General features: G+C 40.5%; 99 protein-coding genes, 3 tRNA genes and 1 riboswitch (1 of these 103 running past the window's edge). Of the genes, 62 read left to right on the forward strand and 40 right to left on the reverse strand.

Annotation, left to right across the window (positions count from 1 at the left end; translation table 11 throughout):
• The 5 genes from ATK78_RS00085 to ATK78_RS00105 form a co-directional block, all read left to right on the forward strand.
• The coding region (locus tag ATK78_RS00085; protein WP_133574038.1) for a T9SS type B sorting domain-containing protein at window positions 1-4,791 on the forward strand (4,791 nt) is incomplete at its 5' end.
• A 1-nt stretch (window position 4,792) separates the two neighbouring features.
• Entirely contained in the window at window positions 4,793-5,677 is an 885-nt protein-coding gene (locus ATK78_RS00090) for a PorP/SprF family type IX secretion system membrane protein (RefSeq protein WP_133574039.1), read from the forward strand.
• Between the two features lie 81 nt (window positions 5,678-5,758).
• Window positions 5,759-6,961 (forward strand): alpha/beta hydrolase family protein, encoded by a 1,203-nt coding sequence (locus ATK78_RS00095; protein WP_133574040.1) that lies wholly within the window; start codon window positions 5,759-5,761, stop codon window positions 6,959-6,961.
• A gap of 184 nt (window positions 6,962-7,145) precedes the next feature.
• Window positions 7,146-8,114, forward strand: a complete 969-nt coding sequence (locus tag ATK78_RS00100; protein ID WP_133574041.1) for a ligand-gated ion channel — start codon at window positions 7,146-7,148, stop codon at window positions 8,112-8,114.
• Window positions 8,115-8,565: 451 nt separating this feature from the next.
• Window positions 8,566-9,162, forward strand: coding sequence for a GIN domain-containing protein (locus ATK78_RS00105; protein ID WP_133574042.1), 597 nt, complete (start codon window positions 8,566-8,568; stop codon window positions 9,160-9,162).
• Window positions 9,163-9,299: 137 nt separating this feature from the next.
• On the opposite strand, the gene ATK78_RS00110 is transcribed toward ATK78_RS00105, so the two are convergent.
• A complete protein-coding gene (locus ATK78_RS00110; RefSeq protein ID WP_133574043.1) occupies window positions 9,300-9,533 on the reverse strand; it encodes a hypothetical protein in 234 nt (77 codons plus the stop codon).
• A 342-nt stretch (window positions 9,534-9,875) separates the two neighbouring features.
• Here ATK78_RS00110 and ATK78_RS00115 point away from each other — a divergent pair, with 342 nt between their 5' ends.
• From ATK78_RS00115 to ATK78_RS00130, 4 genes are read left to right on the forward strand one after another with little or no spacing between them, the layout of a single operon-like run.
• On the forward strand, window positions 9,876-10,934 hold the full coding sequence (locus ATK78_RS00115; RefSeq protein ID WP_133574044.1) for a sensor histidine kinase: 1,059 nt from the start codon (window positions 9,876-9,878) through the stop codon (window positions 10,932-10,934).
• Complete coding sequence (locus ATK78_RS00120; RefSeq protein ID WP_133574045.1) at window positions 10,931-11,635, forward strand: LytR/AlgR family response regulator transcription factor; 705 nt, start codon at window positions 10,931-10,933, stop codon at window positions 11,633-11,635. Before ATK78_RS00115 ends, ATK78_RS00120 begins: the two co-directional genes overlap by 4 nt.
• Window positions 11,636-11,654: 19 nt before the next feature.
• Window positions 11,655-13,394, forward strand: a complete 1,740-nt coding sequence (locus ATK78_RS00125) for a CocE/NonD family hydrolase (protein WP_208112275.1) — start codon at window positions 11,655-11,657, stop codon at window positions 13,392-13,394.
• 46 nt (window positions 13,395-13,440) lie between these two features.
• Window positions 13,441-16,074 (forward strand): hypothetical protein, encoded by a 2,634-nt coding sequence (locus tag ATK78_RS00130; protein ID WP_133574046.1) that lies wholly within the window; start codon window positions 13,441-13,443, stop codon window positions 16,072-16,074.
• A 48-nt stretch (window positions 16,075-16,122) separates the two neighbouring features.
• On the opposite strand, the gene ATK78_RS00135 is transcribed toward ATK78_RS00130, so the two are convergent.
• Entirely contained in the window at window positions 16,123-16,557 is a 435-nt protein-coding gene (locus ATK78_RS00135) for a DUF1801 domain-containing protein (protein WP_133574047.1), read from the reverse strand.
• Between the two features lie 174 nt (window positions 16,558-16,731).
• Here ATK78_RS00135 and ATK78_RS00140 point away from each other — a divergent pair, with 174 nt between their 5' ends.
• Complete coding sequence (locus ATK78_RS00140) at window positions 16,732-16,959, forward strand: hypothetical protein (protein ID WP_133574048.1); 228 nt, start codon at window positions 16,732-16,734, stop codon at window positions 16,957-16,959.
• Between the two features lie 13 nt (window positions 16,960-16,972).
• Here the strand turns inward: ATK78_RS00140 and ATK78_RS00145 are convergent, their stop codons facing one another.
• The 5 genes from ATK78_RS00145 to ATK78_RS00165 form a co-directional block, all read right to left on the reverse strand.
• Window positions 16,973-18,220, reverse strand: a complete 1,248-nt coding sequence (locus tag ATK78_RS00145) for a sterol desaturase family protein (RefSeq protein WP_133574049.1) — start codon at window positions 18,218-18,220, stop codon at window positions 16,973-16,975.
• A gap of 242 nt (window positions 18,221-18,462) precedes the next feature.
• Window positions 18,463-18,533 (reverse strand) — tRNA-Cys (locus ATK78_RS00150).
• 78 nt (window positions 18,534-18,611) lie between these two features.
• Window positions 18,612-19,418 (reverse strand): phytanoyl-CoA dioxygenase family protein, encoded by an 807-nt coding sequence (locus ATK78_RS00155; protein ID WP_133574050.1) that lies wholly within the window; start codon window positions 19,416-19,418, stop codon window positions 18,612-18,614.
• A 271-nt stretch (window positions 19,419-19,689) separates the two neighbouring features.
• On the reverse strand, window positions 19,690-20,475 hold the full coding sequence (locus tag ATK78_RS00160) for an SDR family NAD(P)-dependent oxidoreductase (protein ID WP_133574051.1): 786 nt from the start codon (window positions 20,473-20,475) through the stop codon (window positions 19,690-19,692).
• A gap of 54 nt (window positions 20,476-20,529) precedes the next feature.
• A tRNA-Met gene (locus ATK78_RS00165) sits at window positions 20,530-20,600 on the reverse strand.
• A 125-nt stretch (window positions 20,601-20,725) separates the two neighbouring features.
• Window positions 20,726-20,824, forward strand: a riboswitch (SAM riboswitch).
• A gap of 53 nt (window positions 20,825-20,877) precedes the next feature.
• On the opposite strand from ATK78_RS00165, the gene ATK78_RS00170 reads away from it, so the two are divergent.
• The 16 genes from ATK78_RS00170 to uxaC all read left to right on the forward strand — a co-directional run bounded on the left by ATK78_RS00170 (window position 20,878) and on the right by uxaC (window position 42,515).
• A complete protein-coding gene (locus ATK78_RS00170; RefSeq protein WP_133574052.1) occupies window positions 20,878-22,041 on the forward strand; it encodes a cysteine desulfurase family protein in 1,164 nt (387 codons plus the stop codon).
• Window positions 22,042-22,191: 150 nt separating this feature from the next.
• Complete coding sequence (locus ATK78_RS22845; RefSeq protein ID WP_208112276.1) at window positions 22,192-22,383, forward strand: hypothetical protein; 192 nt, start codon at window positions 22,192-22,194, stop codon at window positions 22,381-22,383.
• Window positions 22,384-22,471: 88 nt separating this feature from the next.
• Window positions 22,472-23,377: a helix-turn-helix domain-containing protein gene (locus tag ATK78_RS00175; RefSeq protein WP_208112277.1), complete on the forward strand. Its 906-nt coding sequence runs from the start codon at window positions 22,472-22,474 to the stop codon at window positions 23,375-23,377.
• A 333-nt stretch (window positions 23,378-23,710) separates the two neighbouring features.
• A complete protein-coding gene (locus ATK78_RS00180; RefSeq protein WP_133574053.1) occupies window positions 23,711-24,328 on the forward strand; it encodes a TetR/AcrR family transcriptional regulator in 618 nt (205 codons plus the stop codon).
• Window positions 24,329-24,461: 133 nt separating this feature from the next.
• Complete coding sequence (locus ATK78_RS00185; protein WP_133574054.1) at window positions 24,462-25,802, forward strand: TolC family protein; 1,341 nt, start codon at window positions 24,462-24,464, stop codon at window positions 25,800-25,802.
• Window positions 25,803-25,818: 16 nt separating this feature from the next.
• Complete coding sequence (locus ATK78_RS00190; RefSeq protein WP_166664780.1) at window positions 25,819-26,853, forward strand: efflux RND transporter periplasmic adaptor subunit; 1,035 nt, start codon at window positions 25,819-25,821, stop codon at window positions 26,851-26,853.
• A gap of 16 nt (window positions 26,854-26,869) precedes the next feature.
• Complete coding sequence (locus ATK78_RS00195; RefSeq protein WP_133574055.1) at window positions 26,870-29,935, forward strand: efflux RND transporter permease subunit; 3,066 nt, start codon at window positions 26,870-26,872, stop codon at window positions 29,933-29,935.
• Window positions 29,936-30,120: 185 nt separating this feature from the next.
• Window positions 30,121-31,230 carry a S8 family peptidase gene (locus tag ATK78_RS00200; RefSeq protein ID WP_133574056.1) on the forward strand — a complete coding sequence of 370 codons (1,110 nt, stop codon included), beginning with the start codon at window positions 30,121-30,123 and terminating at the stop codon, window positions 31,228-31,230.
• Between the two features lie 125 nt (window positions 31,231-31,355).
• A complete protein-coding gene (locus ATK78_RS22630; RefSeq protein WP_166664781.1) occupies window positions 31,356-31,520 on the forward strand; it encodes a hypothetical protein in 165 nt (54 codons plus the stop codon).
• Between the two features lie 14 nt (window positions 31,521-31,534).
• Complete coding sequence (locus tag ATK78_RS00205; RefSeq protein WP_133574057.1) at window positions 31,535-32,035, forward strand: PRC-barrel domain-containing protein; 501 nt, start codon at window positions 31,535-31,537, stop codon at window positions 32,033-32,035.
• Window positions 32,036-32,123: 88 nt separating this feature from the next.
• Complete coding sequence (locus tag ATK78_RS00210; RefSeq protein WP_133574058.1) at window positions 32,124-32,873, forward strand: phosphatase PAP2 family protein; 750 nt, start codon at window positions 32,124-32,126, stop codon at window positions 32,871-32,873.
• A 125-nt stretch (window positions 32,874-32,998) separates the two neighbouring features.
• Window positions 32,999-34,525 (forward strand): choice-of-anchor I family protein, encoded by a 1,527-nt coding sequence (locus tag ATK78_RS00215; RefSeq protein WP_133574059.1) that lies wholly within the window; start codon window positions 32,999-33,001, stop codon window positions 34,523-34,525.
• A 284-nt stretch (window positions 34,526-34,809) separates the two neighbouring features.
• Window positions 34,810-37,002: a tetratricopeptide repeat protein gene (locus ATK78_RS00220; protein WP_133574060.1), complete on the forward strand. Its 2,193-nt coding sequence runs from the start codon at window positions 34,810-34,812 to the stop codon at window positions 37,000-37,002.
• Between the two features lie 53 nt (window positions 37,003-37,055).
• Window positions 37,056-39,791 carry a carboxypeptidase-like regulatory domain-containing protein gene (locus ATK78_RS00225; RefSeq protein WP_133574061.1) on the forward strand — a complete coding sequence of 912 codons (2,736 nt, stop codon included), beginning with the start codon at window positions 37,056-37,058 and terminating at the stop codon, window positions 39,789-39,791.
• 113 nt (window positions 39,792-39,904) lie between these two features.
• Window positions 39,905-41,095, forward strand: coding sequence for a mannonate dehydratase (gene uxuA, locus ATK78_RS00230; RefSeq protein ID WP_243732392.1), 1,191 nt, complete (start codon window positions 39,905-39,907; stop codon window positions 41,093-41,095).
• A gap of 1 nt (window position 41,096) precedes the next feature.
• On the forward strand, window positions 41,097-42,515 hold the full coding sequence (gene uxaC / locus ATK78_RS00235) for a glucuronate isomerase (RefSeq protein ID WP_133574062.1): 1,419 nt from the start codon (window positions 41,097-41,099) through the stop codon (window positions 42,513-42,515).
• Here the strand turns inward: uxaC and ATK78_RS00240 are convergent.
• Genes ATK78_RS00240 through ATK78_RS00250 form a run of 3 tightly spaced genes read right to left on the reverse strand, consistent with a single transcriptional unit; the run spans window position 42,512 to window position 45,222 of the window.
• Window positions 42,512-43,096, reverse strand: a complete 585-nt coding sequence (locus ATK78_RS00240; protein WP_133574063.1) for a LutC/YkgG family protein — start codon at window positions 43,094-43,096, stop codon at window positions 42,512-42,514. The two genes, uxaC and ATK78_RS00240, sit on opposite strands and share 4 nt — an antisense overlap.
• On the reverse strand, window positions 43,089-44,465 hold the full coding sequence (locus ATK78_RS00245; protein ID WP_133574064.1) for a lactate utilization protein B: 1,377 nt from the start codon (window positions 44,463-44,465) through the stop codon (window positions 43,089-43,091). Before ATK78_RS00245 ends, ATK78_RS00240 begins: the two co-directional genes overlap by 8 nt.
• A 16-nt stretch (window positions 44,466-44,481) precedes the next feature.
• A complete protein-coding gene (locus ATK78_RS00250) occupies window positions 44,482-45,222 on the reverse strand; it encodes a (Fe-S)-binding protein (RefSeq protein WP_133574065.1) in 741 nt (246 codons plus the stop codon).
• A 216-nt stretch (window positions 45,223-45,438) separates the two neighbouring features.
• On the opposite strand from ATK78_RS00250, the gene kduI reads away from it, so the two are divergent.
• The 3 genes from kduI to ATK78_RS00265 all read left to right on the forward strand — a co-directional run bounded on the left by kduI (window position 45,439) and on the right by ATK78_RS00265 (window position 48,294).
• Entirely contained in the window at window positions 45,439-46,281 is an 843-nt protein-coding gene (gene kduI / locus ATK78_RS00255) for a 5-dehydro-4-deoxy-D-glucuronate isomerase (protein ID WP_133574066.1), read from the forward strand.
• A gap of 13 nt (window positions 46,282-46,294) precedes the next feature.
• Window positions 46,295-47,422 carry a DUF4861 family protein gene (locus ATK78_RS00260; RefSeq protein ID WP_133574067.1) on the forward strand — a complete coding sequence of 376 codons (1,128 nt, stop codon included), beginning with the start codon at window positions 46,295-46,297 and terminating at the stop codon, window positions 47,420-47,422.
• A gap of 101 nt (window positions 47,423-47,523) precedes the next feature.
• Complete coding sequence (locus ATK78_RS00265) at window positions 47,524-48,294, forward strand: SDR family NAD(P)-dependent oxidoreductase (RefSeq protein ID WP_133574068.1); 771 nt, start codon at window positions 47,524-47,526, stop codon at window positions 48,292-48,294.
• A 2-nt stretch (window positions 48,295-48,296) separates the two neighbouring features.
• Here ATK78_RS00265 and ATK78_RS00270 read toward each other — a convergent pair whose 3' ends face one another.
• Window positions 48,297-49,166, reverse strand: a complete 870-nt coding sequence (locus tag ATK78_RS00270; protein ID WP_133574069.1) for an AraC family transcriptional regulator — start codon at window positions 49,164-49,166, stop codon at window positions 48,297-48,299.
• A gap of 315 nt (window positions 49,167-49,481) precedes the next feature.
• Here ATK78_RS00270 and ATK78_RS22635 point away from each other — a divergent pair, with 315 nt between their 5' ends.
• The 5 genes from ATK78_RS22635 (at window position 49,482) to ATK78_RS00290 (ending at window position 53,761) form a co-directional block, all read left to right on the forward strand.
• The gene (locus ATK78_RS22635; RefSeq protein ID WP_166664782.1) at window positions 49,482-49,652 is read left to right on the forward strand and encodes a hypothetical protein; all 171 of its coding nucleotides are present in this window, start codon (window positions 49,482-49,484) and stop codon (window positions 49,650-49,652) included.
• 183 nt (window positions 49,653-49,835) lie between these two features.
• On the forward strand, window positions 49,836-50,399 hold the full coding sequence (locus ATK78_RS00275; RefSeq protein WP_133574070.1) for a UbiX family flavin prenyltransferase: 564 nt from the start codon (window positions 49,836-49,838) through the stop codon (window positions 50,397-50,399).
• Between the two features lie 40 nt (window positions 50,400-50,439).
• Window positions 50,440-51,759 carry a tRNA (N(6)-L-threonylcarbamoyladenosine(37)-C(2))-methylthiotransferase MtaB gene (gene mtaB, locus ATK78_RS00280; protein ID WP_133574071.1) on the forward strand — a complete coding sequence of 440 codons (1,320 nt, stop codon included), beginning with the start codon at window positions 50,440-50,442 and terminating at the stop codon, window positions 51,757-51,759.
• 30 nt (window positions 51,760-51,789) lie between these two features.
• Entirely contained in the window at window positions 51,790-52,950 is a 1,161-nt protein-coding gene (locus tag ATK78_RS00285; RefSeq protein WP_133574072.1) for a prolipoprotein diacylglyceryl transferase, read from the forward strand.
• A 10-nt stretch (window positions 52,951-52,960) separates the two neighbouring features.
• Window positions 52,961-53,761 (forward strand): inositol monophosphatase family protein, encoded by an 801-nt coding sequence (locus ATK78_RS00290; RefSeq protein WP_133574073.1) that lies wholly within the window; start codon window positions 52,961-52,963, stop codon window positions 53,759-53,761.
• Window positions 53,762-53,972: 211 nt separating this feature from the next.
• Here ATK78_RS00290 and ATK78_RS00295 read toward each other — a convergent pair whose 3' ends face one another.
• The 3 genes from ATK78_RS00295 to ATK78_RS00305 all read right to left on the reverse strand — a co-directional run bounded on the left by ATK78_RS00295 (window position 53,973) and on the right by ATK78_RS00305 (window position 56,297).
• Window positions 53,973-54,524, reverse strand: coding sequence for a NifU family protein (locus tag ATK78_RS00295; RefSeq protein ID WP_133574074.1), 552 nt, complete (start codon window positions 54,522-54,524; stop codon window positions 53,973-53,975).
• 78 nt (window positions 54,525-54,602) lie between these two features.
• On the reverse strand, window positions 54,603-55,949 hold the full coding sequence (gene purB / locus ATK78_RS00300) for an adenylosuccinate lyase (RefSeq protein ID WP_133574075.1): 1,347 nt from the start codon (window positions 55,947-55,949) through the stop codon (window positions 54,603-54,605).
• A 138-nt stretch (window positions 55,950-56,087) separates the two neighbouring features.
• Complete coding sequence (locus tag ATK78_RS00305; RefSeq protein WP_133574076.1) at window positions 56,088-56,297, reverse strand: hypothetical protein; 210 nt, start codon at window positions 56,295-56,297, stop codon at window positions 56,088-56,090.
• 209 nt (window positions 56,298-56,506) lie between these two features.
• Here ATK78_RS00305 and ATK78_RS00310 point away from each other — a divergent pair, with 209 nt between their 5' ends.
• The 4 genes from ATK78_RS00310 to ATK78_RS00325 all read left to right on the forward strand — a co-directional run bounded on the left by ATK78_RS00310 (window position 56,507) and on the right by ATK78_RS00325 (window position 59,891).
• A complete protein-coding gene (locus ATK78_RS00310) occupies window positions 56,507-57,073 on the forward strand; it encodes an RNA polymerase sigma factor (RefSeq protein ID WP_133574077.1) in 567 nt (188 codons plus the stop codon).
• A 3-nt stretch (window positions 57,074-57,076) separates the two neighbouring features.
• Window positions 57,077-58,168 (forward strand): S1C family serine protease, encoded by a 1,092-nt coding sequence (locus tag ATK78_RS00315; protein WP_133574078.1) that lies wholly within the window; start codon window positions 57,077-57,079, stop codon window positions 58,166-58,168.
• A 77-nt stretch (window positions 58,169-58,245) separates the two neighbouring features.
• A complete protein-coding gene (locus tag ATK78_RS00320) occupies window positions 58,246-59,169 on the forward strand; it encodes a DUF72 domain-containing protein (RefSeq protein ID WP_133574079.1) in 924 nt (307 codons plus the stop codon).
• An 83-nt stretch (window positions 59,170-59,252) separates the two neighbouring features.
• Window positions 59,253-59,891, forward strand: coding sequence for a peroxiredoxin (locus ATK78_RS00325; RefSeq protein ID WP_133574080.1), 639 nt, complete (start codon window positions 59,253-59,255; stop codon window positions 59,889-59,891).
• 181 nt (window positions 59,892-60,072) lie between these two features.
• Here the strand turns inward: ATK78_RS00325 and ATK78_RS00330 are convergent, their stop codons facing one another.
• From ATK78_RS00330 to ATK78_RS00350, 5 genes are all read right to left on the reverse strand, one after another.
• On the reverse strand, window positions 60,073-63,069 hold the full coding sequence (locus ATK78_RS00330; RefSeq protein WP_133574081.1) for a glycosyltransferase family 117 protein: 2,997 nt from the start codon (window positions 63,067-63,069) through the stop codon (window positions 60,073-60,075).
• 204 nt (window positions 63,070-63,273) lie between these two features.
• Window positions 63,274-64,455: a class I SAM-dependent RNA methyltransferase gene (locus ATK78_RS00335; protein WP_133574082.1), complete on the reverse strand. Its 1,182-nt coding sequence runs from the start codon at window positions 64,453-64,455 to the stop codon at window positions 63,274-63,276.
• The gene (locus tag ATK78_RS00340; RefSeq protein WP_133574083.1) at window positions 64,448-65,722 is read right to left on the reverse strand and encodes an aspartate kinase; all 1,275 of its coding nucleotides are present in this window, start codon (window positions 65,720-65,722) and stop codon (window positions 64,448-64,450) included. Before ATK78_RS00340 ends, ATK78_RS00335 begins: the two co-directional genes overlap by 8 nt.
• 54 nt (window positions 65,723-65,776) lie before the next feature.
• Entirely contained in the window at window positions 65,777-66,265 is a 489-nt protein-coding gene (locus tag ATK78_RS00345; RefSeq protein WP_133574084.1) for a GNAT family N-acetyltransferase, read from the reverse strand.
• Window positions 66,255-66,950, reverse strand: coding sequence for a YggS family pyridoxal phosphate-dependent enzyme (locus ATK78_RS00350; RefSeq protein ID WP_133574085.1), 696 nt, complete (start codon window positions 66,948-66,950; stop codon window positions 66,255-66,257). Before ATK78_RS00350 ends, ATK78_RS00345 begins: the two co-directional genes overlap by 11 nt.
• 71 nt (window positions 66,951-67,021) lie before the next feature.
• Between ATK78_RS00350 and ATK78_RS00355 the strand changes: the two genes are divergently transcribed.
• The 5 genes from ATK78_RS00355 (at window position 67,022) to ATK78_RS00375 (ending at window position 72,792) form a co-directional block, all read left to right on the forward strand.
• Window positions 67,022-67,618, forward strand: a complete 597-nt coding sequence (locus ATK78_RS00355; protein ID WP_133574086.1) for a DUF4296 domain-containing protein — start codon at window positions 67,022-67,024, stop codon at window positions 67,616-67,618.
• Between the two features lie 2 nt (window positions 67,619-67,620).
• Entirely contained in the window at window positions 67,621-69,993 is a 2,373-nt protein-coding gene (locus ATK78_RS00360; protein WP_133574087.1) for an endonuclease MutS2, read from the forward strand.
• A 121-nt stretch (window positions 69,994-70,114) separates the two neighbouring features.
• Window positions 70,115-71,203: a PQQ-dependent sugar dehydrogenase gene (locus ATK78_RS00365; protein ID WP_133574088.1), complete on the forward strand. Its 1,089-nt coding sequence runs from the start codon at window positions 70,115-70,117 to the stop codon at window positions 71,201-71,203.
• Window positions 71,204-71,422: 219 nt separating this feature from the next.
• Window positions 71,423-72,124 carry a CoA transferase subunit A gene (locus ATK78_RS00370; protein ID WP_133574089.1) on the forward strand — a complete coding sequence of 234 codons (702 nt, stop codon included), beginning with the start codon at window positions 71,423-71,425 and terminating at the stop codon, window positions 72,122-72,124.
• Between the two features lie 8 nt (window positions 72,125-72,132).
• Window positions 72,133-72,792 (forward strand): 3-oxoacid CoA-transferase subunit B, encoded by a 660-nt coding sequence (locus ATK78_RS00375; RefSeq protein ID WP_133574090.1) that lies wholly within the window; start codon window positions 72,133-72,135, stop codon window positions 72,790-72,792.
• Window positions 72,793-72,803: 11 nt separating this feature from the next.
• On the opposite strand, the gene ATK78_RS00380 is transcribed toward ATK78_RS00375, so the two are convergent.
• Together ATK78_RS00380 and ATK78_RS00385 are read right to left on the reverse strand one after the other, a co-directional pair.
• On the reverse strand, window positions 72,804-73,442 hold the full coding sequence (locus ATK78_RS00380; protein ID WP_133574091.1) for a uridine kinase family protein: 639 nt from the start codon (window positions 73,440-73,442) through the stop codon (window positions 72,804-72,806).
• Complete coding sequence (locus ATK78_RS00385) at window positions 73,432-74,580, reverse strand: LysM peptidoglycan-binding domain-containing protein (RefSeq protein ID WP_133574092.1); 1,149 nt, start codon at window positions 74,578-74,580, stop codon at window positions 73,432-73,434. Before ATK78_RS00385 ends, ATK78_RS00380 begins: the two co-directional genes overlap by 11 nt.
• Before the next feature lie 191 nt (window positions 74,581-74,771).
• Between ATK78_RS00385 and ATK78_RS00390 the strand changes: the two genes are divergently transcribed.
• Both ATK78_RS00390 and ATK78_RS00395 read left to right on the forward strand, forming a co-directional pair.
• Window positions 74,772-75,251: a Dps family protein gene (locus ATK78_RS00390; protein WP_133574093.1), complete on the forward strand. Its 480-nt coding sequence runs from the start codon at window positions 74,772-74,774 to the stop codon at window positions 75,249-75,251.
• 345 nt (window positions 75,252-75,596) lie between these two features.
• Window positions 75,597-77,456: a UbiD family decarboxylase gene (locus tag ATK78_RS00395; protein WP_133574094.1), complete on the forward strand. Its 1,860-nt coding sequence runs from the start codon at window positions 75,597-75,599 to the stop codon at window positions 77,454-77,456.
• 43 nt (window positions 77,457-77,499) lie between these two features.
• Here ATK78_RS00395 and ATK78_RS00400 read toward each other — a convergent pair whose 3' ends face one another.
• Window positions 77,500-78,990, reverse strand: coding sequence for an OmpP1/FadL family transporter (locus tag ATK78_RS00400; RefSeq protein ID WP_133574095.1), 1,491 nt, complete (start codon window positions 78,988-78,990; stop codon window positions 77,500-77,502).
• A gap of 14 nt (window positions 78,991-79,004) precedes the next feature.
• A complete protein-coding gene (locus tag ATK78_RS00405; RefSeq protein WP_133574096.1) occupies window positions 79,005-80,060 on the reverse strand; it encodes a hypothetical protein in 1,056 nt (351 codons plus the stop codon).
• Window positions 80,061-80,162: 102 nt separating this feature from the next.
• Between ATK78_RS00405 and proS the strand changes: the two genes are divergently transcribed.
• Genes proS through ATK78_RS00425 form a run of 4 tightly spaced genes read left to right on the forward strand, consistent with a single transcriptional unit; the run spans window position 80,163 to window position 84,231 of the window.
• Entirely contained in the window at window positions 80,163-81,635 is a 1,473-nt protein-coding gene (proS, locus tag ATK78_RS00410; protein ID WP_133574097.1) for a proline--tRNA ligase, read from the forward strand.
• A gap of 33 nt (window positions 81,636-81,668) precedes the next feature.
• Window positions 81,669-82,820, forward strand: coding sequence for a cystathionine gamma-synthase (locus ATK78_RS00415; RefSeq protein WP_262712149.1), 1,152 nt, complete (start codon window positions 81,669-81,671; stop codon window positions 82,818-82,820).
• Between the two features lie 6 nt (window positions 82,821-82,826).
• Entirely contained in the window at window positions 82,827-83,684 is an 858-nt protein-coding gene (locus tag ATK78_RS00420) for a TIGR02757 family protein (RefSeq protein ID WP_133574099.1), read from the forward strand.
• A gap of 31 nt (window positions 83,685-83,715) precedes the next feature.
• The gene (locus ATK78_RS00425; protein WP_133574100.1) at window positions 83,716-84,231 is read left to right on the forward strand and encodes a YdeI/OmpD-associated family protein; all 516 of its coding nucleotides are present in this window, start codon (window positions 83,716-83,718) and stop codon (window positions 84,229-84,231) included.
• A 9-nt stretch (window positions 84,232-84,240) separates the two neighbouring features.
• Here the strand turns inward: ATK78_RS00425 and ATK78_RS00430 are convergent, their stop codons facing one another.
• The 7 genes from ATK78_RS00430 to ATK78_RS00460 form a co-directional block, all read right to left on the reverse strand.
• Window positions 84,241-84,981: a polyprenol monophosphomannose synthase gene (locus ATK78_RS00430; RefSeq protein WP_133574101.1), complete on the reverse strand. Its 741-nt coding sequence runs from the start codon at window positions 84,979-84,981 to the stop codon at window positions 84,241-84,243.
• Window positions 84,982-85,081: 100 nt separating this feature from the next.
• Complete coding sequence (locus ATK78_RS00435; RefSeq protein ID WP_133574102.1) at window positions 85,082-86,635, reverse strand: peptide MFS transporter; 1,554 nt, start codon at window positions 86,633-86,635, stop codon at window positions 85,082-85,084.
• Window positions 86,636-86,692: 57 nt separating this feature from the next.
• A complete protein-coding gene (locus ATK78_RS00440) occupies window positions 86,693-88,459 on the reverse strand; it encodes a peptide MFS transporter (RefSeq protein ID WP_133574103.1) in 1,767 nt (588 codons plus the stop codon).
• 77 nt (window positions 88,460-88,536) lie between these two features.
• Window positions 88,537-89,463: a hypothetical protein gene (locus ATK78_RS00445; RefSeq protein WP_133574104.1), complete on the reverse strand. Its 927-nt coding sequence runs from the start codon at window positions 89,461-89,463 to the stop codon at window positions 88,537-88,539.
• A complete protein-coding gene (locus tag ATK78_RS00450) occupies window positions 89,464-90,642 on the reverse strand; it encodes an acetyl-CoA C-acyltransferase (RefSeq protein ID WP_133574105.1) in 1,179 nt (392 codons plus the stop codon).
• A 37-nt stretch (window positions 90,643-90,679) separates the two neighbouring features.
• Window positions 90,680-90,853 (reverse strand): Arc family DNA binding domain-containing protein, encoded by a 174-nt coding sequence (locus tag ATK78_RS00455; RefSeq protein ID WP_133574106.1) that lies wholly within the window; start codon window positions 90,851-90,853, stop codon window positions 90,680-90,682.
• A gap of 21 nt (window positions 90,854-90,874) precedes the next feature.
• The gene (locus ATK78_RS00460; protein WP_133574107.1) at window positions 90,875-91,732 is read right to left on the reverse strand and encodes an SPFH domain-containing protein; all 858 of its coding nucleotides are present in this window, start codon (window positions 91,730-91,732) and stop codon (window positions 90,875-90,877) included.
• 146 nt (window positions 91,733-91,878) lie between these two features.
• Between ATK78_RS00460 and ATK78_RS00465 the strand changes: the two genes are divergently transcribed.
• Window positions 91,879-93,957, forward strand: coding sequence for an HD family phosphohydrolase (locus ATK78_RS00465; protein ID WP_394346926.1), 2,079 nt, complete (start codon window positions 91,879-91,881; stop codon window positions 93,955-93,957).
• 66 nt (window positions 93,958-94,023) lie between these two features.
• A tRNA-Ser gene (locus tag ATK78_RS00470) sits at window positions 94,024-94,110 on the forward strand.
• A gap of 97 nt (window positions 94,111-94,207) precedes the next feature.
• Here ATK78_RS00470 and ATK78_RS00475 read toward each other — a convergent pair.
• The gene (locus tag ATK78_RS00475; protein ID WP_133574108.1) at window positions 94,208-96,586 is read right to left on the reverse strand and encodes a TonB-dependent receptor domain-containing protein; all 2,379 of its coding nucleotides are present in this window, start codon (window positions 96,584-96,586) and stop codon (window positions 94,208-94,210) included.
• A 110-nt stretch (window positions 96,587-96,696) separates the two neighbouring features.
• Here ATK78_RS00475 and ATK78_RS00480 point away from each other — a divergent pair, with 110 nt between their 5' ends.
• Window positions 96,697-98,373, forward strand: a complete 1,677-nt coding sequence (locus tag ATK78_RS00480; RefSeq protein WP_133574109.1) for a histidine kinase — start codon at window positions 96,697-96,699, stop codon at window positions 98,371-98,373.
• A complete protein-coding gene (locus ATK78_RS00485; RefSeq protein ID WP_133574110.1) occupies window positions 98,370-99,068 on the forward strand; it encodes a LytR/AlgR family response regulator transcription factor in 699 nt (232 codons plus the stop codon). The genes ATK78_RS00480 and ATK78_RS00485 overlap by 4 nt, the downstream gene beginning before the upstream one ends.
• A gap of 4 nt (window positions 99,069-99,072) precedes the next feature.
• Here the strand turns inward: ATK78_RS00485 and ATK78_RS00490 are convergent, their stop codons facing one another.
• From ATK78_RS00490 to ATK78_RS00515, 6 genes are read right to left on the reverse strand one after another with little or no spacing between them, the layout of a single operon-like run.
• On the reverse strand, window positions 99,073-99,438 hold the full coding sequence (locus ATK78_RS00490; RefSeq protein ID WP_166664783.1) for a serine hydrolase domain-containing protein: 366 nt from the start codon (window positions 99,436-99,438) through the stop codon (window positions 99,073-99,075).
• Window positions 99,411-99,761 carry a serine hydrolase gene (locus ATK78_RS23075; protein WP_317126189.1) on the reverse strand — a complete coding sequence of 117 codons (351 nt, stop codon included), beginning with the start codon at window positions 99,759-99,761 and terminating at the stop codon, window positions 99,411-99,413. The genes ATK78_RS00490 and ATK78_RS23075 overlap by 28 nt, the downstream gene beginning before the upstream one ends.
• A gap of 18 nt (window positions 99,762-99,779) precedes the next feature.
• Window positions 99,780-100,157: a serine hydrolase domain-containing protein gene (locus ATK78_RS23080; RefSeq protein ID WP_133574113.1), complete on the reverse strand. Its 378-nt coding sequence runs from the start codon at window positions 100,155-100,157 to the stop codon at window positions 99,780-99,782.
• A gap of 16 nt (window positions 100,158-100,173) precedes the next feature.
• Window positions 100,174-100,866, reverse strand: coding sequence for a hypothetical protein (locus tag ATK78_RS00505; RefSeq protein ID WP_133574114.1), 693 nt, complete (start codon window positions 100,864-100,866; stop codon window positions 100,174-100,176).
• A gap of 12 nt (window positions 100,867-100,878) precedes the next feature.
• Window positions 100,879-101,388 (reverse strand): RNA polymerase sigma factor, encoded by a 510-nt coding sequence (locus tag ATK78_RS00510; RefSeq protein ID WP_243732393.1) that lies wholly within the window; start codon window positions 101,386-101,388, stop codon window positions 100,879-100,881.
• Between the two features lie 10 nt (window positions 101,389-101,398).
• The gene (locus ATK78_RS00515; RefSeq protein ID WP_133574115.1) at window positions 101,399-102,289 is read right to left on the reverse strand and encodes an alpha/beta hydrolase; all 891 of its coding nucleotides are present in this window, start codon (window positions 102,287-102,289) and stop codon (window positions 101,399-101,401) included.
• 222 nt (window positions 102,290-102,511) lie between these two features.
• On the opposite strand from ATK78_RS00515, the gene ATK78_RS00520 reads away from it, so the two are divergent.
• On the forward strand, window positions 102,512-103,057 hold the full coding sequence (locus ATK78_RS00520) for a hypothetical protein (protein ID WP_133574116.1): 546 nt from the start codon (window positions 102,512-102,514) through the stop codon (window positions 103,055-103,057).
• A gap of 17 nt (window positions 103,058-103,074) precedes the next feature.
• Here ATK78_RS00520 and ATK78_RS00525 read toward each other — a convergent pair whose 3' ends face one another.
• Window positions 103,075-103,437: a VOC family protein gene (locus tag ATK78_RS00525; RefSeq protein WP_133574117.1), complete on the reverse strand. Its 363-nt coding sequence runs from the start codon at window positions 103,435-103,437 to the stop codon at window positions 103,075-103,077.
• A gap of 351 nt (window positions 103,438-103,788) precedes the next feature.
• On the opposite strand from ATK78_RS00525, the gene ATK78_RS00530 reads away from it, so the two are divergent.
• From ATK78_RS00530 to ATK78_RS00565, 8 genes are all read left to right on the forward strand, one after another.
• The gene (locus ATK78_RS00530) at window positions 103,789-104,838 is read left to right on the forward strand and encodes a glycoside hydrolase family 2 TIM barrel-domain containing protein (protein ID WP_133574118.1); all 1,050 of its coding nucleotides are present in this window, start codon (window positions 103,789-103,791) and stop codon (window positions 104,836-104,838) included.
• Window positions 104,839-105,036: 198 nt separating this feature from the next.
• Window positions 105,037-105,927 carry an NAD(P)H-binding protein gene (locus tag ATK78_RS00535; RefSeq protein ID WP_133574119.1) on the forward strand — a complete coding sequence of 297 codons (891 nt, stop codon included), beginning with the start codon at window positions 105,037-105,039 and terminating at the stop codon, window positions 105,925-105,927.
• Between the two features lie 18 nt (window positions 105,928-105,945).
• Window positions 105,946-106,863: a helix-turn-helix domain-containing protein gene (locus ATK78_RS00540; RefSeq protein WP_133574120.1), complete on the forward strand. Its 918-nt coding sequence runs from the start codon at window positions 105,946-105,948 to the stop codon at window positions 106,861-106,863.
• 1 nt (window position 106,864) lies between these two features.
• Entirely contained in the window at window positions 106,865-107,479 is a 615-nt protein-coding gene (locus tag ATK78_RS00545) for an XAC2610-related protein (RefSeq protein ID WP_133574121.1), read from the forward strand.
• Between the two features lie 83 nt (window positions 107,480-107,562).
• Complete coding sequence (locus ATK78_RS00550) at window positions 107,563-109,134, forward strand: tetratricopeptide repeat protein (protein ID WP_133574122.1); 1,572 nt, start codon at window positions 107,563-107,565, stop codon at window positions 109,132-109,134.
• 227 nt (window positions 109,135-109,361) lie between these two features.
• The gene (locus ATK78_RS00555; RefSeq protein ID WP_133574123.1) at window positions 109,362-112,073 is read left to right on the forward strand and encodes a TonB-dependent receptor; all 2,712 of its coding nucleotides are present in this window, start codon (window positions 109,362-109,364) and stop codon (window positions 112,071-112,073) included.
• A 22-nt stretch (window positions 112,074-112,095) separates the two neighbouring features.
• The gene (locus tag ATK78_RS00560) at window positions 112,096-113,127 is read left to right on the forward strand and encodes a hypothetical protein (RefSeq protein WP_133574124.1); all 1,032 of its coding nucleotides are present in this window, start codon (window positions 112,096-112,098) and stop codon (window positions 113,125-113,127) included.
• Window positions 113,128-113,137: 10 nt separating this feature from the next.
• Window positions 113,138-114,220: a phytase gene (locus ATK78_RS00565; protein ID WP_133574125.1), complete on the forward strand. Its 1,083-nt coding sequence runs from the start codon at window positions 113,138-113,140 to the stop codon at window positions 114,218-114,220.
• Window positions 114,221-114,323: 103 nt separating this feature from the next.
• Here the strand turns inward: ATK78_RS00565 and yiaA are convergent, their stop codons facing one another.
• Window positions 114,324-114,740 (reverse strand): inner membrane protein YiaA, encoded by a 417-nt coding sequence (gene yiaA / locus ATK78_RS00570; protein WP_133574126.1) that lies wholly within the window; start codon window positions 114,738-114,740, stop codon window positions 114,324-114,326.
• A 285-nt stretch (window positions 114,741-115,025) separates the two neighbouring features.
• On the reverse strand, window positions 115,026-115,343 hold the end of the coding sequence (locus ATK78_RS00575) for a PAS domain-containing sensor histidine kinase (RefSeq protein WP_133574127.1). 780 nt of this gene lie beyond the right edge of the window; the window shows 318 of its 1,098 coding nt (coding positions 781-1,098); its start codon lies beyond the right edge, outside the window — the gene reads right to left on this strand; the stop codon is at window positions 115,026-115,028.

The raw sequence follows: 115,343 nt of genomic DNA on the forward strand, positions 1-115,343 counted from the left end.
ATCAGAACGACTGATCAGGGCAGCCTTTACTATGAAAAAGAGTTTACGGTTTCAATTACTAATGTCAATGAAGCACCCACAGCTATCGCTTTAAGTGCCTCGTCCATCAATGAGAATGCCGCGGCAGGTTCAACAGTTGGAACTTTAAGTACTACGGATCCTGATGCTTCAAATATGTTTACCTATACTCTGGTTACCGGGACTGGAAGCACCGATAATGCTTCATTTACGATTGACGGGACAAGTTTGAAATTAACCCCAAGTCCTGATTTTGAAACCAAGGGCAGTTATTCTGTTCGAATCAGAACCACTGATCAGGGTAGTCTTTACTATGAAAAAGAATTCACGGTTTCAATTAATAATGTGAACGAAGCACCCATTGCTATCGCCTTAAGTGCCTCGGCCATCAATGAGAATGCAGCGGCAGGTTCAACAGTTGGAACTTTAAGTACTACTGATTCTGATGCTTCAAATACATTTACCTATACTTTGGTTACCGGAACCGGAAGTACAGATAATGCCTCATTTACGATTGACGGGACAAGTTTAAAACTAACCCCAAGTCCTGATTATGAAACCAAAAGTAGCTACTCAGTTCGTATCAGGAGTACCGATCAGGGTAACCTTTACTATGAAAAAGAATTCACGGTTTCAATTAATAATGTTAACGAAGCACCCACCGCTATCGCCTTAAGTGCCTCGTCCATCAACGAGAATGTTGCCGCAGGTTCAACAGTTGGAACTTTGAGTACTACTGATCCTGATGCTTCAAATACGTTTACCTATACTCTGGTTACCGGGACTGGAAGTACAAATAATGCCTCATTCACGATTGACGGGACAAGTTTAAAGCTAACCCCAAGTCCTGATTATGAAGTCAAGAGCAGTTATTCTGTTCGCATCCGGAGTACTGATCAGGGCAGCCTTTACTATGAAAAGGAGTTTACGGTTTCAGTTACTAATGTGAATGAAGCACCCACAGCTATCGCCTTAAGTGCTGCATCGATTAGCGAGAATGCTGCCGCAGGTTCAACAGTTGGAACCTTAAGTACTACGGATTCTGATGCTTCAAATACGTTTACCTATACTCTGGTTACCGGGACTGGAAACACCGATAATGCAGCTTTTACAATATCTGGTGATGCACTGGTATTAACAGATATTCCTGATTTTGAAGCTAAAAGTAGCTACTTGATTCGCATCAGAACGACTGATCAGGGTAGTCTTTACTATGAAAAAGAGTTTACGGTTTCAGTTACTAATGTCAATGAAGCACCCACCGCTATCGCCTTAAGTGCCTCGTCCATCAATGAGAATGCCGCTGCAGGTTCTACAATTGGAACCTTAAGTACTACTGATCCTGATGCCTCAAATACATTTACCTATACTTTGGTTACAGGGATTGGAAGCACCGATAATGCTTCGTTTACGATTGACGGGACAAGTTTAAAACTAACCCCAAGTCCTGATTTTGAAACCAAGAGCAGTTACTCGGTTCGCATCAGAACCACTGATCAGGGCAGCCTTTACTATGAAAAAGAGTTTGCGGTTTCAGTTACTAATGTAAACGAAGCACCCACCGCTATTGCCTTAAGTGCCTCGTCCATCAATGAGAATGTTGCCGCAGGCTCAACAATTGGAACCTTAAGTACTATCGATCCTGATGCCCCAAATACATTTACCTATACTTTGGTTAGCGGGGCTGGAAGTACTGATAATGCTTCATTTACGATTGATGGAACTGGCTTGAAATTAACTTCAATCCCTGATTTTGAAATAAAGAACAGTTATTCTGTTCGTATCAGAACTATTGACCAGGGTGGTCTAAGCCTTGAAAAGCAATTTATGGTATCCGTTAACAATGTCAATGAGCAGCCCACCGGATTGATTTTAAGCGCGTTGTCTATGCATGAGAATGCAGCAGCAGGTTCAACTGTTGGAACCTTAAATACAACTGATCCCGATGCCTCTGGTACCTTTACTTATACTTTGGTTAGAGGGACTGGAAGTGCTGATAATAATATGTTTATTATATCTGGAAATATATTAAAGATAAATACAATTACCGATTTTGAGGTTAAAAATAGTTATAACATCCGTATTAGATCGACTGATCAGGGTGGACTTACATATGATGATGTATTTAGTATTTCAATTAATGATATCAATGAGCGTCCAACAGAACTGATTTTAAGTGCTTTAACAATTAATGAAAATGTTTTAGCCAATTCTGCAATCGGATTGTTGTCTACCACAGATCCTGACGCTGCTAACACATTTACCTATGCTTTAGTAACGGGAACAGGTAGTACAGATAATGTTGCTTTCACGATATCTGGTGATGCATTAAAACTAACTGCAATTCCCGATTTTGAAATCAAAAGTAACTATAGCATCAGGATCAGAACTACTGATCAGGGTGGCCTTGATTATGAAAAATCATTTACGATCCATGTGAATGATCTTTATGAAGATATCATTCCTCCTGCAATTACCTCCGTTAGTGTGCCGGCAAATGGTACTTATCTCGCAGGTACAGCACTAACTTTTAAAGTTTATTTTACTGAAAATGTAGCTATCAATGGCCATGAAGAAACTGCCTTTATTCCGGTAACCATTGGTAACACTGCTCGGAGAGCTTATTTCAAAAGTGGAAATGGAACAGATCAATTTGTTTTTGATTATGTGGTACAGGCAAATGACAATGATCAGGATGGTATTGAATTGGGTAACCACATTATTTCGGATCAAAGCTTTTTTCAGGATGCTGCAGGTAACAATGCGGTATTAATATTTAATGCTGTTCCTTCTACTGAATCAATTCGGATTGGTGTTCCGCCAGTTCCTATTATTCATGTCGCAGGAACCCTGGTTTCATTGTCGACTGTATATGGTTTGGCGTCATCTCTGACAAGTTTTAATGTGTCAGGTGAGGATATGGATGCTGGTATTTTAGTAACGGCTCCTGAAGGCTTTGAAATAAGTTTGAATCAAACCACTTTTGCCGGCAATATTACTATTGGCTCTGCAGGGACTATTGGTTTAACCCCGGTTTACTTAAGATTAAAAGCTACTGTTGATGCAGGAATATATGCTGGTGATATAATTCTTAGCAGTTTGAAAGCCGTTAGTATTCATGTGTCTGCAGATGCAAATAATCAAGTGCTTAAGAAGGGCTTAAATATTACGGCCAACAGCCGTAGTAAGACTTATGGAAACCGAATAGATTTTTCAGGAACTGAATTTATTGCGGATGGACTGGTGAATGGAAATACGGTTACCTCAGTTAACCTGAACAGTGCCGGAGCTTTAGAAGCAGCTCCTGTAGATGCTTCCGGATATGTTATTATCCCTTCCGCAGCCATTGGTTTAGGATTAGAAAGCTATACGGTTAATTACACGAATGGTTTGATTACTGTAAATCCGAAAGCATTAATAATTGCTGCGGATGATAAACAACGGGCTGTTGGAATGCCTGATCCGGTATGGACTGCTACATATTCTGGTTTTGTAAATGGTGAAAATGCTGATGTCCTTTTAGTGAAACCTTTATTTTTAACCACTGCCTCACAACTTTCCCCGCAAGGTTCTTATCCAATTACTGTGGGTAGGACAAATGCTAAAAATTACAGCATAAGTTATGTTGATGGTGTACTTACAATCACTCCGGGTATACTAACGAACATTTCCTTTGCACAATCCAATATCTATGAGAACCATGAACCGGGTGCTTTGGCTGGTGTTTTTAACAGTACAGCCAGCGACCCTGGTGCTACATTTAGTTATTCGCTGGTTGCGGGATCTGGCGATACTGATAATGGATCTTTTACAATTTCTGGTAATGAACTTAAAACGGCTGTCGTGTTTAATTATGAACAAAAAGCAAATTATAACATTCGGATACGCTCTGCAAACCAATACGGACAAATGTTTGAACAATCATTTACTGTTGCTCTGAATGATGTAAATGAGCCACCCACATTGGATGCAATTGCTGATCAGGCAGTTTGTGCATCATTTGAAAAACAAAGTGTATCACTTTCCGGATTGGGAGCCGGACCTGAAGCTGGACAACGTACAACTTTTACGATTTCCAGTACCGATGCCAGTCTGTTCGATGACCTGCAGGTTAGCAACAGCGGATTATTTAGCTATCGCCCTGCACAAGGGAAAAGCGGGACCGCTATTGTGACGATTACCATCAGAGATAATGGTGGCACTGAGCATGGTGGCATAGATTCCTTTAGCCGGAACTTTACGGTTACGATAAATCCAATGCCCGTTGCTGTTATTGCTGCACTGGGTGGAAAGGTTGAATTGTCTAAGGGGGAGACTTTGATTCTTACTGCCAATGGGGGATCTGGCTACATATGGGAGAATACACCTGGGATTGTTGGCGCACGCAATACGGCTTCAATTACCATTCGTCCGGATGTGACCACGACTTACCGGGTATCTGTTTCATCGGCAACGGGTTGCGTATCAACCAAAGAGATCACGATCCTTGTCAAAGAAGACTTCATTATGGTGAAGGGTACAAATATCCTGACTCCTAACGGCGATGGAAAAAATGACCGGTTCAAATTACGAAATATCGATATGTATCCCAATAACGAGGTGATCATATTTGATCGTGCTGGTCGGAAGCTCTATAGCAAAGTAAACTATACCGATGAGTGGGATGGGACTTTTCAGGGCTCACCGCTTGCAGAGGATACCTATTATTATATTGTAGATTTTGGATTTGGAAAAATGAAGTTGAAAGGTTTTGTTACCATTGTTAGGGATTAATATGAATAAGATAAATATATTTCTATTTGCACTGCTGCTGTTTGGTTTCGGAAAACGTTCAATGGCTCAGCTGAACCCTTTGGGCACACAATATTATTTTAATCAATATGCAGCTAATCCGGCCATGGCAGGCATCAGGCCAGGTATGGAGCTCAACCTTGGGATGCGCAAGCAATTCAATAGTATATCCGGATCACCAACTAACCATGCACTTACAGCGCAATACAGATACGAAAAGGTTGGGCTTGGTCTGAATATGTATAGTGACCTGGCTGGGTTGCTTAAGCAATCACGCGTTACGGGCACCTATGCATATCATCTTCCAATAAGTAAAGAAGGAAAAGAACTTCATTTTGGGCTCTCTTTAGGAATGATGTATCAAAGAATATCGGCCGATCAGATTGATGGTGATGCTGATGATGGAAGTGTAATGGGTTTGGGGCAGCGGGAAACTTATTTCGATGGTGATTTTGGCGTTGCTTATACTTCTGATAGATTTACTATACAGGCTGCAATGCCCAACATGAGGCATTTTTTTCAAAAAGAAGATAATAAGACCATTGACCAATCGCTGTATTTAACAGCTATAAGCTATAAATGGTACTTTAGTGGTGCTGAAAGTAGCATTTCTTTTGAACCAAAATTAACTTTTAGAGCGATCAAAGGCTATGATAACCTGATTGATGCTGGTGCGAATATAAGCCTCTTCGATGATAAACTGTGGATGATGGCTATGTATCACAGTTCTAAAAGTGCTACCATGGGACTGGGGATAAATTATGGCGTATTTTCAATTATGGGGATGTATACATCGGAAACTGCTGCACTCAGAACTTATGCGGATGGTAGTTTCGAGATTGGCCTGGTTTACCGGTTATTCAAATAGCTTACCCCATAATCCATTTTGTCCTAAGTTAACTCGTTTCACTTAAAGTTACTATCTTCATGGCTTTAAATGAATTATTCCATGCATTATAAAATAAAGTCTGCCGTATCCCTTTTATTGTTTTTCGGATTTGTCTTAGTCACTTCTCTAACCTATGCCCAATCCGCGTTGAGCAAATCTGCTGCTGAAGCAATGGCGCAATCTGAATTAAAGCAGCAATCTGCTTTGTACAAGCCCAAGGCAGAACTGGAATGGGAAAATAAGAGTATTGCGCTAGGTGCACATACGTTGAAATTTGCCTACCGGAAACTAGGTGAAAAACCTAAAGATGGATACAGCATGTATATCTCTATGCATGGCGGCGGCAATACAAGTCCGGCAACCAATGATCAGCAATGGAAAAATCAGATTAATTTATATACTCCTGCTGAAGGGATCTATGTAGCACCCAGGGCACCTACAAATACCTGGAACCTATGGCATGAAGCACATATCGACACGTTATTTGACCGTTTGATCAAAGACGCTGTAATTATGGAAGGCGTTAACCCAAATAAAATTTACTTGCTTGGTTACTCTGCAGGAGGTGATGGTACGTTTCAACTCGCACCAAGGATGGCAGATTATTGGGCGGCTTCGGCAATGATGGCCGGACATCCAGGAGATGCAGCAGCAATGAACCTTAGAAATTTGCCTTTTGCCATTTATGTTGGCGGAGTGGATAAAGCGTATAATAGAAATAAACTGGCTGGAGAATGGGGCTTAAAGCTGGATAGTCTGGAGAAAAGCGATCCGGGATCTTTTCAGCACGATGTTCACGTTTATCCGGATCTTCCACATTGGATGAACCGTAAAGATACCGTCGCCATTCCATGGCTGGCTTCTTTTAAACGAAATGCATTGCCTGCAAAAGTTACCTGGCACCAGGATGATATGAACCGTACCCGGTTTTACTGGCTTGGTGTGCCTGCCGCTGAAATGAAAACGGGTGCAGAAGTTATTGCTTCTATTTCTGAGAATACAGTACTTATTGAAAAGAATGACAATACCACACTTTTGATTTACCTGAACGATCAAATGCTTAACCTGGATAAAAAGGTTAAGGTGATCTATCTTGGTAAAACAATCTTTAATGGTAAAGTAAAGCGTGATCAGGCAATCATTAAAGAAACTGCCGCTGAAAGACTTGATAAAGATTTGATTTTTTATTCCAGGATAGCTATTAAAGAAGGAAAAGTATGGCAGGACATCCATCCTGCCAGTACTTTCATAACCATTCCCTAAATTTTACCGGAACCAGACGCAGTATGAAGTTGCGTTCGGTACTCAAGATCTGTTCCGATATATATAAGACGGTAAAGTGTAGCAGGTAGTCCTATATGAATTGAAAAAATAGTTTTCCACATTTATTATTGAAGGAGGCTGATCAGGTATCTTTATGGGGTTTCCACATTCAAAATTAGGTTAATTGAAAAAAAATCAGCTGTTTTTAGTATTCTTATTGACGCTCCTTATTGGACTTTCTACACGGACTAATGCTCAGGAAAGTGTCCCTGACACTGTTCGTACCGGTATTTATGTGACCAGTATTCACGATATTGATTTTAAGGAGAAGGAATATACCATCAATCTTTGGTTGTGGTTAAAATATAAAAACAAAGACTTCGACTTTGTAGAAAATCTGGAAGTACCACAGGCTAAAACAGTAGTAAAATCTTTTTCAACAATTGATACAACTGGTAATGAAGTTTATTTGCTGATGAAACTGCAATGTGTGATGAAGGATTCATGGGCAATTGATAATTTTCCATTCGACCATCAGCTGCTCAGGCTGTCTATTGAAAATTCACAATACGATTCTGGATCGCTGATCTTTGTTCCGGATACGGTAGGTAAACAGTTTGATCCGCGTTTTACACTTAGAGGCTGGAATATAGACAGTTTAAAAATCTCTGCTGGAACAAAAATCTACGAAACTGCGTTTGGCGATACCAGTATCAAAGTGCCTCATACTGAATACAGTAATTTTAGGGTGCGCATTGGTATTAGCAGGGATGCCATTGGACTTTTCTGGAAAATGTTTCTGGGGATGTATGTGGCTTTTCTAATTGCATTCATGTGTTTTTATATTCATGCCGATAGCATTGATTCCAGATTTGGGTTGAGTGTAGGCTCATTATTCGCCGTGATCGGTAATAAATACATCATTGATGCATCGTTGCCGGAAGCCACTACATTTACGCTGGTGGACATGCTGCATGGAATTACGCTGGTTTTTATTTTGATTGTAATCATGTCGACCGCATTCTCCCTCAGAATGATCAAGCGGGGAAAAATTGACCAGGCCAATAGATTTGATAAGATTTTTGCCTTAGTGATCCTTGCCATATATATTGCTTTGAACAGTTATTTTATTTTTCAGGCCAGCAGTATTTAAACTTCAGGTCAGTAGTATTTAATTTCAGGTCAGAAATATCTTATTCTTCAGACCAGCAATATTTAAATAATTTTTAGATGGGATGTATTTAGATCCTGATGCCTGACTGGTTTAAATTGCAGCTGCAGTTAACAAAATTGCATCGTGCTGCGGTTAACAAAGTTAATTGTGCTGTAGTTAATAAAGTTAAATCTTTCTGCTTGAACAGGATTAATTATTGCGGACAACTATTCTTAATACCAATATTGGGATAAATTTCGTGATCGCATGTGCAACCTCTGCTAGTTTTAATCATATCCTTTACTTTTTTTGATTCCTGTTCGTCGAAATATTACAGGCGTTGGTCGTGATTGTGCTGTTGCTGGTATAGTATCTCATATTGCCGTGCAACGTTTTGTAATTCTTGCTGTCTTAATAACAAAAAACAAGAAAATTTTAAAAACAAGATATCATGAAAACTCTAACTAAAACCGTATTCGCTTCTCTATTTACAGCTGTTCTTTTAAGTACTTCTGCCATGGCAACCTTTGCTGCATCGCCAATCCAAAAAACTACTGCTTACGCTGGTTTCAACAAGATCTGGGTGAGTGGAAATGTGAAGATCGTATTGACTCAAAGTGATCAGGAAGAAGTACAGGTAGGTGAGGACTTCAATTCAGAAATGACCACAATCCAAAGCAAAGGACAAACCTTATACATCAACTCGATGGAATCTGCCCAGGTTACGATTAATGTTTCAGTAAAAGACTTGCAACGGATTGAAGCTGCCGGAAGTTCTGTAGTGGTAACCAGCAATAACTTCGATGTAAAATACCTTCAGGTGTTCTTAAGTCAAAGTGCAACTGCCAAAGTTAAAACCACAGCAGGAAGTTTATATACTGTAGTAAATGACGATGCGGTATTAAGGTTAAATGGTTCTGCAGATGAGCATACCTTGATTGCTGCCAACCTTAAAAATACAAAACTGGATAATTTTGTGAGCAAAAACAGCACAGCAACAGTAATTGCAATGAAAGCTGTTAAGCTGGCTGCTAACGATATAAGATAAGAGAGATAGGTTAGTAAGTTGAAGGGGGTAATCTGAACGGTTATCCCCTTTTTTATTTATACAAGGTTTGCCCAAAAGTTTATGATTATCAGATCAATAACAATTGGGCAAACCTATTATTTAGTTATTGGTTTAAACTAGCTATTCGCGTTATTGAATAATCCACCTAAATCCAAGCTTATCCCATCGCCTAATGAGAAGGAAGAAGCACTTTGCTGATCTCCATCTTTAGTAGCTGTTTGGAAAGATAACAAGCTACCTATTCCAATTTTTCCCAGTAATCCGTTTGAGGATGATGAATCACTGTTTCCAAATAGACCGCCGCCGTTAATTTCTGTCAATTCTTGTTGATTTAATTCTTGAAGTTTCATAACATTCGTATTTAGTATCTGCTTACTCTTGAAGGTTTTCGGCATCCCCTGTGGTTCAAAGCTTTTAATTGCTTTAGTTATCCTCATTAACGAATGTATTTCTATGCTGGTTTTATAAGTGGTTGATTATCAAACTTCTTATTGGTGTAAGGTATTCCATGTGGTTGTTCGAAAATTAAAACACCTGCTTCAATGATTCCTGGAGGTGATTTTTTATGTGCTGGTTTTTATTAAAAAAATTGGAAAGGCAACGTTTATCCCCTAATCATTTACGTTCCTGTACTTTATCTTTCAGGTACGAAATAGTTTTTGTTGTTTTGTTTTATATCCATATATCAGACATTGAAAGACAGGACATCTATATCGCTTTATTGGAAATGCCAGCTCATTGGCTGGTCGCTGGCTGCGCTGTATTGGGCATACATCGGATTTATTAGTCCGGGATTTAGTTTGTCGCTTGGGTTACTTCTATTTATAACCGATGTGGTCATGTATATTTCTCTGACTCATTTGTATCGGAATTTTGCATTGCGGCACCATTGGCAGAATCTAAACCTGGATCAGCTGGTAAAGCGGATCATTCCAGCGATTGTGATCATGAGCATTGCTTACACGATCCTTACTTTACTGAAGCTGTATGCTTTTAAGGTGATGTTTTCTCCGGGGTTTTCTGAAAGCTTATTTAGCTTTATGATGAGGTGGATGGATGTTTTTATTGCAGGGATCCGCATCATGTCCATTTGGCTGCTGGCGTATCACTTATATCAATATGCACGTCGTGAGATCCGGGTAACCAAAGAAAATGCACAGCTGGCCATAATGACCAGGGAGGCACAGCTAAGCAACTTGTCTGCCCAAATTAACCCGCATTTCTTATTTAATTCACTCAATACAATTAAAGCATTGGTTATTGATCAGCCGGGATCGGCACGGAGGGGCATTGATCTTTTAAGTGAGCTGCTGCGCAATGCGCTTTACAACAGCGGTGCGGTATTGATCCCTCTAAAGTCTGAGATGGATCTGGTTCATGATTATCTTGAACTGGAAAAGCTGCGGATGGAAGAGCGGCTGACGTTTGAAATTGAAATGGACAGTTTGCTGGAAGAGCAGCTAATTCCGCGGTTTAGCATCCAGTCGCTTGTTGAAAATGCAATTAAACATGGGGTTTCGCTGCAAAAGCCGGGCGGATGCGTTCAGATTGATATTTCGAGACTTGGAGATAAAATCCGCATCTGTGTGCAGAATCCCGGGATGATTGATCTTAACACGCCTACAACTGGGATTGGCCTTAAAAACTTACAGGAAAGGCTGCGCTTGGAATACCATGGGGCTGCTTCATTCGATATCTGCAGGAAATCGGGCGGAAAGGTATGGGCCACTCTTTTAATTCCGATGCCATGAAAAAGGTCACCGTATTAATTATCGACGATGAGCGGTCTGCCAGGGAAGAGGTTAAAAGACTTTTACAGGCCTATCCTGAATTTGAAGTTTTAGGTGAAGCTGCAAATGCTGATGAAGCAAAGGCAAGGATTGAATTACTCCATCCGGATCTTTTGTTTCTTGATATTCAGATGCCTGAGAAATCTGGCTTCGACTTGCTTGAAATGCTGGACCTCATTCCACTGGTAATTTTTACTACGGCTTTTGATCAGTATGCAGTAAAGGCTTTTGAAGTAGCGGCTTTCGATTACCTGATGAAGCCAATCCGTAAAGAGCGTTTTGATAAGGCGATCGTACAGTTAAAAGCAAAGTTAATGATGGATGTTGAGCCTCAGATCTTTGTGCGCGACCGCCACCAGTACCATTTGATCCGATGGGCAGATGTCTACTTGATTGAATCTATGGACAATTATGTCCGGTTGTTTTTTGATGATAAAAAGGTCTTTTTAAAGAGTTCTTTAAGTCAGCTGGAAGAAAAGCTTGACCAACAGCAATTCTTTAGGGCCAACAGGGCTCAAATGATCAACCTTAAGTTTATTGATTCGATACATCAGGAAGAGCACGCAGAAAATGCAGCATTGACTATTACACTTAAAAGCGGGGATGTGATTAAGCTGTCTACCCGCCAGTCTGTTCGGTTCAGGATGATGAACCGAAATTAATTTAATATTTGAATCTAAAATGATGAGCAGAAAAATTTTCGGTATGGCTTTGCTATGCCTCATGGTAAGCCAGGTTTGCCGTTCCCAGGAAATCAATAAAGATCAGGATTCGTACCTGATTGAAGATAGTGTTCTGATTGGTATAAATAATGGGGGCACGCTTTCTGCAGTGGTGGTACGTAAAAAAGGAATTACTGTACCTCAGCCTGCAGCGTTGATGTTTTTTATCTATTCGAACCTGGAGCGAAGTTTGGCAGAAGCGAAATCTGCGGCAGATCATGGGTATGTAGGTATTGTTGCCGATACCCGTGGCAAACGCTTAAGTCCGGATGTGGTTGAGCCATATGAACATGAGGCCAAAGATGTAAATGCTGTGATTGACTGGATAGTTAAACAGCCCTGGAGCAATGGACAGGTAGGGATGTATGGCGGCAGTTATTCTGGTTTTGCACAATGGGCTGCGACAAAGTACCTGCATCCGGCATTGAAAACGATTGTGCCTTATGTGGCGGCAATTCCCGGTTTGGGTTTGCCAATGGAGAATAACATTTTTCTGAATGCAAATTACCAGTGGGCTTTTTATGTGACGAATAATAAGTATACCGATAATGCGGTAAATAATGATCATCGGCGCTGGCGGAACATGCGGGACAGCTGGTATCAAAGCGGAAAGGCATACAATAGGATTGACAGTATTGATGGTACATCAAACCCCTGGCTGCAGCGCTGGCTGCTGCATCCGGATTACGATAGCTATTGGCAGGGTATGGTTCCATATCAGTCGGATTTTGCCCGGATCAATATTCCTGTACTGAGTATTACCGGGTATTATGACGATGGCCAGATCTCTGCCCTTCATTATCTTCGGGAACATTATAAATACAACCCCATGGCCAATCATTACCTGATCATTGGTCCTTATGATCATTTTGGTGCCCAACAGGGTGGTGCCGCGGTATTGCGTGGTTATCAGGTAGATTCGGTTGCCCTGATCAATACCCGGGAGATTACTTTTCAATGGCTGGATTACGTCATGAAAGGTGGCAAGAAGCCTGAGCTTTTAAAAGATAGGATCAACTATGAGGTGATGGGGACAAACCGATGGGAGCATGTCGGCTCTATAGAAAAAATGGCTGATACGGTTTTGACCCTTTACCTGGATAAGACGAAACTGCACAGTGATTTTAGCCTGTCGGATAAAAGACCAGTTAAATCTGGATCTATAGAACAGACGATTGACCTGGCAGACCGCAATACTTCCAATAATGATTATTACCCTGATCCGATAGGCAAGAAAGAGCTTAACAGGGATAACGGTTTATTCTTTATCAGCAAGCCATTTGACCGGCCCGTTTCGATCAATGGTATGTTTAGCGGTGTGTTGAAAGCCAGCATCAATAAAAAAGACATGGACATTGGATTGGTGTTATATGAAGTACTGCCAAATGGTGAATATTTCCAGTTGTCTTATTTTATGGGGAGGGCTAGCTATGCCGAAGATATGAGTAAGAGAAAGCTGCTTAGACCCGGAAAGATTGAAGTGATCCCATTTGAACGTTCAAGAATGGTAAGCAAGCTACTGAATAAGGGAAGCCGATTATTGGTGGTATTGAATGTTGATAAGAATTCATTTGCGCAGGTAAATTATGGTACGGGTAAAGATGTGAGCCTGGAAACCATTGAAGATGCTGCAGAGCCGTTAAAGATCAGGTGGTATACGGATAGTTTTATTCAGGTGCCCATGCGGATGAAGTTATAAAAGTTATTATATTGTGGCGGGATAATTAACCTCCTCTGTACAGTATATGAACGTTCAACTTTCTTTCGGGTCTTTCTCAAAGGCCGGTCTATGCGCCATTATCTTTCTCTTTTCATCTGTTTTCGGATTTTCACAACAACAAAAGTGGTACACCCATAAAGACACGGTAAATAATTTTATAGTTGACTTTCCTTCTGCTCCGGTTAAGAAACCCGCAAAAGGCTTTTCTGTTGAATTTGAGTATAATGATAAGGCGAATGGAATTTTGTATACCTCAACTGCACTGTATACGGGCCGTGTTGTTGGTGGAACCGCTGATCAGCTTCTTAGTGAAATGCTAAATAAGTATCTGGAAGGCGATCAGATAAAACTACAGTATAAAAAGAAGCTGGGTAGTGATACCCTTGCTAAGATGGAGGCAGGGTTAAAAAAGGATAATAAATTTATACGTGTTATTTATTACCTTAAAAATGATGTGTTTTATGCGCTGAGTGCTGAAAGTTTAACGAATAATCTGGACGAGGGTTCTCCCGAATATTTTTTTAATTCGTTTAAAATTACAGCTACAGCCCTACCTAAAACGAGTAGCTGGGTAATGTATAAAAATAGTGAAGGAGCATTCCGCATCAACCTTCCTGGAACTCCCCAGGAAGCAATAAATGAAGTTTTAAATAAAGAAAATCCTGGTTATCCGTCTTACGTAATGAATATGTTTATGTCGACAGACAAATCCAATATGGCCAATTATATCGTTCGGTATAACGATTATCCAGCAGGGACATACATCAAGGACAAGGACTTAACTTTTAAAATGCTGATTGATGATCTGAAAGGAAAAGGGAAAGTTGAAGAAGAAGTCAGGGTCATTTTTAAAGGTGGTTATGAGGGGCGGACAATTGTGATCAGTTCGATGGATACGTCTCTGGAGATTCAAATTTTTATTCGCGGCAACAGGGTATACCTATTGATGCGCCAGAATATGAAGGGTAATGAAACCATTAAAAGTGATTTTTTTGACTCTTTTGACTTTGAAAAATATGCACCAAATGAAGGTGTCGTGTTTTCCAGGGAAAATGTAAGTCTGCGCATGCCATCAGAACCTATATCTGTACCTAATGAAGATGAGGATTACAAGGGGATGGTACAAAATACTAAATCGTATTATGTGGTTAATAAAAATTCCGGTGGCCTGTATGGGTTGGACCAGGGAACACTGGGCAAATATGCGCGGATTAAAAATATGGATACTTTATACCAACGTGTATTTAAATCATTAACAGCAGCGGATAGCAGCAATTATATTTTAAGCGATGTTTTTTCCGGAAATGTTAAGGGAAAGGAATATTATTCAAAAGACACCGCAAATGCTATAGATCGTAAAATTCGTGTTTTTATAAATAATGACCAGTATTATGTTCAATCTGCTTTTGTGAGCAGTGAGGAAATGAATAGTCCGCAATCCGCAGAATTTTTTAACTCGTTAAAGTTTGGCCCGCATAATGCTTTTGATCAAAAGAGCTCTAAGGCTTCGCTATTATTTGAAGATTCAAAGAGTACCGATAGTATAACTCATTTAAAGGTATTGGCGGCTTTTAATTATTATGAATTTGATAAGGAAGAATTGCCGCTCATTTATGATGCTTTGAAATTAAAGTATGCAGATGATACGACGAGCAATGGAGTTCGGGCTTTGCTCATTAGACAACTAACTGAGTTGAACGACGGCCGTACTGTTACATTTTTAAAAGAATTGTTTCAGGATGCGGGTAATACAGACGTGATTAAAGCGGAAGTTCTTCCGGCTATTGTTGGTGTAGATAAAAATAATTACGATTGGTATTTCAATTCTTTGCTTACAGCAACCCCTTTAAAGCTTAAGGAATACTGGGATCTATTCACCCCGTTGAATGATTCTCTTTCTTATGCTGCTACAAATTTTGATAAATTACTTACCTTATTAAAGGTGGACCAATACCGGTTGCATGTTCTTGATTTGGTGGTGGACATGCTTAGTGATGAGGATAAAAGCAGCTACCTGGCAGCTATAGAAAGCAGAAAGGAAAAGATCACGGAAAGAGCCATGGATGATGTAGTTGTAAAAAAATCTAAGCTTGATTACTCATCTTTTTTAATTCTTTACAGATATTTATATATCCTTCCCGAAGTTAAAATGCCCCAGTTAACAGATGAGTTTACTAAAAAAATATTCTCGCTCGATTCTGCTGAGTACTTGCATACCATTGCCTTTGCCGCCCGGATCAAGTCCGGTTTACCTCTCGATCCGGCCATGTTAAGTGCGCAGCTGGACAGCCTAAGTACACGCTATGATATTATGAGCGCATTTAATGCAATCGGTAAGCTGGAAAGCGTTCCAGTAAAATATAGAAAACATGAGGAGTTTGCCAAACTCATTTTATACAATTACCTGGTTGATGATTATGATGCCCCAAATTCAATCCGTCTTTTAGGAAAAGTTATGGATGATAAGGATATTTATTATGCTTTTGAGTTTAACTACCTGGAAGAACAAGTTATTAAAACCTACATTGGTATTTGTGGGCCTTTTGATAACAAATCTGGTAAATTAAATTTTGAAGGTTATACAGGTTATACAAATTTTGAGGAGAAAACAGAGGATTGGCTTAAACAGGCAAAAGCATTAATTGAAGAAATGAAGTAATACTGAAGCGATTGAAGCTGCCTAAGTGGAGCAGAATTATTTTAAGTTTTATGGATTAGATGACGTTCTGGTATCGTATGTTTTCATTTTATTTACAGAGACCTTTATCATTTTTTTGAGTATCTCAATATTGATGTCGTTTAGTTTATTGATATAGATACATCCTTTACCTTGCTTGTGTTTTCCAAATATTTGCAGCAACTCTTCTTTTTCTTCAAAATCCGGAGCCATATAAAATACGATTGCATTTTTTCTTGGCGAGAAACCGGCAAGTGGTGCATCACCCTCATGTCCACTTTCATATTTATAATGATAACTTCCAAAGCCAACAATGGATGATCCCCACATTTTTGGTGCTAATCCGGTTTGGGAGGTAAAGATTTCAATGATCTTAAAGCAATCGTTTCTTTTAGTCTCATCTGTTACTGAATTTATGAAATCAGTAACACTGGATGTGGTTTCAAATGTTTTATTTGTTGCCATATTTTAATATTTTATATAAATATATTCAATCGTTCGGAATTTTTACCGACAATTTTATGCCATTCACCTAGGTATTTGTCCAATTCAGCCATAGGCTACTTTTATCGCGTCATTTTATCTCACATCTTTACATTAGAAACTTCAACATTAGTTTCTGAATGTAAGATGTCAAAAATGATGAACATAGTTATTTTTAAAACTTCGGTACAGGATCAAAAAGATCTGAAGGTGATCACACCTTTAATGAACATTTTATTTGGAGAGAAGAACTGGTCATTTGCTTTAGATGATGAGGATAAAATTCTAAGAGTGGTATGCTCTGTTCCATGTACAAATCTGATCATACAGATCTTAAAAGAAATGGGTTTTCGCTGCGAAGAAATGCCGTACTCGTTGCACTAGCTGAACGATTGGTTTAACCATTTTTATAATCCGGATCTGAGTTTATATCCTCGTATCTGAGTACATAGTGCCGGTAAAGATCACTGATACGGAATACATATTCGATCAGGAGCAGCATTACGGCAGCTGGTACGACCAATTCCATGAGGTTCAACTTCCAGAACCCATAACTGAGCATAATGAATAACCGGAAGCATTCCAGGTTATAGATCCATTTTCTTTGCTCCAGTAATGCACCACAATTAATCAATGTTAATAAAATAAGCAAGACGATGAATAGCCTGTCGTATGCATCTATATAAGGATAAATTGCAGTAATGAACGTTAATAATGCAATGCATAATAAAATCTGTACGTTTAGATAAGCACGGAATTTAAACCTCACAGAAGATGAAGCCTTATGCTGAAGGTATCTCTTCTCCAGTACTGGTCTGATGGACTGGTCTAATGTAGAAGGATTTCCGAAAATGATCTTAAGTTTTGATCTAAGTCCTGTTTCGTGTTTACAGGCTTCCGCAATTTCCAGGTAATAATGAAAATGCTGCCATAAAAAGCTATAACTTTTTACAGGATGTGTAAGTCCGTATTTTGGCTGTTCTTCTTCTTGTTGAAAGGTGCCGAACAGCTTATCCCAAAATACAAATACATCTCCATAGTTTTTATCGAGGTATTTATCGTCACTTGCATGGTGTATGCCATGTAAGGAGGGGGTGATCAATATGTGTTCCAGCCAGCCCAGTTTTGAGATAATTTGAGTATGTGTAAAAAAGGAATAACCTCCATGAACGACTAAGATGGTGATGACCATGGCTGGATGAAAGCCAAAAACGGGCAGGATACACCAGAATACATTTCTGATCAGTGCCTGAAATACGGTGATACGGGCAGAAACCGTTAGATTAAATTCTTCACTTTGATGGTGTACTATATGGGCAGCCCATAAAAAATTGATCTGATGGCCAAGCCGGTGGTACCAATACCAAACCAGGTCTGTGCTAAGTATCAGTGCAATCCACACCCACCAGGTATTTGGAATATTGAAAATTGCATAGTTTTTATAAACCCAATAGAACAGATTGTAAAAACTTGCAGATATGAATAGATTGAGCAGTCTTTCTGCAATTCCGATACTTAAGTTTGAAATGGAACTTTCATATTTGAATATGTCACCTTTTTTAAGCCGTACAGCAAGCTGATACTCTATATAGAGGAAAACAAAGAATGCAGGAATTGCAAAAGCCAAATAGTTGGGTTGGATCATTTTGTTAATATTTACGGGTGAGCATTGTGTTTGCAAAACCAGGCCATCCGGCCTGGTTTATTGAACAAAACTTCGATCCTAATCGTACCAAAGCTGGAGCAGCCAGAGCGGCTGCTCAGCAAATATAATTAATTCTACTAAATTAGTAGTATTTAATTGTTCAATTAAAAAGCCGGATCAGATGACCCGGCTTTACTTCAAAAACAAATCTAAACAAAATGAGTACGCTTGGATTTACCAGGAGGTCAAGAGCGGATTCGAACCGCTGTAAAAGGTTTTGCAGACCTCTGCCTAGCCACTCGGCCACTTGACCCTTGAACGAAAAAACAGTTTGCAGGCATCCAGTTTTCGTGTTCTTACGAGGTAGGTAACTATGATTACAAGAAGCATGTTATTTTACTAAACCGGCGAACCGCTGATAAAATGCGGTTGGACTGTTTTCATTTTTAGGTTCATATTTTCCAGCTATAATTGGTATGTAAATTACCCTTCTGCGGCTTTCTTCTCCGACTATTGCTGACTGGGCTACACGATGCCATAGCCTTCCATCATGGATCGTAAGATCTCCGGCCTGAGGGGCTATTGCAATCTCATCCTTATCCGATCTATTGTCTAAGAAATATTTTTTGCGAAATAACAATTGATATAAGCTTTGTTTATGGGTTCCTGCTAAGACCCTTAATCCCCCGTTATCAGGTTTGATGGTATTTAAATGGATGCCAACGTTGAGCATTGGGTTTAGCTTCTGACCCTGAAATATATCACGGAGGCCGTCGGTATGCCAGCCCATCTGGGTAAACTTACTTTCCTCAGCATTTACATAGTGATTTAATACCATGCCGTCTTTTTCTGTGGTACCCAATCTTGCTCCATCGCCTATGAGGCTCAGCAAAGTATCAAATCTTGGATCACCGGCAAGTTCAGAGAAAAGATCATGATGCTGATTGATAAAGGCAAACCGCTGCACGATCGTACTGCCGTCCACATCTTTTCCGTATTTGACTGGTATGCCGTTAACCTTTATTTTTTGGTTTTCGATCCAGCGCTGCTGCACATTTAAAGACGCCTTTACGATGTCTGCTACAGTTTCTTTTTTGATGAAGTTCTTGAAATGTATAAAGCCATTGCGGTTAAAAAAATCGTGTTGTTCGGTCGTTATTTGGTCTCCCAAAGTAAATCTCGGATATGAATTGTCCATGTCTGCAGCATTTAATAGTAAATAATAGATGGTGTCAGTTGCTGATGAAGCAACTGCTTAAGCATTGGTCCTGATTGGTGTGGATCAACAACAGCAATAGCAACAGCATGCGCCTTTAGAGAAGGGCATTCGCATTCGGTATGCGGTAAGTATATGTTGCGTTTTAATCATTTAAAATAAAGTCTACTATTTTGGTAGACATTACAAATGTAGAGAAATATTTATAATATCAAATTATTTTTAATAATATTTATTTTATGTGGGTATAAACTTATTTATGCCCGTATAAACCTGCTGTAATGCGCTCAATGAGGCGTTTGGGTAAATGTTTTACTCCAAATGACGATAGTTTATTTAAGAAGCCGGGAACAATTTCTGCTTTCTTATGAAACATTCCATCCAGTCCGGTCTTTGCCACATCGCTTGCAGCGCTATTAAACTTCTCTGCCAGGCTGGCCAGTACATCCATACCTGCACGGCTTGCAAAGCCTGTTGCAGTAGGACCGGGGCAAAGACAGCTCACTGAGATGGTTGTGTCTTTAAGTTCGTAGCGTAATGCCCTGCTGTATGAAAGGATAAATGATTTGCTGGCCGAGTATATTGCTAAGGTTGGTACTGCCTGATAGGCTGCGGTACTCGATACATTTAAAATATAGGCTTGCTGCTGGTTGTGCAACAGGGGTAATAATAAGTATGTCAATTCTACAACCGCACTTATATTGAGTTTTAGCATGTTCATCTGGCTGGCAAGCGTTAGCGTTTCGAAATTCCCCCAGAGTCCGTATCCGGCATTGTTGATCAGCACCGATAACGCTGTGGTATGTGTGCTGCACCATTTTGATACGCTGGATGCAGCATCATCTATAGAAAGATCACAGGAAAAGTAGTGGGCTTCAACAGGATATTCCTGTTGAATGTATTCAGAAAGTCTGATGAGCTCATCTTCTGATCGTGCTACCAGCAACAGGTTATAACCAGAACGGGCAAGTGATAGCGCCATTTCTTTTCCAATGCCTTTACTTGCTCCTGTAATTAACGCGTATTTTACTGCTGTCATTTAAGTGGATTACCTATATCTAAGGCTATCTGCACATAGCCTTAGATGATCTAGACGTCATGGGCGGGATCGAACCGCCCTTAAAGGTTTATGAAACCTGTGCCTAACCACTCGGCCACATGACTATTTTGAATAGGATCAGTGCATAATATCACTGGCTGCCGGCAAATATATACTATTTTAAAATAAATACTACTAATTGAGTAGACTTTATTTATATTTGCTGCCATACATCGTTCTATTATTTATTTACTTATCCAGAAAGACTGAGGGAAAGGCCCTTTGACGTCTTAGCAACCTGTTTCTAATAAGGTGCTAACTCCTTCCGGCAATGCCGGACAGATAAGATCAACTCCAATCGATCTGAATAGGTTTTATTTTTTCACTTAAAAATCGATTGAAATGAGAATTTACCTGGACAACGCAGCTACTACACCTTTAAGCAGAGAAGTTTTCTTAGCTATGGAACCTTTTCTTTTTGAGAATTTTGGCAATCCTTCTTCTTCGCACTTTTATGGCCGGAAGGCTAAAGCTGCGGTTGAGTTATCAAGAAATACAATTGCTGAATTATTAAATACCGACCCGAATCACATTGTCTTTACTTCAGGAGGTACTGAAGCGGACAATATCGCCATTCTTTCTGCAATTCATACAAATGGGATCAAAGTTGCGATTACTTCTCATTTTGAACATCATGCCGTACTCAATACTTTAAAAAGCCTGCAGCAGAAAGGAATTATTCAATTGATCTATTTGAATCATGATGATCATGGTAATTTATCTGTGACCCATTTGGAACAACTTTTAAGCACGCATGGCCATGCATTTGTTTCGGTAATGCATGGAAATAATGAGATTGGAAATTTGAATGACATTGAGTTGATTGCTGAAATTTGTTGTAGGTACGGCGCTATTTTTCATTCGGATACCGTTCAAACGATGGGGCACTATCAGTATGATACTAAAAATCTTAAAGTGGATTTTTTAGTTGGATCGGCACATAAATTTCACGGGCCTAAAGGAGTTGGATTTTTATACAACCGGGCATCATCGGCTGTTCAGCCATTAATCCATGGTGGGGCACAGGAGAAGGGACAGCGAAGCGGAACAGAAAATGTGACGGGTATTGTTGGTCTGGCTAAAGCACTGGAACTTACTCAAATGAACCCTGTTTTTTATCAAAACCAGATCAGCAGTCTGAAAGAGCGGATGATTACAAAGTTGCTTGACCGGATTCCTGGTATAAAGTTTAATGGCAATTCATCAAATAAAGAGCTGAGTGTTTCTAAGGTCCTTAGTGTTTCATTTCCGGATAATGGTCTTGGGCAAACCGTTTTAGATTATCTGGATTTGAACCAGATCTGTGCATCCGGAGGAAGTGCATGCAGCAGTCGCTCTGCATCGGGTTCACATGTTCTTCGTGCATTGGGAAATGAGCATGGAACAACCATCCGGTTTTCTTTTAGCCGCTATAATACTGCTGAAGAGATTGATTATGTAGTGGAGAAACTGGTTAAGTTTAATGAAGATGCTGTTGAACAGGTAATTTGTTTTGCTGCCAATTGATAAAACCAGTAGCATACCGTCAAGAGCAGATCATAGACTGTTATAACCGAAATGTTTGAATTTTATATGTAATGCTTTGAATCTTACAATTTTTAAAAGAGACCTGTGCTTACATTTGTACTTATCAAATCACAATATAAATAGGACCCTATGATCACTACTCAAACTAACGAAAACTTTTCTTGTTTCTTATTAAAAGATTATGCTGCTGTCTGCAAATCTTCGATAATGGATCTTAATATAAACCTTGGTGAGGTAAACCAATTGATGGACAGTATTTTTGTAAAGCAGCAATTAAATTTAGATGAGGAAATGCTGTATTATTTAGCGATATCCGGATAATGTTTGAATTTTGTAATCATTGGTTTGATCTTAGTAATGGGATCACCTTTTAATTCCTTAATTTTACTTCAGTTTAAATCCTATTGCTATGATCGCTAAAACAGAAACACTGGAAGATTTTTATAAACATAAGCTTGATTACCTGCCTTTAAACCTGCAAAAGGATATGGGTCATTTTAATGTGTTTAGAACGGAAGATTGCTTGGGCCCAGGTGCCAGACCTGTTGCGTACAGCAGGAGGGACTTTTACAAAATCGCTTTGATCCGCGGAAAGAATGTGTATCACTACGCAGATAAGAGCTTAGAGGTAGATGGAACTACGCTGATGTTTTTTAATCCGCAGGTTCCTTATACATTTGAGTCTATGTCTGACGATACAACCGGTTATTTTTGCATTTTCTCTAAATCTTTTTTTACAGAAAGGATCATTGGCGGTTTAAAGGAACTGCCTATGTACGCATTAGGCGGGAAACCGGCCTATCATCTGGATGATAAACAAGACCAGCACATTAGCTCTATATTTGTCCGGATGCTGGAAGAGATTGATTCTGACTATGCGTTTAAGTATGATCTGCTTAGAAACTATATAACAGAGATTACTCATTTTGCATTAAAATCCAGGCCTTCTGAAAGTCTTCACCTTCATGTGGATGCCAAAACCAGGATAACTTCTGTATTTACTGAATTGCTGGAACGTCAGTTTCCAATTGAAACCCCGTCACAACGTTTTAATATGCGTTCGGCTAAAGATTTTGCAGATCAGCTGGCTGTACATGTAAACCATTTGAACAGGGCAATCAAAGAAACTACAGGTAAAACGACTACCAATGTTATTGCGGAGCGGTTAACTAAAGAAGCAAAGTCTTTATTAAGACATACGGACTGGAATGTTTCTGAAATTGCCTATTGCCTCGGCTTTGAAGAACCAGCCCACTTTAACAATTTCTTTAAGAAACAAACCCAGTTTACTCCTTCCTATTTCAGAACTGCTTAAGAAAAGCCAGGCTTACTAATCCATTCGTATTATATTCATTTGCAGTTCATCATGGAATCAAACCGTAGCCAATTATTGTATTAGCAAGTTCTTAAGATGAACAGGTCTTTAAGTGTCGAGGCTTAAGTGAATACGATTCAATCCAACAACAAGAATAAATTCGGGTAATACAAATTCAATTCATTTAGAAAACATTAATCCTGAACATCAATATTTGATTTAAGATGTTGATTTTATATTAAACCACTAATAAATAATATGTTATAAAAATATTGTTAATTAGGCTTTGAAATATAAACAGTGTTTAGTATATTTGCAGTGTTAATATTGATTATGGCAATTAAAGACAGAAAAGAACGGGAAAAACTGGATAAGCGCAAGCTGATCATTGAATCTGCTACCCGGCTTTTTTTGGAGATGGGTTATGAAAAAACCTCTATCCGTACCATTGCTGATGACATTGAATACAGTCCTGCAACCATTTACCTTTATTTTAAGGAAAAAGATGAGATCTTTTTCGTTCTTCATGAGCAGGGTTTTGATATTCTTAATAAGGAATTTGCCACACTTGGATCTATTAAGGATCCGTTTAAACGGCTTGCTGCTATGGGTAAAGCATATCTGGATTTTGCGTTTAAAAATCCGGATTACTATGATCTGATGTTTATTATGCGCGCACCTTTAACTGAAATTGCATGCCATGATAAATGGGAAGCTGGAGATGCGGCTATATCGCATTTATTTAAGGGTGTATCAGAATGTATTGATCAGAAGTTGATTAGAGATGGTGATGTTTTCATGATCTCAATGACAATCTGGTCTTATGTACATGGTGTAGCCTCGCTGCACATTCGTGAACGTTTTAAATCGGTTAAGGAATCTGGAGATGGCGAGATCCAGAAGATGTTGAAAACTTCCCTGGATTATTTTTTAGCCGGGCTTAAGGTGTAGCCTTTTTTTAATACCTGATATAAACACTGTTTAGTAAAAAATCAACGATTATACTTTTTAAACAATTAAAGAATCAGCCATTATGACCTCCGTAAGTAAACACTGTTCATTAACTAAACGATGAGATAATAAGATGAAATTAAATGTATTTACGCGGGTTTGGATACTCGCCGCAGTTTTGATCCCTGCATCTTTGTCTGCCCAAACACCGCTTCAAAAATATCTGGAGGAGGCCATTACAAATAACCTTGAACTGCAGAACCGTGATTTTGCAGTGCAGAAAAGCCTTTACGCGCTTAAAGAGGCCAAAGGTCTTTTTTTGCCTGATGTTAATTTTAATACGCAGTACCTGGCTTCTGGTGGCGGAAGGAAGATTGAGATTCCAATAGGGGATTTGCTGAATCCGGTTTACAGCACCCTTAATAACTTAACCAGCTCCGGCCAGTTTCCGCAGGTTGAAAATGTGAGTCAGAGTTTTAACCCGAACAATTTTTATGATGCGAAGGTACATACCACCTTACCATTGTATAATGCGGAGATTATCTTTAATACAAAGATTAAGAAAGAGCAAATTAACATCAGGCAGGCCGAGCTTAATGTATATAAAAGGGAGCTGATTAAAAATGTGAAATTGGCTTATTACGGTTATCTGCAATCTTTATCTGCTATTGAAGTGCTTAATAATGGTATTGTTCTGGCTAAAGAAAACTTGCGCATTAACGAAGCTATGGTTAAAAATGGCAAAGCGATCCGTACGGTAGTAAACCGTGCTGAGAATGAGGTTACCGGTTTAAAGGCCCAGCTGGAAGATGCGCGTTCGCAGGCACTTAATGCTGCGGCTTATTTCAATTTCTTATTAAACAAACCTTTAAATTCTGCTATAGGTGTTGAACAGGTTCAGGCAGGTTTATCTGCAGATACGAGCGGATCCCGTAAGAGTGACGAACTATTGGCTCTGGAGTCTGCCGGAAAAGCAAACCTTCTTGCGCTTCAGCTCAATAAGGCTGCTTACCTGCCTAAACTATCTACCTTTTTAGATCTGGGTGCCCAGGGCGATTTTCTTAAGGTTAATGATGAGTCTCCATATTATCTTTTTGGGGTTACACTTTCCTGGCAGATCTTTGCTGGAAACCAGCGCAAGAATAAGATCCAGCAGGCTTCCATGGATGTTAAGTCGGCAAATAACCAAGTCAGTCAGGCTGAACAGCGCTTGCAGTTAGAGATAGAAACGGCTGCCAACAAGTTAAAAGCAGCTATTCAGGTTTATGATGCTTCGGTAAGCCAGGCTTCCTTATCCCGTCAGTATTTTAAAGATCAGCAACGGCTTTACAAAGAAGGGCAGGCCTTATACCTCGAACTTCTCGATGCGCAAGCCAGGCTGATCAATGATGAACTTAAACAAAGCATTACTTATTTAACTGCGCAAACCAGGGCTGCTGAACTGGAAAGGGCAAAGTCAAGCTATACCTTTTAACCTTAAACTTAAAAACATGAAATTTATAAACTTTTGGACCGTAATGGCATTGATCCTGATCCTTGCGGCTGGCTGTAAGCAGCCAAAACCTGTTGAAAAGGCGGATGGTTCAATTCCTGTGAAACTGATCTCTGTTTCTGCACTTCAGGAAGCGGAACCTATGGAAACTTCGGGCTTATTGTCTTCTGAACAACAGAGTAACCTGTCTTTTAAAATGAGTGGCATCATTAGCCGGATCCTGGTAAAGGAAGGTGACCGGGTACAGCAAGGCCAGGTATTGGCCCTGTTGAATAAAACAGAAGTGAATGCCCAGCTCAACCAGGCTGAAGAGAATTTTAATAAAGCGCAGCGTGATGCACAACGCATCGCTAATCTATATAAGGATAGTGTGAGTACGCGTGAGCAGTTTGATAATACGCAAACGGCACTGACGATTGCTAAAAAACAACTGGACATTGCCCGTTACAACTCGGCTCAATCCAGCATCATTGCAAATACGGCTGGTGTTGTTTTAAAAAAGACAGCGAATGAGGGTGAGCAGATTGCTGGTGGTGCCCCTGTTCTTTTTATCAGCAGTACTGCTGATAAGGACTGGATCATTAAATGTGGGATTACCGATAAAGATCGGGCCAGGCTTCGTGGTAATGAGCCTGCCGAGATTGTTTTTGATGCTTATCCGCAAACGTTTAGCGGTAAGGTGAAATCACTCGCTGAAGGCAGCGATGCTGGCTCTGGATTGTACCAGGTTGAAGTCCGCATTGATCCTGGCCAGGTTAAACTGGTTGCCGGTCTTTTTGCAAAGGTTAAACTGTATCCGGCTGGTAAAGCCGACCTGGTATCGGTCCCTGTTGATGCACTTGTTGAAGGTAAGAATGACAGTGCTTATGTATTTATTGCCGATGGCAATAAAGCCGTTAAAAAAGCAGTTAAGATTGCCTATTTAAAAGGCGATAAGGCCTATATATCTAATGGCATGTCTGCACAAGACCGCGTAATCCGTGAAGGTTCTGCGTATTTAACTCCCGGATCCACTATTAAAATAATCAGATAATCTTAATTATTCCAACATGAAATTACCTGAATTTGCCGTAAAGAATTATCAGTTTACGCTGGTTGTTTTTATCGCCGTGATGGCTATGGGGGTTTACTCCCTGTTTAATATGCCCCGTAGTGAAGATCCGGAAACCCATCCGCCGCAGTTTAATGTGGTGGTGGTTTATCCCGGTACGAATCCTAAAGATATGGAACAGCTGGTGGTTGATCCGATAGAAAAAAAGATCAATGAACTGGATGATATTAAGCATGTAATTACCAATGTAAGCAATGGACTTGCCGTGATGCAGGTGATCTATAAATACAGTTCTGATCCGGATGATAAATACCAGGAAGTTGTTCGTGAGATCAACAGTCTGAGGTCTGAATTGCCAGCAGATATTGCGGATATCCGGATTGATAAGCAGATCCCTTCTGACGTAAGCATTTACCAGTATGCACTAATCAGTGAGAATGCATCAAACTCCACGCTTAAAAAACAGGCTAAATCATTAAAAGAAAAGCTGGAAAAGGTTTCTGCACTTAAAAATGTGGAGTATGCAGGAATCCCTGAACATCAGGTGAACATCAAATTGAACCTGCAAAAAATAACCCAGGAAAATTTAACACAGAACCAGGTTATTGCAGCGTTGCAAAGTGAGAACGTAAATATACCGGGCGGAAGTATTAGTATTGCCGACCGTAAAGTGAACATTAAAACCAGTGGCAATTACAGTAACCTGGATGAGGTAAAGAATACCATTGTATTTAGTGCGCTGGGCAAGGTGGTTTATCTGAAAGATATTGCCGATGTTACGCTTGGTTATGAAGATGAATCGCACATTACGCGTTTTAATGGTTACCGCTGTAGCTTTATTAATGCGAGTTTAAAGGATAAGGAGAATATTATCAGCGTTCAGGATAAGGTTGACCCGGTAATTGAAGCCTTTAAGAAAAAGCTGCCGGCCAATATGGAACTGGTTAAGGTTTTTGACCAGGCTAAAAGCGTGGACATCAGGTTGTCTCATTTTGCGCGTGATTTTGGTATTGCGATCCTGCTTGTTCTGATTACCCTTTTACCTTTAGGTACCCGGGCTTCTGTAGTGGTGATGATCTCGATCCCGCTTTCATTAGCCATTGGTTTAACACTGATGAGTGTTTTGGGATACAACATTAACCAGCTGAGCATTGTAGGGATGATTGTTGCATTGGGCATCCTGGTGGACGATAGTATTGTTGTTGTTGAGAATATTGAGCGATATTTGCGCATGGGCTACGGAAGGGTTGAGGCTTCTATTAAAGCGACCTCACAAATCGGTGTCGCTGTTGTTGGTTGTACAGTTTTATTGATCTTCGCCTTTTTACCAATTGTTTTTTTACCGGAAGGTGCCGGCGAGTTTATCCGTAGTCTGCCTTTATCGGTAATTACGACCATCTTTGCCTCTATGGTGGTTTCTTTAACTGTGGTTCCATTTTTAGCAAGCATTATTCTGAAACCTCATGCCAGTGAAGAAGGTAATTTTTTACTTCGGTTGTTAAAAAGGGGCATCCACACTACCTATGGTAAGGTGCTGAACAGTGCGTTGAGAAATCCTAAAACTACCTTAGCCATTATTCTTACCATATTCATTGGTTCGCTGTGCTTGGTACCTGTGATTGGCAGCAGCCTATTTCCGAAGTCTGAAAAGCCAATGTTCCTGGTTCAGATTGAAACTCCTGAAGGAACAAACATCAAGGCAACCGATAAGGTAACACGCTTTGTAGAATCTAAACTAAAAAAAGTTCCGGAGATCAGTTCCTTTTCGAGTAATGTGGGTAAAGGGAACCCAAGGATCTATTACAATGTTATTCCGCATAATGAAAGTGAGAATTTTGCTGAGATCTTTGTGCAGGTTGAAGGTTTGGAAACCAGGGAAAAGGTTGCTGTAATTGAAAAATTAAGGAAAGAGCTGGAAGGTTATCCGGGTGCGGAGATCAAAGTAAAGGATTTTGAGCAAGGGCCTCCGGTTGATGCACCTTTAGCGTACCGCATCTATTCAGATGATTTGATCGCCCTGCGTAAAACAGCCTTTGATATTGCCGCTTTGATTGCGAAGCAGGATGGAACCATCTATGTGAATAATCCGTTATTGGTAATGCCGGTTGATTTGAAAGTTTCTATAAATAAAGAAAAAGCGGGCTTATTGGGTGTTGCTTCGTCTGATATCGATCGGACGGTACGCTTAGGCTCTGCAGGTTTAAATGTGGCTACGTATAGGGAAGACGAAGGTAAAGCCGACAATTACCATGTGAATGTATCGATTCCAAGAAGTTCAGATACACAAGATCTGAGCATGTTTGATCGCCTGTATGTTCCTTCTGCGTCTGGTACTAACATTCCTTTAAAAAACGTAGCCTCGATTGGTTTTGAAAGTGTACCGAACCAGATCCGTCATTATGACAAGGACAGGTACGTAACCATTTCTGCATTTGTAAAGCCGGGTTACAACGTTCAGCAATTGGATGAACAGATTACTGCTAAGCTCAATGCGTTTAAGTTTCCGGAAGGATTTTCTTTTAAGGTTGCTGGTGAGAAGGAGAGTAAAGACGATAGCTTTGGAAATCTGGGAATCATCCTGATTGTAACGGTATTTGGTTTTCTGGGTGTACTGATCCTGGAGTTTAAAACCTTTAAAAGTATTCTAATCGTACTTTCTGTTATTCCATTGGGGATTGTTGGTGGCTTGATCATGCTTTATTTAGCAGGGGAGACTTTGTCTTTTACGGCTACTATTGGCTTTATAGCCCTGGTGGGTATTGAAGTGAAAAACTCTTTATTGGTGGTTGATTTTACGAACCAGCTGAGGGCTCAGGGCAGGGGTATTGAGGAAGCCATTATAGAAGCTGGGGAGATCCGGTTTGTTCCGATCCTGCTGACCTCATTAACGGCTATTGGTGGTTTGCTGCCTTTGGTTATTGAATATAGTGAATTGTATTCTCCATTGGCACTGGTGCTGATTGGCGGATTGATCAGTTCTACCTTATTATCCAGACTGGTTACCCCGGTAATGTATAAATTATTGCCACCGGTAATTGCGGTTGAAGATCATACAGTAGCTTAGCATTGCCTTTATTGAATTGATTCTGTCGCTCATTAGAAATGTTCATGTATGTTTCTGATGGGCGATATTTAATTTCTGCCGGACCTTTAAATCGTTTAGAATTGACTGGACTGATTGCTCTTTAAATACTGCGAACAAATGTGCCAATGATTTCGTTTATTACTTGTGGATTTATAAACATGGGTATGAAGCGAATATTGAATATACTATTTGTGCTGGCTGCACTGACTACGGCAACGTATGCGCAGCAGCCGGGCTGGCTGCATAAAGATCTGGCAACTGATCAGATCTTTGGAATCAGCGCTGAAAAAGCATATGCCGGGTTATTAAAAGGTAAAAAGGCAAGTTCGATTATCGTTGCAGTGCTTGATGCAGGTGCAGATTATAAACATGAAGATCTGAGAAACATCATTTGGAAAAACAAAAAAGAAACTCCAGATAATGGTAAGGATGATGACAAAAACGGATATGCTGACGATAAGTATGGCTGGAATTTTTTTGAGGATAATGCTGTTGTTGATGGCAAGGATTGTGATCATGGCACCCATGTATCCGGAATTATTGCTGCAGAGCGAAATAATGGTTTAGGTATTGATGGAATTGCGGATCATGCCCTGATTATGCCGGTTAGGATGGTGACCACTGGTGATGAGCGGGACATCGATGTAGCAAGGGCCATTTATTACGCGGTAAATAATGGTGCCAGAATTATCAATATGAGTTTTGGCAAAACTTTTTCTCCTCAAAAATCAATGGTAGACAGTGCAGTTAAATATGCCGTTAGCAAGGATGTTTTATTTGTTCATGCTGCCGGCAATTCACATAAAGATATAGATGCAGAAGATAATTTTCCAAAGGCTGTTTATCTGGATGGAGGCAGTGCCGCTGCCAGCTGGATAGAGGTTGGTGCTTCTGGCTTTAAGGACGATAGGAGCCTGGCTGCTTATTTTTCAAATTATGGTGCAAGGACGGTAGATCTGTTTGCACCCGGTGTGCGCATCTTCTCAACTATTCCGGGATCGAAATATGAAAGCTACAATGGAACAAGTATGGCTGCTCCTGTGGTAACTGGAATAGCAGCTTTGGTCCGTGCTTATTTTCCGGAATTAACTGCGGTGCAGGTTAAAGAAATATTGGTTAAGTCTGTAATTAAGGTAACACATGATGTTCAGTTACCTGGAAAAGCTGGCACGCTTGTCCCTTTTAGTCAGCTTTGCAGTTCTGGTGGCGTTGTAAATGCCTATAGTGCATTGGTACTCGCTGAGGAATACAGCAAAGAGAGGGCTTCAAAATAGCTGGCTTGTTAAATTTAAAATAACCAGCTTATTAACTTTTTAATCAGGCGGCAGCTTATGCCGCCTTTTTTATTGGCAAACAATTTAGGGAGCGGAGGGGTTATATGTAAAAAAATGGATCCGTTATGGTAGATTTAAGTGTGCAACCAAAAAGAAAAAGCAAGTTTTGGCTTTGGGTACTGCTGATTATTATCGCAGCAGGATTAACCTACTTCATCTTAAATAAAGATAACAATACCACCTCAGATAAGGTGATCAGGGATAGTACCGGCGTTAGTCCGGTTCAGTAATTAAACAGAAGGATATGACAGCTGAAGAGACTTTAGAGTACCGTCGTTTAGTGGCGTTGAGTGAGAGTGATTTCGAAATTGCAGATGGTGATCCGGAAATTCAGGGATGGCACATTAAAGATGATCTCGGCGAGCGGATTGGTGAGGTTACCGACCTGCTTTTTAATCCTTCTACTAAAAAAGTAAGATATGTGGTTGCCGATCTTGAGCCACTGCCATTATCTGCGGAGAATCGCAGAATATTGATCCCTATTGGTTTGGCTGAGCTTCATGAAAGCGACGATGAAGTTTTCCTGCCAGGCGTAACACCAATGCAGCTTGCTGCGGTTCCATTATATACAACCAATGAAGTTACCCAGGAATATGAGATCTGGGTGTTAGATGCTTTTCGTGATCCTGATGATTCTTTAAATGATCGTGAAATTCATATTGGTGATCAGTTTTATTCGCACCGGCATTTTAACGATCACCAGTTCTATAACAAGCGTTTCCCGGACCGTGGAAGGGTAAGGTAATTGCTGTTTACAGTTGAATTCAGATTTTCTACATAATTAAAGCATAGCTTTGGTAAATTTCGTATGTACTTAAATTATACCCAAAGCCATGTTTAAACAACTTCTAACCGCACTTATATTTTTAAGTACACCTCTTTTTTCTTTGGGTCAGGATCAGGATAGCATTCCTGCTCCTGCAAAAACAAAGATAAAAGGTTCTTCTTTTATCATTCCTTCTGTTTTTATCGGATACGGATTGATTTCCCTGATGGGTGATAACCCGATCAGAACACTGGATCTTACCACAAATGCTGAATTGCAGGAAGATCATCCATCTTTTGCATTGAAGGCAGATAATTATTTGCGCTATGCACCTGCTGTGGCTGTTTATGGGCTTGATCTGATTGGCGTAAAAGCAAAAAATACGGTGGTAGACAGGAGTATCATGCTGATTACCTCTTATGCAATTGTTTCTGTTGGTGTTGGTGCAATAAAACTTACTGCTAACCGGTTGCGTCCGAATGGGGCTAACCGTCATTCTTTTCCGTCGGGTCATACTTCCCTGGCTTTTATGACTGCAGAGTTTCTTCATCAGGAATATAAAGACCAATCCATCTGGTATAGTGTTGGCGGGTATGCCCTTGCTACCGGAACTGGTATTTTACGTTTATACAATAATGCCCATTGGGTAAGTGATGTAGTTGCAGGAGCCGGATTTGGAATCCTGTCTACTAAGGTTACCTATTTGATTTATCCGTATATTAAACGAAAATTGTTTCATGGAAAATCTCCGGATATGGCATTTAGTCCGGGGTATCAAAACGGTATGATGAGCTTTACCCTAACCAAGCGTCTTTAAAAAATATCGTTATCCTCTACTTTCTTAATTGTAAGCCTCTAATATTAGCTTAACAATATCGTAATCTTAAGGACAAACCATTTTAACTTGCCGGGGGTACTTTCGCGGTTTAAATATATATTCTTATGAAAAAAACTTTACTGTTTAGTTTCCTTTTAATTGGTTTGTTCAGCTGTAAAAAAGACAGAGGTGTAACTGAACCAGAATTTTTTGTTAATGAGGATGCCTCTTCTTTTGCTGAAGTTGCTTCTTTTGATGTCGGTGAGACCGGAGCAGCAGAAATTACGGCATTTGATCCGATCACAAACCGTTTGTTTGTGGTAAGAAATGAGAATGAGGGATTGGCTAACCAGCTTAACCAGATTGAAGTGATCGATTTTAGCAATCCTGCTACGATGAAATCTATAGGTTCTATCAGTATGCTGCCTTTTGGTGGTGCGGTTAATAGTCTTGCTGTTTATGACGGAAAATTAGCGGCAGCGATACAATCAACAGACAAACAAGCAAATGGTAAGGTGGTGGTATTTAAAACCAGCGATTACAGTAAAGTTGCTGAAATTACAGTTGGGGCCCTGCCAGACATGGTTACTTATTCTCCAGATGGAAAATATATTTTAACGGCAAATGAAGGTGAGCCAAATGATAGTTACCTGAATGATCCGGTAGGTACCGTCTCCATTATCTCTGTAAATGAAAACTATGCGGTTAATACCATTGATTTTTCTGCTATGGCTGGCCAGCTTTCTGCTTTAAAACTGAAAGGCTTTAGGGTATACGGTGTGGGTAATAACTTTTTAAAGGATATTGAACCGGAATACATTACCGTTTCTGGTGATTCTAAAACTGCCTGGGTAACGCTTCAGGAAAATAATGCGATTGCAAAGATCGACATTGCTTCAAAAACCATTACCAACATTTTTCCGCTTGGGTTTAAGGACTATAATTTAGATGGTAACGAAATTGATCCAAGTGATAAAGACGGATACAAGCCTGCGAAATGGAATATTAAGGGCATGTACCTGCCGGATGCAATCTCTATACTGGAGCATAACGGAACTCCTTATCTATTTACCGCCAATGAAGGTGATGCCAGGGAATATGCTGGTTTCTCAGAAATTGTTCGTGTGAAGAGTGCAAATCTTGATGCTACTGTTTTTCCAAATGCAAGTGTTTTAAAGCAGGACGGAAATCTTGGCCGCTTAAACATTACCACTACATTAGGTGATACGGACGGTGATGGCGATCTGGATGCTTTATACTCTTTAGGCTCCCGCTCATTCAGCGTTTGGAATGGAAACGATGGAACGCAGGTTTTTGACAGTAAAAATGAACTGGATGTTAAATGCGTTGAAGCTAATGCTTATGATGATGGCAGAAGTGATGATAAAAGTGTAGAGCCGGAAGGTATTACTATCGGTTCTGTTGGCTACAAAAAAGTTGCCTTTGTTGGTATGGAAAGAGCAGATGCTGTTGCCGTATACGATGTAACTGTACCTACTAAACCTGTGTTCCTGCAACTGCTTAAATGTGGTGATGCACCTGAAGGTGTTTTGTTTATTCCTGCAAAGAACAGTCCTACAAAGAAAAGCTTGCTGATTGTGAGCAGTGAAGGTGATGGCGTTCTAAAAGTTTACTCTCCAGATACAATATAGATTTTATTAATCTCCAGGCATTGCCTGGAGATTGGTTTTATTATACCCTCGTCAATCTGTATTTAAACCCTGATCACGGGGAATATTAATTCTTTTTTCTGATTAATTAATAAGTTCTTTGAATGTCCTGTTATTGGCATGTTCTTGAAATCCTTTTTGCCGGAAAACACGTTTATGGCTAAAAGAAGTAATAGATAAATGGTTATATATCAATGATTAATTTTAGAATAAATTAATCATTATGTATCTTTAATTATCTACAATTGATTAGGGGGTAAATTTTTATGAATAGCAGTCTTGTCGCTTCATTATTAAGTGAAGCGTACGCATGTCGCACGCATGATTTAAAGCGCAGTATTAAAATTTCATCGAAGGCTTTAGAGATCAGTAAAGTACTTGATGATCAAAGTATGATTGGTAAGAGCCTTAACCAGCTTTCATTATTTTACATGATCAGCGGCTCTTACAAAAAATCTATTCGTTTAGCAAATGACGCGATCAAATGTTTTGAACTGCTCGAAGATGAAAGAGGTATAGCTGATGCGCGTTATAACATTGCAGGTGTTTATTACAAGACAGATAACTATCATTTGGGATTGATTAACCTCATCAATTGCCTGATCACCTATCAAAAGTTTAACGACTACCATAACCAGGCAAGGGTTCATAAATCATTGGGAACCATCTATGAGTACTTTGGAGACCAAAAGAACGCAATGAACTCTTATGAAAGTGCAATTAAGGCAGGGGAAAAGATAAAGGATCTGAATCTATTGTCTAATGCATACAATCCATTATCAGGCATCTATTTAAAGCAGAATAGAATTGATAAAGCTTTAAAGATCATTGAGAAGTCTATCCGGTATAAAAACAAAACAGGGGATATCAGGGGTCTGGCTTTTGCAATTTATGGAAGGGCGAAGGTTTATATACACATGGGCCAGTTTGAGCTTGCTGAAGCTGATCTGTCCAGATCTGTTGACATTCATCTGGATGCCGGTGAAAAGCTTGGGCTGGGGATGGCCTATCAAAAGCTCGGTAGCTTATACCTCGAAATGGGTTTAAATGAACAGGCAAAAGACAGCTTGCAAAAGGCGCTTGCCATTAGTGAACAATACAACATTGTATTTATAAAATTTAAAAGCAATTACCTGTTGTATAAGATAGCAAGGGCTGAGAAAGATACGCTCAGATCTTTGGAATATCTGGAGCTTTATCTGAATCAGAAAGAAGCCGTAATCAATACACAAACCCTTCAGGTAATTGAAAATTATGAGCTGATCCTTAAAATGCAGTCTCTTGAAAAGGAAGCACAATTGCAGAAGGAAAAAGCAGAAATGACTGAAAAGAAGGAAATTGCAGAGCAATCTGCACGAATGAAACAGGATTTTCTTTCGACCATGAGCCATGAGATCCGTACGCCTTTAAATGCGGTTACCACCATTGCCACGCTCTTAAGTGACCAGTACCAGGGGGAGGATAAAGTATTGTTGGATTCTCTAAAGGCTGCTTCAGGTAACCTGCTATTGGTGATCAACGATATTCTTGACTTCACAAAACTGGATAACGGTAAGGTGGTTTTGGAACATCGCCCTTGCGACTTAAGCCTGCTTTTACAGCGGATCATAAAGACGTATGAAAACCTGGCCATTGAAAAAGGGATCAGGCTGATCTTAAACTTCGATACATTTCTCACTGGATTTTATGAGTTGGACGAAACCAAACTGTCACAAATTTTAGGTAACCTGATTACCAACGCCATTAAATATACAGCGCGTGGAGAAGTTGTAGTTGAAGTTAAAAAGCTGGCTGAGGCAGGCGTGGCAGCTACCATCCGGTTTAAAGTTACGGATACGGGTACAGGTATTCCTGAAGATTATTTTCACGAAATGTTTGAAAGCTTCTCACAACCTAAATCCATCACTACCCGTAAACAAGGAGGGACAGGTTTAGGTCTTGCCATTGTTAAAAAGCTGGTAGAGATTTACGGAAGCCATGTAGAATTTCAAAGTAAGATTGATCAGGGATCTGCATTTTATTTTGACATTGATCTGGTAAGCACAGAACCAGTTATTTTGCCTCCATCTGTATTGCGAAACCAGCTTAAAGACAAAACGGTATTGCTGGTAGAAGATAACCTGGTTAATGCTATGGTTGCCAGAAGGCTGCTTGCCAATTGGGGAATGCAGATAGACCACGTACTTAATGGCCTGCTGGCAATTGATAAAGCCCGACAGAAAACTTTTGACTTTGTTTTAATGGATATACATATGCCTGAAATGAACGGTTTGGATGCAACTTCACACATCAGGAACACAGAGAATTACAATACCAATACCCCTATATTTGCACTTACTGCTGATATTACTGCAGAAAATCAGCACGAATATGCGTCTTACTTTAACGGTTTTCTGCGTAAACCCATTGAGATCGATAAGCTTTATGAAATTCTTACCAAAGATCAGGCATTGAAATAAGCATATTTTTTTATATGTTTAGGTTTTTAAACCAAATTACAGCCTCTAAGTGTATGAACCTAAAACGCTCAATTGCAATTTTTTGCAGTTTCTCCCTCGTTCTATTTTTAGCCTTTGCTCCCCAAAGTATTGATCCTGTTGAGAAAATTGTCGCATCGCTGCAAAAGTGGGCGGAAACTAACCCTCAGGAAAAAGTATATCTCCACACCGATAAACCGTATTATGTTGTAGGCGATACCTTATGGTTTAAAGCCTATGTAACTGTTGGTGGTAAAAATCAGCTTTCTGCCGTTAGTGGTTCTTTGTATATCGAGCTCATCAATGAAGCAGATTCTATTGCCGAATCTATAAAGCTGCCGCTTACTGCCGGGATGGCAAAAGGGAACTTTGTACTTTCAGATCTGAAGACACATGAAGGGAATTACCGGATCAAGGCCTATACCCAGTGGATGCGCAATGCCGGTCCGGATTATTTTTATGACCGTGTATTCAGTGTGGGCAATTCTGTAGCTAATCCGGTATTTACAAAGATTGAATACGTTTATGAAAAGGATCAGGATAAAACCAACGTAATCGCTGTATTGACCTATACGGATGAAGCTGGAAAACCTTATGCCAATAAAACGGTACGTTATGATCTGATCAGAGACGACAACAGGGTATCTGCCAGTAAGGGAGAAACAGATGGTAACGGAGTACTGAAAGTTAAGTTTAAAGGTTATAATGCAAAAGAATTTATAAATACCCACTTGTCTACCTATATTTCTTTGGATGAAGAAGAAAGTATCCCTAAAACTTTTTCTATTCAAACGGTTTCCACGCAAACTGATGTGCAGTTTTTTCCGGAGAGCGGAAATTTGGTGAATGGCATCCGTTCACGGGTAGCTTTTAAGGCTACCGGAACAAATGGTCTTGGTGTACCTGTAAAAGGTGTAATAACGGATAACGAAAACAATCAGGTTGCAGAATTTGCGGCTGCGCATTTAGGAATGGGTTTTTTTATGCTGAACCCTGAGGCAGGGAAAACGTACCAGGCCAAAGTTACTTATCCGGATGGGGCTGTGAATACTGTAAAATTACCTGCAGCTGTGCAGACGGGTTACGTACTTTCTGTTTATAACAATACAGCCACGGATACTGTTCTGGTTAGGATCAGTGCGGCTGCTTCTGTTTACCAAAATGGACCGCAGGATGTTAGCTTAATAGCCCAGTCTGGTGGTGACGTATTTTTTTCCGGAAGTGTAACCATCAGTAAGGCCACCGCTTCTTTGCAGATCCCAGTTAAAGAATTGCGTACCGGTATTGTACAGTTTACGTTATTCTCTTCAACCGGAGCTCCGTTAAATGAACGGATCATCTTTGTTCAAAACAATGACCAGATGGTTGTTAACTTATCCAGTGCAAAGAAAGTATACAAGCAAAGAGAACGTATAGATATAGATATCAATGCCGGCGATGCTGAGGGTAAACCTCTTGTAGGCAATTTTTCCATTGCTGTAATTGACGAGAGCGCAGTACCGTCTGATGAAACTAAAGAAACCACCATCCTTTCCCAACTCTTGCTTAGTGCAGATGTTAAGGGATACATTGAAAGGCCCAATTATTATTTTTACGACCCCAGTCCACAGACCAAGGCTAACCTTGATCTTTTAATGCTAACCCAGGGATACAGACGATTTGTATGGAAGGATGTAATTGCTGGTAAAAATCCTGTTATTCCATTTAAAGCAGAGAAACTGGTTACATCGGTATCCGGCAAATTGGTTACGCTGCTAAATAAACCCGTAGCTGGTGGTAATATCAAGCTGATCAATACCAAATTGGGTCTTGTAATGGACACCATAACCGATAATGCCGGTAAATTTACGTTTGGCAACCTGATCATAACTGATGAACTCAGCTTTACCGTTCAGGGGAGAAACCCTAAGGGCGGAGACCGTGTAAAAGTACTGCTGGACCGGACACCAAACCAGGATCAATCGCCTAACTTTAATATTGGTGATTATAATAACGACATCCGTCAAAGTATGCAGGCCTATTTTTTAAACAATAAGAAGCAGGATCAGGACCTTCAAAAAAATGGAATGACCGGGCGTGCCCAGCAATTAAAGGAAGTTAAAATACAGGTTAAGAACAAATGGAAGTCTGAAAATAAGTTTAGCATCGACGTTTTGGAGGGTCATGCCGACCAGACCATACGCTTTACGGCTAAAGATCAGTGTTATGACCTGCTGGATTGTTTGCGGAGAAAGATACAGGGAGCCATCACGTTTAAACAGGTTGAAGGCAAGAATTGCGGTGGTGTATATATGCCTTTTACAAGGGGGCAAATGATGAACGTTTACTTAAACGGTAGAATGATTGATATCTGCGAGGTGGAAAATGTGATGAATATTGACCCTGTTGACGTTATTAAAATTGATGTAATACGTACCAGCATTGCATTGGGCAGTACGATGGGAGGGGCTTCCATTCTGATCTATACCAAAAGCGTATACACCCACGGTGTTACTTATGATCCATCCGTTGTGAGTTATGCGCCTAAGGGATACAGTTCGGTAAAAGAATTTTATGCACCAAAACACGATCAGAGGTATGATTACAGTTCCTCATTTGCAGATCTGAGAAGTACGGTTTACTGGAACCCGGCTATTTTGACCGGAAAAGACGGCAAGGCTGCTTTCAGTTTTTTTAATGCCGATGGTAAGGGTTCTTATCGTGTTGTTATTGAAGGTATTAATGCGGGTGGGCTGCTTGGCAGAAAGGTTTACCGGTACCAGGTTGAGTAATAAGATAGATGCAGGCAGAAATATCCGCAATCGTTTTCGATAATAAATGAAGCCTGAAATGTCTTTTTCTGTTTGAATTACTTTTATATTGGACTGAGTAAGCTATTCCAAATATGAACCTGTTAAATCCTGTTTATCAAATGACCCAGACCATGCGGTGGTTTGGCCCGAATGATCCGGTTAGTTTGTCCGACATCAGACAGGCTGGATGTAGTGGTGTCGTTTCTGCGCTGCATCAGATTCCCAATGGGGAAGTTTGGACAGTAGATGCAATTTTTAAACATAAAAAGTTGATTGAAAATGCCGGTTTAAACTGGGATGTAGTGGAAAGCGTTCCCGTTCATGAAGGGATAAAAACCCAGTCGCAGGGCTTTGAACACTATATTACCAATTATAAAGAATCCTTAAGAAACCTCGCCGCTTGCGGGATAGCTGTAGTTACCTATAATTTTATGCCTGTGCTGGACTGGACAAGGACCAACCTGGCTTTTGAACTGGTCAACGGGGCAAAGGCCCTTAAGTTTGAAAAGGCAGCCTTAATTGCGTTTGATGTATTTATATTACAGCGCCCTAACGCTGCTAACTATTATACGGAAGAAGAACTGGAGCGCGGAAGAAAGCGGTTTGAAGGAATGTATGATGAAGAACGAATGATGCTGCAGCGCAACATCATTGCCGGTTTGCCAGGCAGCGAAGAAAGCTTTACGCTGGAACAATTTCAGGATGCACTGGATCAGTATACCGGCATTGATGAAGCCCGGCTTTCTCAAAATCTGATTCATTTTCTTTCAGAGATCATCCCTGTAGCCAATGAAGTTCAGATAAAATTGGCCATCCATCCGGATGATCCTCCTTATCCGATCTTTGGCCTGCCAAGGGTAGTAAGCACAGCCTTACAGGTTCAGAAGTTGTTTGATGCGGTACCTTCATTAAATAATGGACTGTGCTTCTGTACCGGTTCTTTTGGTGTTAGGGAAGACAATGACCTGGTTGATATGCTGAAGACTTTTTCAGAGCGGATCCATTTTATACATCTCCGGAGTACCAAAAGAAATGAAGCGGGTGATTTTTATGAAGACAATCATTTAGAAGGCGATGTGGACATGTTTGGTGTTGTACAGGAAATTGTAAATATACAGCAGCGGCGAAAGATCAGTATCCCGATGCGTCCGGATCATGGACACCAGATGCTGGACGATCTAAAAAAAAGAACCAATCCCGGATATTCTGCCATTGGCCGCTTAAAAGGACTTGCAGAATTAAGAGGACTGGAGTTTGGTATTATCCAAAATAAGAAAGATTAAGATGAAAGAAGGCAATGTAATATCGGAAGATTTTTTACTGGGTAACGAACGTTCAAAGATCCTTTATCATGAATATGCCAGGCACCTGCCAATCATAGATTATCACAACCATTTGCCTCCGCAGGAAATTGCAGAGAATAAAAAGTTCAGTAATTTAACAGAGATCTGGTTAAAGGGTGACCATTATAAATGGCGTGGAATGCGTGCGCTTGGTGTAAAAGAAGCATTGATTACCGGAAATACTTCAGACCGGGAGAAGTTCATGGCCTGGGCCGCAATTGTTCCTGCTACCGTAAGAAATCCACTTTTTCACTGGACCCACATGGAGCTTAAAGATCCCTTTGGCATTAATTCGTATCTGAATAAAAATTCTGCTGATGCGATCTATGAACACTGCAATGTGCTCCTTCAGCAGGATAAGTTTTCTGCACAGGGACTTTTAAAACATTATCAAGTAGAAATGGTGGGTACAACGGATGATCCCTGCGACAACCTGATGTATCATAAACAGCTGGCTGAAAGCGATTTTTCCGTACAGGTAAAGCCATCATTCAGACCTGATAAGGTTTTGCTGATTAATAAACCCATTCAATTTAAACAATACCTGGATGGCCTTTCCGATGTTTCCGGAATACCGGTCAATGATCTTGGATCTTTGGTATTTGCACTTCGTAACCGGGTTGATTTCTTTCATACCAACCTGTGCAGCATCTCCGATCATGGATTGTCTGCATTGCCTTTAACGTATGAACTGACCGATGCAGAAAGATCTGAATTTGAGCAGTTCCTTAAAACCGATGGTGCTGAGTTCTCAAACCCGGATGCCTTTGCGGGTTACATTTTAACGGAGCTTTGTAAAATGTATCATGAACGGGGCTGGGTACAGCAATTTCATCTGGGCGCTATACGGAACAATAACCTGGGTATGTTTAACCAGCTTGGTGCAGATTCGGGATACGATTCTATTGGTGACTTCAAACATGCTGAACGGCTTTCTGCTTTTTTTGGAAACCTGAGCCTTACCGATCAGTTAACAAAAACCATCATTTATAATTTAAACCCGGCAGATAACGAAGTCTTTGCTGCAATGACCGGTAATTTTGCAGATGGTAACCTGAAAGGCAAAATGCAGTTTGGCTCCGGCTGGTGGTTTTTAGATCAAAAGGATGGGATTGAGAAGCAACTGAACACCTTGTCAAACCTGGGGATGATCAGCACCTTTGTAGGGATGCTTACCGACTCACGCAGTTTTCTTTCTTATTCCCGTCATGATTATTTTAGACGGATCTTATGCAATTTGTTCGGTTCTGAAATGGAAAGCGGATTATTGCCGGATGATGAGAAGTGGATCGGTGAGATCATTGGCAACATCTGCTATTACAATGCAAGAAACTATTTTGATCTGAAGATTAAGATCTAGGGAAGTAAAAATATAGTCATCCCTTTCGGTCCGTGAGCACCCAATACCAGGGACTGCTCAATATCGGCAGTTTTGGATGGACCGGCAATGAATGTTCCGAAGCCATATTCTGCATTGCCTATGCGGATATAGGCATCGTGCATGGTAGCAAGAATGCTGCTTCTTTTAACTACTACTGCCAGCTGCTGTGCAATAAAAGGAACTGCACGCTGGTGCATCAGTTCTTCAGTGATCCATAAGGCGGCATTCTCGGCCACGCCGAAGTGTGCCTGAATGATGGCCAGATCAACATTTTCATAGCTGTGCGGGTCCTGGCTCTCCCAGCCCTGTTCTGACACATCAGCCAGTTCTTTTAATGTAGAGATGATCCTTTTCTGGTCTTTAAACGTTTGCTTAATGTAGTTTTTGATTTCTTCATAGCTGTCGGCTTCCACAACAGCGCCACCAATAGATACAAGTACGCTGCTAAATAACTCAATCAGGTTAACCGTGCCTGGAACTGTAGTTAAGGGTGCCGGGAGTGATGTCAGTTCAGGCTGGTGGGTTTTAATTTTAGAAAGGATCTGTTCTCTGCTAGTCATTTTTATGCTGTTTATACCATTCACCAAAAGATTGTTTTGGAACTTCGGGCATGTCGCGTTGTTTATACCATGGGTTAAGCTTGTTGTTTACCGCAAAGGGAGTATTCTTTAAGAACCATCGGGCAGTTTTTCCTGCCGACCTGTAAACACCTGGTTTTGATAATGTAAATTCCATCGCTTTCATAGCCATTGCTTTTTTAGGATCTGCATATCCCTCCTTAACAATTACCTGCCGCCATTTATAAAGCTGCTCATGGATGTTGATCTTTACCGGACAAACATTGGTGCACGAACCGCAAAGGGTAGATGCAAATGGCAAGTCTGCATATTTTTTCATGTCAAGATTTGGTGCCAGTATGGAGCCAATAGGTCCTGCAATTGCTGTATGGTAACTGTGCCCGCCGCTTCTGCGGTATACCGGGCAGGTATTCATGCAGGCACCGCAACGGATGCATTTAAGGGAGTTTCTGAAATCTGGTCTGCTCAGCTGGGTTGTTCGTCCGTTATCTACCAGGATGATGTGCATGGTTTGGCCTGGCCTTGGTTTTTTGAAATGACTGGAATAGGTGGTAATGGGCTGTCCGGTTGCACTTCTGGCCAGCAGTCTTAAAAATACAGCCAGATGTTTGCGTTCAGGAATGATCTTTTCAATGCCCATACACGCAATATGTACATCGGCCAGGTGCGCACCCATATCTGCATTGCCTTCATTGGTGCAAACTACAAACTCACCGGTTTCTGCAACAGCAAAGTTAACGCCGGTTATGGCAGCTTTACGGGTGATGAATTTTTCGCGCAGGTGTACGCGTGCCGCTGCGGTTAAAAATACAGGATCAGACATACCTTCGGGTGTACCAAGGTGTTCGTGGAATAATTCACCGATTTCTTCTTTCTTTTTATGGATGCATGGAAGCACGATGTGACTAGGTGGCTCTTCAGCGAGCTGAACAATGCGCTCTCCAAGGTCAGTATCAATTACCTCAATGTTATTATGCTGAAGGTATTCGTTTAAATGACATTCTTCGGTAAGCATAGACTTACTTTTTACAATGCGGTTTACACCTTGCTCTTTTAATATGGCATGGACAATTTTATTGTGTTCTTCTGCATCTGAGGCCCAGTGAACCTTGATGCCATTCTTTTCTGCATTGGCCTCAAAGGATATTAGATAGTCATGAAGATTGGATAGAACATTGTCTTTGATCTGTGATGCATTCTCCCTGAGACTTTCCCATTCCGGAATATTGTGCGCTGCTTTGTCACGTTTGGCGCGAACAAACCATAGCGTCTCATCGTGCCAGTTTACCCTGGCCTCATCCTCATTAAATACGTCTGATAACTGGGCGTGATCTTTTCCTGCTGTGTTCATGTTTAACGGCTAATTTTTAATACTCCTGGGCATCTAATATTTCTGCAATATGGATCACTTTTACGTTGCTGTTCTGCCTCCGCAAAATACCTTCCATATGCATAAGGCAAGACATATCTGCCGCGGTAATGTATTCTGCACCATTAGCCACATGATCTGCAACACGGTCTTTACCCATTTTTGCCGATACGGCTTCTTCTGCTACACAGAAAGTGCCGCCAAAACCACAGCATTCATCCGGACGGTTCAGGGTAATCATTTCTAATCCGCTAACCATGTTTAGCAACCGCATTGGCTTAGAATAGGGTTCCTGAACCAATTCAGACATTTGTGCCAGCATTAATCCCCGCTGGCCGTGGCAGCTTTGGTGCATGCCTACTTTGTGCGGAAAGCTGGCTGTTAAGTGTTCAACTTTAAGTATGTCTGTTAAAAATTCTGTCAGTTCGTAGATCTTACTACGGATACCCAATGCCAGGTCTTCCTGTTCATCTGAATGAAGGTGATCTTTAATGTGCAATGTACAGCTTCCGGATGGAGAAACGATATAATCAAATCCCGAGAAATTCTTTACAAACAGGTCATTGCAGCTTTGCGTAAGGTGCTCAAAACCAGAATTTGCCATAGGCTGTCCGCAACAGGTTTGATTGATTGGATAAACCACATCAACATTTAACTTTTTTAGTAAATTTAAAGTAGCAATTGCCGCATTGGGATAGAACTGATCAATATAACAGGGTATAAAAAGGGCTACGGTCATTTTGCTGAAGAATCTAATCTGTAAATATAATATTTAAACATTTATGATTTATCTGATCTTTTTATGAATCAGAATTTAGCGCTGATCTTTCAGAATTTTCTGCGCTTCTTTTATAAAAAACGAATTCTTAAATACTGAAATTATGAGTAGATTGCATGATGAGCGGGGGTACTGACCTTCGTTCAAATGAAGTATTTAATGTTAACCAAATAAAAAATGCAAATCTCTTTTGAAAGCCGCTATGCGTTTAGCCCGTCTGAAACAAAGCAAATGGATACGACGGCACTCCGTACTAATTTTTTGATAGAAAAACTGTTTGAAGCTGATTGTATTCACCTTACTTTATCACATTACGATCGTTACATTACTGGTGGTGTAATGCCGGTTCAGGAAACCATATCCATTGGTAATCCAAACTACCTGAAAGCAAACTATTTTTTGGAAAGGAGGGAACTTGGGATCATTAATGTAGGATCAAAAGGGACAGTTACTGCAGATGGTGAAAGTTTTGAACTCGATTTTAAAGAAGCACTATATTTGGGTAAAGGTATAAAGGAAGTTACTTTTTCTTCAGCGGATAAAAACGAACCTGCTAAGTTTTATATCAATTCTGCACCTGCACACCATGCATATCCTTCAAAAAAGGTAGCCAAAGCGGATGCTGAAATTGTAGAACTGGGAAGTGCCGAAACGGCCAATCACCGGGTAATCAATAAACTGATCGTAAACAGTGTTGTTTCAACCTGCCAGCTGCAGATGGGCATGACCGAATTAAAAAGCGGGAGTGTTTGGAATACCATGCCTGCACATACGCATGACCGCAGGATGGAAGTTTACTTCTATTTTGAGGTTCCTAAAGGTCAGAGTGTTTGTCATTTTATGGGCGAGCCACAAGAAACCAGGCACATCTGGATGCAGTCTGAACAGGCGGTGATTTCTCCAAACTGGTCTGTACATTCCGGTGCAGGAACGAGCAATTATACGTTCATCTGGGGAATGGCGGGAGAAAATCTGGACTATGGCGATATGGACCATTGTGCTATTACAGAACTCAAATAAATTCATTATTGCTATGAAAAAAAGTATGTTTCTTTTACTGTGGGGCCTGGTTCTTTGTACTGCCTTAACTGCGCAGACGATATCCATTAACCTCACTAATCCTGGTAATTTTAGCCGGAACAAAGAAGTAGTTTCCATTAATTGGAAGGATCTGGTTTCAAAAGACCCAAAATTGAAGGCAGATAACTTTAAGGTGATTGATGCCGCTACAAAGAAAGAAGTTCCATTTCAGCTCGAATATAAAGGCTTAAATACGGTGCAAAATTTACTGGTTCAGGTTACTATTGGACCTGATCAGGTAATCCGTTTAACCCTAATTCCGGGTAAACCTTCGATATTCCCTGTTGCAGCTTTTGGAAGGTATGTTCCTGAACGAATGGATGATTTTGCATGGGAAAACGATAAGATGGCTTTTCGTGCCTACGGTAAAGCACTGGAAAGTACCAAAGAAAATGCATTTGGTATGGATGTTTGGGCTAAAAGAACGGATAAGATGATTATCAACGACTGGTATAAAACGGGAGATTATCATAAAGACCATGGTGACGGGCTGGATTATTACAGTGTAGGTTTTACGCTTGGTGCCGGAGACATTGCGCCTTATATCAATCAATCGATCATTTTTTCAAAGAACTACCGAACCTGGAAAGTTCTGGATCAGGGACCTTTGCGTTTCACCTTTCAGTTGGGTTACGAAGACTGGAATGTGGATGGAAAAATGGTTAAGGTATTGAAAACAATTTTACTGGATGCAGGGTCACAATTGAACCGCGTAGAAGCGGTTTACTCTTTTTCCGGAGCTGCAGATTTACCAGTTGTAATGGGGATTGTGAAAAGAAAGGATCCCGGAAGTGTAATGATGAATGAGGTTGATGGGATAATGGGCTATTGGGAACCACAGCATGGCGATGATGGTACGATTGGAGTTGGTGTTCTATCACTTCAAAAACCAGCAATGATGAGTGCCGAAAACGGACATTTGTTAACCCATTCTTCTGCCAAAAATGGCGAACCCGTAGTTTATTATAGCGGCGCTGCCTGGAGCAAGTCTACCGACATTAAAACTGCGGAGCAATGGTTTAGATATTTAAACAGTTTTCAACTGAAGCTTGAAAAACCTGTAGTGGTTAGGGTGCAGTAGAAGATTGAGATGGGTTGTGTAACCAACTTTTACTATCAGACAAAATAGATGGATCTTTGAAAGAAAGATATTTAATAATTAACCAGTTTTGAATAATAAATATGGCGGTACTTGATTTGTTTAAACTTGATGGAAAGATAGCTGTTGTAACCGGTTGTAAGCGGGGCATTGGTAAGGCTATGGCTGAAGCGTTAGCCGAAGCAGGAGCAGATATTATCGGTGTATCTGCAAGTTTAGAGCTAAATGGGAGTGATGTTGAACTGTCTGTAAAGAAACTGGGCAGGAATTTTTACGCCTATCAGTGCGATTTTAGCGACCGTAATTCCTTAAAGCAGTTTTGTGAACAAGTAAAGAAAGACCATCCGGCAATAGATATTCTTGTTAATAATGCAGGCACAATTCTTAGAAAGCCCATTGCAGAGCATCCGGATGAATTTTGGGACGAGGTAATTGCCGTAAACCAGACTGCGCCATTCATTTTAACACGGGAGATTGGCCGGGATATGGTTGAACGCGGAACCGGAAAGATTATATTTACGGCATCGCTGCTTACGTTTCAGGGAGGTGTTAATGTGCCCGGTTATGCGGCCAGTAAAGGTGCTGTCGGTCAGTTGACCAAGGCTTTTGCGAATGAATGGGCAGGTAAAGGGGTTCATGTGAATGCAATTGCCCCTGGTTATATCTCAACAGATAATACTACAGCATTAAGGGCGGATGAAGACAGAAGCAGATCTATACTGGAACGGATCCCTGCAAACCGCTGGGGTGAAGCTTCGGACTTTAAAGGACCAATTGTGTTTTTAGCTTCTGAAGCATCGAACTATATGCATGGAACAGTGATGACAGTAGATGGTGGGTGGATGGGCAGATAGCTTTATTTATTTAAATACGACTTTTGATACGTTAGCGGACTTTTACCGGTAATTATTTTAAAGTGTTTATGGAAACTCGCAAAATTATGGAAACCGCTTTCATAACAGATCTGCTTTACATTCATACTGTCTTCAATTAAAAGCTTGCATGCGTGGCCTACACGTATCTCACTAATAAATTGGGTATAGGTTTTCCTCGTCCTGGATTTAAAATATCTGCAAAATGAATTGGGACTGATATTGGCCACTGCAGCCATTTCTTCCATCTGGATCTTTCTTTTAAAATTGGCTATGGAGTAATTATAAATGGCATTGATCCGCTCATTCTCTGTGTCCTCAAAATTGTGTCGAAATCCGATTGATGATAATAATTGCGTACCGGCAAAGCTTTCTATAGCCATTAAAGCTTCTATTAATGTCATAATCCTTTTCGGACCTTCAGAAAGTAAAATAGATTCCAATAGTTCACCAATTTGCGCTTTGCCTTTATCCTGAACCTGGATACCCCGCTGTGCTTTTTCCAGAACCAGTTTAAGTGTTTTATTTTCAGGAAGATTAATGAATTGGTTGCCCCAAAAGTTTTCGCAAAAATGAACTACAATCACATCTGCATTATTCTTCTCTTCTTCATTGAAATAAACATCGTCAAATTTCCAGTAATGCGGTAAATGTGCACCAACAAGAACCACATCTCCGGATTTAAACCGCTTGATACTGTCGCCGATAAACTGGGTTCCATTTCCGCTTTTAAAATAGATCAACTCTACCTCAGCATGATAATGCCAGCGATTATTAATGTACGGGACATTATCTCTCCTGGCACTAAATGAGTTGATCGGATTGCTGGTTACCTTAAGTAATTGAGGCTTCATTTGATTTAAAGAATTTCTGGGTAATTTGGCCTGTTTAATTATCTAAATTAAAGTTAATATTTAATATTTACCTGTATGTAACAATAAAATAATAAATAGTGCCAATATTGCTGAATATTGCAGTTAACTATTCTCCTCGTTATTCGTATAAGTTGTCTAATATGAATATTGCTTTAAATTCCAGGATCACTTTACCTAAGTTATCATTTTTAACAGTTAATAGTAATAAGAGATTTAATTCTGGCCTGATTGGCATATCGACGAATCCGCTATCATTAACGGTACTATAGGTAAAGCCATATTAAAAAGAAACAGATGGGCATATCTCTTGTTGTAAACGATCTGCTAAACCAGGGCAATGAGCCGATGCGATCATTCTCTGGTAATTCGGTAACAGATTTAAGAACTAACCAGGTTACGCGATACGTTCTTTTGAATTGTACTTTAAAGCTGAATGAACTTGATGGTATAAACAGGAATTATTAACCTCATTGTGTTACTTTAACAAAATAAGATTAAAAAAGTATGTTTAAACTTTCTTTTATTGAAAAAGATAATTACATTTGGGCTTACCCTTTCGGGGGTATGTTTTTCATAGGTAGATGTAGGGTCGAAAATTTATTTTCGGCCCTTTTTTGTTTCTCAAGGATATGTATCTTTATCCGGTCTATGAAAAAAAAGAAAATCATTGTTGCAATTACCGGTGCCAGCGGATCCATATATGCTAAGTTGTTATTAGATAGCTTATTGAAATTATCCGATCAGATTGAAAAAGTTGGTGTGGTGATGTCTGATAATGCCAAAGAAGTTTGGCGCTTTGAACTCGGACATGAAGATTACAACAATTATCCGTTCGATTTTTATCAGAAGATGGATTTTAATGCTCCATTTGCATCAGGATCAGCCAAATTTGATACCATGATCATTATGCCCTGCTCTATGGGGACACTCGGACGAATTGCACATGGGATATCTAACGATTTGATCTCGCGTGCCGCAGATGTGATCTTAAAAGAACGCAGAAAACTAATCGCTGTAGTTCGTGATACTCCTTTTAGCCTCATTCATATTAACAATATGAAAACGGTAACGGAAGCAGGAGGGATCATTTGTCCGGCAAATCCATCGTACTACAGTCTCCCTAAAAGTATAGAAGAAGTAGCGCAAACTGTCGTAAGCCGGGTTATTGATCTTTGTGGATTGGAGCAGGACAGCTATCGCTGGCAGGAATAAAGGCAAATTCGCAAATCTTTTATTATCTTTGCATCCTCAAATGAAAACTGTTGCATTTTATACTTTAGGCTGTAAATTAAATTTTTCAGAAACATCTACCATAGGCAGGTTATTTACCGATGCGGGTTATGGTGTAGTAGATTTTACGGCAGGTGCTGATGTTTACGTCATCAATACCTGCTCTGTCACTGAACATGCCGATAAGAAGTGCCGTAAGGTTGTTAAAGAAGCTTTAAAATATTCTCCAAATGCTTATGTAACTATTGTAGGCTGCTATGCCCAGTTGAAACCTGTTGAAATTGCAGAAATTGAAGGGGTGGATATGGTGCTGGGTGCTGCTGAAAAATTCAGGATAGTAGAATATATCTCTGACCTGACTAAATTACCTAAGGCTGTTATTCACCAGCAGAACATTGAGAAAGTAAATCATAATTTTATTGCAGCCTATTCTATTGGCGACAGGACCAGGACCTTTCTAAAGGTTCAGGATGGATGTGATTACCCATGTACTTATTGTACCATTCCATTGGCACGTGGCGGAAGTCGCAGTGATACGATAGAAAACGTGATTAACCGCGCCCGGCAGATTGTTGAAAGTGGTGTAAAAGAGATTGTACTAACCGGGGTTAACCTGGGCGACTTTGGTATCCGTGATGGAAAAAGAGAAGATAAATTCTTTGACCTGGTAAGGGCACTGGATGATGTCGACGGCATTGAACGCATCCGGATCTCATCGATAGAACCCAATTTACTGAGCAATGAGATCATCGATTTTGTAGCGACATCAAAACGCTTTGTACCACATTTTCATATACCATTGCAGTCTGGTTCCAATAAGATCCTCGGATTAATGCGCAGAAGGTATCAACGCGAGTTATACACGGAACGTGTGGCTAAAATTAAAGCGCTTATTCCAAATTGCTGCATAGGAGTTGATGTTATTGTAGGTTTTCCGGGTGAAACCCATGAAGACTTTTTAGATACCTATCAGTTCCTAAATGAGCTGGATGTTTCTTATCTTCATGTATTTACCTATTCAGAACGTGAGCAGACAGCTGCTGCTGAAATGCAAGGCCGTGTAGCAGGAAGTACCCGTGCCGACCGCAGTAAGATGCTCCACATTTTATCTGATAAGAAAAGAAGGGCCTTCTATCAATCCCAAATTGGAACTGTTGGTGAGGTACTCTTTGAAGACGATCAAAAAAATGGTTACATGCACGGTTTTACAAAAAACTATGTTAAAGTAAAGGCCAAATACGATCCGGTCATGGTTAACGAAATCAAAGTTGTTAAGCTCGTTGAGCTGAGTGCTGACGGAGAGGTGGAAGTTGAAGAAACAGCAGAAGTTTTAGTGCATTAATCCTATATTCGCATAAAACTTTTTATACGTATGTTTCCTACTGTTTCTCATTTTATAGAATATCTTTTTGGTGTACAGGTCCCGCTTCCATTTAATACATTTGGTGTGTTCGTTGCTTTGGCCTTTGTTGCCGGGTACTGGGCTTTTACCCAGGAGTTTAAGCGTAAAGAGGCGTTAGGTATCTTACATCCGGTTAAAAAAACAATGGTAGTTGGTAAGCCGGCAACAACGACAGAACTTATCTCTAACGGACTGTTTGGGTTTCTAATCGGTTATAAATTGGTTTATGCTTTACTCAATTACCAGCTTTTTGTAAGTGATGCACAAACGGTACTTCTTTCTTTAAAAGGAAGCATTATTGGCGGATTGTTTTTTGCTGCCCTGTTTGCGTATTGGGATTATAAGGAAAAGAACAGCACAAAACTACCTAAGCCTAAAACGATTGAAGTGACTCAGCATCCCTATGAACTGATGGGTTCTCTGATTGTTTGGGCAGCTGTATGGGGCTTTTTAGGCGCTAAAATATTTGATAACCTGGAGCATTGGGATTCCTTTGTTAAAGATCCGATCGGCGGTCTGTTGTCGTTTAGCGGTTTAACCTTTTATGGTGGTCTGATTTGCGGTGGTGCTGCCGTGCTGTACATCGCAAGAAAAAATAACATCAAGGTGCTGCACATGCTGGATATCGGCGGACCAGGAATGATGCTTGCCTATAGCGTAGGCAGAATTGGCTGCCACCTGTCTGGTGACGGCGACTGGGGAATCTCAAATCTAAATCCTAAGCCGTTTACCTGGCTTCCGGATTGGTTATGGGCATATACCTATCCAAATAACGTAGCGGGTGAAGGAGATCCTATTGCAGGCTGTGTAGGTAAGTTCTGTAATGAGCTGCCTTTGCCGGTATATCCAACGCCGATCTATGAAGTAATCGTTTGTTTTATTCTGTTCCTGATTCTGTGGCGCATTCGCCATCAGATCAAGTTGCCGGGAATGATGTTTGGGATCTATCTGATGATGAATGGTCTGGAGCGGTTCTTTGTAGAACTGATCCGCGTAAATACTAAATATCACGTTGCCGGAATCCAGTTCACACAGGCAGAATTAATATCGTCGATCATGTTCTTGTCGGGTTTATTACTGGTAATTTATTCCATCAGGAACAAGGACAAAGCAGAAGTAGCTAACGCTTAAAACTCAGGCTGTGGATTACGAATTATTGTGCACAAAGGTTATCGCCATAACACGGTTGACTGGTAACTTTATAAGAAAAGAATCTTTGAATTTTGACGACAAGTCTATTGAGTTTAAAGGCTTAAACGACCTCGTTTCTTACGTAGATAAAAATGCGGAGAAGTTACTGGTTGATAACTTATCCAAACTCATTCCTGAAGCTGGATTTACAACAGAAGAAGAGACCATTAATACAAAAGGCGAGGTCTACAACTGGATCATAGATCCTCTGGATGGTACTACAAACTTTATTCATGGCATACCCACGTATTCGATCAGCATTGCATTGTATGAAGATGAGCAGCCGGTAATTGGTGTCGTTTATGAGATTAACCGCGGGGAGATGTTTTATACCTATAAAGGGGGTAAGGCTTATCTAAACCATAAAGAGATCCGGGTTTCTTCCCGACCATCCTTGTCGGCTTGTTTACTGGCAACAGGATTCCCGTATTATCAATTTGAAAAGCAGAAACAATATATGCAGTTATTTTCTGAAATGATGCAGAAATGCCATGGTTTAAGACGCATAGGATCTGCAGCGGTAGATTTGGCTTATGTAGCATGCGGCAGGTTTGATGCGTATTTTGAATACAATCTGAATGCCTGGGATGTTGCAGCAGGAGCATATCTTGTTCAGCAGGCAGGAGGGAATATCATGAATTTTGATGGCGGAGCAGAATTTATTGTCAAAAGGGAAATACTAGCCACAAATGCATTAATTGATGAAGAGGTTTTGGAGATCATTCACCGGAACTTTAATACGGTTCTTTAACCAAGATCTTACCATTCTATTTAGTTAACCCCATTGGGTTTAAGTATTGCAATTAACCCCAAGCTCCCATTGTTTAGAAGACTCAGTTTTTTAGAACTAATTAAGGTAATTTAATAATTGTTGAATATCCGGGAGCGTCAGAAGCGGATTCTAAACTGCATAAAAAATGGCCTGTATCCAAAAGATACAGGCCATTTTTGTAATTCGTTATTTACAAAGATTCAGAAACTACTTCTTTAACCTCAGGAACCATCCGCTGCAGCAGGTTTTGAATACCTGATTTTAGGGTGATTGTAGAAGAAGGGCATCCGCTGCATGAACCCCTAAGTTCAACCGTTACAATACCCTCGTCAAATGATTTGTAGCTGATGGCACCGCCATCCTGTTCAACAGCCGGACGAACATAGTCGTGCAGGATCTGCTGTATTTTAATTTCAAGATCACTTCCTTCAAATGCAGGAGCATCACCGGTAGTTTCTTCTTTGATTTTATATTCTGATTCAACAGCACCTTTAACAAACTCTTTTAAGATCGGTTCAATGTCGCCCCATTCTGCATCTTCTGTCTTTGTAATGGTTACAAAGTTACTTGCAAAGAACACGCCGTTAACAAAGTTGAACTTAAACAGCTCCTTCGCAAACGGAGAATGCTCAGCACTTTCCTGGGTTGCAAAATCTTCACTGCCGTTGATCAATAACTTATTGACCATAAACTTCATTGTAGCAGGGTTCGGTGTTTGTTCTGTATATACGTTGATAGTCATTGTCTTCTTTTTTCTTACAAAAATAAATAATTCATTGATGCAATTTACAGGCCAATGGTCTGTTTTAGGTCATATATCTTAAAAGACCCCGGTATAATTAAAAGGAGTGATCTTTTTGAGCTCTTCTTTTATCCCGTCATTAACGGACAGTCCATCAATAAACGTGGCCATGGTCAATGCGGTGATCTTTTGATTGGTACGTGTAAGATCCTTTAAGGCCTCATATGGGTTTGGATATGCTTCTCTGCGCAATACGGTTTGGATGGCTTCGGCAACAACTGCCCAGTTGTTTTCCAGATCTGCATGGATCACTTCCTCATTTAATAACAGTTTGTTCAATCCTTTCAGTGTAGACGAAATTGAAATGGCTGTGTGCGCCATTGGAACGCCTACATTTCTAAGCACTGTAGAATCTGTTAGATCTCTCTGCAGCCGTGAAATGGGTAGTTTTGCAGCAAAGAATTCAAACAGCGCGTTGGCTAAACCAGCGTTTCCTTCTGCATTTTCAAAATCGATTGGATTTACCTTGTGCGGCATGGCAGATGAACCTACTTCACCTTCCTTTATTTTTTGTTTGAAATAATTCTTGGAGATGTAAGCCCAGATATCCCTGTCCAGGTCGATAATGATGTTGTTTATTCTTTTTAAGGCATCACATTGAGCAGCGAACTGATCGTAATGCTCAATCTGAGTGGTATGTTGTGCACGGCTTAGTCCCAATATTTCGTTCACAAAGTTATTGGAGAAATCAACCCAGTTTACATTGGGGTAGGCAATGTGGTGTGCATTAAAGTTTCCGGTAGCTCCACCAAATTTAGCACTGTTCGGAATCCGTTTTAAATTGTCCAGCTGGATCTCTAAACGTTCAGCAAATACAGTAAACTCTTTACCCAGTTTGGTAGGAGAGGCAGGCTGACCGTGAGTGTGCGCCAATAATGGCACATCTTTCCATTCATCAGCAAGCTCCTTTATTTTAACGATCAATCCGTTTATAGCCGGATAATATACTTCATTAAGCGCAAGCTTAAAAGTATAAGGAATGGCAGTATTGTTAATATCCTGTGAGGTTAATCCGAAATGGATAAATTCTTTAAAAGCATCCAGGCCTAAAAGGTCGAATTGTTTTTTAATGAAGTATTCAACCGCTTTAACATCATGGTTGGTAATCTTTTCAGTTTCTTTTATTTCCTGGGCATGATCATCGTTGAAGTGTTCATGGATTAACCGCAGTTTGGGGTAATTGGATTGATCAAATTCCGTTAAACCCGGCAGGTCTATCTCACAAAGCGCAATAAAGTATTCAATTTCTACGAAAACCCTGTATTTGATCAATGCAGATTCTGAGAAATATTTTGAAAGGTTTTGCGTTGTATTTCTATAACGGCCATCAACTGGCGAAATAGCTTGAAGTGGAGATAAATTCATGAATTTGACTGTTTTTACAAGCGCAAATGTAGCATTTATTAGCCTTTTTATAAAGGATGATTCGTAAAAGCAAAATCCAGGGCAATAAAAAAGGCCCCAGATAGATATCGGGGACCTTTTTTATAAAGTTAACTTAGCTTAGTGAGCTGGTTTAGTTTCTTCAGTAGTAGTAGTAACAGTAGTATCAACTACAGTTGAATCAACTGTGTTAGTATCAACAGTAGTAACGATAGTAGAAGAATCAGTTGCAGAAGAATCAGTTGATTCTGCTTTTTTCTCTGATGAACATGCTGCTACTGATAAAGAGATTGCTAAAGCTAAAAAGCCAAATTTAAATGCGTTTTTCATTTTAATGCTGTTTTAAATAATTAATTAATTTTACAGATTAATACGATATAGTTTAAAAGGTAACCCACCTATTTTAAAAAAAAATAAAATAAATATTTATTGTCAGGTTGGGTTACTGTTTATGGTATACTTGTATTAAGTAAAGAAATTAAAAAAGTATTTTTTTTCAGTATCATTGGGTTACCATTCACGTATAAATGTATTAATTGGTGAGTAATAAGTTAAGCAGTTCAGTTCCAACAGATAGAGAAGTAGTTTTAGGGATCTTAAACAACTCAGAAGATGCGCTAAATAAATTGTATGCCGGGTATTTTCCGATGATCCTGCAGTTTATTTTGAATAACAATGGTGACGAAGATGATGCAAAGGATGTGTATCAGGAAGGCATAATTGTTTTATACAATAAAATAAAAGGCGGTGATTTTGAATTAAGCAGTAAACTAAAAACATATATATACTCCGTTTGCAGACGTATTTGGTTAAAGAAGCTTGCACAGCAAAGTAAAAAGACCAATAACATTTCAGACTTTGAGGATATAGTCTCTACAGAAATTGATCTCGAAGAGCACGAAGAAAAGGACAGGCAATTTGAAAAAATGCAGGCCGCCATTCTTCATCTTGGAGAACCCTGTAAAACCATTATTCAGGATTTTTATATTAACAACCTGTCCATGCATGACATCTCTGAAAAGTTTGGCTATACCAATACGGATAATGCCAAAACACAGAAGTATAAATGCCTGCAAAGGTTAAAGAAATTATTTTTTCAATCATAGGTGATGAGAAACGAGATAGAGCTAGAAAGTATAATTGAAGATTACCTGAACGGTAAGCTTACTGAAGCAGAAGCAATCGCTTTTGAACAGCTGCGCTTAAATGATCCATCTGTAGATCATAAAGTAGTTACACACAAGTATTTCCTGGATTCATTAAAGGAATATTCAAATATTCTTGATCTAAAAGCGAAAATGGATCATGCACATGGACAGATCGATGTAGATGCACTGAGCAGAAAGCTTGGCCCTCATCCTTCTTTCATTGTTAATCTATGGCGTAAAAATAAATCGGCAATCGCAGTAGCAGCTTCTTTTATCCTGTTATCTGTTGTTTCCATTTATTCTATCCAGCAAAATACAGAGCAAACCGGCAACGTGAAACTGGTTAGTATGGAACTTGCCAAGATCAAAAACTCTCAGAGCAACCTGATCCGTAAGATCAACTCAAACAACAGTCCCAGAAATATCAGACCTGCTAATTTTGGAGGTACCGGTTTTGCGTTAACGTCAAACGGATATTTTTTAACGAACTTACACGTAGTGGAAGGTGCGGATTCTATTGTTATTGTAGACAATAAAGGCAATCAATACCGGGTTAAAGTAGAAAGATCAGATTCCCAGTATGACCTTGCCGTATTGAAAATAGACGATGGCGTTGCATTCCCGGGTTTAGCAAACCTTCCATATCGCTTAAAACAAAACGGTATTGGTATGGGAGATGAAGTTTATACACTGGGTTATCCGAGAGAAGAATCTGTACTTGGCCAGGGTTATGTAAGTTCAAAATCAGGTTACGGTGGTGATACTACCCAATACCAGGTTTCTATTGATGTTAACCCAGGAAACAGCGGTGGTCCTTTATTGGATCAGGATGGAAATATCATTGGCGTAATCAGTGCGAAACAAGAACGCGTAGATGGTGCATCATTTGCTGTTAAATCCAAATACATCCAGGAAATTATCAATACCATTCCAGACGATTCTTTGTCTAAAAAAGCATCGTTCAGTAAAAAGAATGTTTTAAGAGGATTGAATAAAAAAGAAAAGCTTGAAAAGATCAATGATTATGTATTCATGATCAAAGTTTATAAATAAGATAATCGAATCACGATTTTAAAAACCCCGAAACTTTAACTAAGTTTCGGGGTTTTTAATTGATAAAGATTTTAACTATGGATTTTGGAAAGGTGCCAGGCGAGCAGGTTGCATCAATAAATTTTAAATTGCCTGAAGATGGTGCGCAAACCATTAAAACGTTAACAGGTAAACCAGCTGAGAATCCCGCCTTTTACATCGGCTGTGCCAAATGGGGCAGAAAGGAATGGTTAAATATGATCTATCCGCTGAAGACCAAAGAAGTCAATTTCCTGGATGAATATGTAAAGCACTTTAATTCCATTGAGCTCAATGCCGTCTTTTACAGTATTCCCAATGCTGAACTGATCCGTAAATGGAGAATAAAGGCAGAAGAGAACTCCAACAATGGATTTGTATTCTGTCCGAAGTTTTCCAGGACCATCAGTCACATTAAACGGCTAAAAGATGCCGAAGTACCAACAGATCTTTATCTGTCCAGCATTACGGAGTTCGGTAAGTTTCTTGGTCCATGTTTCCTTCAGCTTGGCGATAATTTTACACCAAATAATTTCGAGGTACTGGAAACTTACCTAAAACATTTGCCTGTTGATCTCAAGGTCTTTGTAGAGCTTAGGCATGAAAGCTGGTTTGCAGACCCGGCAATCCGCTCACGGTTATTTGAAATGCTGGCCCGGTTGGAAAAAGGAGCCGTAATCACGGATGCAAGCGGCAGGAGAGATTGTGTACATATGGAACTGACCATACCAGAGATATTTATCCGGTTTGTAGGAAATGGAAAAGAATATCAGGCATCTGACTTTGCAAGAATTGACGAGTGGACCGCCCGTATTAAAGAATGGCTGGATAAAGGATTGGAAAAAGTTTATTTCTTCCTGCACCAGCACGATGAGAAAGACACGCCAATTTTAGCAAATTATACCATCCAACAGTTCAATAAATACTTAGGATCACGTGTTCCTGAAATTCAGTTTATTGTAAAAACAGGAGAATTGTTTTAAAGTATACTTAATTTGTAGACTTTATTATTTACCTTGTAACTGTTATTTAAACACAATCATTTGACCACTAAAAATATAAAATTATGAGTTTAAGAATAGGGGACGCAGCTCCCAATTTTAAGGCACAAACTTCTATTGGCGACATCGATTTTTATGAGTTCTTAGGAGATAGCTGGGGCGTTTTATTCTCTCACCCTGCAGATTATACGCCAGTATGTACCACAGAACTTGGCCGTACAGCTTCATTGAAAGGTGAATTTGAGAAAAGGAACGTAAAAGTATTGGCACTAAGTGTAGATTCTGCAGAATCACACAAAGGATGGATCAACGATATCAATGAAACTCAAAATACCAGTGTTGAATTTCCGATCATCGCTGATGAAGATAAAAAGATTGCTGATCTGTATGATATGATCCACCCAAATGCATCAGAAACCTTAACGGTTAGGTCATTGTTTGTAATCTCGCCAGATAAAAAAGTAAAGCTGATGCTGACCTATCCGGCCTCAACAGGACGTAACTTTAACGAGGTACTTCGGGTTATAGATTCTTTACAGCTGACTGCTAAATACAGCGTAGCTACTCCGGCAGATTGGCAGGATGGTGATGATGTAGTGGTTATGAACAGCATCAAGACTGAAGACATTCCGGAAAGATTCCCTAAAGGACATAAAGTGATCAAGCCTTATTTAAGGACTACACCGCAACCCAATAAGGACTAATCATCTGTCAAAGACGAAGACTAGTAATTGTGTATATGCAAATGGCTAAAGATCGTAAGTCATAATAATCATTAACGATGCAACAGGTGGATGTATCAAATTGGAGGAAAGATCCTGCATTACCACGGAATTAACTTAAATGCCTGGAACAAGCAACACGCTGGTTCCAGGCATTTTTGTATTAACTAAAACGCTGTTCTATTCTTTTGGATACTTCATTGATCAACTTATTTAACTCCGTTTGTTTCTTCGCAGCCGTTAACTCCGCCAATCCGTTCATGACATAAAAGCCGACTTGTATATTTCTTGAGTACGCATCCCACCGGTTTGGTTCCATAGAGGCAATATAAGCAAGCTCCTGATCTAAGTAGTCCAGTGTTTCTTTGGCCATCAAATTCGCCTGTTTAATATCATTGATCAGATAAAGGTTTTGAACGGTTTGCAGTTTGGTTAAAGTATCTTCTATAGAATAGTTTTTTAATGGAAGATCTTTGATGCTCATGGCCATCACGTTGCGCGCCTTGTCTGTTTTTCCTTCCAGATAAAGATTGCTGGCTAATGTATTGGCAAAAGAAAGGGTGCTTTGTGCAATCCTTCTGCTCTCAGGATCCATGTATTTAGACCCTTTAAATCCTTTTAAGCTAAACTTCTGCATCAGGTTTACATACATCACATCAGAATTGGTTTGATCAGAACGCTGTTGTTCAGTAATTACCGTGTCTGTTTTTAATGGCAGCAACCGATACGCATATCCCTCCAGGTAAAGATATTTATCAAGGCCGATATAGGTATCTTTAGAGAGGGAGGTTCCAAAATAGACCGGCCTTTCCCAATTGTTGTTCACCAGGATGTCAATCATGGCCAGGTCTGCTTTTCCAGCAAAGTTCTTATTAAAAGACCATTTCATTACTGGTACAATCTTACCCTGATCTTTTGCTGCTACGGTATTGGTCTGGACCACTTGTTTTACATCAACCGTTAGCTTAAAGTTCTTTGTAGGTAAAAAGTTGTCCGGACCGCCAGATAGTTCTACTTTATCTGCTTTATCATCTGACGTGAGTACCGCCAAAAGATCTTTTAATTCCACACTGTCCGTAAATCCATAATCAACGTAAGGCATATATTCACGGCTTCCTTTTCTGTATTGATCTTCGGTCATTTTTATTGGGAGAGGGGCAGATTGGTTCATCTGTTTTTTCATTTGATCAATGTAGGAGTGATCAGAAAGATATTGGAGGTTTACCACCCTCACATCCGTGCGGATCCCTTCCACTTCTTGTGCATACCATAGCGGAAAAGTGTCATTATCTGCATTGGTAAATAAAATTGCATTTGGCGCGCAGGAGTTCAGATAATTGGAAGCCCATTCTAACGCAGTTGTCTTTCCGCTTCTGTCGTGCTCATCCCAGCCTTGCATTCCCATAATTACCGGAGCAGCCAATAGGCCGGTTACAGTTGCGGCAACAAGGGCTAGTTTAGGTGTGTTTAACCTGGAAAGTAACTCCCGAATGGCCAGCACCCCAAAGCCAATGAATATGGTAAAGGCATAAAAAGAACCTACGTAGGCATAATCGCGTTCTCTAACCTGCAGGGGATCCTGATTTAAGTAAACAATGATAGCCAAACCGGTAAAAACAAATAAGGTGGTAACGATCAGGGTATCTTTCTTGTTTTTACGGTATAAAAAGATCAGTCCGGCAATTCCTAATAGCAAGGGCATTCCATAAAATTTATTATGGCCCTCGTTGTCCGTAATGCTCAATGGCAAATGATCCTGATTTCCAAGCCGTATCGCATCGATGGCCTTAATTCCAGTGATCCAGTTTCCTTCCATAAAATTACCCTGACCTTGTGCATCATTTTGTCTTCCGGCAAAGTTCCACAAGAAATAACGCCAGTACATAAAACCCATCTGATAGGAAGCAAAGAAGCTTAAGTTTTGTGCAAAAGAAGGAGTTTGTCCATCGGCAATATTAAGCCACTGTTTATAGAAATTTACATGTTCCGGCTTATTACTGTAAGTACGGGGAAAGAGGATATTCTTATCGTAAACGGCTTCAAGTGATTTTCCGGATACCACATATTTATCTTTACCTTTTGCATATTCAATCCCTTTTTCCTTAACATCTGTAGTTTGGGCATCAAAGGTCTGCCCGTATAATAGCGGGGTTTGACCATAGTTTGTACGTCCTAAATAACCATATAGCGACAGTGCATTGTCTGGATTAGACAGATTTAAGCTGGGTTTGGCATTGGCGCGGATGATGATCAGAAAATAGGAACTGAAGCCAAATACAACAAAAGTAAGGCAGATCATGCCCAGGTTCAGGTTGTATAATTTATGTTTAACGGAATAATGGATGCCGAAGGCGATCAATCCAATAAGGAGGATAAAGAAGAACAGTGCCCCAGAGCCAAAGTTTAGTCCGAGTGAGTTGACAAAGAACATGTCAAATTTAGCTGCAATTAATACAAAATATTGAATGATGACAAATTGAACAGCCGCCCAGATCAATCCGGAAACAGCGAGTGCTTTAACAATGCCTGTTAAACTAATCTTATCAGTCTTTTTAAAATAATAGACCAGTACAACAGCAGGAATTGCCAGTAAACTTAACAAGTGGGCACCAATGGATAAACCAATAATAAAAGCAATGAGCACCAGCCAGCGATCGTTTAAATTACTTTCCCATTTTAAAATAGCCCAAAAAACAAGGGCAGTAAATAATATCGATAAGGAATACACCTCGGCCTCAACAGCTGAGAACCAAAACGTATCTGAAAAAGTAAAAGATAGCGCACCAACAATACCGGTGGCAACAATAGCCAGTGTATCCGTTATGCTTTTTTTATCAGGATCATATAATTTAGAAGCGATCCTGGTGATGGTCCAATACAGGAACATGACCGTAGCGGCACTAAAGATCACCGAACTAAAATTCATCCAGTAGGCTATTTTGGCCGTGTTGCCAATAGCCAGTAAAGAAAACAATTTCCCGATCATTAAAAACAATGGAGCGCCAGGCTGGTGACCAACCTGCATTTTAAAAGAAGCAGCAATGAACTCTCCGCAATCCCAGAAACTTAGGGTCGGCTCCATGGTCATCCAGTACACAAAGACGGCTACACCAAATAGTGCAAAGCCAGTCAGGTTATTGATCTTTTGATAGGATTTCATATTTTAAGGTTGGTTTAGGTTTAAACCAAAAATACTTAAAACATTGAAAGTTAAGTTTTTGTAAATGTTAAAGATTGTTAAAGAATGTTAAAATTTAGAAAGATCAATGCAATGGCTAAGGATCGTATAAGGAATTGCGGCCTACCAGGCATGAAATTGCCAATGGCCGGTAAGGAATTGTTGATAACAATACTAAAAAAGCCGTTAATAATGTTGTACAATTTCAGCTTCAATGACTAGGTTACCCATGTTTTTAACCTGGGTAAAGATCAGGAATTTTAAATTATCAGCTTTGATCTTATACTTCTTAACCAGCGTCTCCGCTTTATCCGGATAACTCCTCACAATGACATTACCGATCAGATTTTTCTCTTTTTTTAAGTCACCCGTAGATATAATCCGGTTGATCTTAAAGATCCTGCCTGGAAATTCAGCTATGGTTACCGGCGAGGTATAGAGCTGGGTATTGTGATCCAGCTTTTCTAAATTATACCGGCTGGCAATCCGGTTAAAAGCACCGCTTTTTAATAGCGCGGTATCAGGTTCGTATAAATAACCAACAGGCATGCCTTGAATAAAGTGTACCTCTTCTTCCACTTCATCTTTAAAGAAGCTGAACTGCTTAACGGATTGGTTTAGCGTTACCGCGACTATTTTTAAATGTGCTGCCGGTTCTTTTTCAATTATCCAGATCAGTTCTTTACATTCATTCTTTACACTAACGATATGTATTTCAGAAACGTTTTTCAACTCTTTTAAACCGGCAGTAAGGTCCAAAAGGGGAGCTGTTTTTATCAGGATCCGGTCTGCCTTATCCAGCATCAGATCCAAATGTTCAACCACATTTGGACTACAGTCTTTTAGCATGAATACTTTTCCGGTGTCACTTCTTCTGGCGGGATCAATGTAAATGGTATCAAAATACTCATTGGATTCTTTAAGAAAGGCAATACCATCTACAGCAAGAAAACGCATGTTCTTTTGTTGCAGGATGGAAGCATTGTGGGCGGCAATTTCAGAGAGGCTGGCATTGATCTCACAATGAGTAACCTGTTCAATCCGTTTTGCAAAATATAAGCTATCTACACCAAAGCCCCCAGTTAAGTCTATTAAACGGTTTCCCCTGGCCAGGCCGGCTTTATAGGCCGCTGTTGTTTCTGAAGAGCATTGTTCAATAGAAAGTAAGGCTGGATAATAGATAAAGTCTTGTTTATACCAGGAAGGTAATTTCTTAGCTGCTTTATTCCGTGCAGCAATCTGATTGGCCAAATCTTTAGCTTCTACGTCCCTAAAAGGACTTTTTGCCATAGCAATCCTGTGAACATCATCATTAACGTGTTTTTTGATGTAATCCTGAACTTCTTTATTTAAGATCTGCTTATTCAATAGCTACCTTGTCCCTCATCACAATCTGGCAGGTATTCCTGCTTTTTACCTCTAGTAAAATATTCTTATTTATCGTAACCCGGTCTATGGTTTGCTGGTTATAATAACGTATGGTAACCAGTTCCAGCCCCGTATTATATTTAACTTTAAATTGCTGCGACAGGTCTGCAATAAGTGCATCCAGCTTTTTAGCATCGTAATCAAAGCTTACAGAAAAGCTAATGGCAGAATTTAACATGGTATTGATCTTTACCTTGTGCTTGTGGAACAAGTTGAAAATATCACTCAGGTTCTCTTCAATAATGAAAGAGAAGTCTTTCGGAAAAATAGAGATCAGGGCCTGGTTTACTTTAAAAATAAAGGAAGGCACGGGAAGATGGTTTTTTAAACCGGTTATATTCGTTCCCTCAGCTTCAGGCTGGATGAAAGATCGTACATATAAAGGTATATTCTTGTTTTGAATTGGTTTAATCGTTTTCGGATGGATGATCGTTGCCCCATAATAAGCAAGCTCAATCGCATCATGATAGGACAGTTGTGGAATCCTTTCCGTTTCATCAAACCACTTCGGGTCGGCATTTAAAACACCTGGTACATCTTTCCAAATGGTTAGTGCCGAGGCATTCAGACAGGCACAGAATATGGCAGCAGAATAATCAGAACCATCCCTGCCGAGGGTGGTCGTGAAATTTTCGCTGGTACTGCCAATAAAACCCTGGGTAACGCCAATGTTTCTCTCCAGCATCGGAACCAGGTTCTTTTGGATGTCCTGCCCCGTCTTTTCCCAGTTTACCTGGCCTTCTTTGTAACTGTTGTCTGTATGAATAAAATTGCGGGCATCCAGCCAGATAGCCGGGCAACCAGAATCTTTTAAAAATGCGGCAATGATCTTTGTAGAAACAATCTCTCCGATAGAAACGATCTGGTCATAAATATAATCCGGTGCGTCTGTAGGTTCCTCTTCCAGGAGCCAGTCAATTTCAACAAAAGAATTGACGATCTCGTCGTAAATAGGGTGACTGGAATCGGGAAACAGATCCTGAATAATGTTAAAGTGGAAAAGTTTAATCTCTTCAAAGATCTGCTGTACATCATCCTGTTCAAACAGATAAGCAGTAGTAAGCTCTTCCAGCCTATTGGTTATCTTGCCCATGGCAGAAATAACGATCAGTAGGCCTTCTTTTTTACAGTTGGTAATGATATTGGTAATGTTTCTTATACCCCCGGCATCCTTAACAGATGCACCTCCAAATTTATATACTTCCATTAATTGGTTTGACTTAATAAAGAATTAGCTTTTAATCCTTTCATCTATTATGAATTATATTTCTGTACCATTGGCGTTCAGCGCTAAAATTTGTTCTTTGGAGAAAGATGCATTTAACCAGCCCGATTCAATGTACGCAGAATATTTATTGTAAAAATTTATCGCCGGTTCATTCCAGTCCAGCACCTGCCAAACCATTCCATTGAAGTTTTTATCTTTCGCTTCCTGCATCACCCGTTCAAAAAGAATTTTACCAATCCCTTTTCCACGCTGATCTTCAGTTACGATAAAATCTTCAAGATACAGGCGACAGCCTTTCCAGGTAGAGTACCGGGTATAATACAATGCAAAGCCAACAATAACCTGGTCAATTTCAGCAACAAAAGCACTCCATACTGGTTGTACTCCAAAGCCGGCCTCAATAAACTCATCCAGGGAAACCGTTACTTCTTCCGGGGCTTTTTCGTATACCGCCAGTTCATGGATCAATTCCAGCAACCGTATACAATCTTGTTGCTCAGCAACTCTCAGGTTAATTTTCATCTGCTTTGTAATGTTTGATCTTTCTTTTGCCAAAAATATTACTGCCAATGCGTACCATCGTACTTCCAGCTTCAATAGCCAGCTTATAGTCGCCAGACATACCCATAGATACTTCTCTAAAAGAATCTTCTTTTCTGAAAAAGCTTGCTTTAATGCCGTCAAACAAAACCTTCAGCTCTGTAAATTCATCCCTGGTTTGTTTTTCAAGCGCGTTGTTACTGGCAATACCCATTATTCCGGTTATGCGGATGTTCTTTAAAGCAGCAAACTCTTCAGAACGTAACAGTTCAATGGCTTCATCAAAGCCTAAGCCAAACTTGGTATCTTCATCAGCAATATAGATCTGCAAAAGGCAATCGATAACCCTATTGTTCTTTGCTGCTTGCTTGTTAATCTCTATTAATAGTTTTAAGCTGTCAACAGATTGAATCAGCTTAACGAACGGAGCAATGTATTTTACTTTATTAGTTTGTAAGTGACCAATTAAATGCCACGCTATGTCTGCAGGAAGCTGTGCCTGCTTCTCTACCATTTCCTGTACAATATTCTCACCAAACACGCTTTGTCCGGCGTTATAGGCCTCAAGAATGGCATCCGCTTCCTGGTATTTTGATACAGCGATCAATTGCACCCCAGCCTGATCCAATTCGCTTTTATATTTTAATAAGTTGTCTGCTATACTCATTTATCAGTATTTTTGGTAAAATTAACAACCTTAGCGAACTTTGTCTAAGAAATAATCATGTTTTAAGCAGAATGAGAAAAATACTATATCTATACTTTATATTTTTGTTTGCTGCCGGATGTAAGCCTGGAGTACCTAAAGACATCATTCAGCCAGACCAAATGGCCTTGGTACTGAATGATATCCATGTGGTAGATGGTTATGTATCAAGCATTACAGCAATCGATTCTGCAAAACGTGTAGCGACAGCTTATTATAAAGGCATCTATAAAAAATTTAATATAGATTCTGCACTGTATAATAAGAGCATGGATTACTATTATACCAATCCAAGGCTGCTGGATGAGATCTATAGTAAAGTAACCAAAGGTTTAAACAAACAAAAGGCAACCATCATTAAATCCGATTCCTTATACAGTGCAAAAATGGCCAAAATGGCCAAACAAAAGATTAAGGCAGACTCTTTGAAGAAAGCAACGGACAGCCTTAAGAAAGTGAAAGCTGTAAAGAAAGCAGATACCATTAAAAACGTTAAGAGCGCTAAGCTTACTAAACAGCAAAAAACGCTCTTGTTGAAGAAAAGAACCGATTCGATTAAGCGTGCTGATTCATTAAAGCAGATCAAAAGATCGAAAAGAACAAGATTAAATAGCGTAGCTACCAAATAAATATGTTGTACCCCGAGAATTGTTTAGAGCGTTTAGGATTTAGTGAGATCAGGCAGCTTATTCACAAACATTGCTTAAGTCCGATGGGACAGCAGATGGTTGGTAAAATGCAGGTTATGACAAAGTTTGATCAGATCAATAAGTTTCTGAGACAAACCAATGAATTTAAAAGCATCCTGGAAAACCAGGAACCCCTTCAGATCAGTACCTTTTTTGATATTAAAAGCCTGGCTGATAAGATCCGTGTTGAAGGTACATACCTGGTAGAAGATGAGCTGCATCAAATGTATGCCTCCCTGCAAACCGTCTTTTCAGTACTCCGCTTTTTTGAAGAAAGAAAAGAAGTATATCCAAATCTGGAAGCATTATTTGAACATCTGCCGGTAGAAAAGAACATTCTTAAACGGATAGAATCTGTACTGGATCCAAAAGGAAAGATCAAGCCGAATGCATCATCAGCACTTCAAACCATCATTGCAGATATTGCAAAGGCAGAGCAGGATGTCCGTAAACGGATGGATTCTATTTACAAGCAGGCCATTAGCAACAATTGGGTAGCTGATGGAAGCTTAACCATTCGGGATGGGCGGATGTGTATTCCGGTGCTTGCAGAGAACAAGCGTAAACTTAAAGGGTTTATTCATGATGAATCTGCCAGCGGACAAACTGTATACATTGAGCCTGAAGAAGTATTCTCACTCAATAATAAACTGCGCGACCTTGAATTTGACAAGCGCAGGGAGATCATTAAAATATTGATCGCACTAACCAACGATCTGCGGCCATACACACCGTTATTGTTATCTTACCACGGCTTTTTAACCAAACTGGACTTTGTGCGTGCAAAAGCACTTTTTGCAATAGAAATTGATGCAGATATGCCCATCCTGATCAGGGAGGCAAAAACAAAACTGGTCAATGCACATCATCCGCTGCTGTACCTTTCCTTTAAAGAAGATAAGAAAACTGTTGTTCCTTTAAACTTTCACATCAATGAGAATTTAAGGATCGTACTCGTTTCCGGACCAAATGCCGGTGGTAAGTCGGTCTGCATGAAAACAGTTGGACTGCTGCAGCTGATGGTGCAATCCGGGCTGCTGATTCCGGTACATGAATCCAGTGAGGTAGGGATCTTTGAGCAAATCTTTGCAGACATTGGAGATGATCAGTCCATTGAAAGTGATTTAAGTACCTACAGTGCCCACCTCACTAAAATGAGGTTCTTTGTGGCACATGCCACACCAAAATCATTGGTGCTGATTGATGAGTTTGGAACAGGTACCGACCCTCAGTTTGGCGGACCGATGGCCGAAGCCGTATTGGAAGTGCTGAACAATAAGAAGGTAAGGGGAGTAATTACTACCCACTATTCCAACTTAAAACTATTTGCCGGAAATACCCCCGGACTTGAAAATGCGTCCATGTTGTTTGATAATGACAAGATGAAGCCCATGTACGTGCTGGAGATCGGTAAGCCAGGAAGCTCATATGCGTTTGAAATTGCTCAGAATATAGGCCTGCAAAAAGAAGTACTGGACCTGGCAAGGGCAAAGACAGGAACCAATCAAAATCGGATAGACAGTTTATTGGTAGACCTAGAGCGGGAGAAAAAACAGATTTATGATACCAAGCTTAATCTTTCTAATCAGCAGAATAAAGTAAAAAACCTCGTTGCAGAGAATGAAAAGTTAAAACTTTTCCTGGATGAAAACAGAAAGGTACTGATTAAAGAAGCGAAGCTTGAAGCCCAGGCAATCATTAAAAATGCGAATAAGCTTGTAGAAAATACAATTGCTGAAATAAAAGAGAATCAGGCAGATAAGGAGGTAACCAAACAACTGCGGCAGAACCTCCAAAAAGTGATGGTCCAAAACCACGTTAAAGAGGAGAAAAAACCGGAAGTGGTGATGCCGCTAAATACACCAATTGAAGTAGGCGACTGGGTACAACTGAATAACAGCGAAACTACCGGACAGGTGATGGAGATTAACCGGGATAATTTGGTGGTAGCCCTTGGTGATCTAAGATCTGTAATCAAGAAAAACAGGGTATATAAGATCAGCAACAAACAGGCAAAAAAAGCAATTCAGAACAACTCCTATACAGGGAGCATCTCTGAGGCTATCTCCAGCTTTAATGCAGAACTGGACCTTCGTGGCATGCGTGGAGAAAATGCACTGCATGAAGTAGAGAAATACCTGGATAAATCTATTATGATGGGCTTTCCGTTCATCAAGATCATTCATGGTAAAGGAGACGGGATACTTAGAAAACTAATCCGGGAATACTTGAAAAAGTACAGCCAGGTAAACCGCGTAGAGGATGAACATGCAGACCGGGGAGGAGATGGGATCACTTATGTTTACTTTAACTAAGCGAATGTATTGGTGGCTAATTTACCAGATATAATCATTGATCTGGTAAATAATGCAAACAGAGGATTTGATCTGATAAACATAAAATGGTTTCAGGTGTTGTAAATGAAACCCATGTCTTATGAAAGCCTTTACACTAAGTCTTTTAGCGCTCGCCCTGATCTCAACATCCTGTAAAAAGAGTAAATCTAATGGAACAGTAGATCTTCCCAATGCAGAATTAAAAACACGGGTGGTCACTTCCGCATTAACGCTGCCATGGGAAATTATTTACGGGCCGGATAACCAGCTTTGGGTTACCGAACGGTCTGGAAAGATTAGCCGGGTAAATCCGGAGACCGGCGTCATTACTCCATTGCTCACCATCTCTGAGGTGGTATCAAATGGTGAAGGCGGATTATTGGGCATGGCCTTAAATCCTGCTTTTAGTACCAATCCATGGGTTTATGTAGTATACAATTATGGAAGCACCTATCGCGAAAAGGTAGTTCGTTATACCTATACGAATGGTACCTTAAATTCACCGTTTGTTATCCTTGATGGGATACCCGCATCAAGTATTCACAATGGCTCCCGGTTGCTCATTACCGCAGATCAGAAGTTGTTGATTACCACAGGTGATGCAAGCAATGCGCCTAATGCACAGGATTTAAATTCTTTATCAGGTAAAATATTACGTGTAAATCTGGATGGTTCAATTCCGGCAGACAATCCTACAGCAGGCAGCAGGGTATGGAGTTTCGGGCACAGGAATCCACAGGGGCTGGTGGAAGCCAATGGAAAGATCTATTCTTCAGAACATGGGCCAAATAATGACGATGAAGTTAATATTATACAGAAAGGCCGTAATTATGGATGGCCCAATGTAGAAGGGTATTGCAATGAAACCAATGAAAAAGGGTTTTGTACCACTAATAATGTAGTAGAGCCGATTGTGGCCTGGACACCCACCATAGCTACCTGCGGCCTTACTTATTACAATTCTGATTATATACCCCAGTGGAAAAACTCCCTGCTGCTGGTCAATTTAAAAGCGTCTAAACTGATCCAGCTTAAACTTAACGATGCCGGAACACAGGTGGCAGAAAGCACAGATTTTCTAGTCAATGCGTTTGGCAGACTGAGGGCGATATGTCAATCACCAGAAGGAAAGATCTACATTGCAACCAGCAACGGAAATCAGGATCGGATCATTGAAATAGCAAAATAGCAGATAGTAGGATTAATTAAAAATCAGGGACTGAAGTCAGGATAATTTCTTTGATAGTTAATAGGTGAGTATAGGCAGGATTTGATTAGAAACAAACTACAGCGGGCAATGGAACCAGAGATCGGATCATAAAATAGTCTGTTCAAATTATAGAAATAGCTAAATAAATTGTTCTGTAAATTTTTAAATTTTAATTTAGCGACAAAATATAAAAACTGTATGATAAACAAAGTGGTTTCTGGTGCCGATGAGGCGATCAGAGATATCGGTGACGGTAAAACCATCATGCTTGGTGGTTTTGGGTTATGCGGGATTCCAGAGAACTGCATTTCGGCATTGGTAAAAAAAGGTGTTAAAGACCTGATCTGCATTTCAAACAATGCTGGTGTAGATGATTTTGGCATCGGTCTGATGCTGAAAAAGCACCAGGTAAAAAAAATGATCTCTTCCTATGTAGGCGAAAATGCTGAATTTGAAAGACAGCTGTTAAGCGGTGAACTTGAGGTAGAACTCATCCCTCAGGGAACATTGGCTACACGATGCATGGCTGCCGGCTACGGTATGCCCGCAATATTTACGCCTGCAGGGGTAGGTACTGAAGTTGCAGAAGGCAAAGAGATTCGTAATTTTAATGGTAAGGATTACTTAATGGAGTATGCCTTTGATGCAGATTTTGCATTAGTAAAAGCATGGAAGGGCGACAAAGCCGGTAACCTGGTATTCAGGTCTACCAGCCGTAACTTTAATCCGGTAATGGCTATGGCCGGAAAAATTACCATTGCAGAGGTAGAGGAATTGGTAGAACCGGGAGAACTTGATCCGGATCACATCCATACACCAGGTGTGTATGTCCACAGAATCTTTCAGGGTTCTGATTATGAAAAAAGAATCGAACAACGTACCGTTAGAACTAAAAATTAATCCCTGCTATGCTGGATAAAAATGGAATTGCGAAACGCATCGCAAAAGAAATAAGAGATGGATATTATGTCAATTTAGGGATCGGGATCCCTACACTTGTTGCCAACTACATACCGGAAGGGATCAATGTAGTACTGCAGTCTGAAAATGGCTTGCTTGGAATGGGTCCATTTCCATTTGAAGGAGAAGAAGATGCAGACCTGATCAATGCAGGTAAACAAACGATCACTACCCTGGCCGGATCTTCTATATTTGATTCTGCCATGAGTTTCGGAATGATCCGGAGTCAGAAAATTGACCTGACCATCCTGGGGGCAATGGAAGTATCAGAAAACGGAGATATCGCCAACTGGAAGATACCAGGCAAAATGGTTAAAGGAATGGGAGGAGCAATGGACCTGGTGGCATCCGCTAAAAATATCATTGTAGCGATGCAGCATGTAAATAAGGCAGGAGAGAGCAAGCTGCTTACTCAATGCTCATTGCCGCTTACTGGTGTAAATTGTATTAAAAAAGTAGTTACGGAACTAGCCGTTCTGGATATCCTGCCAGAAGGCGGATTTAAGCTGCTGGAAAGAGCACCCGGAGTAAGCGTAGACTACATCAAACAAGCCACCTCAGGTAAGCTGGTCGTGGCAGATGATGTACCCGAAATGATTCTTGATTAATTTTTAAGAGCTTAGGCTAGGCGGGCTTTCAGCTCCAAAGAGATCTCATCAGTAATACGGATAATGTCATCAGGTATATCCATATTATTGATGACGATCTTATCGCAATCGCCTTTATACGGTAATAAGAATTCTTTGTATGCCGGAACCACATGGTTGTGCCATTTATACAACACATCCTCTTCAGGATATCCACGCTCCATGCCATCTCGTTTAATGCGTCGCTGTAACGCAACAGATTCTTCCGCTTCCACAAAAATGCGGAGATCAAGCAATGCAGCAATCTCTTTAAAATGCAGGATAAAGAGGCCTTCAACAATAATTATGGGTGCGGGATTAATCTCTAAGATCTTAACAATGGCCAGCGGATTATTGAAATTGTATTCCTTTTTGTAAACCACCTCGCCCTTAATCAGCTTTTTAATGTCATGCAGAAATTGCTGGTCATCAATGGTAGAAGGAAGGTCGAAATTATATAGTTTGTTTTCTTCCTGGCTCATTTCACCAGCATGAATATAATAGTCATCCTGTGATACCAGCGTAACTTCATCATTTTTAAAATGATGCAAAAAGGAGTTTAAAAAGAAGGTTTTACCAGAGCCACTGCCACCAGCAATACCAAGAATAAAAGGTTTGTTATTATTGTTCATTATCCTGACCACCGTACGTTAAATTGCAATAAAATCTTTTGTCTAAAGCACCAAGTGCATCGGCAACAGCTTTAGTCATTACAATAATAACATCTTTTGTGGATTCATTCTCTGTAAATTTACCAACAACCTTTGCAAAGGTAGAGCGGTTACTCATGGGGTTGGTAATTTTCATAACTGTTCCAATTGGGGCAGAACGGTGAAGGACCAGCATTTTAGAAGGGTCAAGATCCGGATCAGAGATCCATATGGCAGTTCCTTTTTCATCAACCTGGTTTAAACCGTAACGGCTTGGCGGATATCTTAAGGAAGGGTCTTTTAACGTACTTGAAGTATCTGTATTTGTAGATAATGGTGGTATATAAGCTGGTTTGGCAGGATATTCTCCTTTGATGAGCAGTTTTTGTCCAACATTTAAATTATTATCTGTAAGGTTGTTTTTCGCTTTAAGCTGATCCATGGTAATCTTATACCTGCTGGCAATAGAGTACATGGTTTCATTAGAGGCTACTGTATGTACAATGAATTCTTCAGTAACAGCAGGTTTTAAAGGTTCTTTCTTATCAACGGCTTTTGGAGATTTCTCAATTACTGTAGTTTTAACAGGTTCAGTAACATTGGTTTGGGCTACGGGATTATTAACAGGTACATCACCAACCTCCTGAGTTGCATTTTTAACCGGGATCTTCAGTATCTGACCAATCTGTAAATTAATAGAGTTCAGATTGTTTAACCGTTTGATCTCGTTAACAGTAGTGCCGTATTTTTCGGCCAGCATATTTAAGTTTTCCTTTTTCTGAACGGAGTGTTCAATCAGGTTTGAAGCGGTAGTACTTGCATCTGTATTAGCCGTAGACGATGTGGCTACTGACGGTGGGGCCGCAAAGGGTACTTGTGTAGGAACTTTAACGATTACACCAATCTGAAGGTATTTATTGTCATTAAAGGCCATGACATCTTTGGGCGTCACATTATATTTTCTCGCAATAGAATAATAGGTGTCTTTGGCAATAACCTTATGGATAACCAATTTTTTGCCTCCATTATTCTCTACACCAATAGAATCTCTGGTATGGGCACTTGCTGCTGTAATACTTAAGATTGCAGTAAAAACAGAGACTATATATAGTTTATACATTAATGTTCAAAATAAAATAAGTTAGCAATTATACGAAAATATAAATAACCCCGGAACCGATAGTATAAACGCTCATTAACGCTTACTATTGTATCGTTAAGAACATTTTTGAAACCATTTTAGGTTCTTATTGTTTTTAATATTTATATTACTCCACTCCGTAAAAAACGACAAAATAAATAAATAATATCATGGACGCAAAAGAAATCAGTTTAATTGAAAAAGAAGTAAAACCCGTAGTAGACATGCTGAATGAATATTTGGCAAACTACCACATTCATTATCAAAAGCTAAGAGGGTGCCACTGGAACATAAAAGGCCAAAACTTTTTCACACTGCATGTTAAATTTGAAGAGCTATATACCAATGCACAATTAACCATTGATGAGATTGCAGAGCGTGTACTTACATTGGGTAAGCCACCACACAGCCGTTTTGCAGATTATATTGCAGAATCGGGAATAAAAGAAATTGAAACCATTGGACTAAAAGATCTGGATATGGTAGATGCCATTTTAGATGATATGTCTAAACTGATCCAGATTGAACGTGATTTACTTGAAGCTACCGAAAAGGCAGGTGATGATGGTTCAAATGATATGGTAAACCGCTTTATGCAGTTCAAAGAAAAAACAACCTGGATGTTACGTTCATTTGCAGGCAAGAAATAATTCATATTTCAGATCTAATCCGAATGCTTATAACGGCCCTGAATCAATTCAGGGCCGTTGTTGTTTAAAGAATTAACAAAAGGTAGTTGTTGGCTTTGGCCATATTTGGTTGTTAGCTGTGTTGTCAGTAGTTTGCTAACCTGGACGATGTAGTTTTCGCCTTTGCTATAAGTGAAATATTGATGTTGGCACTTGTTGGTAGCTAACCCAATCACGAGTGAACTGTTTTTCCTGGTATTCGCTGATCATATCATCTATATGACATGAAAATACAGAGGAAGCTGGTCTGTCAAGATTGCGGAATCAATCCGCAATAACGTGGAAAAATAATATCTTTGACACATAATGGGATATAAAAGTTTAGCAGAATGTGTTGCCGATCTTGAAAAGCATGGGCACTTACTCCGGATCAAAGAAGAGGTTGACCCTTACCTTGAAATGGCAGCCATACATCTTCGGGTATATGAAGAAAAGGGGCCAGCATTGTACTTTGAGAAAATTAAGGGTAGTAAGTTTCCTGCGGTATCTAATCTTTTTGGAACCTTAGAAAGGTCCAGGTTTATGTTTAGAGATAGCTTGCCTAAAGTGGAGCAATTGGTAAACCTGCGTTCAGACCCTGTTAAAGCATTAAAAAATCCGTTAAAACTCCCGGGAGTAGCCTTAACGGCATTAACTGCTTTACCCTTAAAGCAGAACCTTTTTAAATCAGCATTTAGTAAAACCACGATCAGTGAACTGCCTCAAATCGTAAACTGGCCTATGGATGGCGGACCATTCATTACCATGCCGCAGGTATATACAGAAGATATTGATAAGCCTGGCATTCTTAATGCAAATTTAGGTATGTACCGGATCCAGCTGGCCGGTAATGACTATGAACAAAATAAGGAGATTGGATTACATTACCAGATCCACCGTGGAATAGGGGTACATCAATCCAAAGCCAATGCAAAGGGCGAGCCGTTAAAAGTAAGCATCTTTGTCGGCGGACCACCAGCGCATCCTCTGGCAGCAGTTATGCCCTTGCCGGAAGGATTGTCTGAAATGACATTTGCAGGTGCATTGGGAAACAGAAGGTTCAGGTATTTTTACGATGAAGAAGGATTCTGCATCTCTGCAGATGCAGATTTTGTAATCACAGGAACCGTATATCCGCACGAGAACAAGCCGGAAGGTCCATTCGGTGATCACCTGGGCTATTACAGTCTTACACATCCTTTCCCATTGATGAAGGTACATAATGTATATCATCGGAATGATGCCATATGGTCGTTTACGGTAGTTGGAAGGCCACCGCAGGAAGATACAAGCTTTGGTGCACTGATCCATGAAATTACCGGATCGGCCCTGCCCAAAGAAATACACGGACTTAAAGAAGTCAATGCGGTAGATGCAGCAGGCGTACATCCCTTATTATTTGCAATAGGAAGTGAGCGCTACACACCATTTTTAAATGAACGGAGACCACAGGAAATTCTGACCATCTCCAATCACATTCTCGGTAAAAACCAGCTAAGCCTTGCTAAATACCTTTTTATAGCCGCGAGAGAAGATGATGAAAAATTAACTACACATGATCTTTCCGCTTTTATTCAGCATATCCTTAAGCGGATTGATCTGAGCCGGGACATTCATTTTCATACCAATACCACAATAGATACGCTGGATTATAGTGGCGAAGGATTAAACAGCGGTTCCAAAGTTGTATTTGCAGCTGCTGGGCCAGAGAAGAGAACGTTAACAACTACGCTCTCAGCGCTCTCAACGCTCTCAACGTTCTCAACGTTCTCAACGCTTTCGAATGTTGCGTTTACGGATTCATTTAAAAGCCCGTTAATCGCGATACCAGGAGTATTGGTTCTTCAGGGCGCACGATATGTGGATCAGCAAACTGCAGAAAAAGAAATCGCAATATTAAATACGGCATTAAACGATGAGGATCTTAACGGGTTGCCATTAATTGTAATTTGTGATGATTCAGAATTTACCGCAAAGAACATCAATAACCTGGTGTGGGTAACCTTTACGAGGAGTAATCCGGCAAGTGACATTCATGGGATCAATGCATTTGTGATCAATAAGCATTGGGGATGTAAAGGGTCGCTAATAATTGACGCCCGTAAAAAGCCGCATCATGCCCCTGAATTGATCGGGGATGAAGAAGTAGAAAAACGGGTAAACCAGATACTAAAAAAGGCTGTGTAGTAAAACACAGCCCTTCTTAAAAAAATAATTAATTATAATTGAATTAGAATCTGATTCCAAAGGTTAAGAACACATTGTCGCGTGTAGTTTTAATCGATGCAACAGGTTCTGAATAGTCATTTAATTCATAAGGGGCCAATTCGTTGTTTGTTTCCAAACGTTGGTAAGCCGCATCAAAATAATAGTTTTTAAAGCGGTATCCCAATCCTCCTGTGTAAATGTCGGTAGCAAAGTAACCATCGTCGTCACCTTTAATTGCACTGCCATTAACGCCATAACCACCTCTTAAACTAAATTCGTTAGTTACTTTAAATTCAATACCTGCTCTGTAGTTTACAGCACTTTTATAAAAATCACGTACAGTAGCGTTTTCTGCCCTAATCCGTTGTGAGTCATTATAACTTGGGTCGCTTGAAAATTTAATAGAAGCATAATCCACATAATCTACGTCTGCAGAGACCAATGCCCGTCCGCTAAATACATAACTTGCACCTAAAGAGCTTTTAGAAGGCGTACGCAATCTGTAGCTAAAGCTATAATTATCAGGATCATTGGTGTAATTAAAAGCAAGAGGTCCGGTCAGGATCTTAGAGTTTAAGGCAATAGAGGTATTGTCTTCAATAAATAACCAGGAAGGAGTTTGAAAAGTAGCTCCAACTCTGAAATTACTTACAGGTCTGAAAATCACGCCCAATCTTCCGTTAACACCAGAGCCTGTTGATTCCTGGTATTGTCTAAGTGACAGGTTAAAATCTGAGTTAGCTTCACTATTAAATCCAGCTTCAGTAAATTCACTATCGTTGCTATAACGAATGTTAACAAGGCCTACACTTGCACCAATATAAAATTGATTGGAAATATTAAGGCCTAAAGCAGCAGTAAGTTCAGAAGTAGAACCCTTTCTTACCTCGCTTTTTTGCTGAAGATTATTCGGGAGGATTACAGAATAGTAACCGAGGTCATCATGATTGATAATGAAATCCTGATAGGCTTTCTCTTGTACCGTACCTCTTTGAAGCTCGTTCGGATTAAGACCAACATTATTTGCAACATCGCTAAAATAATCACCAATAGTGTTTACTGTATTTGTACCACCATAATTAAAATTAGCACTAAAGTCATTGTTTCGCTGATAACCAATTCCAAATACAGTACTGATCAGTCCTTTTCCGGTATCTTCTCCTTTAGGTTTTAATGCAGGGCTATAAAACACAATACCCATATTATTCAGGTTTAATTGGTTTTTTGATGATTTGGTACTGCTTCCTAAATAAAGTGCATCACCTTTCATACCGTTAAATTCAGGCGTTAGGCTAAATTCAGATTTGGTGAATAAACCAAGACCGGCAGGATTTGCGCCCAGGGAACTCATATCACCACCAACTCCAATTTGAGCACCTGCCATCCCTTTAAACCGGGAGGTACTTCCAAAATTAGACTGTGAGAACTTTAAAGCATCGGGTGCGTAACTTTGGGCATATATCGTTCCTGTAGCGGCTACTATAGCCACTAAGGATAAAATAATTTTTTTCATAATTCTACTTTGGATTAACCTCTTCCTCCTCTGGTTGGTCTGGCACCGCCACCACCACTGCTGCTGCCGCTTGAAGAAGAACCACTGCTTTCAGTTCTTGTTGGCGGAGTATATGTTGGTCTTTCACTTGTTCTTGTTGGTGGAGTATACGTTGGTCTTTCAGTTGCTCTGGTTGGAGAATTATTCTCAGTAGTCCGCACTGGTCTGCTCTGAGTTTGGGTTCTTCCATCCTGGGTATTTGAAGTACCACGTGCTGGCCTGCCATTATTAACAGACCCGTTATAACGGTCCGCACGGTCTGCCAATCCAGAGATTGGGTTACCATTTACATCAGAACGTGTTCCGGAAGGTCTTGGTGTACGGTTAGAACCTACGCCATTATCTCTACCCACATAAGGTCTTGGATTTGGAGTACTGGTTGTTCTGCCGGTATAATAACCACCACCGTAAATACCACCACCACCATAACCGATACCGCCATAATAACCACCACCGTAATAGTTATTATAGAAACCGCCGCCGTAGTAGTTATTCCATCCCCAATTGTTCCATCCCCAGTTGTTCACGCCCCAATAAGGAGAATTAAGATATCCCCATCCCATGTTAAATGAAGAGTTCCATCCACCACCATAGTAAGGGCTAAAGCCAATACCTACAGAAAATGGTGAATACCAGTTGTTATAGAAATATGGATCGTAATAACCTCTCCATGAACTTGAATAATAAAATCTATTGATTCTTGAAGAGTAGTCCATGTCATAATATGGATCACTTGTTCCATAATAACTCTCTTCGTAATTTTCATTTTCGTATTTAGCTTTGGCTTCCTCCCGTTGCGCCAGTAGGTCCTGACGTTTCAGCTCCTCAATTTGGCTCTTCGAAAGCTGGCTCACATCCGTAATGACATTTGAATTACGAGCGGGAGCAGGGGTGTAAACTTTTGCTTGTGCATTTGAATTGTAAACGTCATCGTCGCCTACATTTTGCTGCGCTACCCGGGGCGCAGAGCACGACGTAACAACAATTGTTGCTAAGGCGAGCACACTGGTGAATAAATGGTTAGTTTTCATATATGTGTTGTTTTGTGTGTTGCAATTTTTTTGTAGGTATAAATTTATAAATTTGTACCTTACAATACAAGCGAAATTAAACAAAAAACGTTCCAAATAGTTATGAGCAAAGGCATTACAAGTAAAAATGAAGATTATTCCCAGTGGTATAACGATATTGTTATAAAGGCTGACCTGGCAGAACACTCATCCGTTAAGGGTTGTATGGTCATAAAACCCTATGGATATTCCATTTGGGAGAAAATGCAGGCAGTTTTAGACCAAAAATTTAAAGATACAGGCCACAGTAATGCTTATTTCCCGTTATTCATTCCAAAGTCATTTTTTTCTAAGGAAGCCTCACACGTGGAGGGATTTGCCACAGAATGTGCTGTTGTGACACATTACCGTCTTAAAAATGACGGAAATGGCAACATCATTGTCGATGAAACTGCCAAACTGGAAGAAGAACTGATCGTCAGACCAACATCAGAAACCATCATATGGAATACCTTTAGAGGCTGGATCCAGTCATACCGCGATCTTCCTTTACTGATCAATCAATGGGCAAATGTTGTGCGCTGGGAAATGCGGACGCGACTGTTCTTACGTACTACAGAATTTTTGTGGCAGGAAGGACATACAGCACATTCAACTGCAGAAGAGGCCATTGAAGAAACAACGAGGATGCTGGATGTCTATGCAGATTTTGCAGAAAACTGGATGGCACTCCCGGTAGTAAAAGGTGTTAAAACACCTAACGAGCGTTTTGCAGGTGCATTGGATACCTATTGCATCGAAGCGTTAATGCAGGATGGAAAAGCACTTCAGGCAGGAACATCACATTTTCTTGGACAGAATTTCGCAAAGGCATTTGATGTGAAATTCACCAATAAAGAAGGAAAAATTGATCACGTTTGGGCGAGTTCATGGGGGGTTTCAACCCGTTTAATCGGTGCATTGATCATGGCACATAGTGACGATGCCGGACTGGTACTTCCACCAAAACTGGCACCGATCCAGGTGGTAATCGTTCCAATCTATAAAAGCGATGAAGAGCTTAAGAAGATCTCAGAATTCGTGAACGAACTGATGTCTAAATTGAAACGCCAGGGCATCTCTGTTAAATATGACGATCGCGATACACAGCGCCCGGGATTTAAATTCGCAGAATACGAACTAAAAGGAGTGCCAATTCGTCTGGCTATCGGTGGCAGGGACATGGAAAATGGAACTGTTGAACTGGCCAGAAGAGATACACGCGAGAAAAATACAGTGGTTCAGGATGGACTGGAAATCTATATCCCTCAGTTATTGGAAGAGATCCAGGAAAATATCTATAACAAAGCGTTTGAATATAGAGCCGGCCACATTACCAAAGCAGATTCTTATGATGAGTTTAAGGAATTGCTGGATGGTAAGGCAGGATTTATCTCAGCACACTGGGATGGATCACCAGAAACAGAACAAAAGATCAAGGAAGAGACTAAAGCAACCATTCGCTGCGTTCCATTAGATAATGAACTGGAAGAAGGAGTCTGTATCTACTCCGGTAAGCCATCTACACAGCGTGTATTGTTTGCACGTGCGTACTAATTAATCCGATCTGTTATACCTGATCATTATAAAATGATAGAAAATATGAAGTTTGCAACCAAGGCCATCCATGCCGGACAAGAGCCTGACCCAACAACGGGAGCAGTAATGACCCCAATATATCAAACCTCTACCTACTGGCAGAAATCGCCGGGAGAACACCAGGGTTATGAATATTCAAGAGGAACAAACCCAACGCGCAAGGTGCTGGAAGATTGTTTGGCTGCGTTGGAAAATGCAAAGTACGGACTGGCATTTTCAAGTGGTATGGGCGCAACAGATACCGTTTTAAAACTGTTAAAGCCTGGCGATGAAGTCATCACCGGTAACGATCTTTATGGCGGTTCCTACCGGATATTTACTAAGGTATATGAGAAGTACGGCATCAAATTTCATTTCCTGGACCTTTCCAAACCAGAAAATATCCTGCCTTACTTAACAGATAGAACGAAGCTGGTTTGGATTGAAACACCAACCAATCCAACCATGCAGATCGTAGATATTGAAGGGATCGCGAAAATAACAAAAGCAAACAAGATCATTTTGGCGGTTGACAATACATTCGCCTCGCCATACCTTCAAAATCCAATAGACCTTGGTGCTGACATCGTGATGCACTCGGTAACCAAATACATCGGCGGGCACTCCGACGTGGTTATGGGCGCATTGCTCGTTAATGACGACCACTTGTACAAAGACCTGTTTTTTATTTACAATGCCTGTGGTGCTACTCCGGGACCACAGGATTCATTCCTGGTACTGCGTGGAATTAAAACCCTGCACCTGCGCATGAAAGCACATTGTGAAAATGGAGAGAAAGTGGCCCATTACCTTAAAAACCATCCAAAGATCGATAAGATCTACTGGCCTGGTTTTGAAGACCATCCAAACCATGATGTTGCTAAAAAGCAAATGAGGGGTTTTGGTGGGATGGTGTCAATCACATTAAAGGATACCGATTTAAAAGAAACATTCCGCGTGGCATCGTCCTTTAAAGTTTTTGCATTAGCAGAATCATTGGGCGGTGTAGAATCCCTGATCAATCACCCAACAACCATGACGCATGGCTCAATCCCGAAAGCAGAGCGTGAAAAGGTAGGTGTAACTGACAACCTGCTTAGGCTTAGCGTAGGCGTTGAAGATATTGACGACCTGATTGCCGATTTAGAACAAGCACTTAAATAACCCATTTTGGAATTTTTAGAACTCAGGGATTTTTTAGATCTCAAAGTAGACCAATACAACCGGCCAAACTTTATTGCCAATGATCCAATCTGCATCCCGCATCAGTTCTCAAAAAAACAAGACATAGAAATTGCCGCATTCTTTGCGGCAATTTTAGCTTGGGGACAACGCAAAACAATCATCAATAAATGCAATGAACTGTTTCAGCGCATGGACAATGACCCGTATAATTTTATGCTGCACCACGGTGCCGATGACTTAAAACGGTTGCTCGGCTTTAAGCACCGCACGTTTAACGATACCGATCTGTTGTATTTCGTGTCTTTCTTTCAGTCGCATTACCAGCAGTTTGATAGTTTGGAAGCTGCTTTTATTGCCCCGGAAGATGCTGCCCGTGCTGACTTCATAGCTGTTGAACTTCAAAAGGGATATACCCAACATGCTTCCGTTACTTTGATGACAGAAGCGACCGTACAAAGACCTAAAATTGAAAGGTCACTGAATTATTTCAGGTCGTATTTCTTCTCTCTGGAAGACTATCCAAGGCGTACCATCAAGCATGTGTCATCGCCTATGCAAAAATCAACCTGCAAGCGGTTAAATATGTTTTTAAGGTGGATGGTTCGGCAGGACCAGTGTGGTGTGGACTTTGGAATCTGGAACACGCTTAAACCAGCAGATCTCATCTGTCCCTGTGATGTTCACGTAGACCGTGTTGCCAGGAGACTGGGATTAATTTCCAGAAAACAGACCGACTGGTTAACGGCTATTGAACTGACTGCAGAACTGCTGAAGTTTGACCCGATGGATCCTGTGAAATATGACTTTGCCTTATTCGGCCTGGGTGTAGAAGAAAAATTTTAATATAGATTCTTAAAATCATTATATTTAGTTGATGGTTACTTTCAAAGCAGAAATAGAACGGTTCAATGAAATGGGCGAGAAGACCGGCTGGAGCTATCTTTTCATTCCGAAAGCACTCGCCAATGAGATCAAAGCCGACTGTAAAAAAAGCTTCCGGGTAAAAGGTAAGCTAGACCAGGTACCCGTTTCAGGGTTGGCAACTGTACCCATGGGCGAAGGCGATTTTATCCTTGCGTTAAAAGCGAGCCTGCGCAAGCAACTGAAAAAGGAAAAAGGGGCCGTGGTAACTATCGAACTGGAAGAAGACAAAGACTTTAAGATCGAGATCCCGGAAGATCTGGAACTTTGCTTATCTGATGAACCTGAACTGATGGATAATTTTATGGAATTGCCTAAATCGCACCGTAACTGGTACATCAATTGGCTCAACTCAGCTAAAACAGAGCCTACAAGAACAAAACGGCTGGTTAAAATTGTATCCGCAATGGACAGGAACCTCACTTTCAGCGAAATGATGCGGGAAGGAAAAGAGCCCCCCAAAAGTTAATAAAGAAAGTTAAACAGTGGTAGTCCGGCTATAATTCCTGAACCAGCTTGAAATTTTCATCTGGATCACGCCAAAAAAGGCTTCGCGAAAGATCCGGGTACTCATCTTAGAAGTACCTTCCGTACGGTCAGTAAAGATGATCGGAACCTCAGCCACCTTAAAACCATACTTGATGGCAGTGAATTTCATTTCAATTTGAAAGGCATAGCCCACAAATTTGATCTTGTTTAATGGAATCGTAGCCAATACCTGCTTCTTATAACATTTAAAGCCGGCAGTAGCATCCTGAATATTAATCCTGGTAATTAGACGCACATACATCGATGCGAAATAAGACATCAGTACCCTGCTCATTGGCCAGTTCACTACATTTACACCCCGAACATACCGGGATCCTATGGCTACGTCGGCACCTTGTACACAGGCATCACGAAGGTGGATCAAGTCATTCGGGTTATGAGAAAAATCCGCATCCATCTCAAAGATATAGTCGTACTGTTTTCTTTCCAGGGCCCACTTAAAACCGTGAATGTAAGCCGTACCCAAACCCATCTTGCCTGTTCGCTGTTCTAAATGCAATGCCGGGAATTCCTGCTGCAGTTTTTTAACGATCTCAGCCGTGCCATCCGGAGATCCGTCATCAATGATCAATATCTCGAAAAAATAGCTCAAAGAAAACACCTTTCGAATGATCTTTTCAATATTCTCTTTCTCGTTGTATGTAGGTATGATAACTAAACTGTCTGACACGTAAAATAAATTTGTAAGCGAAATTATGGATTCTTAACGAGAAACCCTTAGTAATTTAACTTACTAAGGGTTAAAAATTGTTAAAATGCTCGTTTGAAGCTTATTTTACTTCCTGCATTAATTTCCTCACAACCGGAGAAATGGCAATCAGGATAACACCTGCAACTAGTGAGTAAACCGCAAGAACCTTATATCCTTCGGTGTAGGTCATCAGTTTTTGAACCGGACTATCATTTTCTCCGGCCTGCGCGATTCCGGCACCAATTCTGCCGGCCACATATTGACCGTATGCACTTGCCAAAAACCACATTCCCATCATTACACCCTGTAGTTTTACAGGTGATAGTTTAGTCATGATAGAAAGGCCAATTGGAGAAAGACAAAGTTCTCCAAAGGTCATCACCAGGTAGGCAACCACGAAAACATCCAGAGATGCAATTCCTGACCCGTTAGAAAAGAACCTGGTGGCATAAAAGATAAAGAATGAACCTGCCAAAAAGATAAATGCCAAACCAAACTTGATCACCGTATTGGGTTCAATCTTTTTCTTAGCCAGTCCAATCCATAACAAGCTGAATATAAACGCAAAAATAATAACGAACAAGGAATTAGCCGCATTATTCACCCCATTGGGATCCAGCACAACAGAACCAAACATCTTGTTGTCCAGGTTTTGTGCTGCAAATAAAGCCAAAGAACCCCCGCATTGCTCATAGATTCCCCAGAAAACAATGGAGAACAGGATAAATACAAGCGCCGCAATCAGCTTTTTACGCTCCGGCCATCCATATTTAGACATTTCGTAAACAAGATAGATCAGCGTAACAGGACCAATGCTGTACATGAACAGGTCTGTGTATTCCGTTTTCGCAACCATGATCATGATCAGCGGAATAACTGCCAGAGAACCGGCATAAACAGCGTAATCATACCATTTTTTATTGATGCTTTTGCGTTTGATCACCGCAGGTTCCGGTTGTACCCTTTCATCAATTCCGGCCAGGGTAACATCTACCATCTCTTCGTCATTAGAAGGCGGCAAACCAATCGGACCCAGGCTTTTCTGGGTAAAAATAAAGGTAACTAAACTGATGGTCATTACAATGGCAGCAAGGCCAAAGGCCAGGTGCCAGGAGTATTCCTTACCAATTGCAATACACGCATAACCACCCAATAGGGCACCAATGTTTATACCAGCATAGAATACAGAAAAGCCACCATCACGACGGGCATCACCAGGCCGGTATAACTTACCAACCATGGTAGAGATATTCGGTTTAAAGAAACCAGTACCTACCACGGTAAAGCTAATGCCCAGAAAGAAGAATTCGTGCGGATCGTAAGCTAAGATACCACTGCCAACAATCATCAGGATGCCGCCCCAGAATAATGATTTCCTGAAACCAAGGATCTTATCCGCAAATAAGCCCCCAATAAAGGTGAACGCATAAACAAAGGCTTGGGTAGCTCCATATTGAAGGTTTGCATCTTTATCGCTCAGCAACAGCTGTGTAACCATAAAATAGGTAAGCATACCACGCATACCATAGAAACAGAAGCGTTCCCACATTTCAGAAAAGAACAGGTACCAAAGCTGTTTAGGATACTTTCCCTTAAAATTCTGGATCTGCTCTAAAGTCAGGTTTTCTTGCATATCAAAATATTAATATATAAACAAAAAAGCCTTTGGGGTTTCCAAAGGCTTGATTTATTATTTTACACCGTGCATGAGTTTTCTCATCAATGGGGTTAGCATGATGATGATCACACCCAAGCCCACAGGGATGAATGTGAAGATCAGGAAGAAGGTAGTCATGGAGTATTTAGAAGTGATCTCATCGATCATTCCACCCATTGTTCCTGCAACCTTGTTACCAATAGCGATAGCCAGATACCAAATACCAAACATAATGGCGATCATTCTGCCCGGAACCAGCTTACTTACATAAGATAAGCCGACAGGAGAGATGAACAATTCACCCATGGTATGGAAAAAGTAGGCCAGTACCAGCCAGATCATACTAACAGAGGCAACAGCAGCCCCTTGCGGGATTGAGCTGGAACCGTAGGCTAGAGCAGCAAAGCCGATGCCCAGTAAGATCATCCCGAAGCCGTTCTTATAGGTTGCCGATGGATTGTATTTACTTTCCCACAGTTTGGAAACCAGCGGGGCAAAACTAATAATGAATAACGAATTTAAAATACCGAACCAGGTAGCAGGTACTTCAGATTTTACTTCGCTGTACTGCTTCGAAAGCATATAGATCACGATGATCCAGATCAGCACAAAGCCGAAGGCTAGAATGATATTGCCTAAAGCGTATTTGCCAAAAGTTTTGGAGAATAGTTTGATCAGTACATATGAGATGATGATCAAAGGAATAACGGTGATTAGTGTATTGACCACATTGAAGATGATCTTAGAATCTCCGGAAAGCAAACGCTGGGTATAATCTTTAGCAAAGATGGTCATTGAACCACCAGCCTGTTCAAAAGATGCCCAGAAGAAGATGGTAATGAATGCGAGTACAATAACGGCAATCATCTTGTCACGAAGGACCGGCGTATATTGTGAGATCCTTTTTACAAGTATAAATAAGAAAAGAACAAGGGCGATGCAGATCATGAAATTACTGCCGTCAATACCGCCAATCTTAAAATTGAACAGGTTTAAGCTGGTAATCTTTGAAACCGGATCATTGATGATCCAGGAAAGACCAATCACAGAGATCAGGGCAATTAGTACCAGGTCAAATTTGCTGAACGGATTGCGTGTAGATTCTTCCAGGTTGTCAGAAACTTCAATCACCTCGTCTTTAACAGGTTTTAAGCCAATATCACCGAAGATGTTTTGAGTGAAGTAGAACTGAAGCATTCCAATGAACATAAATATTCCGGCCAAACCGAAGCCCCATGCCCAGCCCCAGTCGGCACTTTCACCAATATAACCGCAAAGCAGCATCCCTAAGAACGCACCAGAGTTAACACCCATATAGAAGATTGTATATGCACCATCTTTCTTTTCAGGATGTTTTTTGTACATCTGTGCAACAATAGAGGTCATATTTGGTTTAAAGAAACCGTTGCCGATCACCAAAAGGCACAAGCCAAGGTACATGAACGACTGGTGAACCTCTATCGCCATAGATAAGTGGCCTAAGGTCATCAATAAAGCACCAACAATTACAGCCCAGCGGTAACCAATAATTCTGTCAGCAATATAACCACCTAAAATAGGGGTAAGGTATGCCAGGCCAGTATATGAACCATAGATAGCGAGTGCATGCGCCCTTGGCCATCCCCAACCCGGGTTATCCCCAATTAAAGAAGAGGTTAGGAAAAGAACCAGCAAGGCCCGCATACCGTAGTAAGAAAAACGCTCCCACATCTCGGTAAAGAATAAAACAAACAATCCCGCCGGATGTCCGAGTACCTTACTTTCAAAAAAGTTATTTGTATCCAAACTTTTTGTATTCATGTTAGTATTTGTGTGTTAGTTATAGAAAGGTTTAGTTTGTCCGCGCAAGATAGCTACATGATGGCAAACTCACAAATTTAAAGCTTCTTAATGGCTTTGGTCTTTTTATCCTTCGGATCTGCATAAAACTCGTCCATATTGTTTGGATCATTCTTTAATTCTACATTTTCGACCAGCTTTAATTTGCCTGCAGCAATCTTATACGCATCAAAGCTCAGATCAGAGGCGTAATATTCAAATTTCCCGGCCATATCCGGTGTAAAAGGTGCCAAATGATCAAAAACGATCATATTGATCTGCTTAGCCATGGTCAAAGTCATGGAATTTAACTTGTTGTATTCAAAAACAATCCTGTTCTTAGCTGGCTCCCCTCTTAATCCTTCAAAAACGGCTTTACCAAAAACAGGCTGATCATTTTCGAAAGAAATCACGTCGATCACCTTTTTAGAGGTTTTCGTGTTGTTTCCTTTCCAGCCCAGTAATACATAATACGGTAGTTTTCCGGTCTGTACAACCGGAACAATTTCATAGTACTTTGCGCCATACCAGTTTTTATTTGTGGTAACGGCATTTACATCAGTAGTGAATTCGGTCTGATCAATTAAGGGGTAAAGCTTTAGCTTACCATCTTTGGTAGCCATTTGAACGGTGCCGAAAAAGCGGTAACCACCATCATCGGCCGGTAAATACCAGGTAAAGATCCGGAAAGATTTATCAGGTGCATTCAGAATAGCCACCCTGTTCAATGAATCAAACGGATAACTAAAGGAAGAAGGTGTTTTTAATGCATTGACCAGCATCTTAATAAATACCGCATTTTGATCAAAACGGTCCCTATTGTTGGGCGCTTTAAATGCAGACTCACTAATCGCAATCAGCGAGTCCTGGTATTTGTCCATTAAAGGGCCACTGTTAAATTCAAGGCGCTGCTGCGCCTTAAGCGGGCCGGCAGCAACACAGAAAAATAAAATCAATATTGATAAAGGTTTTATCCTTTTATACATCTAGCTTATGTTTTCGATTACAATTGCACTTGCGCCGCCTCCTCCGTTACAGATTCCGGCAACACCAATCTTTCCATTATTTTGGGTAAGCACAGAAAGGAGGGTCACCACAATCCTTGCGCCCGAAGCACCAAGGGGATGTCCTAAAGAAACAGCACCGCCATTCACATTCACCTTTTCCTCACTTAATCCCATCTCTTTATTATTCGCAAGTGAAACTACGGAAAAAGCTTCATTAATTTCAAAATAATCTACATCATTGATATTCTTGCCAGCTCTTTTTAAAGCCAGGGGGATCGCTTTGGAAGGAGCGGTAGTAAACCATTCCGGGGCTTGCTGTGCATCGGCATAAGCCAGAATTCTGGCCAGCGGCTTTAAGCCAAGTTCAGCAGCTTTATCTGCACTCATTAAAACCAGTGCAGCTGCTCCATCATTTAAGGTAGAAGCATTGGCCGCGGTAACCGTACCATCTTTTTTAAATACCGGTTTTAAACCAGGAATCTTATCAAACTTTACGGCAAAAGGCTCTTCATCTTTTGTAATTAAAGTAATGTCGCCTTTACGGTCCTTAACTTCAACAGGAACAATTTCATGGTCAAATTTACCATCATTCTGGGCAGCCTGGGCTTTTTTATATGAGCTGATGGCAAAAGCATCCTGTTCTTCGCGACTGAAACCACACTCAGATGCGCACAATTCTGCGGCAGAACCCATGTGGTAATCGTTATACACATCCCAAAGGCCATCTTTAACCAGGCCATCTGTAATCTGACCGTGACCCAGGCGGTAACCGGTACGTGCTTTGTCCAGGTAATACGGAACATTGCTCATGCTCTCCATACCACCGGCAACAATAATATCATAGGTTCCAAGTGCAATACTCTGTGCGGCAAGCATGATTGCTTTCGTACCAGAGGCGCAGACTTTATTGATGGTTGTGGACGGAACATCAGGTAAGCCAGCATACTTTACGGCTTGAGTGGCAGGAGCCTGTCCAATGTTTGCAGACAATACATTACCCATGTAGACTTCCTGAACATCAGCGGGTTTTAATCCTGCTTTTTCTACGGCTGCTTTAATGGCAATGGCGCCAAGCTGTGTCGCAGAAAAACTTGATAATGAGCCTCCAAAGCTTCCAATGGGGGTTCTTACTGCTGATACAATAACTACTTCTTTCATTCTTTTTTATATTTTGGTTGGAAGCAAAGTTATATAATTAAGGTTTATCTTTACTTACGCGGCGTTTCTTTTTTGATTTGATGGCCTCGTTAAGTAAAAATTCTATCTGTCCGTTTGTACTCCTGAATTCATCAGCTGCCCATAGCTCAATTTCTTTGAGCAGGGCAGGATTAATTCTAAGTGCAAAAGCTTTTTTATCTTTTTCAGACATACATCTAGTATTCCGGTACCGTTAATTATATAACGTACCGGTATTTACAACAGGCTGAACATTACGGTCGCCGCAAAGAACCACCAACAGGTTGCTCACCATAGCGGCCTTACGTTCTTCGTCAAGTTCAACAATATTTTTCTCAGAAAGCCTGGCAAGGGCCATTTCAACCATTCCAACAGCACCTTCTACAATCAGTTTACGTGCAGCAATAACTGCAGTAGCCTGCTGGCGCTGCAGCATGGCGCTTGCAATTTCCTGTGCATAGGCCAGGTGTGATATTCTGGCTTCGATCACCTGGATGCCTGCGCGGGATAACCGCTCGCTTAGTTCCGCTTCTAAAAGCGTACTCACCTTTTCAGCACCGTCCTTTAAGGTGATGGTCGCTTCTTCATCTTCAAAATTATCGTAGGGGAAAATATTGGCAAGGTGACGTACGGCCGCCTCACTTTGAATGGTTACATATTGAAGGTAATCTTCCACGGCAAACATAGCTTTGGCGGTTTCCTGGATCTGCCAAACTACTACAGCAGCAATTTCAATCGGGTTACCCAGTTTGTCATTTACTTTGATCTGGTGACCGTTCAGGTTTCTGGCCTTTAAAGAAACCTTCTTTTTAACGGTTAACGGGTTAACCCAGAAAAAACCATCCGTTTTAACTGTACCTACATATTTACCAAAAAGGGTAAGTACCTTAGATTCATTCGGGTTGTTGATGATCAGTCCCGGTAAAACCAGGCAGAAGTCTACCGCCAGAATTGAAGCGCCAGTTCCGAAATATCGGACAGCCAATGCATATATTCCGCCACCCAGAAGAGCAAGGAATAGTGTAAATGTTAAATACCCAGAAGGGGGAGTGATAATTTTTTCCTGATACATAATGATATTAATTTGATATCATAAAGTAAGCGAGTATTATTCATAAATCCAAATTTATTTTCTGCCTCATTGGCTTAACGGCATGAAAAAGAATGTATTCTGATGAATAATTATGTTATTTTTGATTCAAATCAATTGATATCGCTTTGGCAAAGATTAAAAAGAATTCCCACAGGGTGCTTTACAGAAAGTATTCATCGAACATCAAATACATCATGATGGTATTTTCTGTATTGATTATAACGGTGTTTTTACCCAAGCAGCCCCGTTTCAGGTATGAATTTGAAAAGGGAGAGATCTGGAAAAACAAAGACCTGATCTCACCATTTAGTTTCGCCATTCTAAAAACGAATCCACAGGTAGATACTGATAAAAAAGATGCACTGAATAATGTATTGCCAATCTATTCAGTCAATCTAAATCTCATCAATGATGTAGAAGAAGCTTATTTAAATGAGTTTGATGTAAAGTGGAGGGGCAATGTGTTCCCGGAAAATGAAAAGCTGCTGTATAAAACAAGTTCACTTAAACTTTTAAAGGCGATCTATCAAAAAGGGATCATTGCGATAGATCCGAAGCACCAGAAAGGCAATACGTATTTTGATTTTTCATTACTCAATAACAATATCAGTAAAACGGTAAGTACACAGGATGTGTTCACCGTACAGAGTGGCTTGGATTATTTTAAAAATAACTTTCAGTCGGTAAACCTGAAGATCAAAGAAATGATTGTCAACCTGGTTGAAGATCATTTACAGTCCAATATTGTATTTAATGAAAAGATGACTGCCATGGTGCAGGAAAATGCAGTAAACAGTCTTTCAACCACACGTGGCATGGTTCAAAAAGGAGAGCTGATCGTATCTAAGAATAATTTGATAGATGATGAGGTGTATCAAAAGCTTCAGTCCTTTAAAGAGATCTATGAAGCGCAAACAAAAACAATAGGAAACAGCAGACTGGTTTATTTCGGTCAGATCCTGCTGGTAGGTTTTATTGTCAGTTTGCTGATGGTGTTTCTGAAGCTATTCCGTAAAGATATTTTTGCAGACAACCGGCAGCTTTCGTTATTACTGCTGGTAACAACCATGATGCTGCTGTCGCTAACCTGGGCCATTAAGCTAAACCTGCCAAGTATATACTATATTCCGTTCTGCATTGTGCCGATCATCATCAGGATCTTATTTGACACCCGTTTAGCGCTATACCTGCATTTGCTGGTCATCCTTATTGCAGGGTTCTTTGTACCCAATAGTTTTGAGTTTGTATTCTATCAGACTACAGCGGGTATGGTCGCAATCTATAGCATCCGGAATTTGATCAAAAGGGAACAATTGCTGTTATCAGCTTTATTCATATTATCGGCTTATTTTATTTCATTTGTTGGTATAGCCTTATTGAGAGAAGGATCAATCAGCCAGATTGAATGGATAAACTTTATGCCGTTTGTGGTGAGTGTGCTGCTCTCATTACTTGCATATCCATTAATTTATGCCTTTGAGCGGTTATTTGGTATTACATCAGATGTGGCACTGATCGAGCTGACCAATACCAACAATAAACTGCTGCGTGAACTGGCGTTTAAAGCCCCTGGAACCTTTCAGCATTCGCTGCAGGTGGCAAATCTTGCAGAAGCAGCCATATTTAAAATAGGCGGTAACTCATTGTTGGTAAGGGCAGGGGCATTGTACCATGATATTGGTAAAATTGAGAACCCACAATACTTTATAGAGAATCAAAATACTGCAAAGAGTCCGCATGATAAGCTACCCTATGAACAAAGTGCCCAGATCATCATAAAGCACGTGCATAAGGGCATAGAGATTACCCGCAGACATCAATTGCCCGAAAGTGTGATCGACTTCATTAGAACGCATCATGGCAATACCCGTGTAGACTATTTTTACCAGTCATTTTTAAAGAATTCTCCGGAGAAATTTGTAGATGAGAACATTTTCCGTTATCCGGGGCCGATTCCATTTTCTAAGGAAACAGGGGTATTGATGCTGGCAGATTCGGTAGAAGCAGCCTCCAGAAGCCTGAAAAATCCAGACGCACAAAGTATAAATGACCTCGTAGAGAGGATAATTAATTACAAATTGGAGCAAGACCAGTTAGATAACTGCGATATTACGTTAAAAGATCTTGAAACTATAAAGCTGATATTCAAGACAATGCTTATGAGTATCTATCATGTGCGTATAGATTATCATCAAACCTTGTAATTTTTTTTTGCAAATATAGATGAATTGCTATATTTGCAATCCCAAAAACGCTGTGTTTTTGGAATCGGAGAGATGCCTGAGTGGCCGAAAGGAACAGTTTGCTAAACTGTCGTACTGGCAACGGTACCGAGGGTTCGAATCCCTCTCTCTCCGCTGATAGCAATGTCAAAAACGAAAGCCTGCAATCATTGATTGCAGGCTTTCGTTTTTTAGGTCAATCGACCAGATTCACTTCTTATTCAGCAAGCCACTAATTTCTATTGCCACTTTTAGCCTGCCTAACGGCTTGGTTATCTTTCAAATTGACGCGATAAACCAGCGTGAGCCTATAGCGGGCAGCATTAGGCATACTGGTTTGGTGAATACGGTAATTTTCAGTGGTCGTTATATCGTTAAATTTGCGCAGATCAAGCAGGTTGGCCACGTCAAACGTGAGGGTCGCTTTGTCTTTTAATAGATTTTTGCTGGCAGCAAAGTCAATATTATGTACTGCGGCCGACCGGGTCTGTGCGGTACCATTAGCTCCCCTGAAGTTATACAATGCCTGGAAGCCCAGTTTATTGGGCAATTTTATTTGGGCACTTATGCGCGTGGTGAACGAATGGCCTTTAAAGTCAACGTTTTGTGCAAGGTATGATCCGTGCTGGCTAAAACTATATGCGTTAAGTTCGGTATTTACCTGTAACCAGTTTACCGGGTTGTATAATAACGACAGTTCCAAACCCCGCCGCACCTCGCTGCCAATATTAACCGGTGTGGTAACGAATAAGCCATCGGAATTACGTGAAGTGTACTCTTCTATTTCGCCACTGTTGTGCTGATAATAAACAGAAGGATTAAAGGTTAATGATGGCCAGTTTTTTAGAAAACTCAGTTCAAACACATCGGCATAAGATGGGTTCAGGTCAGGGTTGCCCAAAAAGCGTGTGGTCAAATCTGTTAGTTCATTAAAGGGGTAGATGAGGTGAAGCGGTGGCCGGTTGATCCTTTTGCTAAAGCTTCCCTGTATGGTACTGACGGTACCAAATCCGTAACTTAGGTTAAGCGTTGGGAATAAGCGGTTATAATTCTTTTTATTGGTATAAGTACCGATGCGGTCATCAATACCAATATGCGTAAATTCGCTGCGCAGACCCGCCTGATAACTGAATTTACCAGTCTTTCCGGCAAACTGTGTGTAAGCACTGCCGATCAGTTCTTTATACAGCAGGTGATTGTCTATTTGCTCAATAACGTCCCAGGTACTTCCGTTTTGCTGCTGTGCGATAAAATCACTGCTTACCCGGCGACTTTCCATTTTCAGGCCGAACTCCAACGTTGAATTACTATCCAGTGGTTGTAACAGGTCTGTTTGTATCATCAGGTCCTTGCTAATTCCTGCAGATCCCGTCCTGATCATGGGTAGGGTAATGGCCGCAGGGTAAAGCCTGCTCGTATTCAGGTTCCAGTCCTTATCGCTGTCCCAAAAATCATATTGCATGTCAACGCTAAATTTTTTTCCTGGCCGGATAAACGTACGTGTATAGTTAAATTCCATCTGATTGTAGCTCCTGTTTTCCCATGATTCGCCGGTTCTGTTCAGACTGCTGTCTAAGTCGCCATTGTTACCGGAATACCCATAGTTCAGCCTGGTCTTATCATGGTCATAGGTCGCATTGCGTAAATAGGCTGCGGTAAGGGAATTGCGGCTGTCCAACTGGTAATCCGCACCAAAATACAATAAGCGGCTATCATCGTGCCGGTTCTCATCCTGCCGACGGTTTAGGTACGTGGGTGTACTGAGAAGTCCTGTAGTTTGCTGCATGGTATACAGGCCAACATAATCTGACAAGCGAAGGCTGATAGTTGAAAAAAGATTCAGTTTATTGGATTTATAGTTGAGGCTTGGGCTAATGCGCGTATCATTCGGAATGCCGCCTACAAGGCGAACCTGCCCGTTGAAGCCAGCTTTTTTATTCTTTTTAAGGATAATATTGATGATCCCTGCCGATCCGGCAGCATCATACCTGGAAGAAGGATTGGTAATGATCTCCACACGCTCTACCTGGTCGGCCGGCAGCTGTTCCAAAGCATTACTTTGCGTAAGCCCGGTGCGGCGGCCATCAATAAGCACCAGCACATTGCTGTTACCGCGCAAACTGATACCACCCGTGGCACTTACACTTACTGAAGGAACAATATTCAATAGATCGGTAACCGAACCCGTCTGCGAAAGCATGTCTTTACCTACTTCAAATACTTTTTTGTCCAGGTTCAAGCTAACTGCTTTGCGTTCGGCCGTTACCGATACCTCATTCAGCAGTCGTGGATCGGGCTGCATGATCACATCACCTAAGTTTAATACTTCATCTGTGCCAATTTGTACTGTTTTATTGACGGTTTGAAAACCGGTAAAACTGAAACTAACCAAGAACTTTCCAGCTGGTATTTTTTCAAACTTAAAAACACCCTTGTCGTCGGTTATTGCAGCGGCCACTAATTTCGAGGAGGTATCGCTAATAGTTACCGTTACATAAGGAATGGGTTGCTGCGGCGACCCTTCTTTCACCGTACCTCTGAGTTGCATATGTTGGGCAAACGCCGTGATGTTGATCAATAGCAATGCCACCAGCAAAAAGTGTTTTTTCATGTTGCAAGGTTAATGACCAGAGGCGGTTGCGCAGCGAAAAAACATGCCAACTGCTCCACGGCCTTTCAAGCGGTAATTTCTATTTGTGTATTAACCAGTATATTTACCCAATGCATCATACCCTTATTGTTTTCCTGCTGTTGCTGTTTCTGCCCACCGGTTACGTACAGGTAATCGAGGACGAAGAACCTGTACCAGTTTATCATACAGGCGACAACATTGCCTGGGCTGCCAAAGGCTTCAATGATAAAAATTGGAACACCAGCCGAAGTGAAACCGATGAAGGTATTTTTTGGTCACGTACGCACCTCCTCTTGCGCCCAGTGGATAACAATAGGCGACCTCTAGGGCTTCAGATCGGTTCTTTTGGTACTTTTGATGTGTATTGGGACGGTGTATTGATCGGCAGCAACGGCGTATTACCCTACGGGCATAGACCAGAGCAGCCGGGAACCGAATGCAGTATTTTTATCGTGCCCGATAGTCTGACAAGCCCCGGTGCACACATTGTGGCTATGCGCATGTCGCAAGCCTACCTGCCTGATGTACATCGAAGTATTGGTTTTAAAATGGAAAAGTACACCAGTCTTTTAACATTGCCGCTCATAACCATGTCTTATATGAACCTCATGGCGGGTGCGTTTCTTATAGCGAGCCTATATTACTTCTTTTTGTATTTCAACAGTAAACACAGGCAGGTTGATATCATGATCTTTGCCACCATTTGCCTGCTTTTTTTCTGCCTGCTTATTATGGAATATCTGAAGTTCCATATGGTGATCCCTTATCCTCAGTTCTATATTCGCCTTGAGATCATAGGCTGGCTCACTTTTACTATAGCTCTGCTCATTCCCTGGTACTTTACCATTCAGTTTCATTTTAAATGGAAGCTTTGGTTACTGGGTTTGTTGTTAGGCGTGCTGCTGGGCTTATATTATTTCAATTACGGAAACTATGACCTCACAGCCAAACTGTATAGTTTGGTCATGTTGATCGCTTCATTCATGGTAGTGATAAATGGTATTATTCAAAAGGAAAAAGGAGGGTACATTGTTTTTATAGGCCTTTTAGCCAGTGCGATGGTTAACGAATACCTGTTTTATGATTACAGTTTATTCATCAGCTTTACATTGATTGTACTTTGCATGCTCTATCTGCATGCCATTCGGGCGAGCTCCATTGAATCGGAGCATCAGGAGGCACTTGTACTTTCTTCGCGCCTGCAGCTTGAATTGCTCAAAAAGAACATCCAACCCCATTTCCTGCGAAACACCCTAACCTCTATGATGGACTGGGTAGAAGAATCTCCCAAAGAGGGCGCACGCTTTATACAGGCTTTATCAGCCGAGTTTGATATTATGAACTCCATTTCAGAACAAACATTGATCCCAATCCGGCAGGAAATAGAACTTTGCCGTCAACACTTGTCGGTTATGGAATTCCGTAAAGAGATTCGCTTTGAATGGAAAGAGTACGGCATAGATGATGCACAGTTGATACCACCTGCCGTTTTGCATACGTTGCTGGAAAATGGCATTACGCACAGTATCCCGCTACAGGGAAACCGGATTGTATTTAAGCTTACGTATACCACAGGGCCGGGCTACAGGCAATATGTTTTTGACACCTTCGCAGAGAACCGGCCCGTATTGACCGGTAGGGAAGGAGGTAACGGCTTTAAATATATCCGGGCACGCCTAACCGAAAGTTACGGACAAAACTGGACATTACATTCCGCTGCAACAGCTGCAGGCTGGTCGTCAACCATTAAAATCTTAGATAGATGAACATACTGATCATAGAGGACGAAGCCAGGATCGCCAAAAGGTTACAGCGAATGACAGCCGGATTTTTTGGAAATAAACCCACGGAGATCATCATATGTGATTCCCTGCAAAAAGGCCTCAGCCATATTTCATCCAAACCGGTCGACCTGCTGCTGCTGGATTTAAATCTGAACGGTGACAATGGTTTTGAAGTGCTTGAACTGATGGTGTCGGCTTCATTTCATACCATTATCGTTTCGGCCAATACAGATAAGGCGATCACGGCATTTGCTTATGGTGTACTTGATTTTGTGCCCAAGCCCTTTGATCAGGACCGTCTGTTTCGGGCACTTGGCCGCTTTTTGGCCCCCGCCATCAAAACCCATGAGGATATTAAATATTTAGCCGTAAAAACTGCCGGACAGGTAAAGCTGATCAGCATAACAGAAGTGATGTATATCAAAGGAGCGGGGATCTATACGGAGCTGCACCTAAAGAATGGCCGACAGGAACTGCATGACAAATCATTGGAACTACTGGAACAATTACTGCCCGTCAGCTTTCAACGCATTCATAGATCCTATATCGTAAACATGGAATACGCAGAAAAGATACTGGTACAGCCGGGTAGCAGATACGGTGTGTCGCTTAAAAATGAGGAGATCCTTCCTGTAGGCCGCTCGAAATATAAAGAACTAAGGAATAAAACTTTATAACCGCTTAATCTTTTTCAGACATGGCGGGCAGGATGTAATTTTCCATGATCTTTTCTGGCTGCCATACCCTTCGGTTTCTAAAATTAGCAGATGTGACCAATACAACCAGCTGGTATTGTGGAACAATAAAGACATATTGACCGCCCGCACCACGTGCTTCAATGGAATTGGTGGTTTTTCCATTGACCAAATAATGATAATGCCACCATAAAAAGCCGTATTCATTTTTTTTGGAATGGTTTTCCAGTATCAGGTACTTCTTAAAGGATGCATCAATCCAATTTTTGCTGATGATCTGCCTATTTTTCCACTGGCCACCTTCCGCATAAAGCAACCCAAATTTTAACAGATCTCGCGGTCGTAAATGCATGCCACCACCAAAATAAGGACGGTTAAGGGGATCATTGAATACGATATAATCGTTAATGCCCAGGGTTCAAACAACTCCTGATCGATAAATGCATCAAGTGGCTGTTTAACCACGGTATCCATAAGTATACCCAATAAGTAAGGATTGGCCGAACTGTAGTTTGCATGCGTACCCGGATAATTGATCATAGGCGCTTCAACTACAGTCTTTAACCAGTCTGGCGAATTTTGATATTCATCTTCCGATGCAGGAGGTCTCCTGTCAACCCCAAAGTCAACAGCATCGAGTCCCGAACTCATGGTTAGCAAACTACCAATACTGATGGCCTGTTTCCTGGTATCCTAATCTGTTGTAGCCTTAAAATGTGGTGGTAAAAAGGAAATGAGCTTTTGTGCAGTGTCCTTCAACAAGCCTTGATCTATGGCAATCCCAACTAAAGCCGATGAAATACTTTTTGATGCCGACCGCAAATCGTGCACCGCGCCCTCATCAAAACCATTAAAATACTGCTCATAAACCAGTTTACCATTCCTGCTGATGAGTACACTATGCGTATTTGTGATCTTATTGGCGTTGATATTATCCGCTATGCGCTTTAAATACTGGTCATCAAAGCCGGCAGCTTTTAAGCTGCTTACCGGCAAGCCATCGTTCAAATCTGCAGGAACGCGGCCAATAAAAGGCATTTTTATCCCATCCTGAGCATAATATGGGTACACTTAATGAAGATCAGGATCAATTACTGTTATATTTCAAATCCTGCAGTTCTTTTAAAAATTCCAATGCCTTCGTTACTCTGATTCCTGCAGATCTCCGGATGAAATTTTTAACCCATTTTTTATGCATGTTTTTAAAAGAAACTTCATTATAAAACCAAATGCCTAACGGAATCAACACCATGAATGCAATGATCTGCACTGTCCACCAATTTCCATTTGATCTGGCAAGGATATTAAAATCACCAAAAATCTTAATGTTAAAGTCCTTGATTACTTTCGTGAAAATTGTGGGATATGCTAAAAACGCAGGAACAAACAACACCCCTAATCTGGCATAAGTCAGAATATGTGTTTGTAACATTACAAGTGAACTCTGAATGGTTGCCACATCGTTATTAAAGTCCATTCTCTTGATCAAAGTAATTTGTTTCAAGGCATTTATAAGTGTGGTTATATAAAAGGCCAATAAAACAACCGCAGAAACAGCATAAGAGAATTGGTAAATATTTTTTAATAAAAACCCCGTCAAGGCCACTACAACGACAAAATTAAATATACTTTCAATCACTCTTTGGCGATATAGGGGAGCAAGTTTTGATACTGCTTTTTGAGTCTGGATCAGTGATATGCCTTGTTCATCCAGTTTAAGGCTTTTGTCTAATTTAGCATCATTAGACAGCCACATCGTTTTTAATTCATCTAATTCCATGATCTTTAATATTTATTTATTTGAAAATTTTAATCTCAGTTTCTCTTTAATGCGATTGATCTTAGTTGCTATATTTGTTTCTGTAAAACCAGTGATCTCTGAAATCTCACGGTGTGATTTGTTGTCCAGATACAACAGGATAATCGCTTTGTCAATTTCTTTAAGTTCGTTTATAAAGTTTTGCAATAGCTGGAGATTCTCTTCAATTTCAGTTTTATCTTCCAGCTGCTCTGCAAAAACAATCAATCCTTCGGGAATAGGAGACTGATTTTTGAACCTTTTTTTCTGGCGATAAAAAGATATAGCTACGTTCAGGGCGATCCGGTACATCCACGTTGAGAATTTATACGCAGCGTTAAAACTGTTAAACGATTTCCATAAATTGTATATGATTTCCTGGGCTAAATCATCTCTGTCATCTTTGCTGGCACAATAGGAGTTACAGATCTTGTAAATGATCCCCTTGTTTTCTTTAATGAGCCTGGTAAATTCCTGATCCTTTGCAATCATCTCAAATGTCATTAGCCATCAATCATTTAACATTAGCACCATACAATACCTTTAAGGTTCTGCTGCTGCAGGCAGGTACAACAGATAAATGAGTTTCCCCCTCAAATATTTGACTGGTCATGGTTATTCCGGAATTATGTTTTTTTAAGGAGTCTATAAACGCAGTTAACGGGCCAACCATCATTTCACCTTCCAATGCACCTACAGAGAAAAATACATTTGCTGATACTGGACTATTCTCTTTTGATAATGGATCTTTAAGCGACAATATTTCATTATTATTCCACCAAAAGGATGGGCTATTTATACCGTATCTTTTAAATAATTCAGGTTTTTTTAAAAGGCAATACCCTGCAAATAGACCACCAAGTGAATGTCCGGATAATGCACGGTCTGTATTTGTTTTATAATGCTTATCCATGAATGGGAGAATGTCTTTTTGTAAGGTGGTCAGGAATAAATCAGCTCCTCCAGATCTTAATTTGCCATCAGGAATACTCATCATTTTGGTCCATTGTATATCCGATCCGGGAATGCTTGATGGGGTAAAATCATAATACCTCTCTGCAAACCAATCTGCATCCGTTTGTACGCTGTTTTCAATGGCAACAATAATTACATCTTTAATCTCCTTTCCTAAATTTAAAACTTCCCGAATGGAATAAAAAGAGGTGAAGGAAAATTTTCCGTCTAAAACATACAATACCGGGTAGTGTATGGTATCAACAGCTGAGTATGCTTTTGGAAGTGAAACATACAATTGATAGAACTTCTGATTAAAGCTTGATTTAATGGTATGCTCTTTTGTAGTTATTAAATTGGGATTTTTATCCTGCCCGAATGACTTCGCTGCAACTAATAAAGTCATCACGAAGAAAATAATACTTGAAATTTTTAAACAGATCCGTTTCATTTTTTTAATATGATAATTTCTGCCTACTCTTTCAGGTTTCAGCTTTCCTGCTCATCGATAAGTTTGATATATGATTCGTAAAGGTTTGAAAATATCACAGTTTATTGGTGACTATTTTCTTTGCAGAGAAGAAACTGGAAGTTTTAATTAAAATAAAGATGGAAGCCTAAAAGAATGCTTTAATGTATATATTGCGCATTAAATAATCATACGCTCACTAATATGAAACTTGAGGTCACATTGAATGAAGAGGACTTACTTAACCAATCACTTTTCGCAGCTTCAAAATCCGAGCAGCTAAAAAAGAAGAGAAGGGAATCGTTGGTATTTGTGTTTGGATGCTTTGTTGTCATTTCCGTACTATCGACATTCAAGAAAGATTCATCAATGCCTTGGTGGGGTTTTATTCTAATTGGGCTGGGCTTTGTTGGATTATATGCATTATATCAGCCAAGTTTATATAAGAGACATTACCGGAAGACTATTGCTGAAATTTATAAAAACAGAATTGGAAAAGTAGATCAAATTGAATTCGGGAATAACAAAATGTTTCACCAAGATTACATAGGAGAGTCTACAGTAGGCTTAGAACACTTGGAACATGTTTATGAGATTGGTGCTTATTTTTTCTTAAGATTCAAAACTGATGAGACGGTAGTTCTTCCCAAAGCACAAATACCTGTAGAGGATTTCAGAATCGTTTTAAACCAGATTATCAACAAATATCAACTTCCGTTTACTCAAGAACTGGATTGGAAATTTAAATAGTAGGTTAAGAAGTTCAACTAACTGAACTGGCCAAAATGCCACAAAACTCCTGAAGGGTCATGCAGAAAACATTCTTTACCCCAGGATTCAACGCGAATGGGACTAAGCTTTACACCCTTATATTTAGCAGGTAGGCTTAATGCGGAAAGCTCCTCATGATACCGGTCAACATTATCCACCTCAATAAAGATCATCGTATTTTCTATCCAATCCCGCAGATAATAGTCCTGCAGATAAAATGCAATGCTGTTTGTTTTAAAAACAGACAAGTTATGCATCAGTACATCTTCCTCAAACCCAAGGTCTCTGTAAAAACTCCGGCAAAGTCCAAAATCTTTGGCGCCGATAAATGGTCTGATGGATATTGCTTTATGCTCCATTGTTTATTTTTTGGTTAATACAAAATAAGTAAATAATTTGTAAAACGCAGTTATCAATTTCGGGTAAAGTTGAAAGCCAAGTTTCATGGTAAATGACAGATTTAATTAAAACGCTGAAAATTTGAGACAATTCGGCTAAAAGATGAACAGATGGAAAGAGATTTATTGAGTTACTTAGTGAAACTAACAACAGGCAGCATAGCTGCAAAAAACCAAATATTAATTGTATGATGATTTTTCCTTCCCGCAATGCCAGGAGCATCCCTTTAACCGGCTATTTTCAACCGGCACTTTCTAATCTTTATTATCAGTTAACCCTTCAAACAATAATCAATTAACCATACCAATAACATGAAATACTACTTATTTTCTCTACTATTATTAGTTTCCTTCACTGCTTTCTCACAGCAGTGGACACCAGAAAAAGCAACGCAATGGTACAAAACACAGCCATGGTACTCCGGAGCTAACTTCCAGCCAAGTACAGCAATCAACCAATTGGAAATGTTTCAGGCGGCTACGTTCGACCCTCAAACCATTGAGCGCGAACTGAGCTGGGCCCAGGGTCTGGGTATGAACTCGATGCGGGTTTTTCTTCACCATGTGGCCTGGACTTCCGATAAGGAAGGATTTAAAAAAAAGCTCGACAATTATCTGACCATCTCCGAAAAACACGGAATTAAAACCATCCTCGTGTTTTTCGACGACTGCTGGAACGATCAATATCATGCCGGAACGCAGCCAGCCCCAAAAGTTGGCGTACACAACAGCGGATGGGTGCGCGATCCCGGAACTGATATCCGTAACAACCCCGATAGCCTTAAAATGCTGGAAAGCTATGTAAAGGACATCATGACCACCCACAAAAATGATAAACGTGTAATCGTATGGGATTTGTACAATGAGCCTGGAAACAGCAAATATGTAGATCAGAGTTTGCCGCTATTAAAAGCCGTTTTTAGCTGGGCAAGAGCAGTCAATCCGTCACAGCCAATTACTTCAGGAGTATGGAACTGGGGAGCTAACTTTAATAACTTAAATACTTTCCAGCTGGAAAACTCCGATGTCATTACCTACCACCACTATGGCTATATTGAGGCCCATCAAAAGAAGATTGACGAGTTGAAGCAATTTAAACGCCCAATGATGTGTACAGAATATATGGCCAGAAAAAATGGAAGCCTGTTCCAGACCATCATGCCTATCCTGAAAAAAGAGAAAGTAGCTGCAATCAACTGGGGCTTCGTATCTGGAAAAACAAATACCATCTTCGCCTGGGATACCCCAATTGCTGATGGAAAAGCACCTGATCTTTGGTTTCACGATATCTTTAAAAAAGATGGCACCGCGTTCAGTGATGCAGAAGTTAAAGCCATCAAATCATTAACCGGAAAACAATAAGTACATTTTTAATCGTTGCCAGGATAGTTGTTTCGGTTTAATCGCTGCCAGGATCATATTCATGGTTATTCCGGTGTAAATATACCTGTCAATTCCCTGAAAAAGGATGCGACCTGATATTTGACTACAACAACAGTAGATTAGACTACACCCGTCGTTTTCATGTTGCTGAATTTTGTACCAACAAAAATCAACAACATGAAAATTACATTAACAGGTTCATTAGGACACATCGGTAAACCATTAGCTACAGAGCTGGTGCAAAAGGGACATGAGGTTATCGTGATCAGCAGCAATCCGGAAAAGCAACAGGCAATTGAAGCGTTAGGCGCAACAGCAGCCATTGGCTCATTGGAGGATGTTGAATTTCTTACAGCGAATTTTACCGGAGCGGATGCCGTGTATACCATGGTGCCGCCAGCCAATTACATGGATCACAACCTTGATCTGCCAGCTTACTGTCACCGCATCAGCAACAATTTTGTAGCGGCCATCCAAGCTTCAGGCGTAAAGCGTGTGGTTCATCTGAGCAGCATTGGTGCACATCTGGATCATGGTACTGGTATCATCATTGCCCATCACGATGTAGAAGTTGACTTGAACAAACTGACTGATGTTGCCATTACCTTTATGCGGCCCACTTCTTTTTACTATAATCTATTTGGCTATGTAGACATGATAAAAAATGCAGGGGTTATTGCGGCAAACTACGGAGCAGACGACTTAATACCGTGGGTTTCTCCAATAGATATTGCTGCTGCGGTTGCAGATGAAATGGTAACGCCAATTGCAGGCAGAAAAGTACGTTATGTAGGCAGTGATGAACTTACCGGACATGAAACAGCACGTATTTTGGGCGAAGCAATCGGAAAGCCCGACTTGAAATGGGTTCTTATTTCTAACGAACAAGCACAGCAAGGTTTAGAAAAAGCCGGACTGCAGCCAAGTATTGCAGCAGGTTTGGTAGAAATGTATGGCAGTCTTCATACCGGTGTATTTTCAGCAGATTACTTCAGCAACAGACCGGCAGTTATGGGCAAAGTAAAGCTGGCAGATTTTGCAAAGGAATTTGCTGCAGCCTTCAAATAATAATCATTAACTTGTGATATGGCAAACACCCAACCGCTTCGGATTAAAACAATCACTGAATATCATCAGGTAATGGGTCTTCCAAAACCGGAACATCCTTTGATCAGTGTAATCAATTTTGAAAACACCAAACGGTTGCCTGGCAGTGGACCAATACATTTGATGTTTGATTTTTATTCCATCGCATTGAAAAGAAATTTTAATTCTAAGATGAGATATGGCCAGCAGGAATATGATTTTGATGAAGGTATTATGTTCTTTATTGCCCCCGGACAGGTTTTCGGAATTGAAGTGGCCAGCGGTGAAGAGGTAAGGCACACGGGATGGATGTTACTCATCCATCCCGATTTTTTGTGGAATACCCCCCTTGCAAAAAAGATTAAGCAATATGAATATTTTGACTACTCGGTAAATGAAGCCTTATATCTCTCAGGAAAAGAAGAAACAAAGCTGATCGGGCACATCCAGAATATGGAGCAGGAATATCAGGCCAACATCGATAAATTTAGCCAGGATATTATTGTCGCGCAGTTAGAACTGCTGCTCAACTATGCAGACCGGTTTTATCACCGTCAGTTTATCACACGGAAAATAACAAACCATAAAACACTGAGTCGACTGGAAGATATTCTTGCCGAATATTTTAGCAGCAACAATGCCGTAAATGGATTGCCGACCGTAGGTTATATTGCCGACAAATTAAACGTATCTACCAGCTATTTAAGCGGATTGCTTAAATCATTGACCGGCCAGAGTACGCAGCAGCACATCCATGAAAAATTGATTGAAACCGCAAAAGAAAGATTGTCAACCACCGCTTTATCTGTAAGTGAAATTGCATACCAACTGGGATTTGAACATCCGCAATCATTTAGTAAATTGTTCAAAACCAAAACCAGCCTTTCGCCTTTAGAATTCAGACAGTCGTTTAATTAGTATGAAAACAATAACCCTCATCTTCAGTGTTTTTATAATATTGTCGGCCAAAAAAGTTACTGCGCAAAAGATATTCAACCAAAAAGATTCCAACGCTACATGGCAATACATCTACCCATTTGGTGGCAAATCCTATACGCTTGCCATTCAAAGTTATAAAGAGGGATATAAGAAGGAACTTGCCGGTACCGGACTAAACTCGACAATCTATTTTGGTAAGAACAATGGCACTAAAGATCAGATATTTTGGAAAGAACTTGCTTTTATCCAGTATAGTGAAAAACCAAAATATGTAGATTTTAATAACGATGGGATAAAGGATCTGCTTGTTTTTAGTGGTACCGGAGCCCGTGGAATAAATGAGTTTTATTATCTGTACTTAATTGAAAAAAAAAGCCATAAACTTATCAAAGTTAAAGGTTTTGAGAAGATCACGAATCCCGAATACAACGAAAAATACAAGGTGATTGTTGGTACGGGCTATGCTGGAAAAGTGAACTATAGCATTTATAAGATCGATAAGAACAATACCATATATGAAGCTGCACCTTCATTTGAAGAATCAAAAGAAACTACGCTGGATGAACAACTGGATCTCATTATGAAGAAGCAATGATGCCAATATAACCCAATACGGTATACATAACATTCACTTAACATTGGCTTATTACCTTAGTTCAGTTTTTATAACGCTGAATTATGATCATTAAACGCCATTCCAGGTTAAGATACTGCACATATATGGTGCATCTCCTGCTTTTTGTGGGGTTTCACAATGCCATAGCCCAGCAAAAAGAAACCGCTGATCCCAATAAAAATGATCCGGGTGCTGTGTTTGTCAAAATAAAACAGCGTTTAAATAAAGCTTTAAAGGAAAACGATCAGTTAACGGCAGCAGAATCTTACGGCAAGATAGGAGAGTTGTTTTACTACCAGGCCGTATACTCCAGGGCACTGGACCACTTCTTTAAAGCCGATAAACTGTTCAAGGCTGAAAATGCACAACTCAGCATTGCCCTTAACCTGAATAAAATTGGAGAAACCTATTACCATGGCAGACAATACAATGCCGCCACCAAAATATTCCAGCAGTCCTTAGCCATTTTTAAACAACTGGGCAACCAGCAGGGTATCGCTCAAACTTATGGTCTCATCGGCCAAACCTATGAGAAAACAAATGGTTATGTTCAGGCCGTCAAATATCAGCAACTGGCCCTTGATGAATATGCAAAAGCCAATGATAAAAGCGGACTCGCAAAGATCTACGAAAACCTGGGAAGCCTGCATGAAGACAAACTACAGCTGGATTCTGCATTAAAATATTTTACGCTTGCACTTTCGCTGAATAAAGCCAATACCAACCGTATGGCTCAGATAGAAGTAATTAATAACCTTGGAGATGTTTACCGCAAGTCGGGCAGATACCGCGAATCTCTCGGGTATACGCATCAGGCAGCCAGCCTGGCTATTCAGCTTAAAGACCAGTACCAACTTGGAAGCGCTTACCGCGATCTGTCAAAAGCATTTAACCTGCTTAACCGTAACGACAGCGCTTATCATTATAGCGAAGCCAGCAGGAACATTTTCCTGCAGATCTATACTCGTGACAACGAAAAGCAAATCGCCTTACTCCAAACCCTGTTTGAAGTGGAGCAGAAAGACAATGCCATTACCCGTTTTGAAAATGAAAAGATCATCAGCCGGGTAATTGCCATCGCTGCAGGCGTAATCGTAGTACTTGCCGGATTACTGGCTTTCAGTATCATCAGCAGACAGCGGCTTAAAATAAAGAACGAGCAAAAGCTGCACGAACAAAACCAGCACAGCTTAAAGGGCGAACTTGAGCTTAAAAGCAAGGAGCTAACCAGCCATACCCTTCATTTAATACAAAAGAACCAATTGCTGGAAGACTTAAAGAACAAGCTTAATGTCATTGTAAAGGATGATAAGCGCGATCAGCGCAAAGAGCTCAAACAGTTGCTGAACCTGATCAGCATCAACCACAACCAGGATAAGAACTGGGAAGATTTTAGAAGTGTATTTGAGCAGGTTCATGAACATTTCTTCGACAGTGTTAAAAAGCATTCTGCGGCACTAACCTCGTCAGATATGCGGTTGCTTGCATTGTTAAAAATGAACCTCAGCTCTGCAGATATATCAACCATGCTGGGGATCTCTCCAGATAGTCTGCGGATTTCACGATACCGGTTACGTAAAAAATTAAACCTTCCGGAAGGGGAAAACCTTGGTACTTTTATTCAGAATCTATAGCATTTAATGTAGTTTAAATTAGCTTAATACTTAGTTAACAGAAACTTAATGGCCATGTTGTTGATTTGTAAATATCTGATAATTAATTATTTATGACAGGTGTGATGCGTGTTGTTGCTGTTGTGTTTATGCATTTTTAACCGGTGTATCCATTTTGTAACGGACTAAAAGAAAGCTTTACTCCAATTGCGGATAATCTTTGCAGCATCTTATCACAAAAACAATTTATGAATCTCAAATCATTATTATTTTTAGTATTCCTTTTAAGCGGAAGCACCCTGGCCATGGCACAGAGAAGCATCATCAAAGGGAAAATAACCAGTGGCGAAAACCGTGAAGTACTTACAGGTGCAACCGTGCTGGTTAATGGTACCAGCAGCAGTACGGCAACCGATCTTAACGGTGAGTACCAGTTTTATGTAAACTCCGGTAATCTTAAAATTACGGTTCGATATCTTGGTTATAAAGATACCGTAGTCAATGTAAGTGTAAATGCCAACGAGCTGAAGGTGGTGAACATCGTGATGCAAAGCCGCCAGTCGGTGCTGCAGAATGTAATCATTACCGGCTACACCCAGGGACAAGCAAAAGCCCTTAACCAGCAAAAAAATGCCGACAACATTAAGAACATCATTGCGGCCGATCAGATCGGCAAATTCCCGGACCCGAATGCCGCAGAGGCTTTACAGCGTGTGCCGGGTGTAAACATTGAGCGCGACCAGGGTGAAGGACGTTACGTGTCCTTACGTGGATTGGCACCGCAATTTACAAATACCAGCGTAAACGGAGAGCAAATTCCATCACCAGAGGCTGATGTACGTTTTGTGGCGCTTGATGCGATCCCTTCAGATCAGCTGGCTTCCATAGAGGTGAGCAAAGCGCTAACGCCAGATATGGATGGTGATGCAATTGGAGGTTCCATTAACCTGATCACACGTTCGGCACAAAGTAAAAAGGCAGTGATCCAGGGTTTTCTAGGCGGTGGTTATAATGAACTCATGAATAGGGGAAATGTGCAGGGACAACTGCAGTATGGCCAGCGTTTTGGTAAGAACGAAAAGTTGGGCGTGTTGCTGAACAGCAGTTATTACCAAAATAATTTAGGCTCTGATGGTGTTGAACGCACCATCAATGACAATGAGCTTGAACTGCGCGACTATGAACTTACCCGTACCCGTTTGGGTTTAAGCTCATCGCTTGATTATCATTTTAACAACCACCATGAAGTATACTTCAATACCATTTACTCGCGCTTTACCGATCGGGAATGGAGACGCAGGTATGTTTTTGTTCCGGAGGATGAAGAAATTGAAAAGCTGACCAAAGACCGGTTTGAGTCGCAGTCGGTATTGTCACTAAACGCAGGCGCAAAACATATCTTCAAAAACTTCCTTTTAGATTATGAGGCCCAGTATAGTTACGCAGAACAAAAAACACCGTATGACAATGAAGCTGGTTTTGTAGCCGGAATACCAAGCACATTAAGCTATGCAGATACAAAGTTCCCAACCATAGACACTGATCAGGATTATACCAGCAATTCACAATATGAATTTGATGAATTGGGCATGGGCAGTTCCTTAGCTAAGGATAGAAATATCACCGCTAAAATTAACATTGGCGTTCCGTACAAGATAAATGGCAGCGAAGGCTTATTGAAATTCGGGGCCAAAGTACGGTCTAAAAATAAAAGCTACGCCATTACACAGAATACCTATGAGAACTTAGGCGGCGTTCCTAACCTGGATCAGTTTGCAGGTAAACCAGTGAAAAAAGAATTCTTCTTTAACCGCTACCAAATGGGTAATCCATTGGATGTATCTAACCTGATCGGTTATTTCAATGCCAACCCGGGTCAGTTTGAACTTCAAATCGCAGATAAAGCATCAGATGAGGCCCTGGAATCTTACACCGCATCAGAAGATGTTGTTGCGGCTTATGTAATGGGTCGCCAGCAAATCAAAAAGCTGATGGTCTTAGGTGGTGTGCGTTACGAACGTACCAAAGTTAGCTACAATTCAAAAGATGTAATTTTTGCGGCCAACGGCGATCTGGAAGCCATCCGTCCGGTAAACGGCAGTAGTACTTATGATTTTGTATTGCCGCAAGTTCATTTGAAATACGATTTGGGGAACTTAACCAACCTGCGTGCAGCAGTTACTTATTCTTATGCCAGACCAAATTTCTCGGAGATCATCCCATCACAGGAAATCAACCGTGAAGACCGTGTAGCAACCATTGGTAATGCTGCCCTTAAACCGGTAAGTGCCCTTAACTATGACTTGATGGCCGAGCATTACTTCGGTTCTGTAGGGATCGTATCGGCAGGTGTTTTCTATAAGCAGCTGGATAACTTCATCTACCGCCGTGTTATCTTCAATTCACCATATCCGTTAACAGGTACACCGATCATCCCGCAGATTGATGTTACGCAGTCGCAAAACGGAAATGATGCGAGCGTGCTTGGTGCTGAGTTTGCTTTTCAACGCAGGCTCTCGTTCATTCCGTTCCTGAAAGATTTTAGTTTATACCTGAACTATACCTATACACACTCAAATGCTAAACTTCAAAGCCGCGAGGCCACAGAAGGTAATGCATCCATTACAGAAGAAATCAGGCTTCCGGGACAGGCCAGTCAGGTAGGTAATGGTTCACTTGCTTACGAAGGACGTAAATTTTCGGCCAGGGTATCGCTTAACTTCAATGGAAGCTACCTGTCAGAAATTGGCGGTACTAAAGCAGAAGATATCTTCATTAAAAACCGCATGCAGGTTGATGCTACAGCCGGATACGCCATCAATAGCCAGTTCAGGTTGTTTGTTGAGGCACTTAATTTAACCAACCAGCCTTTGCAAGCATACCAGGGTAATTCCAACCAGTACATCCAACGCGAATTCTATTCGTACTGGATGCGTTTCGGACTGAAGTTTAATTTATAACCGTAAAAATATTCATACAACGATGAAAAAATTAAGATATAGCGTATTGTCGCTTTTGATCCTTGCTTTGATGGCTTGTGATAAGGAGAATGATAACGTGATCAAACCATTAACAGGAGACAACTTTCCACAGATCCTCAACTTAGCTGATGAAGGTGATGGTGAAATAGAGGATGAAGATAAATTCAGTTTTAAAATTACCCTTGCCGACCGGGTTGACCCGGATGGCGAATCGCTGGAAGGCCGTATTGTCCCGCTTAAAAAGACAGTACGGGTAAATTTTGAAGTAACCGATTTTGAAGGTTTTAACAACCTGAATGAGTATATTGAAGATGCTGCTGCATTTTATGAGATAGACGATTGTACCACATCAGAAGATGAAGGCATTGATCTGCACCTTACGTTTGACCGGACAACTGGTAAAGGCAGTGTTGATTTTCCGGCAGGAGTAGAAGAAATAGAAGTAGAGTTTGAAACCAACCCGGATCTGTTTGATGATAAAGTATTGAATGCAGACGATCGTAAAATTGAGATCCAGCTTACAGCTGTTCAGGCAGGTGAGGAGAAAGTAGTTGTAAACACAGCCAATAAATTTGAATATCTTGTTTTAGATGATGAATCGATCTATGGTAGTTATGAGCTTGATATAGAAGATGCGGCACAATTTCAGAAATTTATCACCTTGTTTGGCCTAATCAATGAAGATGTAAAAGGGCTAAAGGCGGATGATGTAGAAGAGATTGAGATCGAATTTCAATATGGTGAATTTAAAGCAGTCATTGTGCTTAAAGAAACGGAGCAGGTTGACGAATGCGGCGACATAGAAACCGTAAACAAAGAAATAGAGATTGAAGGCGGCATAGAAGAGCTGGATGAAAAGACACTTGCAGGTGCAGTTGAATTTGCAGATGACATAGAGCAGGAAGACGGCTCTGAACAGGAATTTAAGTACAGCGGTAAGTTTAAAATTGTAGGAAAAAACCTGGAACTCACACTTCAGGGTGAATACAATGACGATGAGACTGATAAAATAACCCTGGTACTGAAAAAATAATAGGAAACTGATGTATAAAAAAAATATAGTAATCTTAACTGCAGCAGCTTTGATGTTTCTAAGCGCCTGCACAAATAATAACTCAGCGAAGCAACAGCAAAATGTAGTAACTGCTGATAGCCTGGCTGTAGTGAAGCCGCTTTACGTAACCGACACGGTACAATTTGATACCGATGATCCGGCAATATGGGTTAACCCTGCAGATCCTGCGCAATCTTTAGTGATTGGTACAGATAAAGATGAAAATGGTGGCTTGTATGTATTCGATCTAAAAGGAAAGGCAATAACTAGTAAGATAGTCCGCGGACTTAAGCGTCCGAATAATGTAGACATTGTATACGGCCTGATGCTGAATGGTAAGCCGGTAGATGTTGCAGTAACCACAGAACGGATGACGCATAAGATCAGGATCTTTTCGTTACCGGATATGAAACCTGTTGACAATGGAGGTTTGCCTGTATTTGAGGGGGAGACATTGGAAGGCCATCGCGATCTGATGGGTATTTCTTTATATACCAGTCCAGCGAAAGAAATCTATGCGATTGTAGGCCGCAAAACTGGTCCGCTTGATGGCAGCTACTTATGGCAATACTTGTTAACGGATGATGGTAAGGGAAATGTTAAAGCCACGTTAAAAAGGAAGTTCGGTAAATACAGTGGTAAAAAGGAAATCGAAGCCATTGCTGTAGACAATGAAATGGGTTATGTGTACTATTCAGATGAGCAGTTTGGTGTGCGTAAATATTATGCAGATCCATCAAAAGGAAACGAAGAGCTTGCTGTATTTGCAAAAGAAGGCTTTAAGGAAGATCATGAAGGGATCAGCATTTATAAGACTACGGATAGTACAGGATATGTATTGGTGTCTGACCAGGCGGCTAACCAGTTCAAGGTCTTTAAACGTGAGGGTAGTAACGCATTTGTAAAGAGCATCCCGATGTCAACCAACAACAGTGATGGTTCAGACGTAGTGTCTGTTCCTTTAAACGCCGATTTTAAACATGGTCTTTTTGTGGCCATGAGTGATAACAAGACTTTCCAGTTTTACCGCTGGGAAGATCTGGCAGGCAAGGCGCTTGAGATTAAGAAGTAACCATTAAAATAAGCAATAGCTTAAATACAGACTGCCCCAATAGTTAATTACTATTGGGGCAGTTGTTTTAATCATCTGATATGAATTTCTTCAGGCAGAAATACTAGTTCATGTTGTTTTTCTCTGCTGATTGCTCAATAAGAATGATATCTCTTGTATTTTTTTGTACAGCAATGGCTGCAAACAAGGTAAGGAGAAAAGACATGGCATAAAATCCTTTTTCGCTTAAGCTTAACGTAGCATTCCATAAACCGATAGTGAGCAACGTAATTGCAATCATCGTACAAGCCCAGCTTAATCCATAATAGATACTGGTTACCGGGATTCCTTCCAGGCGGTCGCGGACGCTCTTTTGAACAGATACGGCTGCGAATAAACCAAAAAGTAAAACAGTAAAGTAATATCCTTTTTCATTAAGGGGCATTTCAGCGTTCCACAGGCCGATATTGTAGGCAACAGATCCAATAATCAGGGCGGTCCATGAGGCTCCTATAAATGCATTTGATGGTTTTTGATTCATATGTAGGTTATATTTTCAGGCTAAAGATAGCAGAAATTTGCATTTGTCTATACAGTATTATACCAGGCCAGTCTGTTGTTTGTGTTTAACTATAACGAGATTACTTCGTGTTGTGTTTCCGGTGCTTTGTCGAAGGTCATACGGTTTAAGACCATAAATAGACCGTGAAGCCACCGGGAATGGACCGGGAACAGACCGCTAATAAGTCCTTAACAATGAAAAAACTTGTCTTGTCCTGCTTTAGCTATACAGGTTGTCTTGTCCTGCGTTAGCTTGTCTCGTCCGTTATTCTTTGAAGGTGATGATAAACTTTGCACCTTCATCCATGTCACTTTCAACTATGATCTGCCCGCCAAGGTTAGTAACGTGATTATAAACTAAATACAATCCAATGCCTTTACTGTCGATATTATTGTGGAACTTTTGGTTGAAACCGAAGATCTTGTCTTTTACTCTTTCCATATCAAAGCCCAGTCCTTCATCAGAAAAAATGAGTTGCCTGTTACCATTTTCAATGATCGTCTGGATTTTAATAACGGGAACAGAGCCAATTTTACGGTACTTGATCGCATTGGTAATCAAATTCAGGAATATACTTTCCAG

This window comes from Pedobacter metabolipauper, from assembly GCF_004362715.1.
Lineage (GTDB): Bacteria > Bacteroidota > Bacteroidia > Sphingobacteriales > Sphingobacteriaceae > Pedobacter > Pedobacter metabolipauper.

Coding starts and splice junctions, on each gene's coding strand:
- ATK78_RS00380 (WP_133574091.1), bottom strand. CDS start 73,442: ATGAACAATAATAACAAACCTTTTATTCTTGGTATTGCTGGTGGCAGT.
- ATK78_RS00225 (WP_133574061.1), top strand. CDS start 37,056: ATGAACCTAAAACGCTCAATTGCAATTTTTTGCAGTTTCTCCCTCGTT.
- ATK78_RS00560 (WP_133574124.1), top strand. CDS start 112,096: ATGAAAAAATTAAGATATAGCGTATTGTCGCTTTTGATCCTTGCTTTG.
- ATK78_RS00110 (WP_133574043.1), bottom strand. CDS start 9,533: ATGAAACTTCAAGAATTAAATCAACAAGAATTGACAGAAATTAACGGC.
- ATK78_RS00215 (WP_133574059.1), top strand. CDS start 32,999: ATGAAAAAAACTTTACTGTTTAGTTTCCTTTTAATTGGTTTGTTCAGC.
- ATK78_RS00120 (WP_133574045.1), top strand. CDS start 10,931: ATGAAAAAGGTCACCGTATTAATTATCGACGATGAGCGGTCTGCCAGG.
- ATK78_RS00160 (WP_133574051.1), bottom strand. CDS start 20,475: ATGACAGCAGTAAAATACGCGTTAATTACAGGAGCAAGTAAAGGCATT.
- ATK78_RS00530 (WP_133574118.1), top strand. CDS start 103,789: ATGAAATACTACTTATTTTCTCTACTATTATTAGTTTCCTTCACTGCT.
- ATK78_RS00175 (WP_208112277.1), top strand. CDS start 22,472: ATGATCGCTAAAACAGAAACACTGGAAGATTTTTATAAACATAAGCTT.
- ATK78_RS00155 (WP_133574050.1), bottom strand. CDS start 19,418: ATGGACAATTCATATCCGAGATTTACTTTGGGAGACCAAATAACGACC.
- ATK78_RS00370 (WP_133574089.1), top strand. CDS start 71,423: ATGATAAACAAAGTGGTTTCTGGTGCCGATGAGGCGATCAGAGATATC.
- ATK78_RS00515 (WP_133574115.1), bottom strand. CDS start 102,289: ATGAAACGGATCTGTTTAAAAATTTCAAGTATTATTTTCTTCGTGATG.
- mtaB (WP_133574071.1), top strand. CDS start 50,440: ATGAAAACTGTTGCATTTTATACTTTAGGCTGTAAATTAAATTTTTCA.
- ATK78_RS00135 (WP_133574047.1), bottom strand. CDS start 16,557: ATGGCAACAAATAAAACATTTGAAACCACATCCAGTGTTACTGATTTC.
- ATK78_RS00425 (WP_133574100.1), top strand. CDS start 83,716: ATGGTTACTTTCAAAGCAGAAATAGAACGGTTCAATGAAATGGGCGAG.
- ATK78_RS00480 (WP_133574109.1), top strand. CDS start 96,697: ATGCATCATACCCTTATTGTTTTCCTGCTGTTGCTGTTTCTGCCCACC.
- ATK78_RS00375 (WP_133574090.1), top strand. CDS start 72,133: ATGCTGGATAAAAATGGAATTGCGAAACGCATCGCAAAAGAAATAAGA.
- ATK78_RS00180 (WP_133574053.1), top strand. CDS start 23,711: ATGGCAATTAAAGACAGAAAAGAACGGGAAAAACTGGATAAGCGCAAG.
- ATK78_RS00450 (WP_133574105.1), bottom strand. CDS start 90,642: ATGAAAGAAGTAGTTATTGTATCAGCAGTAAGAACCCCCATTGGAAGC.
- ATK78_RS00315 (WP_133574078.1), top strand. CDS start 57,077: ATGAGAAACGAGATAGAGCTAGAAAGTATAATTGAAGATTACCTGAAC.
- ATK78_RS00505 (WP_133574114.1), bottom strand. CDS start 100,866: ATGGAATTAGATGAATTAAAAACGATGTGGCTGTCTAATGATGCTAAA.
- ATK78_RS00185 (WP_133574054.1), top strand. CDS start 24,462: ATGAAATTAAATGTATTTACGCGGGTTTGGATACTCGCCGCAGTTTTG.
- ATK78_RS00210 (WP_133574058.1), top strand. CDS start 32,124: ATGTTTAAACAACTTCTAACCGCACTTATATTTTTAAGTACACCTCTT.
- ATK78_RS00460 (WP_133574107.1), bottom strand. CDS start 91,732: ATGTATCAGGAAAAAATTATCACTCCCCCTTCTGGGTATTTAACATTT.
- ATK78_RS00245 (WP_133574064.1), bottom strand. CDS start 44,465: ATGAACACAGCAGGAAAAGATCACGCCCAGTTATCAGACGTATTTAAT.
- ATK78_RS00275 (WP_133574070.1), top strand. CDS start 49,836: ATGAAAAAAAAGAAAATCATTGTTGCAATTACCGGTGCCAGCGGATCC.
- ATK78_RS00400 (WP_133574095.1), bottom strand. CDS start 78,990: ATGAAAAAAATTATTTTATCCTTAGTGGCTATAGTAGCCGCTACAGGA.
- ATK78_RS00305 (WP_133574076.1), bottom strand. CDS start 56,297: ATGAAAAACGCATTTAAATTTGGCTTTTTAGCTTTAGCAATCTCTTTA.
- ATK78_RS00340 (WP_133574083.1), bottom strand. CDS start 65,722: ATGGAAGTATATAAATTTGGAGGTGCATCTGTTAAGGATGCCGGGGGT.
- ATK78_RS00285 (WP_133574072.1), top strand. CDS start 51,790: ATGTTTCCTACTGTTTCTCATTTTATAGAATATCTTTTTGGTGTACAG.
- ATK78_RS00320 (WP_133574079.1), top strand. CDS start 58,246: ATGGATTTTGGAAAGGTGCCAGGCGAGCAGGTTGCATCAATAAATTTT.
- yiaA (WP_133574126.1), bottom strand. CDS start 114,740: ATGAATCAAAAACCATCAAATGCATTTATAGGAGCCTCATGGACCGCC.
- ATK78_RS00325 (WP_133574080.1), top strand. CDS start 59,253: ATGAGTTTAAGAATAGGGGACGCAGCTCCCAATTTTAAGGCACAAACT.
- ATK78_RS00415 (WP_262712149.1), top strand. CDS start 81,669: ATGATAGAAAATATGAAGTTTGCAACCAAGGCCATCCATGCCGGACAA.
- ATK78_RS00455 (WP_133574106.1), bottom strand. CDS start 90,853: ATGTCTGAAAAAGATAAAAAAGCTTTTGCACTTAGAATTAATCCTGCC.
- ATK78_RS00265 (WP_133574068.1), top strand. CDS start 47,524: ATGGCGGTACTTGATTTGTTTAAACTTGATGGAAAGATAGCTGTTGTA.
- ATK78_RS00330 (WP_133574081.1), bottom strand. CDS start 63,069: ATGAAATCCTATCAAAAGATCAATAACCTGACTGGCTTTGCACTATTT.
- ATK78_RS00350 (WP_133574085.1), bottom strand. CDS start 66,950: ATGAGTATAGCAGACAACTTATTAAAATATAAAAGCGAATTGGATCAG.
- ATK78_RS00550 (WP_133574122.1), top strand. CDS start 107,563: ATGATCATTAAACGCCATTCCAGGTTAAGATACTGCACATATATGGTG.
- ATK78_RS00475 (WP_133574108.1), bottom strand. CDS start 96,586: ATGAAAAAACACTTTTTGCTGGTGGCATTGCTATTGATCAACATCACG.
- ATK78_RS00260 (WP_133574067.1), top strand. CDS start 46,295: ATGAAAAAAAGTATGTTTCTTTTACTGTGGGGCCTGGTTCTTTGTACT.
- ATK78_RS00390 (WP_133574093.1), top strand. CDS start 74,772: ATGGACGCAAAAGAAATCAGTTTAATTGAAAAAGAAGTAAAACCCGTA.
- ATK78_RS00090 (WP_133574039.1), top strand. CDS start 4,793: ATGAATAAGATAAATATATTTCTATTTGCACTGCTGCTGTTTGGTTTC.
- ATK78_RS22635 (WP_166664782.1), top strand. CDS start 49,482: ATGGGCATATCTCTTGTTGTAAACGATCTGCTAAACCAGGGCAATGAG.
- ATK78_RS00345 (WP_133574084.1), bottom strand. CDS start 66,265: ATGAAAATTAACCTGAGAGTTGCTGAGCAACAAGATTGTATACGGTTG.
- ATK78_RS00405 (WP_133574096.1), bottom strand. CDS start 80,060: ATGAAAACTAACCATTTATTCACCAGTGTGCTCGCCTTAGCAACAATT.
- ATK78_RS00565 (WP_133574125.1), top strand. CDS start 113,138: ATGTATAAAAAAAATATAGTAATCTTAACTGCAGCAGCTTTGATGTTT.
- ATK78_RS00355 (WP_133574086.1), top strand. CDS start 67,022: ATGAGAAAAATACTATATCTATACTTTATATTTTTGTTTGCTGCCGGA.
- ATK78_RS00525 (WP_133574117.1), bottom strand. CDS start 103,437: ATGGAGCATAAAGCAATATCCATCAGACCATTTATCGGCGCCAAAGAT.
- ATK78_RS00240 (WP_133574063.1), bottom strand. CDS start 43,096: ATGACTAGCAGAGAACAGATCCTTTCTAAAATTAAAACCCACCAGCCT.
- ATK78_RS00295 (WP_133574074.1), bottom strand. CDS start 54,524: ATGACTATCAACGTATATACAGAACAAACACCGAACCCTGCTACAATG.
- ATK78_RS00205 (WP_133574057.1), top strand. CDS start 31,535: ATGACAGCTGAAGAGACTTTAGAGTACCGTCGTTTAGTGGCGTTGAGT.
- ATK78_RS00220 (WP_133574060.1), top strand. CDS start 34,810: ATGAATAGCAGTCTTGTCGCTTCATTATTAAGTGAAGCGTACGCATGT.
- ATK78_RS22845 (WP_208112276.1), top strand. CDS start 22,192: ATGATCACTACTCAAACTAACGAAAACTTTTCTTGTTTCTTATTAAAA.
- ATK78_RS00365 (WP_133574088.1), top strand. CDS start 70,115: ATGAAAGCCTTTACACTAAGTCTTTTAGCGCTCGCCCTGATCTCAACA.
- ATK78_RS00130 (WP_133574046.1), top strand. CDS start 13,441: ATGAACGTTCAACTTTCTTTCGGGTCTTTCTCAAAGGCCGGTCTATGC.
- ATK78_RS00095 (WP_133574040.1), top strand. CDS start 5,759: ATGCATTATAAAATAAAGTCTGCCGTATCCCTTTTATTGTTTTTCGGA.
- ATK78_RS00440 (WP_133574103.1), bottom strand. CDS start 88,459: ATGAATACAAAAAGTTTGGATACAAATAACTTTTTTGAAAGTAAGGTA.
- ATK78_RS00485 (WP_133574110.1), top strand. CDS start 98,370: ATGAACATACTGATCATAGAGGACGAAGCCAGGATCGCCAAAAGGTTA.
- ATK78_RS00170 (WP_133574052.1), top strand. CDS start 20,878: ATGAGAATTTACCTGGACAACGCAGCTACTACACCTTTAAGCAGAGAA.
- ATK78_RS00145 (WP_133574049.1), bottom strand. CDS start 18,220: ATGATCCAACCCAACTATTTGGCTTTTGCAATTCCTGCATTCTTTGTT.
- ATK78_RS00535 (WP_133574119.1), top strand. CDS start 105,037: ATGAAAATTACATTAACAGGTTCATTAGGACACATCGGTAAACCATTA.
- ATK78_RS00555 (WP_133574123.1), top strand. CDS start 109,362: ATGAATCTCAAATCATTATTATTTTTAGTATTCCTTTTAAGCGGAAGC.
- ATK78_RS00190 (WP_166664780.1), top strand. CDS start 25,819: ATGAAATTTATAAACTTTTGGACCGTAATGGCATTGATCCTGATCCTT.
- ATK78_RS00195 (WP_133574055.1), top strand. CDS start 26,870: ATGAAATTACCTGAATTTGCCGTAAAGAATTATCAGTTTACGCTGGTT.
- uxaC (WP_133574062.1), top strand. CDS start 41,097: ATGAAAGAAGGCAATGTAATATCGGAAGATTTTTTACTGGGTAACGAA.
- ATK78_RS00445 (WP_133574104.1), bottom strand. CDS start 89,463: ATGTATAAAAGGATAAAACCTTTATCAATATTGATTTTATTTTTCTGT.
- ATK78_RS00540 (WP_133574120.1), top strand. CDS start 105,946: ATGGCAAACACCCAACCGCTTCGGATTAAAACAATCACTGAATATCAT.
- ATK78_RS00490 (WP_166664783.1), bottom strand. CDS start 99,438: ATGCATTTACGACCGCGAGATCTGTTAAAATTTGGGTTGCTTTATGCG.
- ATK78_RS00140 (WP_133574048.1), top strand. CDS start 16,732: ATGATGAACATAGTTATTTTTAAAACTTCGGTACAGGATCAAAAAGAT.
- ATK78_RS00200 (WP_133574056.1), top strand. CDS start 30,121: ATGAAGCGAATATTGAATATACTATTTGTGCTGGCTGCACTGACTACG.
- ATK78_RS00250 (WP_133574065.1), bottom strand. CDS start 45,222: ATGACCGTAGCCCTTTTTATACCCTGTTATATTGATCAGTTCTATCCC.
- ATK78_RS00510 (WP_243732393.1), bottom strand. CDS start 101,388: ATGACATTTGAGATGATTGCAAAGGATCAGGAATTTACCAGGCTCATT.
- ATK78_RS00360 (WP_133574087.1), top strand. CDS start 67,621: ATGTTGTACCCCGAGAATTGTTTAGAGCGTTTAGGATTTAGTGAGATC.
- purB (WP_133574075.1), bottom strand. CDS start 55,949: ATGAATTTATCTCCACTTCAAGCTATTTCGCCAGTTGATGGCCGTTAT.
- ATK78_RS00385 (WP_133574092.1), bottom strand. CDS start 74,580: ATGTATAAACTATATATAGTCTCTGTTTTTACTGCAATCTTAAGTATT.
- ATK78_RS00125 (WP_208112275.1), top strand. CDS start 11,655: ATGATGAGCAGAAAAATTTTCGGTATGGCTTTGCTATGCCTCATGGTA.
- ATK78_RS00435 (WP_133574102.1), bottom strand. CDS start 86,635: ATGCAAGAAAACCTGACTTTAGAGCAGATCCAGAATTTTAAGGGAAAG.
- kduI (WP_133574066.1), top strand. CDS start 45,439: ATGCAAATCTCTTTTGAAAGCCGCTATGCGTTTAGCCCGTCTGAAACA.
- ATK78_RS00105 (WP_133574042.1), top strand. CDS start 8,566: ATGAAAACTCTAACTAAAACCGTATTCGCTTCTCTATTTACAGCTGTT.
- ATK78_RS22630 (WP_166664781.1), top strand. CDS start 31,356: ATGGTAGATTTAAGTGTGCAACCAAAAAGAAAAAGCAAGTTTTGGCTT.
- ATK78_RS00270 (WP_133574069.1), bottom strand. CDS start 49,166: ATGAAGCCTCAATTACTTAAGGTAACCAGCAATCCGATCAACTCATTT.
- uxuA (WP_243732392.1), top strand. CDS start 39,905: ATGAACCTGTTAAATCCTGTTTATCAAATGACCCAGACCATGCGGTGG.
- ATK78_RS00520 (WP_133574116.1), top strand. CDS start 102,512: ATGAAACTTGAGGTCACATTGAATGAAGAGGACTTACTTAACCAATCA.
- proS (WP_133574097.1), top strand. CDS start 80,163: ATGAGCAAAGGCATTACAAGTAAAAATGAAGATTATTCCCAGTGGTAT.
- ATK78_RS00545 (WP_133574121.1), top strand. CDS start 106,865: ATGAAAACAATAACCCTCATCTTCAGTGTTTTTATAATATTGTCGGCC.
- ATK78_RS00395 (WP_133574094.1), top strand. CDS start 75,597: ATGGGATATAAAAGTTTAGCAGAATGTGTTGCCGATCTTGAAAAGCAT.